The sequence below is a fragment of the Vibrio sonorensis genome (assembly GCF_001854765.1).
Taxonomy (GTDB): domain Bacteria; phylum Pseudomonadota; class Gammaproteobacteria; order Enterobacterales; family Vibrionaceae; genus Vibrio; species Vibrio sonorensis.
In genome coordinates, this window is record NZ_LJJE01000069.1 from 1 (window position 1) to 115,343 (window position 115,343).

The 115,343-nt window shown below is 44.1% G+C and carries 97 protein-coding genes and 15 pseudogenes (1 of these 112 running past the window's edge); 41 read left to right on the forward strand and 71 right to left on the reverse strand.

The features are described 5' to 3' along the window. Nucleotides 1-159: 159 nt before the first annotated feature. Entirely contained in the window at nt 160-777 is a 618-nt protein-coding gene (locus tag BLO31_RS12155; protein ID WP_070966733.1) for an OmpA family protein, read from the reverse strand. A gap of 233 nt (nt 778-1,010) precedes the next feature. On the opposite strand from BLO31_RS12155, the gene BLO31_RS12160 reads away from it, so the two are divergent. Beyond that, nucleotides 1,011-1,637 carry a thioredoxin domain-containing protein gene (locus BLO31_RS12160; RefSeq protein ID WP_070966736.1) on the forward strand — a complete coding sequence of 209 codons (627 nt, stop codon included), beginning with the start codon at nt 1,011-1,013 and terminating at the stop codon, nt 1,635-1,637. Nucleotides 1,638-1,653: 16 nt separating this feature from the next. Continuing rightward, a pseudogene (gene bamJ, locus BLO31_RS12165) lies at nt 1,654-2,126 on the forward strand (BamJ family beta-barrel-assembly machinery protein). A 28-nt stretch (nt 2,127-2,154) separates the two neighbouring features. Here bamJ and BLO31_RS12170 read toward each other — a convergent pair. From BLO31_RS12170 to nrdD, 4 genes are all read right to left on the reverse strand, one after another. Then, on the reverse strand, nt 2,155-2,805 hold the full coding sequence (locus tag BLO31_RS12170) for a putative ATP-dependent zinc protease (RefSeq protein WP_070966739.1): 651 nt from the start codon (nt 2,803-2,805) through the stop codon (nt 2,155-2,157). A gap of 133 nt (nt 2,806-2,938) precedes the next feature. Next, complete coding sequence (locus BLO31_RS12175) at nt 2,939-4,120, reverse strand: amino acid aminotransferase (RefSeq protein ID WP_070966744.1); 1,182 nt, start codon at nt 4,118-4,120, stop codon at nt 2,939-2,941. Nucleotides 4,121-4,232: 112 nt separating this feature from the next. Next, on the reverse strand, nt 4,233-4,703 hold the full coding sequence (gene nrdG / locus BLO31_RS12180) for an anaerobic ribonucleoside-triphosphate reductase-activating protein (RefSeq protein ID WP_070966750.1): 471 nt from the start codon (nt 4,701-4,703) through the stop codon (nt 4,233-4,235). Between the two features lie 39 nt (nt 4,704-4,742). After that, nucleotides 4,743-6,863, reverse strand: a complete 2,121-nt coding sequence (gene nrdD / locus BLO31_RS12185; RefSeq protein ID WP_070966755.1) for an anaerobic ribonucleoside-triphosphate reductase — start codon at nt 6,861-6,863, stop codon at nt 4,743-4,745. A 292-nt stretch (nt 6,864-7,155) separates the two neighbouring features. On the opposite strand from nrdD, the gene BLO31_RS12190 reads away from it, so the two are divergent. Then, nucleotides 7,156-8,055: an endonuclease/exonuclease/phosphatase family protein gene (locus BLO31_RS12190; protein WP_070966759.1), complete on the forward strand. Its 900-nt coding sequence runs from the start codon at nt 7,156-7,158 to the stop codon at nt 8,053-8,055. On the opposite strand, the gene BLO31_RS12195 is transcribed toward BLO31_RS12190, so the two are convergent. The 8 genes and pseudogenes from BLO31_RS12195 to BLO31_RS12215 all read right to left on the reverse strand — a co-directional run bounded on the left by BLO31_RS12195 (nt 8,030) and on the right by BLO31_RS12215 (nt 13,592). Then, entirely contained in the window at nt 8,030-9,094 is a 1,065-nt protein-coding gene (locus BLO31_RS12195) for an efflux RND transporter periplasmic adaptor subunit (protein ID WP_070966762.1), read from the reverse strand. The two genes, BLO31_RS12190 and BLO31_RS12195, sit on opposite strands and share 26 nt — an antisense overlap. Next, a complete protein-coding gene (locus BLO31_RS25180) occupies nt 9,087-9,698 on the reverse strand; it encodes an efflux RND transporter permease subunit (RefSeq protein ID WP_425425291.1) in 612 nt (203 codons plus the stop codon). The genes BLO31_RS12195 and BLO31_RS25180 overlap by 8 nt, the downstream gene beginning before the upstream one ends. Beyond that, nucleotides 9,677-10,780, reverse strand: coding sequence for an efflux RND transporter permease subunit (locus BLO31_RS25185; protein WP_425425292.1), 1,104 nt, complete (start codon nt 10,778-10,780; stop codon nt 9,677-9,679). The genes BLO31_RS25180 and BLO31_RS25185 overlap by 22 nt, the downstream gene beginning before the upstream one ends. 47 nt (nt 10,781-10,827) lie before the next feature. Then, nucleotides 10,828-11,832, reverse strand: coding sequence for an efflux RND transporter permease subunit (locus BLO31_RS25190; protein ID WP_425425293.1), 1,005 nt, complete (start codon nt 11,830-11,832; stop codon nt 10,828-10,830). After that, a complete protein-coding gene (locus tag BLO31_RS25195) occupies nt 11,793-12,380 on the reverse strand; it encodes an efflux RND transporter permease subunit (RefSeq protein ID WP_425425294.1) in 588 nt (195 codons plus the stop codon). Before BLO31_RS25195 ends, BLO31_RS25190 begins: the two co-directional genes overlap by 40 nt. 17 nt (nt 12,381-12,397) lie before the next feature. Next, nucleotides 12,398-12,852, reverse strand: a pseudogene (locus BLO31_RS12205) (DUF6691 family protein). Between the two features lie 5 nt (nt 12,853-12,857). After that, nucleotides 12,858-13,274 carry a YeeE/YedE family protein gene (locus tag BLO31_RS12210; protein ID WP_070966765.1) on the reverse strand — a complete coding sequence of 139 codons (417 nt, stop codon included), beginning with the start codon at nt 13,272-13,274 and terminating at the stop codon, nt 12,858-12,860. Nucleotides 13,275-13,292: 18 nt separating this feature from the next. Next, complete coding sequence (locus tag BLO31_RS12215) at nt 13,293-13,592, reverse strand: ArsR/SmtB family transcription factor (RefSeq protein ID WP_070966769.1); 300 nt, start codon at nt 13,590-13,592, stop codon at nt 13,293-13,295. Nucleotides 13,593-13,753: 161 nt separating this feature from the next. Between BLO31_RS12215 and BLO31_RS12220 the strand changes: the two genes are divergently transcribed. Both BLO31_RS12220 and BLO31_RS12225 read left to right on the forward strand, forming a co-directional pair. Beyond that, complete coding sequence (locus BLO31_RS12220) at nt 13,754-13,939, forward strand: YgaP family membrane protein (RefSeq protein WP_070966773.1); 186 nt, start codon at nt 13,754-13,756, stop codon at nt 13,937-13,939. Nucleotides 13,940-13,958: 19 nt separating this feature from the next. Next, a complete protein-coding gene (locus tag BLO31_RS12225; RefSeq protein WP_070966776.1) occupies nt 13,959-15,662 on the forward strand; it encodes an FAD-dependent oxidoreductase in 1,704 nt (567 codons plus the stop codon). Nucleotides 15,663-15,700: 38 nt separating this feature from the next. On the opposite strand, the gene BLO31_RS12230 is transcribed toward BLO31_RS12225, so the two are convergent. The 11 genes and pseudogenes from BLO31_RS12230 to BLO31_RS12280 all read right to left on the reverse strand — a co-directional run bounded on the left by BLO31_RS12230 (nt 15,701) and on the right by BLO31_RS12280 (nt 28,570). Further along, complete coding sequence (locus tag BLO31_RS12230; protein ID WP_070966780.1) at nt 15,701-16,177, reverse strand: GNAT family N-acetyltransferase; 477 nt, start codon at nt 16,175-16,177, stop codon at nt 15,701-15,703. An 11-nt stretch (nt 16,178-16,188) separates the two neighbouring features. Beyond that, the gene (locus BLO31_RS12235; RefSeq protein ID WP_070966783.1) at nt 16,189-17,358 is read right to left on the reverse strand and encodes an MFS transporter; all 1,170 of its coding nucleotides are present in this window, start codon (nt 17,356-17,358) and stop codon (nt 16,189-16,191) included. Then, complete coding sequence (locus BLO31_RS12240) at nt 17,351-17,794, reverse strand: GNAT family N-acetyltransferase (protein ID WP_070966787.1); 444 nt, start codon at nt 17,792-17,794, stop codon at nt 17,351-17,353. The genes BLO31_RS12235 and BLO31_RS12240 overlap by 8 nt, the downstream gene beginning before the upstream one ends. Continuing rightward, nucleotides 17,791-18,479 (reverse strand): annotated as a pseudogene (locus BLO31_RS12245) (aspartate/glutamate racemase family protein). The gene BLO31_RS12240 and the pseudogene BLO31_RS12245 overlap by 4 nt, the downstream one beginning before the upstream one ends. 136 nt (nt 18,480-18,615) lie before the next feature. After that, nucleotides 18,616-20,417 (reverse strand): annotated as a pseudogene (gene phaC, locus BLO31_RS12250) (class I poly(R)-hydroxyalkanoic acid synthase). A 61-nt stretch (nt 20,418-20,478) separates the two neighbouring features. Next, on the reverse strand, nt 20,479-20,826 hold the full coding sequence (locus BLO31_RS12255) for a phasin family protein (RefSeq protein ID WP_070966790.1): 348 nt from the start codon (nt 20,824-20,826) through the stop codon (nt 20,479-20,481). A 31-nt stretch (nt 20,827-20,857) separates the two neighbouring features. Beyond that, a pseudogene (locus BLO31_RS12260) lies at nt 20,858-22,065 on the reverse strand (acetyl-CoA C-acetyltransferase). 10 nt (nt 22,066-22,075) lie between these two features. Further along, a complete protein-coding gene (locus BLO31_RS12265; RefSeq protein ID WP_070966793.1) occupies nt 22,076-22,816 on the reverse strand; it encodes an SDR family oxidoreductase in 741 nt (246 codons plus the stop codon). 610 nt (nt 22,817-23,426) lie between these two features. Continuing rightward, nucleotides 23,427-26,474, reverse strand: a complete 3,048-nt coding sequence (locus tag BLO31_RS12270) for an efflux RND transporter permease subunit (protein ID WP_070966796.1) — start codon at nt 26,472-26,474, stop codon at nt 23,427-23,429. Next, nucleotides 26,471-27,502 carry an efflux RND transporter periplasmic adaptor subunit gene (locus tag BLO31_RS12275; RefSeq protein ID WP_070966799.1) on the reverse strand — a complete coding sequence of 344 codons (1,032 nt, stop codon included), beginning with the start codon at nt 27,500-27,502 and terminating at the stop codon, nt 26,471-26,473. Before BLO31_RS12275 ends, BLO31_RS12270 begins: the two co-directional genes overlap by 4 nt. Next, nucleotides 27,503-28,570, reverse strand: coding sequence for an efflux RND transporter periplasmic adaptor subunit (locus tag BLO31_RS12280; RefSeq protein WP_070966803.1), 1,068 nt, complete (start codon nt 28,568-28,570; stop codon nt 27,503-27,505). Between the two features lie 155 nt (nt 28,571-28,725). On the opposite strand from BLO31_RS12280, the gene BLO31_RS12285 reads away from it, so the two are divergent. Further along, on the forward strand, nt 28,726-29,460 hold the full coding sequence (locus BLO31_RS12285) for a TetR/AcrR family transcriptional regulator (protein ID WP_070966806.1): 735 nt from the start codon (nt 28,726-28,728) through the stop codon (nt 29,458-29,460). A gap of 14 nt (nt 29,461-29,474) precedes the next feature. Here BLO31_RS12285 and BLO31_RS12290 read toward each other — a convergent pair. Together BLO31_RS12290 and BLO31_RS12295 are read right to left on the reverse strand one after the other, a co-directional pair. Next, nucleotides 29,475-30,727 (reverse strand): annotated as a pseudogene (locus tag BLO31_RS12290) (DEAD/DEAH box helicase). Between the two features lie 60 nt (nt 30,728-30,787). Next, nucleotides 30,788-31,381, reverse strand: a complete 594-nt coding sequence (locus tag BLO31_RS12295) for an acyl carrier protein phosphodiesterase (protein ID WP_070966810.1) — start codon at nt 31,379-31,381, stop codon at nt 30,788-30,790. 505 nt (nt 31,382-31,886) lie between these two features. Here BLO31_RS12295 and BLO31_RS12300 point away from each other — a divergent pair. The 3 genes and pseudogenes from BLO31_RS12300 (at nt 31,887) to BLO31_RS12310 (ending at nt 35,890) form a co-directional block, all read left to right on the forward strand. Further along, nucleotides 31,887-33,097: pseudogene (locus tag BLO31_RS12300) on the forward strand (aromatic amino acid transport family protein). A gap of 170 nt (nt 33,098-33,267) precedes the next feature. Next, nucleotides 33,268-34,698: a methyl-accepting chemotaxis protein gene (locus BLO31_RS12305; protein ID WP_070966813.1), complete on the forward strand. Its 1,431-nt coding sequence runs from the start codon at nt 33,268-33,270 to the stop codon at nt 34,696-34,698. Between the two features lie 133 nt (nt 34,699-34,831). Then, complete coding sequence (locus BLO31_RS12310; RefSeq protein WP_139159001.1) at nt 34,832-35,890, forward strand: GGDEF domain-containing protein; 1,059 nt, start codon at nt 34,832-34,834, stop codon at nt 35,888-35,890. Nucleotides 35,891-35,904: 14 nt separating this feature from the next. On the opposite strand, the gene BLO31_RS24065 is transcribed toward BLO31_RS12310, so the two are convergent. Beyond that, nucleotides 35,905-36,171, reverse strand: a complete 267-nt coding sequence (locus BLO31_RS24065; RefSeq protein ID WP_217495124.1) for a hypothetical protein — start codon at nt 36,169-36,171, stop codon at nt 35,905-35,907. A 121-nt stretch (nt 36,172-36,292) separates the two neighbouring features. Between BLO31_RS24065 and BLO31_RS23140 the strand changes: the two genes are divergently transcribed. Then, on the forward strand, nt 36,293-36,601 hold the full coding sequence (locus tag BLO31_RS23140) for a DUF1289 domain-containing protein (protein WP_084659801.1): 309 nt from the start codon (nt 36,293-36,295) through the stop codon (nt 36,599-36,601). Between the two features lie 50 nt (nt 36,602-36,651). Here BLO31_RS23140 and BLO31_RS12320 read toward each other — a convergent pair whose 3' ends face one another. Together BLO31_RS12320 and BLO31_RS12325 are read right to left on the reverse strand one after the other, a co-directional pair. After that, on the reverse strand, nt 36,652-36,993 hold the full coding sequence (locus BLO31_RS12320; protein WP_070966824.1) for a HopJ type III effector protein: 342 nt from the start codon (nt 36,991-36,993) through the stop codon (nt 36,652-36,654). Between the two features lie 72 nt (nt 36,994-37,065). Then, on the reverse strand, nt 37,066-38,043 hold the full coding sequence (locus BLO31_RS12325) for an ABC transporter substrate-binding protein (RefSeq protein WP_425425295.1): 978 nt from the start codon (nt 38,041-38,043) through the stop codon (nt 37,066-37,068). A 138-nt stretch (nt 38,044-38,181) separates the two neighbouring features. Between BLO31_RS12325 and BLO31_RS12330 the strand changes: the two are divergent. Next, nucleotides 38,182-40,100 (forward strand): annotated as a pseudogene (locus tag BLO31_RS12330) (sensor histidine kinase). Between the two features lie 35 nt (nt 40,101-40,135). Here the strand turns inward: BLO31_RS12330 and BLO31_RS12335 are convergent. After that, on the reverse strand, nt 40,136-41,680 hold the full coding sequence (locus tag BLO31_RS12335) for a DUF3369 domain-containing protein (protein ID WP_070966828.1): 1,545 nt from the start codon (nt 41,678-41,680) through the stop codon (nt 40,136-40,138). Nucleotides 41,681-41,879: 199 nt separating this feature from the next. Here BLO31_RS12335 and BLO31_RS12340 point away from each other — a divergent pair, with 199 nt between their 5' ends. Further along, nucleotides 41,880-43,277, forward strand: a complete 1,398-nt coding sequence (locus BLO31_RS12340) for an aminotransferase-like domain-containing protein (protein WP_070966832.1) — start codon at nt 41,880-41,882, stop codon at nt 43,275-43,277. Between the two features lie 88 nt (nt 43,278-43,365). Further along, nucleotides 43,366-43,566 carry a hypothetical protein gene (locus tag BLO31_RS12345; RefSeq protein ID WP_070966835.1) on the forward strand — a complete coding sequence of 67 codons (201 nt, stop codon included), beginning with the start codon at nt 43,366-43,368 and terminating at the stop codon, nt 43,564-43,566. Between the two features lie 5 nt (nt 43,567-43,571). On the opposite strand, the gene BLO31_RS12350 is transcribed toward BLO31_RS12345, so the two are convergent. Together BLO31_RS12350 and BLO31_RS12355 are read right to left on the reverse strand one after the other, a co-directional pair. Then, nucleotides 43,572-45,884, reverse strand: a complete 2,313-nt coding sequence (locus BLO31_RS12350) for a methyl-accepting chemotaxis protein (protein WP_070966838.1) — start codon at nt 45,882-45,884, stop codon at nt 43,572-43,574. A 147-nt stretch (nt 45,885-46,031) separates the two neighbouring features. After that, nucleotides 46,032-46,904 (reverse strand): AraC family transcriptional regulator, encoded by an 873-nt coding sequence (locus tag BLO31_RS12355; RefSeq protein ID WP_070966841.1) that lies wholly within the window; start codon nt 46,902-46,904, stop codon nt 46,032-46,034. 94 nt (nt 46,905-46,998) lie between these two features. On the opposite strand from BLO31_RS12355, the gene BLO31_RS12360 reads away from it, so the two are divergent. After that, nucleotides 46,999-48,384: an MATE family efflux transporter gene (locus BLO31_RS12360; protein ID WP_070966844.1), complete on the forward strand. Its 1,386-nt coding sequence runs from the start codon at nt 46,999-47,001 to the stop codon at nt 48,382-48,384. Nucleotides 48,385-48,434: 50 nt separating this feature from the next. Here the strand turns inward: BLO31_RS12360 and BLO31_RS12365 are convergent, their stop codons facing one another. Beyond that, nucleotides 48,435-49,967, reverse strand: a complete 1,533-nt coding sequence (locus BLO31_RS12365; RefSeq protein WP_070966848.1) for a methyl-accepting chemotaxis protein — start codon at nt 49,965-49,967, stop codon at nt 48,435-48,437. A 906-nt stretch (nt 49,968-50,873) separates the two neighbouring features. On the opposite strand from BLO31_RS12365, the gene pdhA reads away from it, so the two are divergent. The 3 genes and pseudogenes from pdhA to BLO31_RS12380 all read left to right on the forward strand — a co-directional run bounded on the left by pdhA (nt 50,874) and on the right by BLO31_RS12380 (nt 54,100). Further along, entirely contained in the window at nt 50,874-52,001 is a 1,128-nt protein-coding gene (gene pdhA, locus BLO31_RS12370; protein WP_070966851.1) for a pyruvate dehydrogenase (acetyl-transferring) E1 component subunit alpha, read from the forward strand. After that, nucleotides 51,994-52,977, forward strand: a complete 984-nt coding sequence (locus BLO31_RS12375) for an alpha-ketoacid dehydrogenase subunit beta (RefSeq protein ID WP_070966854.1) — start codon at nt 51,994-51,996, stop codon at nt 52,975-52,977. The genes pdhA and BLO31_RS12375 overlap by 8 nt, the downstream gene beginning before the upstream one ends. Further along, a pseudogene (locus BLO31_RS12380) lies at nt 52,974-54,100 on the forward strand (dihydrolipoamide acetyltransferase family protein). Before BLO31_RS12375 ends, BLO31_RS12380 begins: the two are co-directional and overlap by 4 nt. A 50-nt stretch (nt 54,101-54,150) precedes the next feature. On the opposite strand, the gene BLO31_RS12385 reads toward BLO31_RS12380, so the two are convergent. Together BLO31_RS12385 and BLO31_RS12390 are read right to left on the reverse strand one after the other, a co-directional pair. Next, complete coding sequence (locus BLO31_RS12385) at nt 54,151-55,134, reverse strand: electron transfer flavoprotein subunit alpha/FixB family protein (protein ID WP_070966857.1); 984 nt, start codon at nt 55,132-55,134, stop codon at nt 54,151-54,153. A 10-nt stretch (nt 55,135-55,144) separates the two neighbouring features. After that, nucleotides 55,145-55,897 carry an electron transfer flavoprotein subunit beta/FixA family protein gene (locus tag BLO31_RS12390; RefSeq protein WP_070966860.1) on the reverse strand — a complete coding sequence of 251 codons (753 nt, stop codon included), beginning with the start codon at nt 55,895-55,897 and terminating at the stop codon, nt 55,145-55,147. Nucleotides 55,898-56,070: 173 nt separating this feature from the next. Here BLO31_RS12390 and BLO31_RS12395 point away from each other — a divergent pair, with 173 nt between their 5' ends. Further along, complete coding sequence (locus BLO31_RS12395) at nt 56,071-57,735, forward strand: electron transfer flavoprotein-ubiquinone oxidoreductase (RefSeq protein ID WP_070966864.1); 1,665 nt, start codon at nt 56,071-56,073, stop codon at nt 57,733-57,735. Here BLO31_RS12395 and BLO31_RS12400 read toward each other — a convergent pair. The 11 genes and pseudogenes from BLO31_RS12400 to BLO31_RS12450 all read right to left on the reverse strand — a co-directional run bounded on the left by BLO31_RS12400 (nt 57,732) and on the right by BLO31_RS12450 (nt 68,557). Beyond that, a complete protein-coding gene (locus BLO31_RS12400) occupies nt 57,732-58,151 on the reverse strand; it encodes a MarR family winged helix-turn-helix transcriptional regulator (RefSeq protein ID WP_070966867.1) in 420 nt (139 codons plus the stop codon). The genes BLO31_RS12395 and BLO31_RS12400 overlap by 4 nt on opposite strands. Before the next feature lie 187 nt (nt 58,152-58,338). Beyond that, nucleotides 58,339-59,666: pseudogene (locus BLO31_RS12405) on the reverse strand (anaerobic C4-dicarboxylate transporter). Between the two features lie 243 nt (nt 59,667-59,909). Then, complete coding sequence (locus BLO31_RS12410) at nt 59,910-60,221, reverse strand: antibiotic biosynthesis monooxygenase family protein (protein WP_070966870.1); 312 nt, start codon at nt 60,219-60,221, stop codon at nt 59,910-59,912. A 235-nt stretch (nt 60,222-60,456) separates the two neighbouring features. After that, a complete protein-coding gene (locus BLO31_RS12415; protein WP_070966873.1) occupies nt 60,457-60,864 on the reverse strand; it encodes a hypothetical protein in 408 nt (135 codons plus the stop codon). A 129-nt stretch (nt 60,865-60,993) separates the two neighbouring features. Then, nucleotides 60,994-61,743, reverse strand: a complete 750-nt coding sequence (locus BLO31_RS12420) for an SDR family NAD(P)-dependent oxidoreductase (protein WP_070966877.1) — start codon at nt 61,741-61,743, stop codon at nt 60,994-60,996. Nucleotides 61,744-61,778: 35 nt separating this feature from the next. Continuing rightward, nucleotides 61,779-62,676 (reverse strand): annotated as a pseudogene (gene mmsB, locus BLO31_RS12425) (3-hydroxyisobutyrate dehydrogenase). 1 nt (nt 62,677) lies between these two features. Continuing rightward, complete coding sequence (locus BLO31_RS12430; RefSeq protein ID WP_070966880.1) at nt 62,678-63,814, reverse strand: enoyl-CoA hydratase/isomerase family protein; 1,137 nt, start codon at nt 63,812-63,814, stop codon at nt 62,678-62,680. A 14-nt stretch (nt 63,815-63,828) separates the two neighbouring features. Next, nucleotides 63,829-64,602, reverse strand: a complete 774-nt coding sequence (locus BLO31_RS12435) for an enoyl-CoA hydratase (protein ID WP_070966885.1) — start codon at nt 64,600-64,602, stop codon at nt 63,829-63,831. A 15-nt stretch (nt 64,603-64,617) separates the two neighbouring features. Further along, complete coding sequence (locus BLO31_RS12440; protein WP_070966890.1) at nt 64,618-65,775, reverse strand: acyl-CoA dehydrogenase family protein; 1,158 nt, start codon at nt 65,773-65,775, stop codon at nt 64,618-64,620. Nucleotides 65,776-65,797: 22 nt separating this feature from the next. Beyond that, complete coding sequence (locus BLO31_RS12445) at nt 65,798-67,291, reverse strand: CoA-acylating methylmalonate-semialdehyde dehydrogenase (RefSeq protein ID WP_070966893.1); 1,494 nt, start codon at nt 67,289-67,291, stop codon at nt 65,798-65,800. A 54-nt stretch (nt 67,292-67,345) separates the two neighbouring features. After that, nucleotides 67,346-68,557 (reverse strand): thiolase family protein, encoded by a 1,212-nt coding sequence (locus BLO31_RS12450; protein ID WP_070966896.1) that lies wholly within the window; start codon nt 68,555-68,557, stop codon nt 67,346-67,348. Nucleotides 68,558-68,738: 181 nt separating this feature from the next. Here BLO31_RS12450 and BLO31_RS12455 point away from each other — a divergent pair, with 181 nt between their 5' ends. The 5 genes and pseudogenes from BLO31_RS12455 (at nt 68,739) to BLO31_RS12475 (ending at nt 73,701) form a co-directional block, all read left to right on the forward strand. Further along, nucleotides 68,739-69,113, forward strand: coding sequence for a MerR family transcriptional regulator (locus BLO31_RS12455; protein WP_070966899.1), 375 nt, complete (start codon nt 68,739-68,741; stop codon nt 69,111-69,113). A gap of 73 nt (nt 69,114-69,186) precedes the next feature. Continuing rightward, a complete protein-coding gene (locus BLO31_RS12460; RefSeq protein ID WP_070966903.1) occupies nt 69,187-70,356 on the forward strand; it encodes an isovaleryl-CoA dehydrogenase in 1,170 nt (389 codons plus the stop codon). 10 nt (nt 70,357-70,366) lie between these two features. Further along, nucleotides 70,367-71,965 carry a carboxyl transferase domain-containing protein gene (locus tag BLO31_RS12465; RefSeq protein WP_070966906.1) on the forward strand — a complete coding sequence of 533 codons (1,599 nt, stop codon included), beginning with the start codon at nt 70,367-70,369 and terminating at the stop codon, nt 71,963-71,965. Nucleotides 71,966-71,974: 9 nt separating this feature from the next. Then, entirely contained in the window at nt 71,975-72,796 is an 822-nt protein-coding gene (locus tag BLO31_RS12470; RefSeq protein WP_070966909.1) for an enoyl-CoA hydratase-related protein, read from the forward strand. Between the two features lie 3 nt (nt 72,797-72,799). Then, nucleotides 72,800-73,701 (forward strand): annotated as a pseudogene (locus BLO31_RS12475) (hydroxymethylglutaryl-CoA lyase). A gap of 7 nt (nt 73,702-73,708) precedes the next feature. Here the strand turns inward: BLO31_RS12475 and BLO31_RS12480 are convergent. Continuing rightward, complete coding sequence (locus BLO31_RS12480) at nt 73,709-75,286, reverse strand: EAL domain-containing protein (RefSeq protein WP_070966913.1); 1,578 nt, start codon at nt 75,284-75,286, stop codon at nt 73,709-73,711. Between the two features lie 450 nt (nt 75,287-75,736). On the opposite strand from BLO31_RS12480, the gene BLO31_RS12485 reads away from it, so the two are divergent. Continuing rightward, nucleotides 75,737-76,000 carry a hypothetical protein gene (locus tag BLO31_RS12485; protein ID WP_245688492.1) on the forward strand — a complete coding sequence of 88 codons (264 nt, stop codon included), beginning with the start codon at nt 75,737-75,739 and terminating at the stop codon, nt 75,998-76,000. Nucleotides 76,001-76,036: 36 nt separating this feature from the next. Here the strand turns inward: BLO31_RS12485 and BLO31_RS12490 are convergent, their stop codons facing one another. Continuing rightward, nucleotides 76,037-76,531: a GNAT family N-acetyltransferase gene (locus tag BLO31_RS12490; RefSeq protein ID WP_070966916.1), complete on the reverse strand. Its 495-nt coding sequence runs from the start codon at nt 76,529-76,531 to the stop codon at nt 76,037-76,039. 322 nt (nt 76,532-76,853) lie between these two features. On the opposite strand from BLO31_RS12490, the gene BLO31_RS12495 reads away from it, so the two are divergent. After that, nucleotides 76,854-77,192, forward strand: coding sequence for a cytosolic protein (locus BLO31_RS12495; RefSeq protein WP_070966920.1), 339 nt, complete (start codon nt 76,854-76,856; stop codon nt 77,190-77,192). An 80-nt stretch (nt 77,193-77,272) separates the two neighbouring features. Here the strand turns inward: BLO31_RS12495 and BLO31_RS12500 are convergent, their stop codons facing one another. The 3 genes from BLO31_RS12500 to BLO31_RS12510 form a co-directional block, all read right to left on the reverse strand. Beyond that, on the reverse strand, nt 77,273-78,466 hold the full coding sequence (locus tag BLO31_RS12500) for an acetate/propionate family kinase (RefSeq protein ID WP_070966924.1): 1,194 nt from the start codon (nt 78,464-78,466) through the stop codon (nt 77,273-77,275). A 341-nt stretch (nt 78,467-78,807) separates the two neighbouring features. Continuing rightward, nucleotides 78,808-79,098, reverse strand: a complete 291-nt coding sequence (locus BLO31_RS12505) for a DUF2218 domain-containing protein (RefSeq protein WP_070966928.1) — start codon at nt 79,096-79,098, stop codon at nt 78,808-78,810. Between the two features lie 82 nt (nt 79,099-79,180). After that, nucleotides 79,181-81,178, reverse strand: a complete 1,998-nt coding sequence (locus BLO31_RS12510) for a TonB-dependent siderophore receptor (RefSeq protein ID WP_070966931.1) — start codon at nt 81,176-81,178, stop codon at nt 79,181-79,183. A 116-nt stretch (nt 81,179-81,294) separates the two neighbouring features. On the opposite strand from BLO31_RS12510, the gene BLO31_RS12515 reads away from it, so the two are divergent. Further along, nucleotides 81,295-82,266, forward strand: a complete 972-nt coding sequence (locus BLO31_RS12515) for a helix-turn-helix domain-containing protein (RefSeq protein WP_070966935.1) — start codon at nt 81,295-81,297, stop codon at nt 82,264-82,266. 97 nt (nt 82,267-82,363) lie between these two features. Beyond that, nucleotides 82,364-82,750, forward strand: a complete 387-nt coding sequence (cueR, locus tag BLO31_RS12520; RefSeq protein WP_070966939.1) for a Cu(I)-responsive transcriptional regulator — start codon at nt 82,364-82,366, stop codon at nt 82,748-82,750. Between the two features lie 5 nt (nt 82,751-82,755). On the opposite strand, the gene vctC is transcribed toward cueR, so the two are convergent. The 5 genes from vctC to BLO31_RS12545 form a co-directional block, all read right to left on the reverse strand. After that, complete coding sequence (gene vctC / locus BLO31_RS12525) at nt 82,756-83,511, reverse strand: iron chelate ABC transporter ATP-binding protein VctC (protein ID WP_070966942.1); 756 nt, start codon at nt 83,509-83,511, stop codon at nt 82,756-82,758. 5 nt (nt 83,512-83,516) lie between these two features. Further along, nucleotides 83,517-84,467, reverse strand: a complete 951-nt coding sequence (locus BLO31_RS12530; protein WP_070966945.1) for an iron chelate uptake ABC transporter family permease subunit — start codon at nt 84,465-84,467, stop codon at nt 83,517-83,519. Further along, entirely contained in the window at nt 84,457-85,395 is a 939-nt protein-coding gene (vctD, locus tag BLO31_RS12535; RefSeq protein ID WP_070966948.1) for an iron chelate uptake ABC transporter permease subunit VctD, read from the reverse strand. The genes BLO31_RS12530 and vctD overlap by 11 nt, the downstream gene beginning before the upstream one ends. A gap of 27 nt (nt 85,396-85,422) precedes the next feature. Beyond that, nucleotides 85,423-86,331: a siderophore ABC transporter substrate-binding protein gene (locus tag BLO31_RS12540; RefSeq protein WP_070966951.1), complete on the reverse strand. Its 909-nt coding sequence runs from the start codon at nt 86,329-86,331 to the stop codon at nt 85,423-85,425. Nucleotides 86,332-86,531: 200 nt separating this feature from the next. Beyond that, complete coding sequence (locus BLO31_RS12545; protein WP_070966954.1) at nt 86,532-86,933, reverse strand: RNA-binding S4 domain-containing protein; 402 nt, start codon at nt 86,931-86,933, stop codon at nt 86,532-86,534. Between the two features lie 88 nt (nt 86,934-87,021). Here BLO31_RS12545 and BLO31_RS12550 point away from each other — a divergent pair, with 88 nt between their 5' ends. Both BLO31_RS12550 and BLO31_RS12555 read left to right on the forward strand, forming a co-directional pair. Next, the gene (locus tag BLO31_RS12550) at nt 87,022-87,813 is read left to right on the forward strand and encodes a substrate-binding periplasmic protein (protein WP_245688493.1); all 792 of its coding nucleotides are present in this window, start codon (nt 87,022-87,024) and stop codon (nt 87,811-87,813) included. A gap of 100 nt (nt 87,814-87,913) precedes the next feature. After that, nucleotides 87,914-88,534 carry a response regulator transcription factor gene (locus BLO31_RS12555; protein WP_070966957.1) on the forward strand — a complete coding sequence of 207 codons (621 nt, stop codon included), beginning with the start codon at nt 87,914-87,916 and terminating at the stop codon, nt 88,532-88,534. Here the strand turns inward: BLO31_RS12555 and BLO31_RS12560 are convergent. Both BLO31_RS12560 and BLO31_RS12565 read right to left on the reverse strand, forming a co-directional pair. Next, nucleotides 88,470-89,396: a LysR family transcriptional regulator gene (locus tag BLO31_RS12560; RefSeq protein ID WP_070966961.1), complete on the reverse strand. Its 927-nt coding sequence runs from the start codon at nt 89,394-89,396 to the stop codon at nt 88,470-88,472. The genes BLO31_RS12555 and BLO31_RS12560 overlap by 65 nt on opposite strands. Nucleotides 89,397-89,561: 165 nt before the next feature. Further along, a pseudogene (locus tag BLO31_RS12565) lies at nt 89,562-90,172 on the reverse strand (glutathione S-transferase N-terminal domain-containing protein). Nucleotides 90,173-90,254: 82 nt separating this feature from the next. On the opposite strand from BLO31_RS12565, the gene BLO31_RS12570 reads away from it, so the two are divergent. From BLO31_RS12570 to BLO31_RS12585, 4 genes and pseudogenes are all read left to right on the forward strand, one after another. Next, nucleotides 90,255-90,839 (forward strand): TetR/AcrR family transcriptional regulator, encoded by a 585-nt coding sequence (locus BLO31_RS12570; RefSeq protein ID WP_070966966.1) that lies wholly within the window; start codon nt 90,255-90,257, stop codon nt 90,837-90,839. Further along, nucleotides 90,836-91,228, forward strand: a complete 393-nt coding sequence (locus BLO31_RS12575; protein ID WP_070966969.1) for a PPC domain-containing DNA-binding protein — start codon at nt 90,836-90,838, stop codon at nt 91,226-91,228. The genes BLO31_RS12570 and BLO31_RS12575 overlap by 4 nt, the downstream gene beginning before the upstream one ends. A gap of 202 nt (nt 91,229-91,430) precedes the next feature. Next, a pseudogene (locus BLO31_RS25200) lies at nt 91,431-93,199 on the forward strand (EAL domain-containing protein). A 108-nt stretch (nt 93,200-93,307) separates the two neighbouring features. Continuing rightward, on the forward strand, nt 93,308-94,642 hold the full coding sequence (locus BLO31_RS12585; protein WP_070966972.1) for a GGDEF domain-containing protein: 1,335 nt from the start codon (nt 93,308-93,310) through the stop codon (nt 94,640-94,642). 44 nt (nt 94,643-94,686) lie between these two features. Here the strand turns inward: BLO31_RS12585 and BLO31_RS12590 are convergent, their stop codons facing one another. Then, nucleotides 94,687-95,085, reverse strand: a complete 399-nt coding sequence (locus tag BLO31_RS12590) for a PaaI family thioesterase (RefSeq protein WP_070966975.1) — start codon at nt 95,083-95,085, stop codon at nt 94,687-94,689. 29 nt (nt 95,086-95,114) lie between these two features. On the opposite strand from BLO31_RS12590, the gene BLO31_RS12595 reads away from it, so the two are divergent. Then, nucleotides 95,115-95,393 (forward strand): DUF134 domain-containing protein, encoded by a 279-nt coding sequence (locus tag BLO31_RS12595; protein ID WP_070966978.1) that lies wholly within the window; start codon nt 95,115-95,117, stop codon nt 95,391-95,393. A 109-nt stretch (nt 95,394-95,502) separates the two neighbouring features. Here the strand turns inward: BLO31_RS12595 and BLO31_RS12600 are convergent, their stop codons facing one another. Then, complete coding sequence (locus BLO31_RS12600) at nt 95,503-95,850, reverse strand: NifB/NifX family molybdenum-iron cluster-binding protein (protein WP_070966982.1); 348 nt, start codon at nt 95,848-95,850, stop codon at nt 95,503-95,505. A gap of 324 nt (nt 95,851-96,174) precedes the next feature. Between BLO31_RS12600 and BLO31_RS12605 the strand changes: the two genes are divergently transcribed. Further along, nucleotides 96,175-97,503 (forward strand): insulinase family protein, encoded by a 1,329-nt coding sequence (locus tag BLO31_RS12605; RefSeq protein WP_070966985.1) that lies wholly within the window; start codon nt 96,175-96,177, stop codon nt 97,501-97,503. A 5-nt stretch (nt 97,504-97,508) separates the two neighbouring features. Here BLO31_RS12605 and BLO31_RS12610 read toward each other — a convergent pair whose 3' ends face one another. The 8 genes and pseudogenes from BLO31_RS12610 to BLO31_RS12645 all read right to left on the reverse strand — a co-directional run bounded on the left by BLO31_RS12610 (nt 97,509) and on the right by BLO31_RS12645 (nt 106,731). Further along, the gene (locus BLO31_RS12610; RefSeq protein ID WP_070966988.1) at nt 97,509-99,101 is read right to left on the reverse strand and encodes an ABC transporter ATP-binding protein; all 1,593 of its coding nucleotides are present in this window, start codon (nt 99,099-99,101) and stop codon (nt 97,509-97,511) included. Next, the gene (locus BLO31_RS12615) at nt 99,101-100,144 is read right to left on the reverse strand and encodes an ABC transporter permease (RefSeq protein ID WP_175443218.1); all 1,044 of its coding nucleotides are present in this window, start codon (nt 100,142-100,144) and stop codon (nt 99,101-99,103) included. Before BLO31_RS12615 ends, BLO31_RS12610 begins: the two co-directional genes overlap by 1 nt. Then, nucleotides 100,144-101,235 carry a microcin C ABC transporter permease YejB gene (locus tag BLO31_RS12620; RefSeq protein WP_070966994.1) on the reverse strand — a complete coding sequence of 364 codons (1,092 nt, stop codon included), beginning with the start codon at nt 101,233-101,235 and terminating at the stop codon, nt 100,144-100,146. The genes BLO31_RS12615 and BLO31_RS12620 overlap by 1 nt, the downstream gene beginning before the upstream one ends. An 11-nt stretch (nt 101,236-101,246) precedes the next feature. After that, nucleotides 101,247-103,062, reverse strand: a pseudogene (locus tag BLO31_RS12625) (extracellular solute-binding protein). A gap of 148 nt (nt 103,063-103,210) precedes the next feature. Then, nucleotides 103,211-103,729: an NUDIX hydrolase gene (locus tag BLO31_RS12630; protein ID WP_070966997.1), complete on the reverse strand. Its 519-nt coding sequence runs from the start codon at nt 103,727-103,729 to the stop codon at nt 103,211-103,213. 88 nt (nt 103,730-103,817) lie between these two features. Next, on the reverse strand, nt 103,818-105,455 hold the full coding sequence (locus BLO31_RS12635) for a methyl-accepting chemotaxis protein (protein WP_070967001.1): 1,638 nt from the start codon (nt 105,453-105,455) through the stop codon (nt 103,818-103,820). A gap of 150 nt (nt 105,456-105,605) precedes the next feature. Continuing rightward, nucleotides 105,606-106,079: a GNAT family N-acetyltransferase gene (locus tag BLO31_RS12640; protein ID WP_070967005.1), complete on the reverse strand. Its 474-nt coding sequence runs from the start codon at nt 106,077-106,079 to the stop codon at nt 105,606-105,608. 91 nt (nt 106,080-106,170) lie between these two features. Next, complete coding sequence (locus tag BLO31_RS12645; RefSeq protein ID WP_070967008.1) at nt 106,171-106,731, reverse strand: SOS response-associated peptidase family protein; 561 nt, start codon at nt 106,729-106,731, stop codon at nt 106,171-106,173. A 428-nt stretch (nt 106,732-107,159) separates the two neighbouring features. Between BLO31_RS12645 and BLO31_RS12650 the strand changes: the two genes are divergently transcribed. Then, a complete protein-coding gene (locus BLO31_RS12650) occupies nt 107,160-108,572 on the forward strand; it encodes a trypsin-like serine protease (RefSeq protein ID WP_070967012.1) in 1,413 nt (470 codons plus the stop codon). Between the two features lie 14 nt (nt 108,573-108,586). Here BLO31_RS12650 and BLO31_RS12655 read toward each other — a convergent pair whose 3' ends face one another. Further along, nucleotides 108,587-108,787: a hypothetical protein gene (locus BLO31_RS12655; protein WP_070967015.1), complete on the reverse strand. Its 201-nt coding sequence runs from the start codon at nt 108,785-108,787 to the stop codon at nt 108,587-108,589. A 29-nt stretch (nt 108,788-108,816) separates the two neighbouring features. On the opposite strand from BLO31_RS12655, the gene BLO31_RS12660 reads away from it, so the two are divergent. The 4 genes from BLO31_RS12660 (at nt 108,817) to BLO31_RS12670 (ending at nt 113,948) form a co-directional block, all read left to right on the forward strand. Beyond that, a complete protein-coding gene (locus BLO31_RS12660; protein WP_070967020.1) occupies nt 108,817-109,812 on the forward strand; it encodes a 2-hydroxyacid dehydrogenase in 996 nt (331 codons plus the stop codon). A gap of 169 nt (nt 109,813-109,981) precedes the next feature. Continuing rightward, nucleotides 109,982-112,717 (forward strand): PAS domain-containing hybrid sensor histidine kinase/response regulator, encoded by a 2,736-nt coding sequence (locus BLO31_RS12665; protein WP_245688494.1) that lies wholly within the window; start codon nt 109,982-109,984, stop codon nt 112,715-112,717. Beyond that, on the forward strand, nt 112,714-113,238 hold the full coding sequence (locus BLO31_RS24535; protein WP_245688495.1) for an Hpt domain-containing protein: 525 nt from the start codon (nt 112,714-112,716) through the stop codon (nt 113,236-113,238). Before BLO31_RS12665 ends, BLO31_RS24535 begins: the two co-directional genes overlap by 4 nt. After that, nucleotides 113,235-113,948 (forward strand): response regulator, encoded by a 714-nt coding sequence (locus BLO31_RS12670; protein ID WP_070967023.1) that lies wholly within the window; start codon nt 113,235-113,237, stop codon nt 113,946-113,948. Before BLO31_RS24535 ends, BLO31_RS12670 begins: the two co-directional genes overlap by 4 nt. 11 nt (nt 113,949-113,959) lie before the next feature. Here the strand turns inward: BLO31_RS12670 and BLO31_RS12675 are convergent, their stop codons facing one another. Next, complete coding sequence (locus BLO31_RS12675; RefSeq protein ID WP_070967026.1) at nt 113,960-114,577, reverse strand: LysE family translocator; 618 nt, start codon at nt 114,575-114,577, stop codon at nt 113,960-113,962. A gap of 158 nt (nt 114,578-114,735) precedes the next feature. Here BLO31_RS12675 and BLO31_RS12680 point away from each other — a divergent pair, with 158 nt between their 5' ends. Next, entirely contained in the window at nt 114,736-115,296 is a 561-nt protein-coding gene (locus BLO31_RS12680) for a helix-turn-helix domain-containing protein (RefSeq protein WP_070967029.1), read from the forward strand. Here BLO31_RS12680 and BLO31_RS12685 read toward each other — a convergent pair. Continuing rightward, nucleotides 115,293-115,343: the 3' portion of a thermonuclease family protein gene (locus BLO31_RS12685; RefSeq protein ID WP_245688496.1), read on the reverse strand. 399 nt of this gene lie beyond the right edge of the window; 51 of the gene's 450 nt are visible here — the last part of the coding sequence; its start codon lies beyond the right edge, outside the window — the gene reads right to left on this strand; the stop codon is at nt 115,293-115,295. The two genes, BLO31_RS12680 and BLO31_RS12685, sit on opposite strands and share 4 nt — an antisense overlap.

Sequence of the window (115,343 nt, forward strand, 5' to 3'; positions counted from 1 at the left end):
TTACTGGACTAATTTCACGGTAAATAGACAAAAGCCTCGCAATAGCGAGGCTTTTTTGTACTCGCTACCCGTTAAGTTTTACGCAAAAAAAAGCCGACATAAAGTCGGCCGGAAACACCTTAGCGGTTAGGCGTATTCGTCATACGCTCGTTGTAATTCTTAATTATTAGAAACGATAAACAGAACTTCTACACGACGGTTACAAGCTTTACCTTGCTTAGTTCTATTGGTACATGCTGGCACGTATTCACCGTAGCCACGCGTGAAGATAGAGTGCATTGCGACATTATTGCGAACCAAATTTTGTTTAACTGCCTTTGCGCGCTTTTCCGACAGCGTATCATTAAAGCTTGGCGCTCCAGTGCTGTCCGCATGACCGTCAATCACAATATCTATACCCGGTTCGGTGGAAAGATACCTCCCCATCATATCGAGCCAATATTGAGATTCCGAGGATACACGAGCAGAACCGGTATTAAATTTGATGGTATCTTTCAGCTTAACCATTACGTGGTTGCCGGGTAATAACTCGTAGTCAACACCGTTAGAAGTTAGAAATTTTTGTAGTGAGTCGTAGCTATGAGTTCGGCTCTGTCCAAATGGCCCTTTAACACCGGAATTTGATGCGATAGTCGCTTCGCCCCATTTAGGATTTCGAACATCTAAATCCCCTTTAGGAGCAACATCTAACATATTATCGCCAAACAGAAGTGATTCAGTAGGAAGTGTACCGCATCCTGTTAGAATAAGTGTTAAACATAAGGCCAAGTGTTTCATTTTTTCACCGTCATCTTTGTATTCTCGCTACATGTTCTTTATCGGCCGTGCGGCGAATACTTTAGCTCCTTAAATAAAATATAGATCTATATCACAAAACCTCTACAAGGCTGGCTAGACTTAACTCTTAGATAACTTTTACACCTATTTTTTGTGGATACTGCTACTCCTTTAGTTAAAGTCAGGCTAAAATTTATCTCTTAGTTTTGACGCCAAATCGAGGCACTTTCTCTATGAAAATTAAAGCGTTCTCTTTCGTTTTTGTTTTGTTAACCCTTCTGTTCACCACTGGATGTGGTTCCGACAATACACCAAAACTCGGAGAGCAATATCAAACCTTGCCCGTTGATCTTTCCGAATACAATCTGGCGCCGGTTACCGAAGTTTTTTCACTGACCTGTGGTCACTGCAGAAGCATGGAATCCGTTATCCCTCAGCTTGAAACTTTAACCTCAGAGCCTATTGGTAAGGTGCACGTTACCTTCAATGAAAGTGCGCGCGTCGCAGCAATGATGTATTACACCGCGGAAATGCAATTGGGTGGAACACCTCCACATGACTTTATGGAGGAACTGTTTGCAGCGGTCCAATTGAACGACGGCTCAACTCTTGAAGAGAAACAGGTGGCAATTGAGAACGTCTATAAAAAGTACGACATCGCTAGCCCCTATCAATTAGACAAAGAGCAACAGACAGCGCTTTTCGCTTTGGTGGCTAAAGCTTCGGAAATTTCCGTTAAAGGACAAATAAACTCAGTGCCTACCTTTATCGTGGGAGGCAAGTATATGATCCTTACTTCTGGACATTCCAGTGTCGAAGCTATGGCAGAAACAATTAACTATTTAAACGCTCAACAATAACCAATGGTAAGTTTCAATGACTAAAATAATTTTTCCTATCGTCATAATAGTTCTGGCTGCATTTTTCGTTTACCGGACTTGGAGTAATAACAAAGCAGGTGAAGAAAACCTCGCTCTTGGCCAAGCTTCTTACTTGAAAATGGCAAAAAGGAAGGGGTGATTACCACTGAGTCTGGCCTTCAATACGAAGTACTGAGCAAAGGCAACGGCACCGAGCACCCAACGGCAACCAGTAAAGTAAAAGTTCACTACCACGGCACTTTGATTAACGGCAACGTATTTGATAGTTCTGTAGAGCGCGGTGAGCCAATTGCCTTTGGTCTGAATCAAGTAATCAAAGGCTGGACGGAAGGAGTTCAACACATGGTTGAAGGCGATAAGTTCCGTTTCTATATTCCTAGTTCGCTGGCCTATGGCAAAAGTGGTACCGGACCGATTCCGCCCTCAGCAACACTGATATTCGAAGTCGAATTGCTTGAAATTCAGTAAAGAAAAACCGCCTTTCGGCGGTTTTTTTCTATTTAATCTTCTCTTGAACGTATTTTTTACTCACGTCAATAACTGCAACGTCCTTAAAAAAACTTCGGCCAAGAAGGATTGGGAACTCAAGATGTGTCCTGTCCGCCAAGGTAAACTCTGTCTTTTCTTTTAGATCGCCAATTTGAATCCAGCCGACCACAACAGCTCGCTTGTTTGCTTTGTCACTTGAGGACTGTTTGATTTTTGCCCAACGCTGAACGGGCAGCGCTATCTCTTTACTCTTTTTCCCTGCGTGTTCAAGCTTAAACTTCACCCAGTCTTTGCCATCTCTTTCAAAGGCGATGATTTCAGTGGCACTGATTGACGACGTAGTAGCTCCGGTATCAATACGCGCCTTAAAACTCTGCTCTAAGCCGGGGATATAAACCCACTCCTGTTCACCTAAAATAAGCTTTCCATCACTGGTCTTCTTCTGGATTGCTGGCGGTTTGGGTTTTACTTCAGGCTTCACCTCTGGTTCAGGTTTTGGCTCAGGAACGACTTCTGGTTTCGTATCTGGTGTAACTTCTGGTGTTGTTTGCTCTGCTTTCGAATCTGTGTTCTCGCTTGCGTCCTGCCCTGTCTGTGCGCAAGCGATTAGTGTACTACTAAGAAGGATGGGCAGCAGTGTTTTCCATGTATTTTTCATTGGGTCCTCTAACAATTACACCACTAGATTTTCAAATCACAAGAATAACTATGAGACGAAAACTACTCACAAATTGTAGTTTCAAAAGCGATAAAAAAGGCCGTTATCACGCAACGGCCTTTTAGAATCATTTTTAGTTGACTTTAACTATAGCATCCGCGACATACGAGATATCTTTTTCCGTCAACCCAGCAATATTTATGCGGCCATCTCCAACCCCATAAATACCAAACTCTTCACGCAAGCGCGCCATTTGCTCTGGTGAATAGCCTAACATAGTGAACATACCTTTGTGATGTTCGATGAAATCAAATTGAGAACTGCCGTGAATATTTCTCAGTTCTTGGCACAAAGAGGCTCTTAAACTCACAAGTCTTTGTTGCATCTCGGATAATTCAGCGCGCCATGTCTTGGTCAACGTCTCGTTTTGCAGAATCGTTTTCACTAATGCTGCACCGTGATCTGGTGGCATTGTATAGGTCGATCTCGCCAGCGTCATAAGCTTGCCTTTCGCATTGCCAACGTCTTTCTGAGACTTACCGACAACAATCGCCGCACCAGTGCGTTCTCGATACAGGCCAAAATTCTTTGAACAAGATGTGGTGATAAGCATTTCTTCAACGTTGTTGGCCATGTGTTGTAGGCCCAAAGCGTCTTCCTCTAAGCCATCGCCAAACCCTTGATATGCGATATCGACAAATGGAGTAAAACCTTGTTTAGTAGCGAGTTCCGTTATGGCTTTCCACGCTGAAAAATCGATGTCTGCACCAGTTGGGTTATGGCAACAACCGTGAAGTAATACCACGTCGTCTTTACCAGCATGGCTCAAATCTTCCATCATCTGTTCAACATTCACCTGCTTGGTATCTGCGCTGAAATAACGATAGAACTTTACCTCTAACCCCGCAGCTTCCATGACTGGTTTATGGTTAACATAGCTGGGATTAGAAATCCAAACACGGGTATTTGGTTGAGCAACTTTCATTAAATCGCCCAACATGCGCAGTGCACCACTCGCTCCCGGTGTTTGAATAGCCGCAACGCGATCCATTGCTGACGTTCCTTTTAGCAGCAAGTCAACCATACTCTGATTGAACTCTTCACAGCCAGCAAGCCCAACGTAAGATTTGGTCGTCTGGTTGGCGATAACAACGTCTTGTGCTTCTTTTATCGCTTGCATTACTGGTGTTTCACCAGCACTGTTTTTATAAACTCCTATGCCTAAATCTACCTTTTCCTGACGAGGATCTTGGCGATATGCAACCGTTAGAGAAAGAATGGGATCTAATGCTGGAGTTGGTAAGTGTGAGAACATGAAAGTCACAACCCTTTGAAATTCAAGATTCGAAAACAGCTAACAAGTTAACATGCTCGCGTCTGAAAACCGAATGGAAATTTTAAATATTTGTTAACTGATTAAATAGCAATCAGAAGTGATCAAACGTGTGAATAATTTGGTTTGCACTGCCGCGCCATTTCAAAGAAGGGTCCGCTTCACATTGGACAAATTTTCCATCGATCAATGTATCGATAAACTGAATGACTTCAAGTTGCGCTTCGTCTAGTTCATCCAGTTTGTACCCTGTCCACACCCAAATGTCTTTACCCGGGCACTCCTCTCGTACGCGTTTGACCAAATTTAATACGTGGGGCACGTTTGCCGGGTGAAGCGGGTCACCTCCCGAAAGAGAAAGTCCACGTCTTTTAATACGCGTATCGTTCAGATCAGCGATAATTCTGTCTTCGGCTTCTTGCGTAAAAAGATCGCCGGAATCTAACCTTTGCGTCGCTTGGTTGTAGCAGCCTCGGCACTGATGGATGCAACCAGCAACAAACAGTGTGCATCTGGTTCCCGGTCCGTTGACAACATCAACTGGGTAGTATTGGTTGTAATTCATAGTGTTAAAAGAGGCCGCATAGTTTGCGGCCTTGTAAAGTTATAAATGTTTTACTCTTCGCTTAACTTCTTCTTGTTTTCCGAAGTTAAATGGCCTTGCATCTGGGCTACCTAGATAGCCACATACTCGCCGTGTAACCGAAACTTTAGTGGAGTCATGGTTGCCACAACTCGGGCAAGTGAAACCTTTACTCGTACAGTCAAACTCACCGTTAAATCCACATTCATAACACTCATCGATTGGGGTGTTGGTTCCGTAGTAAGGAACGCGGCTATAAGCGTAGTCCCAAACGTTTTCTAATGCTTCCACGTTTTTCTGCATATTCGGGAACTCACCGTAACAGATAAATCCGCCACTAGAGACTTCTGGGTAAGGGAGCTCAAAATCGATTTTATCGTATGGGTTAACCTTCTTCTCTACGTCCAAGTGGAAACTATTGGTGTAGTAACCCTTGTTGGTTACACCATCAATAACCCCAAACTCTTTGGTATCAATTCGGCAGAAACGGTTACATAGGTTCTCACTAGGCGTACCGTACAAGCTAAATCCATAGCCCGTTTCGTCCGCCCACTCGTTTACGCGAGCTTTCAGGTATTTAACCACTTCAACAGCTTTTTCGCGCAACTCTGTACTGTCGTAAACGTGTGTTGAGTCGCCATACAGTGCGTTGATAGTCTCATGCAGGCCAATATATCCAAGTGAAATTGATGCACGTCCATTTTTAAAGATTTCAGAAATTGCATCGTCTGCTTTAAGTCTGACACCGCACGCCCCTTCCATATACAAGATTGGGGCAACGCGTGCGCGCACATTTTCCAAGCGGCTAATACGAGTTTCCAGCGCTTTGCGCGCAATGGCTAAACGCTCGTCCAAAATCTGCCAGAAACGGCTTTCATCTCCTTGTGCCTTAAGCGCTATACGTGGCAAGTTGAGGCTAACCACCCCTAAGTTGTTTCTGCCTTCGTGAATAAGTTCGCCATTTTCCTCATAAGTGTTAAGGAAACTACGACAACCCATTGGCGTTTTAAATGAGCCAGTCACTTCTACTACTTTTTCGTAGTTAAGAATATCTGGGTACATGCGCTTACTCGCACACTCTAGTGCCAACTCTTTGATATCGTAATTAGCATCACCAGGCTTGTGGTTTAAGCCGTCTTTAATAGCAAAAACCAATTTCGGGAACACTGCAGTTTTTCTATTCTTGCCTAAGCCAGCAATGCGGTTTCGCAAAATAGATTGTTGAATCAGACGTGAACCCCAACTTGTACCAAGTCCAAAACCAAAGGTCACGAATGGCGTTTGGCCGTTAGCAGTGTGTAAGGTATTCACTTCGTATTCCAGAGACTGAAATGCGTCGAAACACTCTTTTTCCGTACAGCTTCGCGCATACGCCTGTGGATCGTGAATATCCCACTCTTGAGCCGTTTCTAGGTGCTTGTCGTAACTTGTCATTACATAAGGCTCTAGCACTTCATCGATGCGGTTAATGGTCGTACCGCCGTAGATATGGCTTGCCACTTGAGCGATGATTTGCGCAGTAACCGCCGTTGCCGTTGAAATCGATTTTGGTGTGTCGATTTCGGCGTTGCCCATTTTAAAACCGTGTGTAAGCATGCCTTGTAGATCGATTAGCATACAGTTAAACATTGGGAAAAATGGCGCGTAATCAAGATCGTGGTAATGGATATCACCATCTTCATGTGCTTGAACGACATCTCTTGGCAGGATATGTGTCTTGGCGTAGTGCTTCGCTACAATCCCTGCTAACAGATCTCGCTGGGTTGGAATAACCTTACCGTCTTTGTTTGCGTTTTCATTGATTAGGTCGAGGTTGCTCTCTTCAATCAAACCCTCGATCTCTCGAGTGAGTGCACTCTGTTTTTCACGAGCGATATCTCTATCGTGTCGATATTCGATATAAGAACGAGCAAGTGCTTTGTATGGCCCTTGCATTAATTCATTTTCTACTAGGGTTTGGATTTCGTGAATATGGACTTCGTCCTGTTCATCGAGTTTCAACTGTACTGCAAGGGCGACATTAAGCGCGTAAATGGCGGTCTCTTTATCGATATGCGTTGAAGCTGCTTCTACTGCTGATTGAATACGATCCCTACTGAAAGGCGCTCTCGAACCGTCGCGCTTAATTACGATGGGTTTCACGATTTCTCCTTACCCTTAGTATACTCACAGAGTTATCCACAAACACACTATATGGGGTTATTTTTTATCCGACTGACACTATATATTGTGCCCGTATTTATAGTCCTTAACTATTTTCAAGCATTGATTTAGATCAATAAAGTTGGAGGCAGGATGAAGATCAAATCGATCTTGTGGCTCTTGATCTCACATCAAAAGAAATGAATGAAAATCTTAAAAATGAGCGTTTTTGGGGTTGCAATTTCTTCATCCCTTGTAAAATAAAGGACTCAGTGTTTTGGGCTATATATTGATGACTAAATTGAAAAATCTTTGTTTAATAATTGTTTTCACTACTTTTATCCACAGCAGTGCGGTATTTGCACAAAACTCTGTAAAATTAATGAGTTGGAACATCGAGTGGCTGGCTAGCCAATCCGGTTCAACCCCAATTCAAGCTAAAAGGACGGAAAATGACTACCAAAAACTCGCTGAGTACTTCTCTACAACTCAACCTGATATTTTGGCATTTCAAGAAATCAACGATATAAAAGCAATACAAAAGGTGGTGGGAAGTGATTATGCGATCATATTGTCAGATCGAGCCGATCAATCCTTTCGCTCTAACCAGTTCAACGGTATAAACCAATACACTGGCTTCGCAGTCAACAAAGCGTTCACTGTTAGCAACCGAAAAGACCTCATCCTAGATTCTCGTCCATCAAGCAAACTGCGTTTTGCTAGCTATCTTGTAGTAGAGACCGAATCTAACCAAACACTTCACTTGCTCTCTGTACATCTCAAAGCGGGGTGCAGTGGACGCTTTAAAAGCAGTAACAACTGTCACATCTTAAAAAAACAAGGAGAAGAGCTTAACGATTGGATACGAAAAATGGACAAACAGAATCAAAACTACATGGTGCTTGGCGACTTCAATCACAATCTCAGCTACCCCAAAGATTGGTTATGGGAAATTTTAGTCAAAGGATCTCGCTCCAAACTAGCCACTTACCACACAAAAGCAGAGTGTAAAGTGAGGTCTCGTAAGAACCCAAATAAGACCCACCAATTTCGTTCTTTAATTGATCACATCATTGTGTCTCCATCGATAGAGACTAACAAGCCAGTGCAGACGGTGTTTACAAGCCACGACGTTTTGACGCACAAACTTAGCGACCACTGCCCTCTCAATATTGAAATTTCACTTCCCTAGGATAAAGAAGAATGGTTTCCCCGTCAGTTATACCGCTTCTAACACGTCCCTGTTCTCCCAACTCGATAAGCCGGCGATGAACACTGCCGTTCTCTATGACATAAACATAATCCAGTTGTCCTACTTTAATCAGAGCGTTTTCCGGTACCCTAAGTACATTCACTTCCCTTTCTCTAACCGAGACACTGGCATATGTTCCTGGGTAGACCTGAACATTGTGGTCGTAATCAACCTTAACAATAAAACTTCGTGATCCGTCGTCGGCCGCTGGAGTGATTTCTACTACGTTGCCTATAAAGTGGCTTTCACTTCTTGGCAAGTTAACCTTAATGGGCGTGTTTATCTCGATGTAAGGCATACTAGATTCGGCAATATCTGCTTTTACTTGAAGACTTTCAGGATTGTACATTGCAAGAATTGGCATCCCAGGTGTCGAGGTTTCACCCTTATAGGCGCGCTTTTCAGTTATGACGCCATCAAACGGCGCGGTCAATATACTAAAACCAAAGGTCGCTTTTACCTGACGCAACTGGGCTCGGATCTTTTGCAAATTTGCCGAGTCGATCTTGAGTTGGTTTTCCGCCCTATCGAAATCAGACTCTGAAACGAGTTTCTTTCCCCTCAGCTCTGAGAGGCGTTTAAACTCCTTTTCAGAGGTGAATAAACGCGCTTGAGCTGCGACAAGGGCTTGCTCTTGTTGTACTACGTTCGCATCGAGGTCTTGATTCTCTAGCCGAACGAGAATATCACCAGCCCGAACCGTATCGCCAACACTAACCAAAACATCCGAGATTTTTGCAGTAATTCGACTGGCAATGTTAGCTTGTTGCGCCGCAACAACTGACGCGGGAAAGTCGCGATAGGTAAATTCTTGTTCAGACACTAAGGTCATCGCTTTCCCCTGTGCAAGCTGATCTGTAACGTCTAGCCTACTTTCCCTTCCATCAACCTTTTCATTAAAGCTACCAGACATGTAGGCAAACACCAGAGCTAAAAACCCAAACGATAACAATGCGTGTAGCCATTTTTGTTTAAGCATGCTCAACTCCTTCTCGGTTCTGTTGCTCGTCTGAATATGCGAGGTGATAGACGAGCGGTATGACAAATAATGTAAATACCGTCGAGGCGGCAATACCAAAGATGATTGCCCAAGCCAAGCCGTTAAAAATAGGGTCTAGCGTAATGACCAAATTGCCTAATAATGTCGTACCAGCAGTCAGTAGTATGGGGCGCATTCTGACGCTTCCTGCCTGAAGTAACGCCTCTTTCAGTTCCAAGCCTTTATTTCTGGACTGCTCAATGAATTCAATAAGAACAAGTGAGTTCCGTACAACAATACCTGCCAGTGCAATCATCCCTATCATGGCCGTTGCGGTGAAAAGCGCAGGATTGGTGTAGTTTCCAATGGGTTGAGCAAGAGTATTCAATAAGTAGAAACCTGGCATTATTCCGATCACCGTTAATGGAATCGCTAACATAATAATGCCAGAAACGGCCGGTAAACCGGTTTGAATCAAGATGACAAGAAAAACCCCTAACAATGCCGCACCGTATGCTAGACCAAGATCTATAAAGACATCGATAGTGATTTTCCATTCTCCCTCACCACTCCAAACCACATCTATGTCTTCGTCGACAGACAACCTATCCCCGCCCCGTTATTTAAATAGTGTCGACTTTTCACTGGAACAAACTCTGAACCTACCTCTCTGTTTTGGTCGGCAATAAGGTCAGACACAACTTCACCGGGGACTCTACCAATGGGTTCTGCGTAAACGTAAACAACAGGGCGCAAATTTTTGTGATATATGGGCTTATTTGCCGCTTCTTTTACGAAATAACCTAACTCAGAAAGTGACACCATAGGCTGCGGAGCATCGGTCAAACCTTGAGGTGTGGTCTCTTTGACCACACCGCTTCGCCCTCTTACTTGTAACTCCAGAAGTTTACTTAGGTTATCCCGTAAAGAGCGAGGTAGCTTTAGGATCACGGGCAAGGGATTGACCTCTTCCTCGTCTGCTAAATAAGCGACTACTTTTCCACCTACCGCGCTTGCTAGAACGTTATTAACATCAGATACCGATATTCCTGATAGCGCCGCTTTTTGCTGGTCGACTTTAAACCGCCATGTTTCCAAATGTTGATCTGAGCTTACATCAACCTCAGACACGTGTTGCTCAGATTTCAATCGATTAGCTAGTTGATTCGCTGCTGCTTCAATGTCTGCATAGCTCGTTGTTTCTTGTCCGTAGACTTCTGCAACAATCGTCGCTATCACTGGGGGGCCGGGAGGGAGCTCTACTAATTTAACTTTGGCATTGTGTCTTAGGGCTATCTTTTCAATTTGAGGTCTAAGCCTAGTCACTATTTCATGGGACTGTGTAAAGCGTTCCAACTTATCAGCAAGCACAACGCGAACCTCTCCTTGATTGCCTTTTGCTCGCAAAAAGTAGTGGCGAATCATTCCATTAAAGTCCATAGGGGAAGCTAAGCCAGCAAAACCAGAAACGCTTTCCACTTCAGGTTCCGTTACCAAATAGTCGGATATCGACTTAAGAACAATATTAGTGTCGGTGAAACTGCTGGTTTCAGGCAAGTCGACCACGATTTGAAACTCGTTTTTATTGTCGTAAGGTAAAAGCTTAAGTGGAACTAAACGCAATGCAGGCAAGGCAGCTGCAACGATAAATAGCAGTGCTACAACAACGAGAAATCCCCAAGACAAACGTCTTCGATCTAATAACAGAGAAAGCAGTTTTTGATAATTTTGAATTAGCCAAGAATCCTCTTTGGCCTTTGCTTTGCCTGTGGCTTGAGAAGTTTACCCGCCAACCAAGGTGTGATCATAAAGGCAACGAGTGTACTAAACAGAACACTAATCGGTACATTAAAAGCCAAAGGTCCCATATATGGGCCCATCATACCTGATATAAAAAACATCGGTGTAAACACAATGACTATCGCAACAGTAGACATGAGCAATGCGCCGCGTATCTCGTTCATCGCCGATACAATGGCGTTAGTGGCAGAGTAGTTTGATTTGCGAAGATACCGTTCAATGTTATCAATACTGGCAATCGGATCATCGACAATAAGTCCCAAGGACAAAATTAACGCAAATAGTGTTACACGATTAATAGTGTAACCAAATAACCAATCAACACCCAAGGTCGCACCGTAACTTACAGGTATCGCTATCGCCACCACCATTGCTGAACGCCAGTTCAACGTTAGGCCCACAAAAACAACGACCGTTACAACCGCTATACCCAAGCTAGTTACTAGGTTGTTAACTTTGTCAGACGCGGTCTGACCATAGTCCCTGATTATTGCTATCTTAACGCCTTCAGGTAACTGGTTTTCAGCCAAATTCGCAAGGTGTCTATTCACCTGTTTTGAAACCGTTACCGCATTTGCTCCTTTCTGCTTTGCTATTGAAATGAACACTGCGGGTTTCTCAAGCAAGTCATCTCTCGTCCGATACCATGTATCTTTTAACAAAGAGCGAGCGCCATCTTTCACCTTGGCAATATCTCTTAAGTAAACTGGATTTCCGTTGTTCACTGAGATAACAAGGTTTTCTACATCTTGTGAACTTTCTAACCAACTACCGCTTTCAAATTGATAGTTGATACCCCGCTCTCGGATGTCGCCAATTTGCCGTAGGTCGTGACTAACATTAAAAGCAAATTCAAGATCATCTATAGTAACTTGATGAGCTGCCATCGCCGTTGCGTTTAGTTCAATATTGACAGTTCTTGGCTCTCCACCAAACACCTTAACTTGATTTGTATCCTCAATAGACTTGAGCCCAAGCTCGCCTGTTCAGCGACACGCCTGAGTTCATAAAGACCAATTTTATCGGGTGTTTCTGAGTAAAGTGCGGCAACGACAATCGGTACATCGTCTATTTCGATTGGTTTAATCATCCACTGCGAAACCGCTTGAGGTATTTTGTCTTGATTTGAAAATAGTTTGTTATACAGTCTTACCAAGGCTCGCTCTCTATCTTCACCGACAAAGAATCTCACAATAACTTGCGCTTGACCGCTCATTGAAGCGGAGTAGACATACTCAACACCATCAATCTGACTAACCAGCTTTTCCAGTGGTTCCGTAACTTGATTCTCCACTTGTGTAGCCGAAAGCCCCGGAGCGTGAATAATCACGTCCGCCATAGGTACCACGATTTGAGGGTCTTCCTCTTTTGGCGTCAACCAAAGCGCGACGCTACCTATGACGATGGATAAGAAGAGAAATATTGAGGGAAAATAGCTGGATTTCACGTTCGCTATAAATCCACTTCCTTGTTCACTCTTTGCCATAATTCCCCCAGCAAAAGCTAGCTTTCATTGATCAAGATTGGTGTTTGATTATCACTACTGCTAAATGTTCGGCTTGCCAGTAGAGAACCCGCTAACATAGCGGCGATAAATACCCCTATTTCATAGCTGCCAAAACCCACGCTAGCTACTGCTGGTCCCGGGCAAATACCTGCTAATCCCCATCCGATGCCAAACATCACCGCTCCAACTACCAGCTTTTTATCTAATTGCTTATGTCTTGGAATGTCGTAACTTTGCTCGTACAGAGGGGCCTGTCTGCGCGTAATCACTAACCAATACCCCGGAACAAATACCAGTAAAGCGCCCCCCATAACAAAGGCTAAACTAGGTCCCAAGGGCCAAGTACATCTAAAAATGCCAAAACTTTATTAGGATCTGTCATGCCCGACAATCCCATCCCTAAGCCAAACAACAGGCCACTTAACGAAACATAAAGAAGAGATCTATTCATTTTAGTTACCCGTGATATCGAACGGCGACAGTTAAGGCGGCCGAAACCATAAAGATTAACGTCGCGACAATTGAGCGCTTTGACAACCTACCTATGCCACATATTCCGTGACCCGATGTGCATCCATTCCCAAGTTTAGTGCCAAACCCAACGAGCAATCCCGCCAGTACAAGTAACGGCAAAGAACTGGCGCTGTAGTCTGTCTTTTCAACGTTCCACAACACTGAGCTCAATAAACCTCCTACCACCAAAAAAACAAGAAACACCACTCGCCATTTGATTCCTTGCTTTTGAGGTGTGATAACGCCATTAACGATGCCACTAATACCTGCGATCTTCCCTACTGACAGCAACAAGATTAGCGCTGAAAGCCCCAAAAGCGCTCCACCTATTAGGGCTTGAATTGGCACAATTTGATTCATTTTTACCTCGATCACCAATTAACAAAATACGGTTTGAAGGCTTGAGATCAAAGCCTCAACCCGCTTGTCCTGCAAAGTATAAAAAACTTGCTGGGACTCTTTTCTAGCACTGATTAGATTGTGTTTACGCAACACACTAAGGTGTTGTGAAAAAGCCGATTGACTTAGATCAGACTGGTCAGCCAACTCAGCAACGCCTACTTCCCCTTGAGTCAATTTACATAGCACCATCAATCGCTCTGGGTGCGCCATAATCTTTAAAACTTCAGCCGCTTCTATCGCATTACTGCGCATTACATCTACGTCTATATCACTCATAAAACGTCTCGCTGGTTTACTTTCATATATTAGTTTCAGCTAAACAATGTACTTTAGTCAAGTCTAATTTAGTTATTTCAAATTTAGACTCATTAACATTAGACAATGCTAAAGTGCGTGTTATAGTAAACAGGTCAACACTGATAATTCAGGAGATAGATATGACTTTAGAAAACGGAGTTCGAGTGTTTGCAGGTATTATGGTTTTGGTCTCAGTCGGACTGACGGCATTTGTTCACAGTGGCTTTATTTGGTTTACTGTTTTCATCGGCTTTAACCTAATTCAAAGTGCTTTTACCGGAATATGCCCCGCGAGAACGATTCTCTCCAAACTTGGCCTTTCCTAATAAAATTGTGGAGTCAAAAATGACAAAGATAGTAATAATTGGTGGCGTTGCTGGCGGTGCATCCGCAGCAGCGCGTGCAAGGCGATTGAGCGAGTCCGCTGAAATAATCATGTTTGATCGTGGACCATTTGTCTCCTTTGCAAACTGCGGCTTGCCCTACCACATTGGCGGTGACATTGAAGAGCGGAGCAAGTTGTTGTTGCAAACCCCTGAAAGCTTTCGCGCTCGTTTTAACGTCGATGTTCGCGTACTTAGCGAAGTCACAGCCATTGATCGCGAAAACAAATCTATTACCGTAAAAAGCGTATTAGATGGTAGCCAATATTGCCTAGATTATGACTATCTCTTACTCAGCCCAGGTGCAGCTCCGGTTGTTCCTGCCATTCCGGGCGTGGACAACCCTCTCACTCATTCCCTGCGTAATATCCCTGATATGGACCGCATAATCAAAACGATAGAGACTAACAAAGTTGAACACGCCACCGTCGTTGGCGGGGGCTTTATTGGTCTTGAAATGGTGGAGGCTTTCCACCAACTTGGAGTCAAAACCACCTTGGTAGAGATGGCAGATCAAGTAATGACACTGGTCGACCGCGAAATGGCAGGGTTTGCTCATAACGAGATTCGAAATAAAGGCGTGGATTTGCGCTTAAATGTGGCACTCTCATCTATTGAATATGTTCCCAACCAAACTATCGCAAGCCCAGATGCAGGTCAATCTGACGGACATCAGCATCTACAAGGACATTTGAAACTTTCTCTTAGTGACGGAAATCAGTTGGATACCGATATCCTGATCATGGCAATCGGGGTTCGTCCTGAAATCAAATTGGCACAAGAGGCTGGCTTAGAGATTGGCCGACTAGGTGGCATTTATACCAACGAGTTTATGCAAACGAGCGACCCTTCAATATACGCGGTAGGAGACGCAGTAGAAGAAAAGGACTTCGTTGACGGCGAGCGAACACTGGTTCCACTAGCTGGCCCCGCAAACCGACAAGGGCGAATGGCTGCGGATAACATGCTAGGTCGTAAGGAGGCCTATCAGGGAACACAAGGAACGGCTATATGTAAAATATTCGACTTAGCAATAGCTTCCACCGGTAAGAACGAGAAATCTCTAAAAAAAGCCGGGGTTCCATACAAGAAAGTCTATGTTCACACTGCCAGTCACGCGAGCTACTACCCCGGTGCAGAAGTCGTTTCCTTGAAGTTAATCTACTGTCCTGAAACGAAAAAAATTCTCGGTGCCCAGGCAACCGGTAAAGATGGCGTTGATAAAAGAATTGATATCTTAGCGGTTGCCCAACGAGCTGGTATGACAATTGATCAACTACAACATTTGGAGCTAACTTATGCACCACCTTATGGCAGTGCAAAAGATGTCATCAACCAAGCGGCTTTTGTTGCTAGCAATATAGAAAACGGCGACATACAGCCAGTTCATTTTGAAGAGCTGGAAACCGTGGGCGATCACCAAATGGTCCTAGATGTTAGAACACCAAGTGAAATAGAGAACTTGGGAACAATAAGTGGTTCTGTCAATATCCCAGTCGACGAGTTAAGAGATCGTATGGAAGAACTGCCAAAGGACAAAGAGCTATTAGTACTATGTGCTGTCGGGTTAAGAGGCAATGTCGCCACGCGTCAGTTGACTAATCGCGGTTACAAAGCACGTAACATCATAGGTGGCTATCGCACTTATCTACACTCTAAAGCATAAGCGTCCCAGTCTATTAAAAAAAGGGGCTTTTGCCCCTTTCATACGTCTAGGTGCATTTCCAGTTTATGCCAGTATTGCTCGCCAATTTGAACCGAATTTTGAACCCTTTTGACAATCCTAAAACCGAGTGAGGAATAACAAGCCAATGCGGGTTTATTGTGCTCAAATACCGCTAGGGTAATTTTTTTGGCGCGATATTCATTCTCCCCCAGTGATTTAATTGCTTGAATCAAGTGTTTTGAAATACCCTTACCACGGTGATCCAGTGAGACAAACACTCGGCAGATTCGATAAGTCTGCTCTCCTTTATTGTTTAATTCGGCGTAACCAAGAACTTGGTCGCCATCTAACAAAAGAAAAGCATTGTTATCAGGGTCCGCTATATGCCGAGCTATTTGCAGCTCGCTTAAAGGGAAACTGAAATTGGGACCAGCCCACTGGTAGCAAAGTTCTTCTGTATCGATCCAATTTTGTAAAATAGGGATGTCTTTTTTCTCAAATTCAATTAGTTTCATTTACTCTACTTTTATGCCGTCCGTTCAACATTGCGCTTCGACGCGAAAATAATACCCAAGATCACGGCGATGACAAATGGCAGTACATATAAGTTAAGCGCTTGCCAACCTATGGTCGCTTCCAGCCAACCCGATAACATTGCCGTTAATGCAACACTACTAAATACGATGAATTCGTTACACGCCTGCGCCTTTGCTCGGTTTTTAGTGAGATAAGTTTGGCTAAAAAGGCTGGTGGCAGAGATAAACATAAAGTTCCAACCAACGCCCAGTAGGACAAGCGCCATGGTAAAGTGCCAAATACTCACACCATGAATATTGATTGCAATACAGACAATAAACAGTAAGCCCCCTGCCACAATCATCTTAGTATTGCCAAACTTTTCAATAAGTCGACCAGTAAAAAAGGCTGGAACAAACATGCCCAATACATGCCATTCGATCACCCCTGCGGCTTTTGAGAAATCAAAACCACACCCGATCATCGCCAATGGAGTCGCTGTCATAAGGATATTCATAACAGCATAAGAGACTGTAGCAGCGACCACTGCTAACAGGAAGTTGGGCGCTTTGATAATGTCACTTAACCGGTCTGGCTTCTCGTCTGCTAGCGTTGAATGAATGCTTTTAAATTTCACCGACTGCAAAATAATCATCGAAACAATATTAAGAGCAATGATCGCTAAAAACGCCCCAAGAAAATCATGACCGACAATGAGGCCTTTCGACCACAGCGCTAAGTTTGGTCCGAGAAGCGCGGCAAGTACACCACCAGCCATTGAAATGGAGAGCGCTCTTTCCCTAGCTTCTGGTTCACACACTTCCATGGCGGCAAAGCGATACAAGGTCGCAAAGCCTATGCCAATACCTAACAGTAAACAGCCGGCACAAAACACAATAAAGCTATTTTGATAGACGCCCAGACTGGTTAAAGCAGCGCCACAAATCCCTACGAGGTTGCCTATGGAGAAGCCGACCTTTCTACCTGTTTTTGCCATAATCATGGACGCAGGAACCGTGGCCAACATGAGTCCGACAAACTGTAGACCTACCGGGAAAGTAATCATGCTCGCGTTGGGAGCGAGTTGCTGCCCAACTAAGCCCACGATTGAAATCAACAAGATGTTTCCCGACATCAGTAATGCTTGGCAAAGGGATAGTACCCATACATGTCTAGTCAATGGGTTTATCCTCACAATTGGTATCTAACGATTTTTTCATTTTAAAATACGGCACCTCGCTTTTAAAAAATCGCTCACTATCAAGCGTAAAACCCAAGCGTTGGTAAAACGGGAGTGCAGCTTCTCTTGCATCACACCACAGCAGCTCTACTCGTTTTTGTGCTAGGCGCCTCAATCCTTCTTGTAAAACCTGCGAGCCAATCCCTTGATTTTGAAACGCCGAGAGCGCCGCAAATTTTCGCAGGCGCGCTGTTTTTCCATCGAAATAGAACGAAGCCACGCAAACCAAAGTTTGCTCTGAGAAAGCCCCCAAATGCAAAGCCAAATCATCTCCTTCGAGTCTCAGTTCGTCGACCTTTTTGTCCGGCCAAAGTACCTTCTGACGAATACTCAATGTTTGATCGGCGGAAACTTCTTTTATCGAAACTGGAATCATTCTAGAGATTTTTCAACGGCGGCTTGAGCGTGGATTTTGGTCGTATCATACAGGGTCACGCGTTCGTGATTTTGAACTAGAAGCCCAATTTCCGTACACCCAAGGATCACTGCCTGCGCCCCTTGCTCAATCAGGTCATCAATGATTTCTAGGTAATCAGCCTTGGAAGTGGGTTTGATTTCCCCAAGGCATAACTCGTTGTAAATAACATCGTGCACCAATTTGCGTTGAACGCCATTGGGTACAATAACTTCAATCCCGAAGTTATCTGAAATACGAGATTTATAGAAGCTCTGCTCCATAGTGAAAGCAGTGCCCAGAAGACCTACTTTAGTGACACCATCACGTTTTAAAACTTGTCCAGTCGCATCGGCAATGTGCAGTAGAGGAATGTTGACCGCTTCCTCCACTTGAGGCGCAACCTTGTGCATGGTGTTAGTGGCAATCAAAATAAAGTCCGCACCCGCTTTTTCCAATGACTGGGCTGAGTTCGCTAGAATCGTTGCAGACGAATCCCAGTCTCCCTGTTTCTGCAACTTCTCGATCTCGCAAAATCCACGCTATTGAGTATCAATTTGGCTGAGTGTAGCCCACCCAAGCTCGATTTTACGCCCTGATTTATAAGCTGATAGTAGCTAGCCGTTGATTCCCAGCTCATGCCGCCAATCACACCAATCGTTTTCATTAGGCCTCCTTGCTCAGAGCTCATTTTGAGAATGGCTCCTATTTGTAACAATTAATTAAACAAAACTTGTCTTTAATAGCAATAAAAAAGACCGACTTTATCCAAGTCGGTCTTTTGTTTATTGCACATTCTTGCGCTAAGCAGTCTCTGCTTCTTCTTTCGCTTTTTCTGAAACAACCGGCAATACCTGTTTAACGTATTGACCGGTGCCTTCTCTAATACTGGGAAGAGCTCACTACCTTGGTTAAATGGTTCCACTTGCTCTTTGGGGTTGAAGCCCAATAGCCAGTTGTGCCAATGGTGCCACCAAGAACCTTCCTGATGTTCTGCATTAGCGATCCACTCATCTGCCGTTTCATCGAGAGTGTCACTGGTCCAGAAACCATATTTCTTCTTATCAGGGTGGTTGACGATACCCGCGATATGACCAGATTCACCAAGGACAAAGGTCTTATTTCCGCCCACTTGCAGTGCGCCGCGATAAGTCCCTTGCCACAAGGCAATATGGTCTTCTTTAGTAGAAATAAAGTAACTTGGGATTTTGATCTTATTCAAGTCAATCCAAACCCCACCCACTTTCACTCCCTTGTCTTGAACAAGCTTGTTCTCTAAGTAAAGCTGTCTCAACAGGAAGTTGTGAGTCGCCGCAGAAACGTTTGTGCTATCACTGTTCCAATACAACAAGTCAAAATCTACAGGGCTGTGGCCTTTTAAGTAGTTATCGACGTAGTAGTTCCAGTACAAGCTGTTTTCACGAAGTAAACTGAAGGTAACACTCAACGAGCGACCGTCCATATAGCCTTTAGCACTGTTTTGCGCCTCAATCGCACCGATGATGGTGTCGTTGATATACGCACCAACTTCACCCGGCTGAGAGAAGTCTAACAGTGTCGTGAAGAACGACGCACTCTTAATGCGCTTTTTCATACGCTTAGCTGCATAGTAAGCGACGGTTGAAGCGAGGACAGTACCACCAATACAATAGCCAGCGGCATTGATTTGGTCTTGGCCTGTAATATCTTCAATCGCGCTCACCGCTTTTGCTACACCCTCAGTGACATAATCACCAAACTCTACTTGAGCCTGATCTTCACCCGGGTTGCGCCATGACATCATAAATACACTGTGACCTTGTTCTAATAGCCACTTAACCATAGAGTTCTTCTCTCTTAGGTCAAGGATGTAGTATTTATTGATAAAAGGAGGCACGATCAGTAACGGTGTGCCATTCACTTTTTTCGTCAGCGGTTTGTACTGAATAAGCTCAAACAATTCATTCTTAAAGACCACATCGCCTTTCGTGTTTGCGACATCTTCGCCTACACGGAATGCGTTGTTGTTTGTCATACGCACTTTAAGAATATCTGCACTTGATTCCATGTCTTCTTTAAGCTGTTCTAAACCCGCCAAAAGGTTCTGACCATTCTGCTCTAACGTAAGCTTAAGCAGCTCTGGGTTAGTCGCTATAAAGTTGCTTGGAGAAAGCGCATTAATCGCTTGTCGAGAAAAGAAAGTGATTCGTTCGCGAGTCTTCTCATCTAAACCCTCTATGGCATCGATCGTGTCCATGTAAGATTTGCTGAAAAGAAGGTAAGACTGCTTGATAAAGTTAAAGACGATTTCCTGTCTCCACGCTTCATTAGAGAAACGCTTGTCGCCTTTTTCTGCGTTCACCAAACACTCAGTATTGCCCGCGAGTGCAACGTTTTGCCAAATTTGAAGTTGCTGTTGCCACCATTCTGCTTGGACTTTTAAAATTGCTGCAGGTTGATTTGCAGCTTGTTCAAACAGTTTTGCGCTGTCTTCAAAGTTGACTTCTTGCATCGCCTTGTTAAGGGGCGTATTGACGGCTGCCCTGCTTAACTCAAGGTCTTGCCACCACTGTTGGTTGGTCTCCTGGAGCTTCACAAGATAGTCCGAAAAGAAGTGTTGAAACATTTTGCTACTCCTGTATTCGGAAAAAAAGCCGCCCTTTCAGGCGGCATACAAATTAACAGTGTTACGCAGGAGTCACTGTTTTAAGGTTTTCCGAAGTCAGTTTCTCAACATCGTCTTTAAACTCTTTTGCGATGCTTTGCAGCTTGTTGCTGTCGTCCATCATTTGCTGAGATAGCTTAGTCAAAACTGTTAACTGGTTGCCGCTGAACGCAGTCAAAGAAGTCACATCTTTGATTTCGCTAGCCGCTTTAATTTGATTTAAGCCCACCTCGCTGTATGTGCGAATAGCGTTCAATTGTAGCTCAGTAAGTACTTCAACGTTCTTCGTGACCAACTTGTTGAATTTCACGTATGGTTCTAGTGATTTTTCAGTTTGGTCTGTAAAAGTTTTGAAAAAGTCCGTGTACATGATAATTACTCCTGGTTAATGAATCTTAAAGTTAGTGAATCGATTTAATTACTACTGCTGTTCCCATGCCGCCACCCACACATAGCGAGGCAACACCATAATCTGCTTTGCGCTTGTTAAGCTCGTGAACTAAAGTGACGAGTATGCGGTTACCTGAGGCACCTAATGGGTGTCCAAGGGCAATAGCACCGCCGTTAACATTCGCTTTTTCTAAAATACTAGCCACTGGAATTTGATGTTTTTCCGATAGGCCATGAACTACCCCGAGAGCCTGCGCCGCAAAGGCTTCGTTAAGTTCAAACAAGTCTATTTCGTCCGCTTTTAATTCGGCCTTCTCCAGTGCCTTGGTCACGGCTTCAATTGGCCCTAACCCCATTACTTTTGGATCTAAACCGCTTTGCGCGTAACCAACGATTTCGGCGATAGGTTGTAGATTGTTTTTCTCAACGGCTTGCTCGCTAGCCAATACAAAAGCGGAAGCGCCATCGTTAATACCTGAGGCGTTGCCAGCCGTAACTGTGCCTTGCTTATCGAATGCTGGCCTTAGTTTTGCTAAGCCTTCAAGAGTTGAATTCGCTTTTGGATATTCGTCGGTGTCGAACAACACGGTTTCGCGACGTTGTTTCACTTCGACGGGTACAATCTCATCTACAAACTTCCCACCCTCGATGGCTGCAACCGCTTTTTGCTGACTCGCTAGCGCAAACTGATCTTGCTCCTCGCGGGTCAAACCAAACTGCTTAGCCACGTTTTCCGCGGTGACACCCATGTGATATTGATTAAACACATCGGTAAGGCCATCGTTGACTAACAGGTCAGTCAACGTCATGTTGCCCATTTTGTGTCCATCGCGAACCGACGCTGGTACGGCGTAAGGGATTTGCGACATCACTTCAACACCTGCAGCAACAACAACGTCTGCATCTCCACTTCGAATGTGAGAAACCGCATCCATGACCGTTTTCATACCACTGCCGCAAACCATGTTCAGCGTATATGCTGGTACTGTCTCTGGTACTCCTGCATAAATTGATGCTTGTCGACCAACACTCATTCCTTGAGCAGCACCGACTACGTTACCCACTATCACTTCGTCCACGATTTGTGGCGAAACTTGCCCATGCTCTAATGCCGCTTTAATTGCGACAGCACCGAGTTGACCTGCATTGACACCTTTAAGCTTCCGCCAAAGGAACCTAACGGTGTACGCTTAGCCGCTACAATGTAAACTCTTTTCATTTTCTTCCCCTTAATTCATGTATAGGCCGCCATTGACGGACAAGGTTTCACCTGTAATGTATGCACCGGAGTCGCTCACCAGGAAGTGAACTGCATCGGCAATTTCTTCAGGTTTCGCTAGGCGCTTAAGAGGAATAGTGCTAGTGATTGAATCGAGAACTTCTTGCTTCATCTGTTCAACCATTGGCGTTGCTGTATAGCCCGGGGCAATGACATTGACGGTTACGCCGCTCTTTGCTCCTTCCGCAGCCAATGCTTTCGAGAAGCCAATCATTCCCGCTTTCGCCGCGGAATAGTTAGCTTGTCCGAATTGACCTTTGAGGCCATTGACAGATGATATGTTTACGATACGACAGTTACCTTTTTCACACATTGCTGAGAACAATGGCTGGGTAACGTTAAACAGACTGTTTAGATTAGTGTCGATGACTGCTTTCCATGCATCCGCCGACATTTTTTTGAATACACCATCGCGAGTGATACCCGCGTTATTTACTAGTACGTCAATAGTTCCTTCTTCCTGTAGCAACTGAGACAGGCGTTCCGCACACTGTTGCGTGTGTGTCACATCCAGCTCAAATAACCTCACTTGTTCTTCAGTAAAACCTTGTTCGTTAAACCATTTTCGGGCGCAATCTTGTTTGCCCGTGAAATAGGTTGCGACAACTCGGTAACCTTCTTTTACAAGTTTGCAGGAAATAGCAGAACCGATTCCGCCTTTTGATCCAGTGATCAAAGCGACTTTTTTCATTAAGAGACTCCATTCTTATACAGCAACAACAAACATTTACTAGCGATAGAATGGCTCAACAGCTTAATAAGCCAACCAACGTTATTAGTTATTCTCTCAATAGTAAAACCAAGAGCTTTTCTAATATTTAAAGCTAAACCTCATATATTACATTTCAAATTATTTTTTAATTTCATTGAATAAAATTGAGCGGAGTCTCAAATGTAGTGAAATGTTATCCAATTGTTAAGTGTACATAAGTCGTTGTTTTTATGGTTTTATTTTTAGTATACATTTATATCACTTATCGCTAAATTATTGTTTAATAAAGTACTTTTCGAGTATTCATGCAATTTCATAAAATTTAACGCTAAAATTGCACCAAGTTTACGGAACACTATTTAATTACAATTAGGTTAATTTGCTTATTTATTTTAATTACACCTTAGTCTTATCATTTAAATATTCTTTTCATCATTTAATATCTCGATAAATATAACCACCTAATTTATGTGGTATTTCGTTCGGTTTGATATATAGACTAAAGTCTAATATGCATAAGACGAATAAAAAAAGCCCAGCACGAAATGTCTGGGCTTTAAAATTATTTTATAACATTGAAAATTAGGGTTTAGGGAGTCCTAATTCGGTAGAAAATCACGTACAAAACGGGTACTACGATCAAGGTGAGTACCGTAGCAAATCCTAGCCCCGCCATTATTGTTATCGCCATCGAGCCGAAGAAGGCGTCAAACAGCAGTGGGATCATACCTAATATGGTGGTAAGTGCCGCCATACTTACTGGGCGAACCCTAGATATTGCGCTGTCGTATACCGCTTGATACTTTTCTTTACCGCTCGCAAGTTCAATGTTGATTTGGTCTAACAAGACAATGCCATTTTTCAAAATCATACCGCTCAAACTCAGCAAGCCGAGAAAAGCCGTAAAACTAAATGGCATGTTAGTGGCCAGTAGCCCCAATGAAACACCTATTATTGATAGTGGCACTGTCAACCAAATAACAATGGGTTTGCGCACCGAGTTAAACAAGAACATGGTGATGATAAACATAAACAAGTAGCCCATTGGCAGCGATCCAAACAGTGCGTCTTGTGCGTCTTTAGAAGATTCGTATTCCCCCCCCCAAGTAATAGCATAACCTCGAGGTAGCTCTATCTCTTCTATCAAGGGTTTTACTCGCCTAAACAAGCTGTCAGGCGTCTCTTCGCCCAAGACATCGTGGTCTGCTAACACCGTAAGAGTTCGCTTCCTATCACGTCTTAGAATAAGTGAATCTTCCGCTTGCAGTTCGGTGCCATCCAAGATTTGGTCAACTGGTACATACCTTTGACTTACAGGGCTCCAAATTCTTACGTTGTGTAAGGATTCAAAGTTGTTTCTCTCTTCTGATGGCAGTCTCGCTATGATTGGCAATAGGTCCGTGCCGTCTCTAAGTACGCCAATTGGTGTTCCACCAAAGGACATCTGTAGCGTATTGGCAAGATCTTGTGAGGAGATACCAAGTCGCTTCGCTTTGCTCTCATTAAACTGAGGAACGATGCGATTAACCGGCTCTCTCCAGTCATGTCGCACGTTTCTCGCGCCCGGATCTTGGTTAAGGACATCTTCAACCTGCAGCGCTATTTCTCTCAATACTTTTGGATCGGAACCGCTGATTCTAGCTTCTATTTTCGAAGCTGGTGATGGCCCAAACTCCATCAACTTAAAGTGGAAATCTGGCACCGGAAACTCGTTGGAGAGATCTCTATCTAGCTCTTTCAAAATCTCGAACATCACTTCCCTGTCAGTGGCCCTAACCTGTAACTGACTGTATGCCTGATAAGACTTCTGTGGTTCGTACGTCAATGCAAATCGCTGCAGGCCTTGTCCCGTTGAGGTCGATACAAACTCAACGTGTTCCTTTGCTGCGATATAACGCTGCACATCATCGGTCTTTTCAATTGTTTTTCGTATATCCGTCCCTTCAGGCATCCACAGATCCACATAGAACATTGGGGTATTTGAAGGTGGGAAGAAGCTCTGTTTAACCGCGCCAAAACCAACAACGGCCGCGACCAACAAGCCTACCATACTAACAATAGTCAACCATTTAAACCGGATGGCCTGCTTGAGCAAGAAACCGAACGCGACAAACAGTACACCTTTATACGGGTCGCTATCTTCGTCGGCGGTATCACTCTCTTTAAGTAGCAGATCGGCCAAAAACGGCGTAATAGTTAACGCTGTTACCCAACTGAGGAAAAGTGAATAACACAGTACCCAGAACAAGGATCCCATAAACTCACCAGTAGCGTCTTCTGATAAGCCAATAGGAGCAAAAGCCGTGATGGCAATGATGGTAGCACCTAACAGGGGCCATTGCGTCTGTTTAACAATATCTACTGCGGCTTGTACACGAGTTCGACCTTTCTTTAGTCCAACGAGAATACCTTCCACCACAACGATGGCGTTATCCACTAGCATACCTAGTGCAATGATAAGCGCACCAAGGGAGATCCTGTGTAACTCAACATCGTTGTAGTTCATAAGAATAAAGGTGCCAAACACGGTCAATAGTAAGACAACACCTATGATAATCCCGCTTCTCGGTCCCATTGCAAACAGCAGAACCACAATCACGATACCTACCGCTTCTGCAAGACTAATAACAAAGTCATTGACCGAGTTTTCTACTTCTTGGGATTGGTTGTAAAAATAGTCAATGTTTAACCCAACAGGCTTGATGGATTCGAGTTCCTTTAACTTGACTTCAATGGCTTTGCCCACATCGACGACATTTATACCGGATCCAAAAGAGACAGCGACGTTAATTGCTGGATGGCCGTCGTAAGTAACCAAGTTAGTTGGTTTCTCCGCAATTCCTCGGCTGACAGATGCCACGTCTTTTAAATAAATCAGATTTCCGGTATCTCTGCCGTGTACGATTAGGTTTTCTAACGCAGACACATTACTCATGTCCACATCAGGTCTAATCGTCATGGTTTGGCCATTTATCATCACCTCACCGGAAGGCTGTACACTGTTTTGCTGGTTGATCATGCCGGCAATTTGACTCATATCCATATTGAGCGATGCCAGCTTATCTAGCGATACTTCAATGTGAATCTGTTCTTGTTGAGTCCCCGCTATATCGACTTTGCCGACACCATCCACGAGCTCAATTTCTCGTCTAAGTTGATCGGCATAGCGCTCCAGCTCTGCTAGCGAAAACTCATCGCCAGTCAGCATCAACATGATGCCGTAAACGTCACCAAAATCATCGTAGATTAAGATATCCCCCACTCCCGGTGGTAACGCAGGTTTAATATCGTTAATCTTGCGTCGCATTTCATCCCAAATCTGAGGAAGCTCATCTGGCCCGTAGGTCATTTCCATACTGACCATAATTTGCGACAAACCATTTGATGAAATCGAAGTCACCTTATCGACATAAGGCAGTTTCCTAATCTCTTTTTCTAGTGGATAGGTCAGTTCCTCTTCCACTTCCATCGCGGTTGCACCGGGATACGGTGAAATAACCATCGCATCTTTGATTGTAAACGCTGGGTCTTCAAGCCTTCCGAGATCGAGGAAAGACATGACACCACCAAAGGCGAGTAAAACGATAAATAGCCAACTGATGACTTTGTTTTTTATTGAATATTCTGCAATGTTCATTGCGTCTTCCCTACTACTTTTAGACCGTCCGATAACTTGCGTAAGCCCGAATTAGCGAGTGTCATACCCTTTTGAATTGGCGCTTCGATCAATACACCTGTTGATCTGATATCAATGACATTGACCGCCATCGAACGACTCGTTTCCCCTTCTATAACCCAAATGTGGTACTCGTCTTTTTGGCCGTCTAATGCTGTCGCCGGAATCAAAAATGCGTTCGCTGAGCCTGCCTGCTGAGGAATCGTGACTAGCGCGCGTGTACCCGGCGTGATGGAAGACGGATAGTTCTTGGTCGAAAGCCAAAGTTGATAGTTATTCGTTTCTGGATCGGGTTGGAACGTGTGTTGCAAATACTCCATTTGAACAGTGTCGCTTTCGCTTCCTCTGTTCAGCAGAACTTGGTAGCTCTGGCCAGCGCTCTGCCCACCTAACTGAGTAATCATGGTGTCACTAACCGTAAGTTCAACGTCCAACCTATCGGTTCGGTAAAGAGCCAAAACCGGTTTTCCAGGTTCCACAAACTCTCGATTTTCCACAAATGTTTGTGCAACTACACCATCGACTGGCGCAACTAATTGAGTAAACTTAAGTTGTCGTCTAGCAAGGTCTTCGTTTGCTTTAGTCAGAGCGTAGTTTGCCTTTGCTCGGTCGAGTTCCGAATCAGAAAGCATTGCCTTTTTGTATAACTTTTCAGCTCTTTTTAACTGGCTTTCTGCCAGTCTTCGGTTCGCTTTCGCTTCATCTAACTGATGGTTTATTTTCACATCGTCTAGAACGGCTAAAACGTCACCAGCTTTAACTGCCTTACCTTCTTTAGCAATCAAACGTTCGATTCGCCCCTCTACACGGAAAGAGATCAGCGTTTGATCTGCGCCAACCACTACGCCCGGGACTTGGCGGACAAATGTCTCTAAAGGTTGTTGCACTTCGATCGTTTCAACTAATACAGGTGGTTTAGCTCGGTGTGTGACTTCTGCTGAACAGGCGACAAGGGCTAGCGCTAACGCGGATACTGCAAATGCCTTCATTTAGATGCCTCCCTCTTCTACCCAAGGACGAACGGATTGACCGTCATTTAGCTCTTGAGCCCCTGCAACAACCACGAGATCGCCCGATACTATGCCACCTGTCACGGCGCCATTTTCGTCTAGCGTAACGGTGCGTCTTACTGCCGTTTTATTGCTTGGGTCGTAGACAAACAGAGTACCAGTCAGCCCGCTCTTATCTACCCATGCCGAATCTTGTATGGTTAGCGCTTTAGTATTGGTAGATTGCGACAAAGCCAGAGTGGCACTCATGCCCGGTACCCATTTGATATCATCAGCACTTTGCGCTGACACAGTGAGTTGGTATGAGTTGGTATCGGAATCAGGTTGATTTGAAATCTCTTTAAATTTGGCGTTAAAAGATGGCTTGCCATTTCCTGCTAACGTCAACTTGTATTTTCCGCTTAGAAGCGCCTGTTTGCCGATTTGGTTATATTCGTCGACGGGCAACACCGCTGTTGCTTCAACGATGTTAGGGTCGACCAGTGAGACAATGGTTTGCCCCGCACCAACCACCTGATAGCTACTAACTGACTTAGACGAAATTACCCCGGAAAAATCAGCATATAGACGTGTGTTTTTCAGATCTTTTTTTGCCATACGCAATTGCGCTTGTGCCGATTCAAATGCTGAAAGTTCATTTTCGTAAGCATCTTTACTAATTAATCTTTCACTGTATAGGCGTTTGGAACGAGCATAACTTGCCTTGGCCAAATCAAACTCTGCTTGTTTAATCGTGACTGCCAGTCGGTAATCTTGCGCATCAAGTTCTGCTATCAAATCGCCCTGCGTTACCTTCTGCCCCATAGTGACATGCAGTTTCTTTAAATAGCCTGGCACCTGAAAAGACAGATCCGAACGCTCTCCCGCGTCTAGGTAGGCAATCATATCGCTTTGTGTTGTGTCGCTAGGTATATCGATAGTGATCAACTTAACTGGAGAGTCAGACAACTCTATCGGTTCAGAGACCGCATGGTTACAACCTGCCAACAAACCTGTAAGCACCAAAAGTGCTCCAGCCTTTTTTGTTTCTCTATTCGTTAGGTCCATAATTCCTTACTTACACTTTTAACTGTCCACTCGTGCAGTATAATTGAAATATTGCGATGATCAATATATTTTCCAACTGTATAATTAAATCGACAGATGAAATACGTTGCAAAGTCTGTTACAACTACGCGCGGGTCGGGTAAACAATGAAAAATATGAATCAGAGAAAACAGGGGCGTCGAAGTGCTCAAGATGCACTAAAAACTAAAGCGCTCATTATGCAAGTTGCGGCTGACATGTTTTGCGAGCTTGGTTTCGAGCGCGTATCGCTGCGAAATATAAGTGATAAGGCGGGAGTGTCACATAGCCTTATACGTCACCACTTCGGTAGTAAAGAACAAATCTGGTATGCGATAAGCGATGGACTGGATGCTTATATTGGCACCTATATGCTTGAGGTCATCAAGCATATACCGAGTACATGTAAACCCAATGTAGCCTTGTATACGTTTGTCGTTCGAATGCTCGCTATGCTGCTTGAGTTCAAACAGCCAATTCAGTTAATGGCTGATGCGATGCGTCAGGAGCAAAAGCTTTTTGACTATCTAATCGACAATTCAGGAGAGATAGAAAGCCTAGTCGAGGCCATGGCGGATCAATACAACAACGCTCACCCCGAAAAGCCTATCAACGTTTGGGAAATAAAATGGCAATTGATCATGTACTCTCACGGCGCGGCGAGTATGGAGCCATTTATGAAAGAGACGTGGAGCGAAGAAACGGATTCCGTTCAACAGTGTTTAATCAACCACTGGGAAATGTTTAACCGTCAAATGGCGCTTACTTTTCAGATTGAGGAAAGTGAAGTCATTCACGCAGAAAAAGTGGCAGATTTGGTTTACCACGTCCCGTGTGAGTGGGGAGACCTCAAATTTGATAACTGTGAATAAGAGGCCTAGGCCTCTTATTTTTTCTTACCGCGACCTGCGTGAATCTTAAGTTTCGCCTTCATCTTTTGTTTATCGCGATTGCGCCCTCTTCGACGACTGGGTTTTTCCTTTTCTTCCACAGGAGTTGCACTTGGCTCAAATCCCGCTAACCACTCTTGGGGAAGTCTGCGGTCTAACAACCGTTCAATGGGCGCTAGTAGATACTCTTGGTCGTGACACATTAGCGATACAGCAAGTCCCTCGCGCCCTGCTCTTCCAGTTCGGCCTATGCGATGAACATAATCTTCGGCCTTAAAAGGCATATCGAAATTCACCACCTGATCTAACTGAGGAATGTCTAAGCCTCTAGCAGCGACATCAGTAGCAATCAGAGCCCTAACTGCCCCTGTTTTAAAGTCTTCAAGAGCTTTGGTTCGCGCACCTTGACTCTTGTCACCATTGATCGATACCGCTTTAATGCCATCCAATTTTAGTTCTTTCGCCAAGGCATCGCTGCCTTCCTTTGTGCGGGTAAACACCAGTACTTGCTGCCAATTTCGAGAACCGATCAAATAGGCTAACAGTGCGGCCTTTTTCTGTTTATCAACCGGATAGAGCATTTCTTTTACCGTCGCAGCGGTGCTGTTTTGCGGCGTCGCTTCGACTTCTGTAGGTTGTTTAAGAAGTTTGTAGGCTAGCGCTTTCACTTGGGTATTAAACGTCGCTGAGAAAAATAGGGTTTGGCGCTCTTTGTTCAAGTGGCGTAACACTCGCTGAATGTCGGGCATAAAGCCATATCCAGCATTCGATCAGCTTCGTCTAAAACAAAATATTCAACATGCTTTAAACTGATATGACGGCAATGGTGATGATCCAACAAACGCCCCGGAGTGGCGATAACGATATCACACCCCAAAGCGAGGGCTTCTTTTTGCGTTTTAATGCTAGTGCCACCGTATACGGCGACGCATCTTAAATCGGTATGCGAGCAAAAACTAATAAATGCGTCATAGACTTGCTGTGCAAGTTCACGGGTAGGAACTAACACTAACGTCTTTACTTTTCTATTGGGAGTTTCCGCTTCAGATTGTGCGAGCTTATCAATGATTGGCAGGGCAAATGCAGCCGTTTTCCCTGTACCCGTTTGAGCCGCTGCCAACAGGTCTTCACCGCTTAAGATAGGTTCAATGGACTTTTCTTGTATCGGGGTTGGCGCTTTAAAACCCAAATTTTCTATGGTTTGACATAGTTGCTGCGATAGACCAAGTACTGAAAATTTATTGCTCATGTTCAAACTACTGAAGATTTTAAAAACGCACACTCTACACCAGTGAGTGCGATAACGAAATCACATTTCTTTTTCACCAGAGAAGTTCGCCGCTTTCTCCAACACATCTGGATATAGCTCTACAAATATTCCATTGAGTTCTGCTCGATTGTCATAAAGTGTATCGTAGCAAAAGCTAAGTGGAGCCATACGCGGAGAACGAAGGGATATTTTTTGCAAAGCGAAGCCAATATTCTCTATATCTTGATATGAACTCAGCCATTTACCCTTCCACATATTCTGATGGAGAATAATAAACCTGTCTGGAAGACCCGGTACCATTTCAGCAGTTACGCTAGATTCGGCATAACGACAAAAACTTGTCAAAGACGTGGAGTGAAATTGATTCCAATTTAAAGCTAAGCCGTGGTCCCAAAACATATCTAGCGCAATTGGCGCATAGCGTTTTAACTTAGATGGGAAATACTGCTTTGCGTTTTTCATTAGTGGGTGGTTATCAGTATAGCGATCAACAAATCGGTGAAGCTTTATCCCGTTAACAATAGGAGAAGCAAAACGATTTTCTGGATTTCCTTTCACAAAGTCGCCAAGCAAGTTACCCAATAGACTCGACTCACAGTTGTCCGCGATGTGAAGATGGGCAAGATAATTCATATTGACGACCGTTTTTACCTAAGCTGAACTAAGCGCTAGTATAAACGAACGTGAAGATGCCGTAGAGTTGTGTTTTTAATCTTCTGTAGATCTCGTTGTTGATTGCTCTTGATAGTCAGATAAGCGGGTACCAATTTCCATGGCATCTAGCCATTCTAAACACTCTTCACTCTCGTTTTGTTCCATCATCTTAAACTCCTTACCTCCATACCAAAAAATCGCTTTCAGTTACTCTGTCTAGAGACGTTTACCAGATATACAGACCATATATGACAACAGGGTTAAGTTCCTATCCTCATGCACCACGTTTTTGAATAGCCTCTCAAGTAAACGTTTACTTTAACGCTTAACCTTAATGTACAAATATATTTACACTCACGTCCAACTAAATGTACACATAAATTGCCACGCCATCTTTCATCCGGCATTATTAAGCATGACAGTATTATCTTCGGTTATTTATTAATCATTTGGCTTATCAAACCAGTTAAAGTTGTAAACATTGATGAACACTAATATTTCTCGTGTATTTGGCAGCACACTAATTATCGCCGGAACAACCATAGGCGCGGGCATGCTTGCTCTTCCACTCGCATCGGCAGGCATTGGATTTATCCCTTCGTTAATCATTATGCTCGTTCTTTGGGCTCTAATGGCCTATACCGCATTATTGATGGTCGAAGTTCATCAATATTCCGACAGCTCGGCTACGTTACACACCTTGGCAAAAGAGTTTCTTGGTACTAAGGGGAAATTGGTTGCGGGTTTCGCCATGTTCTTCCTATTTTATGCTTTGTGTGCAGCATACATTGCCGGCGGTGGAAATCAGTTTGCACAACGCTTGAATCTTTGTTCGCAGTAGAACTTCCCCCAACCGCGGCAACCCTAATTTTTACATTTCTAGTAGCGAGTGTCGTAACCATAGGCACGTTAACCGTCGACAGAGTAAACCGAGTGTTGTTCACCTGTAAAATCATCGCGATGGCAGCAGTACTGTTTTTCTTGGCTCCTAACGTTACTCACAGCTACCTGCTTAGCTTACCGTTAGAGCAAGGTCTTCTGTTTGCTGCCATACCGGTAATATTCACTTCCTTTGGCTTTCACGGCAGTATTCCCGCTATTGTGAAATACTTAGATGGTCACACTAAATCCCTTAAGTTAGTGATGCTTGTAGGGTCTGCTATCCCTCTTATGGTCTACCTCTTTTGGCAGATTGTTACTTTGGGTGTTGTTGACCAATCAACCATGGTAAACAATCAAGGTTTAGGCGCACTGATTCTACTACTACAACAAACGGTTTCTGCTGGTGCAATTTCTCAAGCAATTGGTATCTTCGCCGATCTCGCTTTGCTAACGTCATTTTTAGGTGTGAGTCTCGGTTTATTTCAATTTCTAGGCGACACCTTTAAATCCTCAGACGCCATTTCTTCGCGTTTATTGGTCGCCTTAACCACATTTACGCCACCACTTATGTTTGCCTTGTTTTACCCAGAAGGATTCATTGCCGCATTGGGCTACGCTGCTGTTGCACTGGTAATACTAGCGATATTTTTGCCCGTCGCCTTAGTTCACAAAGTGAGAAAGCAACCTATTCAAGGCGATTCGTATCGGGTAATTGGCGGAAGTCAGGGACTGGTTGTATGTGCGCTAATGGGCGTGGCAATCGTTGTAGCACAAGGCCTCATCGTCGTCGGTATTCTTCCTTCTTTAGGATAACGCTCGTATAACGAGTGGTTAACGCCACTCGTTCTGTTTTATTCTAGATCTTGTTCACACATATGAGACATAAAAGGCCTTCCATTACATATTTTTGTGTTTAATGCCGCATGTATACGACGCAGTTGGCTGTTTTGTATCACTAACTTTTGCTGCTTGCGGGAGCCAATATGAAAGAAGTTGAATTTCGTTCTATTGACAAACTATTTATAAAAATGTCGATCAACGACAAGATGTGGGTCATTTTATTACTCTTCTTAACCGCCCTCTCTTTTGTTTCAATTGATCGTTACCTATCTACTATCAGACAAGCCGAGCTCACTGCTATTTCCAATGTGGAAAACAAACTGGCAGGTGTTCTCTCTGTCAAAGGCTTTGCCGAAAACGGCATTTCTGGCCTTGTAAAAGCCACCTCCACGAAACCGACAACAATAACTCAACAAGGTCTCGTCACAGCATATCAAACCGCTAGTGACGGCGAGGTTTATTCGCTAACTCAATCCCATCAATCATCCATTGAGAGCGCTAAATCCGATGCGTTAATCAGCCTTATGCTCAGTTATCTGTGGGTCGTTCCATTTGCTGTATTTGTTTACTGGGTAGCGACTTTTATTGGCGGCGCGCTTTGGGTTCTCTATACCACAACTCAAAAAATTGCTGATGGAGACTTAACATCAAGACTCGGTTTTCATCCCGGAAGAGACGAGTTTGGAACAATAGGTTGCGCACTAGATAACGCAATGGACACCCTGACTGACCTAGTTGTCACCGTGAAATCGAACGCTACCATGCTCACTGAAACCTCTTCTTCTTTTGAAGAAAGTATGTCTCAGAGTGAAAATCAAATCGTTCAGCAATACGCATCCCTTGATTCCGTGGCAACGGCAATGGAGCAAATGACAGCCTCTGCTAATGAAGTGACCAACGTCGCTCACCAAGCGACTGAGACAACCGAGAAAGATAAAAAACAGGTTGAAGAGAGCTCGACACGAGTTAACGAGGCCATCGATGAAATTAACGCGTTAAGTCTGTTAATCGAGAAAGCGTCAAGTTCTGCCGATACCTTAAATCTGAGCACTGCACAGATTTCTGAGGTCATCACCACGATTAACGGAATTTCAGAGCAGACTAATTTACTCGCTCTAAACGCAGCAATTGAGGCCGCAAGAGCTGGAGAGCAAGGTAGAGGCTTTGCGGTTGTTGCCGACGAAGTACGTACACTGGCAAGCCGCACTCAGGAAGCAACCGTCGAAATTCAAGCAACCATTGAAAAACTTCAATCTGAGAGTAAGAGCATCGCTTCTATTACTGAGCAAACCGTTTCTCAAGCGCAAACCAGTAACGAGTTAATCAGTGCCATTGGCAAAGACATAGAATCGATTGCTGACTCGGCACAATCAATCAGTGATATGAGCCTGCATATAGCGTCATCCGCGCAAGAACAAAGTGCCGTTGCCAATGACATTGCCAGCGAGCTTTCCGATGTTCGCAATCAATCAAACGCGATTAAACAGTTGGCTGAAGAGTCTTCATTTGGTGTCAACTCGCTAACTAAGGCGACGGTCAGTTTAGGCGATATTTTAAGCCGTTACAGAACTTAATTTACATAGCCGGATTTTTCCGGCTATTCTTTTATTTTCAACAAGTAATATTGATACATCTACTATTATCTGCCCCTTACGCCTTTGCAATCGTCCCGATCTCGTCTTATTTTTATTTTAAGATGTACATCGAGTGATAGAGTCAATGGTCTCCCACAACCAGTTTAATAACGACAAATACAAACATTCGGGCATCTTGGCTCCGACGCAGCAAAAACACGTGTTGAAAGTCATAGCCTTAATTACCCTGATCATATTTGTCCCTTTAGGCATAAAAAATCTATTGATTGGCGAATTGATGCTGGGGGCGGTTCTACTTGCTTTTGAACTTAGCTTACTGGCCGAAATCACATGTATTATTTACTGTCGACCTATGCTGATTCACCCCTCATTGCCGATTTTTTTGCTCGTCGCTTCGATCATATTGTCAGTGCACATATTTGGTACACTTGCGTCGTACTGGATTTTCCCAGTTGTCATGACGTTAGTTTTCCTATTACCCAAAACACAATATGTGGCGATAAACTCGCTTATCATTCTGCTAACCGCGGCGGTCATCCATCCTCATCAAGACTCAGCGATCACGCTACGGCTAGTCGTGTCTCTTGTGGTTTGTATTACGATTTGTCACTTTATCGTTGAGGCGGTGAGAAGTTTACAAGAAGAACTCAAAGTGATGTCCGCACAAGATCCCATGACCGGAGCCCTAAACCGCAGTCAAATGGATAGTTACCTTACCGAGGCAAGCGTTTCAAGCTCAACACCTGCCATCGCTGTTATTGATATAGATGAATTTAAGACCATCAATGACTTACACGGTCACGATACCGGAGATCGAGTTATCAAACAGTTTACTGAAATAGCCAAGGAGTACCTCGACGACAGTGATGTGCTTTTCCGATTAGGTGGAGACGAGTTTCTTATTTTGTTCCCCGTGGCTGAGCAAGACAGTGTTTTAAGCAAACTCAAAAATGTGTCTGATTCAACGCGACAGCAAGTATTACCCTCTGGGGGAACCGTCACTTTTAGTGCGGGAATTGCCAAGTATCAAGAAGGGGAACCGATAGAGTTTTGGATGAAACGCGCCGATATTGCTCTATATCAGGCGAAAGAAAACGGGCGAGATCAGTTAGTTATGCATCGCGCACCTGTAGAAGATCAACCGCGAGGCTGTTCGCAAAGCAATGGTTAACGAGCAACCGTTATCTAGAGCGCAGTAAAAACAGAGTAAAGATTGGGAATAACCAGTAAAAGCGTAAAGATTTGCAATTTACGCATAGGGAGACGCAGATGAACCAAAAAGGGAGCCGTAACAAAAAGCACCACTAATACTAATAGTGAGTTTTGTGGATTCGCAAGCGTTACCAACAAAGTAATAAAAATTGCACTGGAAATAATCCAGTGAGCAAAGCGAAGTTTTTTCCCGAGGCCGGCGATAAAGACGGCTGAAGCAAGCGAAGGTATCATCGTCATATTCGTGTTTGGTATCTGAGTTAATCTTATTGCAAACGATTCTCATTAGCAATAATTATTTTTGCTTTTGTTTGTGTATCCACGTTATCTTTCGCCACAAATAATCAAAAGAGTCAGCATTTTGAAAACTCCTTGTGTAGCAGCGTGTAAGAACGATGGTGGAATATGCAGTGGATGCTATCGAACCATGGATGAAATTATCAACTGGAAGTCTTTTTCCGATGAGCAACGGGAACAAATTATGAACCGCTTGGACAAAAGCGAATCAACACACGAATGCCCGACCTGTGGTGAACCTACCCATTGCGATATCAGTCAAGGAAAGGAAACCTGTTGGTGCTTTGATATTGAAAGGCGTGATACCTCAAAGGTTGAAAAATGTGGGAGCTGTATGTGTCGACGCTGCTTGTCACAACTGCCGCTTAGATAATCATTTACCTAGAGTTACACACTAGTAAAAAAGGCGCTTACGCGCCTTTTTTACTTTTCGGTCAGTGGTTGGTTTTCAAACTTAATCCCGCTCCAACCGCTTTTGATAAAGTTGCGAATGTTCTGGTGGTCATCCCCATTTGGGTTCTTTAACACGTCCTCGCGGTAAAACGCTCCAAAGCATGCTAGTGTCTGCTCTTCATTGAGCTTGTTGAGGTGTGCAAATGCAAATAGCTTACAAGAACCGTTGTTTTGACCCGCTTCATTAGTCGTATCACCATTTACAAAAGCGGACGGGGTAAAGTCGTAATTTGCATCAATCACCGCCATAGTATCGTTAAAATCGATGGTTTCTGGTGACGCTGACAGTTTTGCTAAGAATTCTGATTTCATATTTATCTTCCGTGTTTTTCGAACGAAAGAGTCTAAGACAATTCGCAAAAATATAAAACTCTAAGCCAAGGATTATTGGTGTTTCCAATGATCTGGCGGCACTAACCCCCATCTTTGCATCTCTACCATGTTGTAAATCGCACGGCCGTGTATCCCAATCTGGATAGGGATCTCTTGTGCACTTTTTTCCCCTTCGAGAATCATTCGACTGATTTGCCCAGCTTTTCTACCTTGGCTTTCACCAAACAAAACTACCCCACCAGCCGCTTTGCCTTCACCAATAGAAAAATCCCAAAAACCAAAAAGAGGAACTGGAGAGTGTTTATTCGTCCAACTCAGTATTGAGTCAGCATCCACACTTTTACCCTGTTCATCCACTAGGGTTTGATAAAGCCCAACTATCACGGCGCCGGTGTCGTCGTCTTTGGCTGAAAGTAGCGTTTCTTTCCAATCCTGCTGAGTCGCAATGGTAAATAACTCGACCTCTATTCCCAATGACCGACTTATCATGTCGTACTGTTGCTGCATATAGTCATTGGCAATCCCAGAGGTAACGCCCGAGTCAAACATGACTTTTATCTTCTTTTTATCCGGTGGCAACAACGCCCCTATTTCACCGACATTTCGAATAAATAATGGCTGTTCCAATATACCTGTTATTTGTGCTCTCCCTTGATAGTTTTGCATCAACTTTCGCGGGTTTGAGTTGACCCCTAAGAAGACGATGCTGATCTCTTCGTCGTACAGCTTGGGAAGCATAAAACTCAACGCGTTGTCATCACCGAGAATAACTATTTTGGGTTTGTGCTCTTTGTAGACTTGAAAAGCCTTTTGCGCTTGCTCTTCGTACAACTCTCGTGGCAAACGCTTAGTATTCATTTCAAAGGTTTCAATTTTATATTCTCTGGGTATTTCCTTGGTGATCCCTTTTAGATAGTTCGCATCCCATAAAAATTCTTTGTGGTAGCTTTCTATAACAAGGATATCTGTAGCTTGAACAGAAGCAGTAAAAATCCATATTACTAGTATCCAACCCCTCAACACCTTCACTCCTAAACTGGCCTTTATTATTAATTGTAGTTCCACTCGCTAGTTAGTCGCTAGATACTTAAATAAATTGATAATTTAAATACTACACGCTACCTATGGCTATACTTTAGTTAAATGACAAAATCATTATCAAGGTCAATGAGTAGATCTCAACAATTCGAAGATAGTCTCAACAATCCCCTGTATAGCTTAATCGGCCGACGCATCATTTTGATCCTGATTTTGCTGAGCGGGGCTTTTACACTGATGATGTCTTTGCTGCAGTTTTACTGGGACTACAAGGCAGAGTTTTCCAGCGTAGACCAACGGCATTATGAAGTCGCAAACATTCACGGTCCCCTTCTGGCTACCTCTATGTGGAGCTTTGATTTAGTTCTGTTACAGCAGCGTCTTGATGGTTTAGTCAACTTGCCAGATATTCAATATTTACAAATTAAGTCGCAACAATACGCTTTTAGCGCGGGGACTGCTGTTGAGGCAATGCCGTTAAAAGCCAATTTCCCTTAGTGGTCACATTGACCAATGAGCAGGTCGAACACGTAGGTACTGTCTTTGTCGAGTCTGATGCCGATGAAATCTATGCTCTATTGTTCAAACAGTTTTTTATTACACTGATACTCAATGCGATAAAAACCACTTTAGTATGTGGATTTATTCTTGTTGTCTTCCACGAGAGTATTAATCGACGAATTTTCCGCATTGCCAAATATTTGCGCGAATTCAATCCCCGTCACCCAGCGAAACCATTAGAGGTCGGTCACAACGTCTGGTTGATGGAGAAAGGGGATGAGCTCGATTGGCTAGGTGAAGAAACCAACAAAATATCGTCTAATGTCCACTTGCTTTATCGCAGCATAAAACAGGAACAAGAACGTTTGTCAGATTTCGCGCACGTCTCCTCTGATTGGCTGTGGGAAACCGATGAGCTGGGAACGCTAAGGTACTGCTCGGATTCCATGGCTTCGGCATTAGATATTGATGTCTTTAGCCACCCGTTGTTACTTGATTTACCCGTTTTTTCAAACGAGAAGATATTTCGAACTCAACTGCTTAAGCAACAAAGCTTTCAGCAAGTGGAAATCCCTATCACCTATGACGGTTTTGAGCACTTTAAAATATTCCAAGGTTACGCTCGATTTGAAAAGAATAAGTTTATGGGGTTTAGAGGAAGCGCTATTGATATCACTGAGATTAAAAACAGCCAAATCGAACTAGAGAACCTCAACCAAGAACTAGAGCGCAAAGTCGCGGAGCGAACCTTAGACTTAAATGAAAAGGTAGAACAACTGACTAGAGCTCAAGAGCAGTTGATCGAATCAGAAAAACTAGCGGCATTAGGTGGGCTTGTGGCAGGAGTCGCCCATGAAGTAAACACGCCACTTGGGATATCAGTCACTGCGACGTCAATACTCAAAGACAGTTTAGACTCTCTTTCCAAACACTTTGACGCAGATACCCTTACCAGTGACCACTTTGCTCGCCAATTGGAATCCATGCATCAAAGCACTGATCTTCTCGAAAACAACTTAAATCGGGCAGCCAAACTCGTTCAAGATTTTAAGCAAACTGCTGTCGACCAAGTATCGGAAGCCAGATGCGAGTTCAATGTTAATCAAGTTCTTTCCGCTTTGATTGCAAGCTTACACCCTGAAACGAGAAAAGTCCCTGTTGCTCCAACCGTTTCCGGAGACCCATCGGTCGTTGTCTACAGCTTACCTGGCGTCCTCACGCAAGTGGTGTCAAACTTGGTGTTAAACAGCGTCAATCACGCGTTTTCCGATGTTCGAAGCCCCAGTATTCAAGTTCATTACTACTTACAAGACGACAACCTAGTGATTGAATATATGGACAATGGCATTGGAGTAAAACAAGAGAATCACAAGCGAATATTTGAACCCTTTTATACGACAAAACGGGGCAAAGGCGGGTCAGGACTAGGACTGAATCTGGTCTTTAACCTTGTCACTCAAAAGCTAGATGGCGAATTAAAATTTGACTCTAAACTTGGGCAAGGAGTGCACTTCACATTAGTACTTCCCTGTCACCTTTCTCAATAGAACCAAGTGCTTTTACCCAGTGTTAAAGCATAGCTCTAATCTGGGTAACGACTTCTAATTTCAACAAACTCATTCCAGTTGTCGACCATCAAGTCAACTAAAACTGGATCAAAGTGCCGACCTTTTTGCGCCAAGATCTCTTGCATGATGTCATCTTCTGCCCACGGCTCTTTGTAACTTCTTTTAGATCCAAGCGCATCGAATACATCGGCTAAAGCCGCGATTCGACCACAGACGGGGATATCTTCCCCTTTAAGTTGATTAGGGTAGCCCGTTCCATCCCACTTTTCGTGATGATAGGCTGCGATTTCCTTTGCGAAGTTGATCAGCTTTCGCTTAGATTGACTAAGTATCTCCACACCAAATTCGACGTGGCGCTGCATGATTTTCCACTCTTCTTCGGTCAGTTTGCCCGGCTTGTGGAGTATTGCGTCTGGAATAGCTACTTTTCCAACATCGTGAAGGGGGGAAGCGTGTTTTAGTAGTTGGGTTTCTTGCTCGCTTAAGCCATACAACTCACCAAGGCGTTCACATATAAGCGACACCCGTTGAACGTGTGCACCTGTCTCTTTGCTTCTCGCTTCTACGGCATTGGCAAGGTTGTATACCAACTCTTTTGACGTCTCTCTTAAGTCATCTAACAAATTAATGTTTTCAAACGTCAATCCTATATTTTGCATGTATATATGCAATAGACTCTGGTCGAGTTCACTAAGCTCTTGATCTAAGTTTACATAGAGCAAATTGTCCACCCCATTGTCATCACCAAAAAACAATACGTAGGCATCACCAAATTGCTCGCTCTTTTTGCGCTGTAAGACTTGTTTACAGCGCTGAGCCACTTGTTCGGGGAACAAGTCCATATCGCACTGGTTTGCAAAGTTCACATAGCCCCCTGTCGCGGCTAACGTTAAAGCGCGACATTGCTCCCCTTGAGGGTTAGGTTGAACCAAACAGTAAAATGCTGACGACTTGAGTTTCAGTAAGGAAGTCATTTGACTCAACACCGACGAGGCATAGGTTTGCAAACTTGATGTGTTTTGGACGTTGGCAGAGGCCTGAATAACTTGGCTTAGCCCCTGTTTTTGCACTTCAATCAACATCAAATCTCGATAGGATCTCAGCATAGAGTAGAGCAGCGTTTTGATCTTTTGCGTTGTTAATTCTGTCTTCTCTTTGTAATCATCAATCTCATAGTCACGGATCACTGTATCCTCAGGCGCACTACCCGCCTGCCCTGTTCTCAAAACAAGCCTAATTAGAGAGTTGTTAAGCTCCTTGCGAATATAGTGAACCAGTTCTAACCCTGCATGCTCAGTTTCCATCACCACATCAATAAGTGCCAGGGCAATATCACTGTTTGTCTTTAAGTGCTCTTTTGCCTCTTTGGCTGACAGCGCCGAGATAAGCTCTAGGGGACGTGACTGAAATTCAAACCCATTTAAAGCCAGTTTGGTGATCTGGTGCATCTGCTGGTCGTCATCCACCAACAACACCTTCCAAGGGTCTGCTGTAAAAACTCTAACAGTATCTACTTGGTCGCTTTGCTTCGGGCTTCTTCTATCCGCAAAAAGTGACATTATCTGCCTCTGTTTGTGTATTACTTTCTATTAATAAGTATTAGCACAATAATCAGAGATATGAGGTTGATGAAGCCCAATAAATGGTATGTGACACTGTGACGTGCTACACACTGTTAAACCTCTGTCGGCAATAGTTCTGTGCTTGCCTGCGACATCTCGGTATTGTTAGAACAAATTCTTATTCAATCCCACTTTTATGCCCAAGTACCAGATAATCGCTAAGCAGTTACAAGACATGATCTTGAACGGTGTTTGGCGAAGCGGAGATAAACTTCCGTCTATTCGCGCAAGCTGTCGTCGTTATGACAGCAGTATTGCCACTGTACTGCAAGCATACCAAATGCTTGAAAGCCAAGGATTGGTTCAGTCTAGACCTCAGTCTGGATACTATGTCACCGCTCAACATGCAGAAGATACCTTGCCCTGTTCAGAAAACTTGGTATCTAAAGAAGTTCGAATTAACGACTTGCTGTTCGACGTACTTCAAAGGGGCAAAGATCCGAAACTGGTACCTTTCGCTTCTGCATTCCCAGATCCCAGTTTATTTCCCCATCGCACTCTTTCGCGTTGCATTGCTAATGCCACAAGAAACATGCCCAGTGATAGTTCAATCGCCAACCTTCCTCCCGGCAGCATAGACCTTCGCCGGTTTATCGCCAGAAGGTATTGTGAGAAGGGGTTGAATGTAACCCCAGATGATATTGTCATCACTAGCGGTGCACTGGAAGCGCTCTCTTTAAGCTTGCAATCTGTTACCAAGCCAGGCGATCTGGTTGCCATTGAATCACCAGCGTTTTACGGTGCGCTTCAAGCCATTGAAAGACTCAACTTGAAAGCGGTAGAGATCCCCACTGACCCTATCGAAGGCATTGATGTTTCCTCGCTATCGGCTGCGCTATCGAGCTTGCCAATTAAAGCCTGTTGGTTGATGACCAACATGCAAAACCCTACCGGATATACGTTATCGACAGAGAAAAAGCTGCAACTCGCTACCATTCTCAATGCACACCAAGTGCCTCTGATCGAAGATGACGTGTATGCCGAGCTTTATTCAGGCACCAATCCTCCACTTCCTATAAAAGCGCTGTCCGCTCAATGTGATTCTTTGCTTTGCGGCTCTTTCTCGAAATCATTGGCCCCCGGATTTCGAGTAGGCTGGGTGGTTGCCAACCAAAGAAGTGAAGAAATCCAACGCGCCCAACTTATGTCCACTTTGTCCAGTGGCGTACCGACTCAATTAGGTATCGTCAATTACCTGACCTACTACAGTTTCGATCACCATTTGCGAAAACTAAGAACTAGCCTAGCAAGGCGCAAGGAACAACATGTAAATTGCTTGCAGAAAGCCTTCGGCGATACGGCGCAAGTCTATTCCGGAGACGGTGGGTACTTTGCTTGGTTGTCTTTACCTAAACAAGTCAATATTCGACAGTTGTATGAAGGCGCTTTAAAGGAAGGTATCTCCATCGCGCCGGGTATTATGTTCAGTAGCGATCAATCGTTTTCTCACCACCTTCGCCTTAATACGTCGTATACATTTGACGAAAATATATCTAAGGCCATTGGTAAATTAGCAAAGCTGGCAAATAATTAACTGTTCTATTTTTTATACGTTCAACTGTTCTATCTCTGTTATCTAAAACTATGGTTCAATAACCCTGTATTAAAGATGGAGCAATAGAATGAAACCAATGTCAGTACGCTCACAAATGACCCTTATGGTACTCGCTATCGTATGCGCATTACTCTTAGTGCTGGGACACCTGATCTTAGCTAAAAGCTTTGCGCATATGGCATGGACAGAATGGACGGCCGCCGTCATTCCGTTTGTTTTGGCGGCCATCTGCTACTTTTCGATCCGTTTTGCCAGTCGAGCAGAATAGGATTATTAGTATTTAAACTGATCGACTTCTCTGTTCAGTTGCTTAGATTGAGCAGAGAGCTGTTGTAATACCGAATCCACATCGTTCACCTGAGAAGAGACTGAGGCAGACGCATCGGCTATCGATGTTATGTTTCCGCTTATCTCATCGGTAACAGCTTTCTGCTCTTCCGTTGCTGCGGCGATTTGAATGTTCATTTCATTCAACTCATCCAGCATACCGACAATTTGATTTAGTTTTTCCGTGTTCCTTTCACACGATTCAACCCCAGTGACTACCGTAGCGTTGGCGTGCTCGATACTTTGCGATACGTCACTGGTTTCTTTTTGCAATGCATCTATTTTATTGCGAATTTCTTCCGTTGATTGCTGAGTTCTTCCAGCTAGGTTTCTAACTTCATCAGCTACTACAGCAAAGCCACGTCCTTGTTCCCCAGCGCGTGCCGCCTCAATGGCAGCGTTTAAGGCAAGTAGATTGGTCTGTTCTGCGATACCCTGAATCACATCTAGCACTTCTGCGATAGATTGACTTTCCGTGCTCAAGCGTTTGATGGCATCAACAGCGGTTTGCATCTCTTCACTCAGTTGACCAATTTCGTTCCCCAAGTCATTACCGACCGTCACCCCTTCTTTGCCTGCTTCATTGGCCATTTTCACATAGTCAGCGGCGCGGGTAGCAAACTGCGCAACTTCCGCAATAGAGGCGCTCATCTCATTCACTGCCGTTGCAACAGACTCTGAGCGGTGGCTTTGGTCATCGACCGCCACTCGCGTTGTATTCATATTGTTTGACATTGAAGAAGTGTCGGAATTCAGATTGTGTGTTGCTTCTCCAAACTGACTAATAATATTTTGTAAGTGTGCAAACAGTTGATTAAGAGAAACCGCCAGCATAGTCACTTCATCTTTACCGTCTTCTGCTAATCTTTGGGTCAAATCGTTGTGACTACTAATTGATTGAATTTTTTGGCTCGCCGTTCTAATCGGCTTAGCAATACCATTACCAACAAGATATGAGAGCACTATAGCGGCAATCACAACCACTACGATACAAACCAAAACCGTCACTATGATTGAACTGATAAGAGTAGACATTTCCGCCAGAGCTTCGTCTTTGTCAATTTCCGTTAGGATGCCCCATTTCAGTCCTGCTGCATCGATGGGCGCGTACGCAGAAAGCACTTCTTTGCCTCTGTAGTCGACAACCACTTCTACTCCCGTTTGGTTGCTCAATGCACTGTTTGCGGTGGAGCTGTCTATTTTTTGTCGACCTATCGCAGAACCCTTACCCTTGATTTGCGCGAGGACACTTTGACTTACTCCGGCGTCAGATAAGAGTTCAAAATAACTGTCTGGATCTTCAATTAAAAACCTTGATTGGCTGCGCAGCAGTTGATCTGGGCCAATCAAGTACGTTTCTCCAGACTCACCGAGGCCCGAATCCGCCCATTTTTGATTAAAGGTCATGATGTTATTGATTTCATCCACCGGCATTTGGAAAACGACTACACCGATGGTTTTCCCATCTTTTTCTATTGGCGTGCCAATAAAAGAAGCGGCCGCTTCATAAGAAGGCAAATAGGGATAAAAATCCTCTAGGTGGTATTCGCCCCCTCCTTTGCTTAGTGCACCTTTATATGCCGTTGCTAAGCCACTTGAACGATAGGGACCAGAATTTAGATTGGTTGCGTAGTCCAACTCTTTAAACACGGAATAAACCACATTGCCATCTAAATCGATGAGGAAAATATCGTAGTAGCCAAACTCTTCCAAGAAGCCCTTAATACTGGGGTGATATTTTTGGTGAACTTGGTCGTAACCCGTGCCTAGATCGTCAGCCAATAGTTCGTGCTTACTGCCAAGGGGGTGAGAATTGACGCCAATATACCGACTTTGCAACGCCTTGGCCTTTGCGCTGAGGTTGTTGAAAATATCTAACTCGTTGGCCGATTGACCATTATTGGCATCGAGGTAGGTTTTACCAAACTGGCTTTGGTAGTACTGTTTTAATTTGCCGTGGTCGTTAGCCGTAACCCTGTTAGTTGGGTATCGGTTGTACTCCTGCGTGAATGCCGCCATTGCATCCTGCGTAGAAACACTATTTGCCGTGGTCAGCAGTTGGCCTTTAATCTGTTGGAAATAGCTTTCAATTTCACTCTTTTTAATTGTTTCTACTGAAATCAGTTGATCGGAAGCTCTCTTAAACAACGCCTCCTCGGTTAATTGCTTCGCTTTCCAACCGAGAAATGTACCAGTCGCAATAACGGCAAGGCTACAAAGCAGTGTGCTTGCCAATACAATTTTTGAAGCTATTTTCATCGTCCTACCTTTTCGACGCTTCCCAAATATGCGTCGCCTATTTATCCATGTATAGGTGATAAGCCAACTAGCTGTTTGTTACTATTTATTAGAAGTTTTATTAAACTTTATATTTAAAGTTTATAGCCGAACTCCACTTTGTCCAGATTAAGCATCATCACGCACATCTGAGTATAGATTTATTCTGTTAACAGTACGATATTCTTTTGGGGTAGAACCGCTCCAAGTTTTAAAGCGCGCCGCAAAATTTGCAGGGATTGGGTAGCCGACAATTTCTCCAATGTGCTGTATTGGCCACTCGGTAGAGGTTAGCAGTCTAGATGCATACTCCATGCGCATTCGCGTCAAATGCTGTTTAGGGCTATGACCAAAATTTGCTAAGCACAACCGATGAAAGTGCGGAGCTGAACAAGGATAGAGTGCCGAAAGTTGCTCTACATCCCACTCTTTGTGAAGGTGACACTGTACATGGTCAAAAACCCTCTTTAACTTCAGAGCCTTATCACTGAGTTTCTTTTCATTGACCTTACTAAGTAACAACTTCATTTGCTCTATTGCACTAAGACAAATAGCAACACTCACTTCTGCTGTTAGACTCCGCGACCTCAGCAATAGTAAAATAACCGCATACATGGCTTCTGAAACACTGGTTAGCCTGTAGTAAACGTGTTTAGGGTAAGTGCACCCAATTTCTGATTGAGGGTTAATAAACAACCAAGAGATTTGCCACTCCTCTTCATATATGTGAAAGCAATATTCAATATCGGGTGGGATAACTGCAACGCTTCCCTCTTCAAGGATCCAACTCCGCCCTTCTGCATGGAGCTTCCCCTTCCCTTTTACAGTGTAAAGCAAAAGAATACAGTTATACCCTTTACGCGCTACGGTAAAGCTCTCTCGGCAATGGGCAATTCCAGTTTGCAAAATTCCAGCATCTTCCATCGCCAAAATTTGATCATGGCTGATAAACTCATGATGGGTTTTTTCCGAAATGTTAAGGCTCTGCTGCTTTTCGTGCATTTGATAGTTTCGCAATACTTTTTGATGTTTTTAGAACATACATAACTTTGATTGTTCTTTACAATTTTTACAGTTTGATAAGAGGAGTTATGCGATGACAAACACACTACGTCACCTCGACAGAGATTTTTGGTCTAAATTGGTCTCTATTGGATTCCCAGTGTCTTTGCAGTCAGCGATGTTCTCTCTTTTGGGTGTTGTCGATATATTTATGGTGGGGCAGTTAGGCGAAGCTGCCACTGCCGCTGTCGGGGTTGGAAATCGAGTCTTCTTTTTCAATCTCGTGGTTATTTTCGGAGTAAGCAGTGCGGTTAGCGTGCTAGCTTCTCAATATTATGGTGCAAAAAACAACACTGGAATTCGCGTAACATTAGCACAGTCGTGGATAGCAGCCTTACTCGTTACCACTCCATTTTGCATACTCTATCTAGTCGCCCCCCAAAGCGTGGTCTCACTTGCCTCAGACGATGTGCAATATCTGCCTCTAGCTTCTGAATATCTGCTATTAACTGGTGCAAGTCTTTTTCTTACGGTTGCCGTCGTACCGCTTGAAAGTACCCTACGTGCCGTGGGTATTGCCAAGATGCCCACTTATGTAAGCTTGGTCACCATAGTCGTCAACGTTATTTTAAATGCGTTACTCATATTTGGCATGTTTGGCTTCCCAGAGCTTGGCGTAGCTGGAGCGGCGATTGGTACTAGCCTATCTAGACTGTTTCAAACCATTACCTTGTTCTACATCGCTCGTAAAAATCAGCTATGGCTGTTTCCCACGTTAAGTGACTTAGAATTAGGGCGCAAAGTAGCAAACCTTAAACGCTACATTAAAATCGCCGCCCCAATGTGTCTACAAACCACCTTTTGGGGCGCAGGAACAATGATGTATAACATTATTATTGGTCAGCTTGGCGTCACTTCACTGGCAACTATCTCTTTGCTCTTGCCTATCGAAGGTGTCCTTATCTCAGCCTTTCTCGGTTTTTCCGTGGCAGCTTCAATTATCTTAGGTAATGAAATTGGTGCAAAACAGTATCAAAGAGTTGAACAAACCGCTTGGTGGTACGTCATTATAAGCACAGGTTTGGCCGCTATTTTGGCCGTATTTGTACTGGCAAGTACCCCCTATATCGAATACTTGCTTTCAAAGTCAACTCTGACCGATTTAGATACCGCTCTCAATGTTTGCGTCATCATGGCATTTGGGCTGGTGCTGAAAGTTTTTAATATGGTAGGAATAGGTGGGGTATTAAAAAGTGGTGGCGATATCAATTACACCATTTTTATCGACCTGTTTGGTCAATGGGGAGTCGGTATTCCACTTGCCTATTACACAGGATTAATACTGGGATGGCCACTTGATTGGGTTTTGAGTGTCATGCTACTTGATGAAGCAGTCAAAGTCGTGTTACTCACCCAAAGAATCCAATCTAAAAAATGGATTAATAACCTAGTTGAAGATAGCGAAATTATTAACGCGTAACAGAACTCACACCGGGGACGTTGAGCAAACCCAGTTCTTCGTCCCCGACTCTATTTCACCCCAAACGTTTTGCCTAACCCGGCTAACGAATCGATCTTATCTGTAATTTCTCCACTCTCATCACTGACTATATCTGCTTGCTTGGCATTGTCTTGTGAAGAATCATTAATATTCACTATGTTTCGGCTTATTTCGTGTGATACTAGGCTTTGTTCTTCCGCTGCGCTGGAAATCTGCATCGCTAAACCAGAAATATCATCAATGTGCTCGGTAACGCGATTGACAGCTTCTTGAGAACTCTGCGCTTGTTCTACACAATTCTCTACCGCCGTCATTTCTTTTGTCATGGCTTCAACCCATGATTTTAGAGTGGTTTGAATTTCACTAATCGAAGTTTGAATTTGCTCAGTTGCATCGTTTGTACGACTCGATAACTGTCTCACCTCATCGGCAACCACCGCAAACCCTCTTCCGTGCTCACCCGCCCTCGCCGCTTCAATTGCAGCATTTAGTGCCAGTAAATTGGTTTGCTCAGCGATCCCTTTGATTTCATCCATGATCCCACCGATCTTTTCGGCTTCCTCGGTCAACTCACCTGCCGATTGAGATGATTGTTCAATTTCAGTCGAAAGTTCCTGAATAGTCTGCATCGTTTGCTGCATTAATTTGTTTGCATCGTCGCACTCTTTATTCGCTTGAGCGACTCGTTGCGAAGTGGTTGTCGTACTTTGTGCAACTTCGTCAATCGTTGAAACCATTTCTCCTACCGCTGTAGAGACTTGAATAAGCTCTGCTGCTTCTTTCTCGACGCCTTGCTTGGTGGAACTCGCCGCCCCTTTGAGACTGTTAGCACTGGTTTGTAAGTCCGTGCAACTGTCAGTGATTCTTCCCACTATAGTTCTCAGCTTGCCCTGTTGAATTTTTAAATGAAAATCTGCATGGCTGTAGGGTTCGTGTCCACTGTACACAAACCTAGATACACTATCGTAGTCAGAAGCTAATTTTGCATAAAAACCGGGCGCTTTCAGCAGCTCCGAATAAAACATGAGAAACGGCAATAAAGGTAGGCCAAGTGCCAACCAAGAGTAGTAAAATGTCCCGACAATTAATGCGATACTCAGTATTGCAAAGACGATAAGTCTGCGACTAAATGCTGAGAAAATAGGAACAATACGCTTGCCAGAATTGACCTTTTTATACAGCTCTGAGGCTTGTGATTTGATATTAGCATCGAGTGGAAGACGGACCGATTGGTAGCCAATGACTTTCCCTTGTTTAAAAATCGGAGTAACAAAAGCATCAACCCAATAGTAACGACCGTCTTTGCATCGATTTTTTACCGCTCCTCGCCATGAATGTCCCGCTTGAAGGTTTGACCAAAGGTCTTTAAAGGCCGCTTTTGGCATATCGGGATGGCGAACCAAGTTGTGATTTTTTCCAACCAACTCTTCGAGCAGAAAGCCAGATACTCTCGAAAAGGCTGGATTGGCGTATGTTATCACTCCACGTAAATCGGTAGTAGAAACTAGCTCTTCCTCGAATAGAACTTCTTCGTCAATAATGGTTTGATTTCGTCTTCCCATTTTGTTTCCTTAGGTCCCACATACGGACTCGCTATTTGGGTAAGAACAGCAATGACAACACAACAATACTTTTCATAAATTAGTATAGATTAGCGTTTGTTAAAGTTGTAAATCGCGATCAGCAAAAAAGTGGTAATTTCCAACAATTTACCCATTGACGAACTTGAGAGTGACGAAGTGGAGAGAAGCTGTATGTGATAGCTCATTAATAACGAGTTTAGTTATCATTATTAATGATTCAAAAAACCTAAACCATACATATAATATTAATGTGCATTTTCAAATGGTTAGCCAACCAGTCACCACAAGCTACTCACTTTTGCGCTTCACATAATACAAAAACCACCTATGACTTTCGTTGTTTCTGTTTTTTTTGACGATAATTCATAAAGATATTGAGAAGAGAGACAGAAACTAACGGCCTATGGCGAATGTTATGCTAAATCCATATTTATCTGCCTCTCATTGTCAAACCCTAGACTCATCTCACCTAATTTCTGACAGTGTTATCGCTTTGGCAGGTGAAGAATAAAACTCAAAATTGAGCCATCGCATCCAGTTAAAAGCATACAGATTTAACATTTATCACCAGCTAACCACCTTTGACCTTTGGCGTATAGATCATTTCTACCTTGATGTTTTAATGGCATTTAATTCACTTTTTTATTTCGAGTGTAAGCAAAACTTTACTGTTTAATCAACCGGCAAATTAACACGTTATTTACATTGTTATTACACTTAAACCACTGGTGATGCCAAAGTTCTGTTTCGTTATCAGGGATATTTGCAGTAGAAGTCAATTATACGGCTCAAGACAGCGACAACTAGACGTCATCGATAATGAATTCGGTATTTCCATAGTCAGACAGTGACCGTAATCATTTGCGGTGCGATTAGGAGATCAGTATGAATGTACAATCTTTACCTATGGTCCGCTATGTCGACCACCTTGGCAAATTGACTCGCCCTTTACCTGATTGGGCTACCCCAGAGATGCTAATTGGATTTTATAAAGACATGGCGTTAACCCGCGCTTATGACCACAAAGCGGTCGCACTGCAACGGACAGGCAAACTAGGTACCTATCCTTCACATCTTGGTGCAGAAGCCGTTGGAATAGCTGTTGGGTACGCCTTATCACACCATGACGTTTTTATTCCTTACTATCGCGACATGCCCGCCATGTGGGTGAGAGGTATCGCAATGGAAAAAAACCTTCAATACTGGGGGGGAGACGAAAGAGGTAGCCATTTTTCAATCCAACCCAATCAATCAGCCAAAATTCAGGTTGCGCCCTCTCCAGATGAAAAGTGTCGCGACCTCCCTTTTTGTGTCCCCATTGCTACCCAATGTACTCATGCCGTCGGCGTTGCTTCTGCGTTAAAAATTGAAGGTGACCATCACGCAGCTCTAGTGACATGTGGTGATGGCGCAACCTCTAAGGGGGATTTTTTAGAATCCATAAACTGTGCAGGGGCATGGAACCTACCATTGGTGTTTGTCGTAAACAACAATCAATGGGCGATTTCCGTACCTCGCTCTCTACAGTGCGCCGCCGATTTTCTCTCTGAAAAGGCAAAAGGGGCTGGTATTTCTGGTGTTACTGTCGATGGCAATGATGTTGTTGCAATGTACCAAGCAGTAACCACAGCCCTAGATCAAGCACGCAAAGGAAAGGGCCCCACATTAATCGAAGCGGTGAGCTATCGACTTAGTGACCATACAACCGCAGACGATGCAACTCGCTACAGAAAACAAGACGAACTCGATACTGCGTGGCAATACGAACCCATTTCACGACTAAAACAGTATCTGCAGGACCAAAAACTATGGGATGAAAGCCAAGAACAAGATTGGTCACAAGAGTGCAAAGCAATCATCGAAACAGCGGTGGAAAACTACCTATCCCTAGTTCCAGAACCCCCAGAATCCGGATTCGACTACCTTTATGAATCCTTAACTCCAGATTTGCGCAAACAGCGCGACTATATCATTGGCAAGTCGCTCCGTACTCAAGGAGGCAAACATGGCTGAACTCACTTTAGTTGAAGCGGTGAACCTCGCACTTCATTACGAAATGGAAAAGGACGAGAAAGTCATTGTTATTGGCGAAGACGTTGGTGATAACGGCGGCGTGTTTAGAGCAACTGTAGGTTTAAAGGACAAATTTGGATTGCGCAGAGTCATCGACTCACCGCTGGCAGAAGCGCTTATTGGCGGCGTTTCAGTTGGCATGGCTACTCAAGGGCTTAAACCTGTCGCTGAATTTCAGTTCCAAGGTTTTGTGTTCCCAGCGCTTGAGCACTTGATTTGTCACGCAGCAAGAATGCGAAATCGGACCCGAGGAAGATTGACCTGTCAGGCAGTATTTCGAGCGCCTTTCGGCGGTGGTATCCATGCACCAGAGCATCATTCAGAAAGTGTTGAGGCCCTTTTTGCCCATATACCGGGCTTTAAAGTGGTCATTCCCTCCTCTCCTCAGCGGGCATACGGCTTTTTACTCGCAGCCATAAGAAGTCCTGATCCCGTGATGTTTTTTGAACCCAAGAGAATTTATCGCACTGTTAAATCAAACGTAGACGACAATGGCCAAGCCTTACCATTAGATACCTGTTATACGTTAAGAAAAGGGCGAGACTTAACGCTTGTGACTTGGGGAGCTTGTGTCGTTGAATCCCTGCAGGCTGCAAACACCCTTTCCAAACAAGGAATAGAAACTGAAGTCATTGACCTTGCGAGTATCAAACCCATTGATATGGCGACAATTTTAAAGTCAATTCAAAAAACAGGGCGTCTTCTTGTCGTGCACGAAGCAAGTAAAAATTGCGGTGTAGGATCAGAAATTCTTGCACGCGTATGTGAAGAAGCGATGTGCCTTCTAAAAGCGCCGCCCAAACGTTTGACGGGAATGGATACCATAATGCCCTACTATCGAAACGAAGACCTGTTTCTAATTCAAGAACAAGACATTGTTCTACAAGTAAAAGACATGATGGAGGGCTGGCTATGAATGCATTCGCACTTCCCGATTTAGGAGAGGGTTTAGCTGAGTCAGAAATTATTAAATGGCACGTCAATGTCGGTGATGCTGTTGAGATAGACCAAATCGTATTGACCGTAGAAACCGCTAAAGCCGTCGTCGAGGTTCCCGCCCCTTGTACTGGAGTGATCATTAGCCGGCACGGCGAGGTAGGCGACGTGTTAGGCGTGGGTAGTTTACTATTGGAAATTGATGACCACACAAACCAAGCTGAAGCCGTCAACAAGTCTGATGCAGCAACAGTTGTCGGTAATGTGGCGGCTCAAAGTTGTGATGTGGATGTCGACCAATTTTGGGTGGGAAACGACAATGAAATCGATGAGTCTCTCATCAGCGCCCTTCCATCGGCTCGTTTACTAGCGCAAAAATTGGGGGTAGACCTTGGCAAAGTACGCGGTTCTGGGCCTGATGGGACAATCCTTGATGCAGACATCTATCGGGAGTGCGACAAGCAAAAACCGGGGACAGAAGTACTAAAAGGCGCTCGGAGAACTATGGTTGCGTCCATGGCGGAGTCTCACAAACACGTTGCCGCCGTTACCATCACCGAAGAGGCAGATATCACTGACTGGTTTGGAACTCAGGACATATCAAGCCGATTGATTGAGGCCATCGTATACGCCTGCCAGGAAGAACCAGCGCTGAACGCGTGGTTTGACGCGCAAACCATGACGCGCTGTGTACACTCTCATGTGAATATAGCATAGCCGTTGACAGCTCACACGGCCTTTACGTTCCCGTGCTTCGAGCTGCGGACGAATACTCATCCGAACAGATTAGAAAGTGGCTCGACAAAACCATTCTAGGGATACGCGAAAGAAAGATAGGCCGCGAGCAACTTCAACATGCCACCATTACCTTATCTAACTTTGGTGCGATTGCTGGTTTGTTCGCTACGCCTGTTGTAACACCGCCACAAGTAGCCATAGTCGGTGCGGGTAGAATAATGGACAAAGTTCAGATTCGAGAAGGCCAAGTGGTTGCAATCAAATCATTACCACTTTCGATAACATTTGATCACCGTGCCTGTACTGGCGGGGAAGCGGCTAGGTTTGTAAAAGCGCTCAGTATGCACCTGCAAAACAAGCGGTAGCACAGCATTAAAAAGGGGCTTATGCCCCTTTTGTTAATTATCGATATCCGTTAACTGTTTATCTCAGGGATCGCCTCTATCAGTTTAGGCATGATATCGAACAGGTCTCCAACCAAACCATAGTCTGCAAGTTCAAATATTGGAGCATCTGGATCACTGTTTATCGCCACGATGACACCTGAGTCTTTCATTCCCGCTAAATGTTGAATTGCACCAGAAATTCCCACTGCAATATAGAGCTCAGGGGAAACCACTTTACCAGTCTGCCCGACTTGATAGTCGTTGGAAATGTAGCCTGCATCTACCGCAGCCCTAGACGCACCCACGGCACCTCCCAGTTTATCTGCCAACTTCTCCACCAAGTTAAACTGCTCTTTACTGCCTAATCCACGCCCACCTGAAACAACCACTTTTGCCGTAATTAAATCAGGCCGTTCAGAAATGCTTGCTTGTTTGGTGACTTGCCTTGTCATAGATGACTCATATACACATTCAAGCACCTTAACTGGGCACTGCTCTTGTTCGGTTAACGAAACAAAGCTAGTCGAGCGAACTGTAAACACTTGATGCTTATCTTCACTTGTAACTTTTTCAAGCGCATTTCCCGCGTATATGGGCCGTACATAGGTATTCTTATCCAAAATTTGTAAAACATCGGATATCTGCCCCACGTCGAGCAAGGCTGCAACTCTGGGCAGTAGGTCTTTTCCAAAGGTCGTAGAACAGCAAAGTACATGGCTATAATTTCTCGCCACATCAACAACAACTTTAGACACATTTTCTGCAAGCTGCATGCCATACTGGGGGCTGTTTACCTGTATAACTTCATCAACACCTCGTATTTTCGAGGCTTGCACGGCGACGGTATCTTCCAACTCAGTGCCAGTATCGTCATTGTATCCAATCACGAGAACACTGACTTCTATGTCTTTATCGATAGTCAACGCTGCTGAAACGGCTTTTTGTGTGTGATTAAACAAAGTGTGGTTATCGTGCTCTGCAATAACCAAAGCTCTAGGTTTGGTGGTTTCCATCACTTGCTCCTTAGCTAAACAGCTCTGAGCGACTTTTCAGCGCTTCTACCAGTTGGTCAACACTCTCAACTTTCACCCCTCCACTCCTTTGTGGTGGTGGTATGACTTCAAGTACCCTTTGTGATTGTGTTATCACCACTTTAAGGTCTTCAGGCGTAAGAGTATCGAGAGGTTTGCTTTTCGCTTTCATAATGTTTGGCAATGTTGGATAGCGCGGCTCGTTTAACCTCAGATCGGTGCTAACGACCGCAGGTAGTTCTATCGCCAACTCTTCTAACCCATCATCCACTTCTCTTGTCACTTTCGCCCAGCCGTCTGAAACTGCAAGGTTTGAAGCAAACGTTGCTTGTGGTCGATTCATTAGTGCCGCCAACATTTGTGCAGTCTGATTATTGTCGCTATCAATAGATTGCTTACCCATTAATATCAATTGTGCTTTTTCTCTATCATTCACTGCTTTTAAGAGTTTGGCGATATTTAGCGGCTCAAGTTTTAAATCACATTCAATGTGAATTGCTCTGTCAGCCCCAAGTGCTAGAGCTGTTCGCAGTTGTTCCTGTACTTCTAACGACCCTATACTTACAACAACGATTTCTTGTGCTATGTTCCGCTCTTTGAGTCTTATCGCTTCTTCTAGTGCAATTTCGCAAAACGGGTTAATCACCATCTTCATGTTTTGCTGAACAACATCAGTGTTATCCTTATTAATCCTTACTTTTGAGTAAGGGTCTATCACGCGTTTAATGGAAACTAATATTTTCATTGTCCCCTCCCCTTTACGCACCTACGGCACACAATCACTGCTTAACCTTTCGTTAAGTCAATGAACAGGTCGTATAAACACTTAACATATATAGTTTGAGACTAGCTTAGTTTACGTTTACGTCAACTGGACTATATTTATAGTTATCCTTATCAGTAAAAGCAGGTGTACAGATGAAACGGGAACGTATGGAGTTCGACGTAGTAGTTGTAGGAGCCGGACCTGCGGGGCTAACAGCGGCGATAAAGCTCGCACAGTTGTCAAAGGAGCACCAACTTTCGCTGTCGATATGCGTCCTCGATAAGGCCAGTGAAATTGGTGGACACATCGTTTCTGGATCATTGGTAGAGTCTAGAGCTCTTGACGAGTTACTACCTAACTGGCACCAAGCCGATGCCGTTAACGCAGTACACGCCAACACCGAAGCCTTGGTCTATTTACACAACCAAAATCGCTGCACTGCAGTTCCCAACTGTTTTACCCCCCCCTCGCTTAAAAACCCAAATAGTTATTTGCTCAGCTTGTCATCATTGTGTCGCTGGTTGGGTGAACAAGCCGAATCGTTGGGCGTCAATGTGTTTGCGGGTTTCGCTGCACAAGACTTGTTATGGGGAGAATCTCAAAGAGTCGACGGCATAATCACCAAAGATATTGGCGTTAATGAAAAAGGCGAGCACAAGCCCAACTTTCAAGCGGGACTTGAACTAGCAGCCAAATACACCATTTTTTCAGAAGGTTGTCGTGGGCACTTGGGCAAAAAGCTCATTGAACACTTTGCGCTAGACAAGGGGTGTACCGCTCAGCATTATGCGCTGGGAATCAAGGAGGTGTGGCAGCTACCTGAAGACGCTACAGAGTTTAACGAGGGTTCAATCTTACACACCATCGGTTGGCCTTTAAATGAAAGTGGCACAACTGGCGGTGGCTTTCTCTACCATATGGCTAATCACCAAGTTAGCTTAGGCTTAATCGTCGATCTTAGTTACCACAACACCTATTTAGACCCATTTATGGAGTTCCAAAAATTCAAACACCACCCCATTATTGCCAGACTTTTATCTCAAGGGGAGAGAATTGCCTTTGGGGCAAGAGCCATTACAAAAGGAGGCCTTTATTCTTTACCCAAACAGAGCTTCCCCGGAGGTGTGGTTGTAGGATGTGATGCAGGGACACTTAACCCCGCCAAAATTAAAGGTGTACACTGTGCAATCAAATCGGCCTGTTTGGCAGCAGAATCTATCGTAGAAGCACTAAAGAGCGACGAACAATGCGATACGCCCGATTACGATAAGCACTTTAAGAACTCGTGGCTTTACCGCGAATTGAAACAAAGCCAGAACTTTACTGGCACCATCCACAAATTTGGAACATTATTTGGCGGAGCACTCAACTTTGCAGAGCAGCGTCTGCTCCCACTGTTACCTAACGGAGAACCTATTTGGTCAATAAAGGCCCCGAAAGCAGATTACTTACACCTTCGCGGGAAAGATCGTTGTCACCCGATCCACTATGGAAAGCCCGATGGTGTGCTCTCATTCGACAGGCCTTCATCGCTTTACCTTTCCGCCACCCAGCACGTCGAGGACCAACCCAATCATTTACACTTAACAGATCATCAATTGCCTATATCCACACACCTTTCATTTTTTGATGAACCCAGCCAACGCTATTGTCCCGCAGGGGTTTATGAAGTAATAGATAAGGATAATAACCCTCGCTTTCAGATTAATTCCGCCAATTGCCTTCATTGTAAAACCTGCGATATTAAAGACCCTTCACAAAATATCGAGTGGACACCCCCAGAGAGTGGCGGTGGTCCAAACTATCGCAATACTTAAGCTTTGATCTTGTTTAGCAGGGCTTCTAGCTGGATCAGTTCATCGTCACTAAATAGGTTTAAGATCGCTTCGCACCCATAGTTAACTGATACTAGAGCGTCTTGATATAGCTCTTTTCCGACTGGTGTCAGTGCCACCATACTTTGTCTAGCATCCCGTGGATTCTCCACTTTTTCCACTACTCGGTGTTTGATCATTGGATTCAAAAGGCGCGTTACACCAGAGGCGGTAAGTCCTACGGATTCAGCAAGAACAATTCGGCTTAGTACTCCAGCAGTCGAACTAGCGATTTGATGCATGATCGAAAACTCGGTAAAGCTCAGTCCATGCGGCATAAGGCATGAGTCCATTTTTTTGTTAATTGTCGTACTCATTAAAGACTGGCTTAAAATAAGCTCTGTAGCACTTTTTTTCATTATTAAACTCCACATATACTTGACTGATCAAGTATATGTGCTTCTTTTCGATTATTCAAATAATTGTGTGATAACAAATAAAAGACAGGTTTCTGAACGAAGTTACTTAGGTGGTAAAAGTGAGGGATAGAGTGATGTTACTAATATAAAGCCGTTCCTTAGAACGGCTTTATCGTTTTTCTCCGTATTAACCTAGAAACAGTTGCCCCAACATGTAACCAACAAAACAGGCAGAGACTACACCAATAAGACCAACACTCATAAATGAATGATTAAAGTACCATTTACCTATCTTTGTCGTGCCGGAAGAATCGAAGTTCACCGTCGCGATATCAGAAGGATAATTTGGAATAAAGAAGTATCCATACACCGCTGGCATAATACCGATAAGAAGCGCTGGTTCTAAACCAAGACCTAACCCCACTGGTAACATCATACGAGCCGTCGCCGCTTGTGAGTTCACTACCACCGAAACAATAAATAGTGCAAAGGCAAAAGACCAAGGTATTCAGTAACCATACCGATGATCCCTTCTTTAAACTCTGGCAATGCATATTTAAAGTAGGTATCTGACATCCACGCGATACCAAATATTGCAATGGCCGCGACCATCCCAGATTTAAACACAACGCCTTCTGGAACTTTTTTGGGGTCCGTTTTTGTTAAAAGCAGTATTAAACCACCAAATGCGAGCATCATCATTTGGATAATTACTGACATTTTGATTGGCTTCTCACCTTCAACAACAGTGCGAATTTCGGGGAACATAGCAATAAAAACAATAGACACCAGAGCGGCTAAAAAGATTAGAACCGAGTTTCTCGCCGAAGCTGGCAACACTTCATCGAGACTTGTTGCCGTCGTATTTTCGATTTTGTTTCGCCAATATGGGTCTTCTAAACGACGCTTATACTCCGGATCGTCCACCAGCTCTTTACCGCGACGAACACTGTAAAGTGCCATAAGCAAAGTGCCACACAAAGTAGCGGGAACCGTAATCATTAGAATGGAAACTAAGGTCAGTTCAGTTTGGATCCCCGATAACTGGGCAAGGTAATAAACAACAGCAGCTGAAATAGGTGACGCTGTAATAGCAATTTGTGAAGCTACTGAAGCTGCAGCCATAGGGCGTTCTGGGCGAATACCGTTCTTAAGAGCTACGTCGCCAATAATCGGCATCACCGAATAAACGGCGTGACCAGTACCCAACATAAACGTCATAGTGTAAGTAACAAAGGGAGCGATTAGTGTTACGTTTTTAGGGTTCTTCCTTAATATCCTTTCTGCCACTTGCAGCATAAATTTAAGCCCACCAGCCGCTTCAAGAATCGAAGCACAAGTAACAACGGCCAATATGATGAGCATTACCGTCACTGGCGGCGACGTTGGTGGCATACCAAATATAAATACTTGAACCACTAAACCAATGCCCGATATAACACCAAGGCCAATACCGCCAAAGCGGGAACCAACGTAAAGCATTATCAGTAAAAAGAGAAATTCTAAATACAACATATTGATAACCTTAATCTTATTAACCACACTAATATTAAGGTATTTACAATACGATTAACTTGAACGCTCTCATAATTCCGCTATATATTTCGCATATGCGATCTACTGCCCAATATATCGCTAGTAATAAGCGCATGAACAGCTAAACACCCCACCGAGTGGAGCGTTTTACTTTTTGTATGAAAATAGGAAGTGAAAAGTGATGGGGATTTGAGTACAGTTCGTTATCCGTCGATTTCAGTTTTAGCGCCACTCATTTTCGAGCACTTTATAGTGGAGAACATGAAGATCTGGTTTCAGTTGGTACTTTTCGTCTTCTGGATACAGTCTGGCAACACCAATATCTTCACCAGAAAACGCTTTAATACACTCTAAATCTTGCCAATATGTAATCAAGGTGATTTCAATTTCGTTCTCTTTATCTCGCTTAAAAATCTGAGCACCTCTAAAGCCTTCTACAGCGGAAGAATCTTTGATTCCTGTTTCGTACAAATAGGCAATAAATCCCTCCTCATGTTTCTTTGGGCAGGTTGCTTTCCACTCTCTCGCAATCATCTTTTCTCTCCGTGAAAAATTATACGTAGCGCGCCGCTACGCCTTAAGGTGATTTGATATAGTGCCTAGGTAAGTTACGGAATTCAAACTAGATATCATCCGTTATCAGGTAAGCGTTAATAGAGTGGAAAGTTAAATAAATTTAAACAGAGTATTTAGGATAATAACGTGTTTTCGCCGAAATATTCTTTTGAATCTCGCATATCGATCGAGAGAAAAAAGCATTTTCTTTACACTATCTCTTTTTATTTTGTTGAACGAGTTTTTCGTGCCAAGCATTGTTACCGTCTCGCTTACTAACATCATACTCCGCACAAAACTGAGATATCGTCATATTGTTATCACCAGTGGACAGTTTAAGGGCAAGTTCAACTCTTTGAAGTTTGCTTTGCAAACGCAAAATTTGTCCCGCGTTGGGACTTTTTTCTTTGGCATATTTAAGCGCCGCGTGTTTGCGTTCTGCCGCGCCAGCCCTGCGGTCAGCTTCTCCGAGTAAAAACCGTAGCTGAGCGACACTTTTCCCTTTTTTAAATGCTGGGGCAAGCAGCTCTGCACACTCGTCAAAAGTGGCGCTTTCCATATAAGGGTCGATTTTGCTCGCTTGCTGACGCATCCACGCTAGCGCTAGTTCTTCGTCTGACATATCACAAGGTCTAAATAGATTTAATGGCCTTTATGATATCGTTTTATGCCAAATAGCTGCAATAAAAGAATATTAAGTGAGGGAGCAGAACGTCATAAGCACATAATCGTGCAGAAATTCAATTCCAGTCTAGAACACCAGTCCGCCATCTAGCTCTAAGACTCGTGCCGTATAGTAATCATTTTCTAATATAAACCTCACTCCCTTGGCAATTTCTATAGGAAGGGCGACCCTACCTAGGGGTATTGAGGCATTCAGCCTCTCTTTTGCTTGGTCTTTAAGTGCATCTATCATTTCAGTCTTAACGACGCCAGGGGCAATAGCCGCGGCTCTTATCCCATGGCGGGCTAGCTCTTTACCCCACCCTACGGCAAGTGTTGCCACTGCTGCTTTAGACGCACTGTAATTGCTCTGTCCTATATTGCCAGCTCTCGCAACCGAAGAGATATTAATAATGACCCCTTTAGACTGACAGTTAAGCATGCTGGCAACCGCTTCTCGACCACACAAAAATGTTCCAATTAGATTGACCTTAATTACGCTTTCAAACTGAGCTAAGCTCATTTTACTGATTGACTTATCCGTTCTTTTTACCAGCAAGCCATCAGCTAAAATGCCGGCATTATTGACCAAGCCATCGAGCCTTCCCCACTTTTTTACAATCTGTGCAAAGGTCGCTTCTACGCTGGATTCGTCGGTAATGTCTATTGGATAGGTTTCACTTTCGGTATCCAGCAATGCTTGAGTTCGCAACAGCCCGTCGGTGTTGAGATCAATCAATGCCAAATCCGCGCCTGCGGCCGATAACTCTTGGCATATGGACGCCCCGATCCCTTGTGCCGCACCAGTTACCGCAATTACTTTTCCACTTAAATCCATCGTTAACCTCCAATAGGCGCTAGTTGGAATTTTTGTTAGCTTTGGTCTTGAAAAAGTTTGAATAGGCTTGAAAAGTCCAGCTCTTCATTGCCCATGCTGTTGTGCATCGCGTATATATTGCGAGCCAGTGACCCCATTGGAATACTTGATTGGCTTTGGGTTGCAACTTCAATACCCAGACCGAGATCTTTTAGCATCAACTTGCTCATAAATCCCGGGTGGTAGTCATTTGAAGCTGGAGCGTTTTCCATGACTCCTGGACAGGGATTATAAAGTTCTAAAACCCAGTTGCGTCCCGAGCTTTGCAGCATAATGTCGGACAGCACTTTTGCATCCAGTCCATTTTTCACGCCTAGAGAGAGGGCTTCACAGGTCCCAGACATCAAAATACCAAGTAGCAGGTTATTGCAAATTTTAGCCATTTGACCATCCCCTGCATTACCTGCGTGAAACACATTTTTACCCATGTGTTTTAGCACTTTTTCTGCTCTCTTAAATGCTTTTTCACTACCACCCACAATAAAGGTTAGTGTTCCTGCCTTTGCACCTGCCACCCTCCGGAAACTGGCGCATCCACAAAGTCAAAACCTCTTTCTTGTGCGCGGGCAGCCACCTGTTTGGCCGAAGCAGGGTCAATTGTCGACGAGTCGATCAGCAAGGTTTTACTTCCACTATATCAAACAAGCCGTTGTGTTGATTTTCGTCTCCCAAATAAACACTTTTGACCTGTTCTCCTGCGGGGAGCATAGTGATCACGCAGTCACTATCTGCTACCGCATCCTCGGTATTTAGAGCGACTTTCGCCCGACTTTTAAACGGGGCGGTCAGTGAAGGGTTGAGATCAAAAACGACTACCTGATAGCCTGAACTTATTAGGTTGTCAGCCATAGGCGCGCCCATATTTCCCACGCCAATAACAGTGATGGTTTTCATATTATTCATCCTTGTTGCTGCCTAGATTCGCCAACGGGTGTTCGTCAGGTGTCCACAATGATGTAAACAACAAATCTATAGTTGAAGTCGTTACTAGAGACACGTCATCAAACAACCACTCTGGCTTGCCATCTTTATCGATTAGTCTAGAACGAACCCCTTCTTCAAATTCACCAAGAAGCGCCGAACGAACGGCGAGGATCAGCTCTAGCTTAAAGCAGTCTTCTAAGCTTAGGTGGTCGTATTTCCTTACTTGTCGATAAGTGATGTGAGCTGATATAGCACTGCCCTCACTCAACCCTTTTTTCGCTTTGCGCAACCACTCCTCTTCCCCTTCAAGGGAGAGAACATTTGCCACTACGTCCATCAAATCACCATTAGTACATGCGTTTTGTATATCTCTCCAGACTGGACGTAGTTGTGCTTCTGGACAGTAGGGTTGGGTTTCTATCGCCAGCTCATCAAGAATAGGTTTAATAATGTGCTCTGGTTCGTGAGCTGCCCAGTTTGCTCCGAGTAGTGATTTGAGTAATCTTACTTTGTTCTCACAACGTAGCACCCAATCTGCAAGCTTGGTGTCCAGAGCATCTTGCGCATTGATTATCGCGCCCGTTAAACCCAGAAACAGCCCAATACCTTCATCCATGCGATTAAGAAACCAAGTACCTCCTACATCAGGAAACAGTCCGATATGAATTTCGGGCATTGCCAAGCGCGAGTTGGGCGTTACCACTTTGTGGCTACAACCGTTAAACAGGCCTATCCCTCCCCCCATGACAATCCCCTCACCCCAGCCTATGATTGGTTTGGGGTAGGTGTGGATCCGGTAGTCGCATTCGTACTCTAAAGAGAAATACCGCGTGCAAAACTCCACGGTTTCCTCTTCGTCTCCTTGCGACATAACGCGATACATGGTTCTTACATCACCACCTGCACAGAATGATTTATCTCCTTCACCTTGAAGGAAAACCATTTTGACTTCGGACCTTTCCTGCCATTCCTTAAGCTTATCGTTCAGTAAATCCAGCATTTTGTAGGTGAGCGCATTTAGCGAAGCTGGGTTACTTAGGGTAGCTATGGCTAAAACACTCTGCCCGTCTATACATTGGCGCTCTTCAAATCTCACTGTATCTGCCATAAACACTCCAATACTTAGTCTTTAGCCCAATGAGGTTGTCGCTTTTCTAAAAACGCATTCACACCCTCTTTCTGATCTTTGCTGTCAAACAGTCGCAAAAATTCGTCGCGCTCACTGACAAGAGCATGTGCATGGGATGTATGGCGATGTGCTTGAATGAGTCGCTTACACGCAGCAACTGATACAGGTGATTGCCCTGCCACCGAATCCGCTAATTGGATAGCCCGTGACAAACTCTCTCCTTTTTCGACAAGCTCTTCTGTCAGCCCAATGCGCAAAGCCCGCTCTGCATCAAGCGTCTCACCACACAATATGACACGTTTAGCCCACCCTTCTCCCACTAACATAGTGAGATTCTGCGTACCGCCAGCACAAGGCAATAGACCCACTTTTGCCTCTGGCAATGCCAACTTCGCGTGTTTTTCAACAATCCTAATATCACAGGCTAAAGCGGCCTCCAGCCCTCCTCCCATTGCATAACCGTTAATCGCAGCAATGGTCACTCCTGAAAACTGGCTTAAAGCTTCAAAGGCTTGGCTAAACGCTGTTGCCATGTCAGATGCACTTGTTTTACTCCCATCGGCAAATGCATTGAGGTCTGCTCCGGCTGAAAAGAATTTTTCACCACAACCTGTGAGCACCAAAGCGTAGATATTTTTCTCTTGCTCTACCTGACTAACAATAGTTTTGAGCTCGATAAGACTCTCTAAAGTCCACGTGTTTGCAGGAGGATTATTATTCCTCAGGATTGCGATGTTTCCTCTTCGTTCGCAATTAATTGTATCCATTTCGAAACTCCTCTATTACAGAAGATTAGCGCCTTGCTTCAACACTTCTCTCGCCGTGATTAGCCTCATAATCTCATTGGTGCCTTCAAGAATTTGATGGACTCTTACGTCTCTAAAATGTCTTTCCAAGGGGTACTCTCGCGTGTATCCATACCCGCCGTGAAGTTGCAGCGCTTGGTCACATACACGCATGGCTATATCAGTCGCAAACTGCTTTGCCATTGCACAGTACGCGGTAGCATCAATGGCTTTTTGATCCAACTTAAACGCCGCGTATCTAACCATTTGTCTCGCAGCAACAAGCTCTGTCACCATATCTGCAAGTTTGAACTGTAAGGCCTGAAAACTGGCTAACGGTTTCCCAAATTGCTTTCTTTCGTTGACGTATTGAACAGCGGTATTAAATGCCTGTTGCGCCGTTCCTATTGAACACGTCGCTATGTTGATGCGGCCTCCATCAAGCCCCCTCATTGCAATTTTAAATCCCTCTCCCTCTTGGCCGAGTAAGGCGTTTTTTGGCAGTGCAACATCGTCAAAAGTAATACTCCGCGTCGGCTGGCTGTTCCAACCCATTTTCTCTTCCTTTCGTCCGAACGTAATGCCTTCTGCAGTGGCAGGCACAACGAAGGCCGATATACCCTTTTGCTTGTCATCTGAAAGTGTTTGCGCCATAACCACCAAGACGTCGGTTTCCCCCGCACCTGAGATAAACGCTTTTGTTCCGCTCAAGTAATAGTGACTATCTGATTTGGTCGCCGTGGATTTTAAAGATGCAGCATCAGAACCGGAGTTGGGCTCGGTCAAGCAATAGGAACCTAGCCAATTACCCGAAATCAGTTCGGGACAGAAGTTCTCTTTCGCTGACTCTGTCCCATAGGTAGCAACCATCCATGACACCATGTTGTGAATTGTCATGTAGGCGGTCGTTGAGGTGCAGCCCATTGAAAGCTGCTCGAACACCAGTGACGAGTCGAGTCTACTCAGCTCCAAACCGCCGTACTCTTGGGGAGAATAAAGACCCATAAATCCCATCTCCCCCGCTTTTGCGAGTACTTCCTTGGGAAATATTGATTCCTTATCCCAACGAGCGGCATTTGGCGCCAGATGTTCTTTTGAAAACTGCTGTGCTGCCTGTACAAATGCGCGTTGCTGTTCATTTAGCTCAAAATCCATACCGACCTCCTCACAGAAGTAGCTACTTGAGATGTATGCTCATATTGATGCCACTAGAAACAGGGTCGTCAAACCACTTAGCGGTAACAGTTTTGGTTTCAGTGTAGAAGCGCACCGCTTGTTTTCCGTATGCGTGTAAATCGCCGTAAAAACTGCCACGCCATCCAGTAAAGGAGAAAAATGGCAAAGGAACGGGAATAGGCACATTGATTCCGACCTGACCGACTTGAACTCGATGCTGGTACTTTCTGGCCGCCGCCCCGCTGGAAGTAAATATTGAAGTACCGTTGCCGTATGGATTATCGTTTACCAGCTCGATCGCTTCATCCAGTGAATCAACTTCAATACAGATAAGTACTGGGCCAAATATCTCCTGCTGGTAGATGGCCATCTTTGTGTCAACACCACTAAACAGCGTTGGACCAACCCAATTACCATCGGGGTAGTCGCCAACTTCACAATCGCTGCCATCGACCAGACAGTTAGCACCTTCTTGCTTTCCTTGCTCAATCAGCCCTAGTACTCGTTCTCTGGCTGCTTGACTGATTAGAGGTCCAAATGCCGCTTTTTTATCATTCCATGCGCCCGGTTTAACCGGTTTCATCGCTTTGGCGAGTTTTGAGATCCACTGATTGGAGTCGCCAACAAACACAGCCACTGAAATTGCCATACAACGTTGACCAGCAGCCCCCACTGACGCGCCGACCAAATTGTCTACGACCTGATCGGGATTGGCATCTGGCATAATGACCATGTGATTTTTCGCACCAGCAAAAGCTTGTACTCGTTTTAAGTTTTGCGTTCCTTTTTGATAGATATACCTTGCAACAGGGACTGAGCCTACAAACGAAATCGCGCGAATGTTCGAATCTGACAGCAAATAGTCAACTTGTTCTTTTCCTCCGTGAACCACTTGGAGTACGCCGTCGGGCGCTCCAGCCTCTTTAAACAGTTCCGCCAATCGGACTGCCGTTAGCGGTACTTGTTCAGAAGGTTTTAGTACGAAAGTATTGCCGCAGGCAATTGCCAGCGGAAACATCCACAAAGGGATCATGGCAGGGAAATTAAATGGGGTAATACCGCAGCAGACACCTAAAGGTTGAACCAGTGAATAGCAGTCGATATCGGAGGCCACATTTTCTACTGTCTCACCCATTGTGAGGGATGCGATGTTTGCCGCTTGCTCTACGACTTCAATACCGCGCCACACGTCTCCTTTTGCGTCGACTTGGGTTTTACCTGTTTCTTTGGAAACGACATAAGCCAACTCTTCATGATGTTTTTTTAGCAAATGTTGGTATCTAAGCATTACACGAGCCCGTTCAGAAACTGGTGTTTCACTCCAGTTCGCAAAAGCAGACGAGGCACTTTGGATCGCTCTTTGCAACTCGGCTTCCGTCGCACAAGGAAGTTGGGCGATTACTTGGTTGTTTGCTGGGTTAGTCACTTCCATCCATTCTGACGTAGATGAGTCACAAAACTTCCCATCAATAAATAGTGGTACGGGTTGTGTCATTATCGTTCCCTCACTCATTCAATAAGCTGGATTTAAGTCTTTCGTTTTTTAGAATTAAGGTACTTCTATAGCAATAGCCGTTGCCTCACCACCACCGATGCAAAGCGACGCGATACCTCGTACCGGCTTATCAACACCGTTTCGAATTTGCAGCTCTTTTAGCGCATTCATGCTGTGAGCTAGGGTCACTATAATACGTGCGCCTGTCGCACCAATTGGATGCCCTAAAGCGCAAGCGCCCCCCTTGACATTTACCTTGTCTCCATCGATACCGAGTTGCTTGATCGCTAGTTGAGTGACGACCGCAAACGCTTCGTTGATCTCCCAAAGGTCCACTTCATCAATTTGCCAATCTAATTGAGATAAAAGATGTTCAATGGCAAAAACAGGGGCTAAAGTAAACTCCGCAGGTGTGCGAGCGTGTGTGGAGTGGCCCTTTATCAGCGCCAGTGGTTCTTTATTGAGACGTTTAGCTTCTGCCAACGAAGTTATGTGGAGCGCTGCTGCACCATCAGAAATCGCGCTGGAGTTTGCCGCAGTGATCGTGCCTTGTTCGTGAAAGACGGGTTTTAGCGTTGCAATTTTTTCGATGTCTATGTAAGTAGCGTGCTCATCGTGATCGAGTATTTCCGCATCATCACTTTTCGAACTAGTGGCAATAGGTACGATTTCGCATTCACTCTCATGAGACTGTTGCGCTTGTTTGGCGCGTTGTGCAGATAGAATCGCCCAGTTGTCCATCTCTTTGCGTGTGTAATTTAAATGATCGGCGGTTTGCTGCGCGTAAACCCCCATTAAATGCCCTTCGTACGCATCTTCAAGACCATCAGTAAACATATGGTCCAAGCAGTTAGCGTGCCCCATTTTTAATCCAGAACGGGCCTTGCTAAGTAAGTAAGGAGCGTTGCTCATACTCTCCATGCCACCAGCTATAATGTGGTTAGCCGCACCTAATCTTACACTGTCGTAGGCCAGCATTACTGCTTTCATCCCTGAACCGCATACTTTGTTTACCGTTGAACAGGGAGTACTTTCAGATAGTCCGCCTTTCAAACCCGCTTGTCTTGCTGGTGCTTGTCCCAATCCTGCGGTCAAAACGCATCCAAAATAAAGCTCGTCAATGAGAGATTTAGACAATCCGTGGTAATCAAATAGTGCGGAAATAGCAAAGCCACCCAACACTGGTGCAGTGTAAGCCTTGAGCTTACCTTGAAACCTTCCGATTGGCGTTCGCTTTGCTGCAAGAATACAAACTTCGTCAGGCATGGTGGCCTCCCCGTCGCTATAAATAACGCTTAGTATTTCTTGACGTCTTGGTAAGCATAGCACTAACATTTACGTTAACGTAAAGAAATAACAAAACCAAACCAAATTGGTTCAAGCAATATTTAATATTTCAAGCCCAAGCAGTGCATACTGTCGCCGTTAAGTGTAAGGACAGATATTGATGGAAACATTTAAGATCAGCGATTTGGCTAAAGAATTCGACGTCACCACACGTAGTATTCGCTTTTATGAAGATATGGGGCTGATCCATCCCAAGCGAAAAGGGATTACTCGAATTTATGAACGCCGGGACAAGATCCGGTTAAAGCTCATTTTAAGAGGCAAGCGACTCGGTTTTTCTCTTGCTGAGATTAAAGAACTTTTTGAGTTGTACGACACCAATCGCGGCGATGTGCAGCTAAATAAAATGCTGGCAATAATCGACGACAAACAGGCTCACTTGCAGCGTCAGCTCGATGATATCGAAGCGGTAATGCAAGAACTTGACGATGCCAAGGCACGGTGTCATCAAGCGCTAACCGAGCAACAAGCCTAACCGCTTTCTAAGCTGTCGCCTTCGCTGGCATTGAACCCCCTTCAGAAAGGGGCAATGACCTGTTGGAGGCGATATGGACTCTTCGTATATTCCCCTTAACTTTGGACTCGATCCCTCACTTAATCAGTTGCGAGATCTTGTGCACTCATTCGCAAGCAATGAGATCGCTCCACTTGCCGCCCAGATAGACACTAACAACGCTTTCCCTAACCACCTATGGAAAATGCTCGGAGAGCTCGGTTTGCTTGGAATTACGGTTAGTGAAGAGTATGGCGGAGTTAACATGGGCTACTTGGCCCACGTCATCGCTATGGAAGAGATAAGCCGAGCGTCCGCTTCCGTCGGTTTAAGCTATGGCGCCCATTCCAATCTTTGTGTGAATCAAATTTTTAAAAATGGCAGCCAAGAGCAAAAACAAAAGTACCTTCCTCAACTTATAAGTGGAGAGCATGTTGGCGCATTAGCTATGAGTGAAGCCAATGCTGGATCTGATGTGGTTAGTATGACTTTAAAAGCCGACACCACGGCCCATGGATATACGCTAAACGGTAACAAGATGTGGATTACTAACGGGCCTGATGCACACACCTTAGTGGTTTACGCCAAAACTCAATTGGACAAGGGGTCTAAGGGAATTTCCGCATTTATTATAGAGTCAAACTACGAGGGTTTTTCCCACGCACAAAAACTCGACAAACTCGGTATGCGAGGCTCCAATACTTGCGAACTCGTATTTCAAAATTGTCAGGTCCCCAAACATGCGCTGCTAGGAGGTGAAAACCAAGGGGTAAACGTCTTGATGAGCGGACTCGATTATGAGCGTGTTGTCCTAGCTGGTGGCCCATTGGGGATCATGCAGGCCTGCCTAGACTTAATCCTTCCATACGTGCATCAAAGAAAGCAGTTTGGTCAATCTATTGGTGAGTTTCAGTTAGTGCAGGCTAAGTTAGCAGATATGTACACCAAAATGAATTCAGCTCGCGCCTATGTCTACAGCGTCGCAATGGCCTGCGATAGAGGGGAGCAAACCCGTAAAGATGCTGCTGGGGTGATTCTTTTTAGCGCAGAACTCGCTACACAATGTGCTTTAGATACCATTCAGCTCTTAGGGGGTAATGGCTATGTAAATGATTACCCCGCGGGTCGACTGCTACGTGACGCCAAGTTGTATGAGATTGGTGCGGGAACCTCAGAGATCAGGCGTATGCTGATCGGTCGAGAACTATTTAACGAAAGTCGATAGGAGCAACCGTATGGCCATACTTCCCGATAAACTCCGCAAAGACGACCCCATGTATCAGGCTAACTTCGAAGCTATGTCTCTGTTGGTCTCTTCAATGCACTCCAACTTGCAGAGTATTCATTTGGGAGGGGGAAAAGCTGCACAGGACAAACTAAGAGCCAAAGGAAAGCTTCCGGCAAGGGAGAAGATTGAATCTTTAATCGATGACGGTACTGAGCTTCTTGAAATCGGTGCTTTCGCAGCTTGGCAGGTCTATGACGAGCCTGTTCCCTGCGCGGGTGTGATTGCGGGTATCGGATTAGTGCAGGGTATACATTGTATGATCCTTGCTAACGATCCAACGGTGAAAGGCGGGACCTATTACCCATTAACCGTGAAAAAACACCTACGCGCTCAAGAAATCGCGGAAAAATGCCACCTCCCCTGTATCTATTTAGTCGATTCAGGCGGAGCAAACTTACCTTATCAATCGGAAGTATTTCCCGATCGTGACCACTTTGGCCGTATCTTCTACAACCAAGCCCGAATGTCAGCCCAAGGGATACCTCAGATCGCGCTAGTATCCGGTTTGTGCACCGCTGGCGGAGCCTATATTCCCGCTATGGCAGACATCTCCATCATGGTGAAACAGCAGGCATGTGTATTTCTTGCCGGTCCCCCACTAGTAAAAGCCGCCACTGGTGAAGAGGTTACTCAAGAGCTGCTGGGCGGCGCTGATACTCACTGCAGAAAGTCAGGCGTTGCAGATTACTATGCGGACAACGACCTTCACGGCATACAACTAGTAAGAGATGCCATTAAAAACAGCCACCTTTCCCCTCTTCCCCAGAAAGAGTATCGAAACCCCAAATACCCCATAGAGGATATTTATGGTGTGGTCAGTGCAGATTTACGCCTTTCGTTCGACAGTAGAGATGTCATTGCGAGAATCGTTGACGATTCTGAGTTCGACGAGTTTAAGGCGCTGTACGGCAGCACCTTGGTATGTGGCTTCGCTAGAATACACGGCCACCTTGTCGGATTAATCGCTAATAATGGCATTCTCTTTTCAGAGTCCGCGCAAAAAGGGGCCCACTTTATTCAGCTCTGTTGCCAAAGAAACATCCCTTTGGTTTTTCTGCAAAACATCACTGGATTCATGGTAGGCAGCAAAGCGGAATCCGGAGGTATCGCCAAACACGGAGCGAAATTGGTGATGGCGGTGGCGTGTGCCGACGTACCTAAGTTCACCGTTATCATTGGCGGCTCTTACGGCGCCGGCAACTATGGCATGTGTGGGCGAGCCTATGACCCCACTATGATCTGGATGTGGCCCAATGCCCGTATATCAGTGATGGGTGGAGAACAAGCCGCAAGCGTATTGTGTCAGGTTAAAAAGGATACTTATAAAAGAAAAGGCCAATCCATTTCAGAAGCTGAACTCAAAGAACTCAGACGAGCAACGCTTGAGCAGTATGAGAATCAAGGGCATCCACTTTATGCTAGCGCCCGACTTTGGGACGACGGCATTATTGACCCAAAAGAGACTCGGCACGTTCTAGGGACTGCTTTGGATGTCAGTCAGACAGCGCCAAAAGCGCCTACAAAATTTGGTATTTTTAGAATGTAGAGGTGTTATATGGAATCAGAGCGTACTGAGCGTCTATCCACTGTGTTATCTGAACTCGATAACAGGGGCATATTGCTAATTACATTAAACCGACCTGAAAAGTCGAATGCCTTTGACTCCAACACTATTGCCCTTTTGACTACAACTCTTGAGACTTACTACCACAACGCGGAGGTTAAGTGTTTAGTGCTGAGGGCCAACGGAAAGCACTTTTCCGCTGGTGCAGATTTAAAATGGATGTTGGCTATGTCTGCTGCCAACTATGATGAAAACCTAAGCGACGCCTCTGCCCTTGCTCAACTTCTCTATAAGTTAGACACCTTCCCTGTACCCACAATAGCACTAGTTCAAGGCAATGCGTACGGCGGTGCTCTTGGGCTCATTTGCTGTTGCGATATAGCAATAGGCCTCACTAACAGTCAGTATTGTCTAAGCGAAACAAAACTTGGCTTAGTTCCTGCCACTATCTCTCCTTATGTCGTCAGAGCAATGGGTGTGCGTCAAGCGCGATTTTACATGCTCACCGCCACCCCATTTAATGGCGAACAAGCTCGTGCGCTAGGCGTTCTTCATCAGATTTGTGCTGACCACCTTGAGCTTCAAACACAGTCACAACAGCTTATTGAGTCAGTATTGTCAAACTCTCCTCAGGCGATACGCCGCTCCAAGGCTCTGTGTTTTGATTGCGATGAAAGCAAAATTGATAACGCCTTGATTGACTTAACCAGCCAAGCCATTGCCCTTGCTAGGGCTTCGAAAGATGGTAAAGAAGGCGTGTCTGCTTTCTTAGAAAAACGCGCACCGATTTGGGTTACTCGCTCAAAGGATTGAAGCATGGGTATTGCAAAAAAAGTAAAAATCGTAGAAGTGGGGCCTAGAGATGGTTTGCAAAACGAAACCTCGCTCGACGTCGGCCAGAGAATCGCATTCATCAATCAATTATCTGCGACTGGGTTGCGGTATATTGAAGCTGGTGCATTCGTTTCTGAAAAACGCGTACCTCAGATGGCGCAGTCAAGTTTGGTATTAGACGGCATAGAAAGAAAAGCCAACACGCGTTATTCAGCTCTGACACCCAATTTAAAAGGCGCGCAACAAGCAATCGTGCATAACGCCGATGAAATTGCCATCTTCACTTCTTCTTCAGAAAGCTTTTGTCAGCGCAATATTCACTGCTCAATTGAAGAAAGCTTGCAACGATTTGTTCCCGTGGTGAATATGGCTAAGGAGCATGGTATTCCCGTTCGCGGATATCTATCTTGTGCGTTTGACTGCCCATTTGAGGGGCAAACCGAGCCCTTGAGAGCTACTAAATTGGCGCAAACACTACACAAGATGGGCTGCTATGAAATATCCATCGGTGACACTCTAGGTAAAGCAACTCCCAATCGGGTCAGTTTATTGCTTACTCATTTGCAACAGCACATACCTACTTCTTCTATTGCCGTTCATTTCCACGATACTTATGGACAAGCCCTGACCAATATCTTTCAATCCTTACAAATGGGTATAGAAGTCGTTGATAGTAGTGTCGCGGGGTTGGGGGGTGCCCTTATGCTCCGGGCGCAAGTGGAAATGTCGCTACCGAAGACGTAGTTTACTTACTCGACGGTCTTGGCGTTCAGACTAACATCAATTTAGAAGCGCTAATCCAAGTAGGAAAAGAGATCTGTCAACAACTAGGCAAGTACCCCGCTTCCAAAGTAAATCGCGCATGGCCTAGCAAGTCATTTTAAGCAATAACTAGGATATGGAGAAAGCAGGCGCTTGGTCGACCTCTGTTTTGACATCCAGCTTTTCCAACAATTGATTAGACGGCATAGGTCGATCAAAGAAATAGCCTTGGATATATTCAAAACCGATATCAGTTAAAATGTCTAATTGCCGTTTGTCTTCGACACCCTCAACTATCACTGCCATACTTCTGCTTTGTGCCAGATTTAACATTGACTTAAGTACAGGAACGATAGCCGATTGATTAGTCAAATTGTTCACAAACACTCTGTCGATTTTCATTATGCTAAACGGCAGTTGCGCAATAAAGTCTAAACCGGAATACCCTGTACCAAAATCATCAATAGCAATGCGCATGCCTGCGCGTTCTATGACATCAAGTGCCCGTTTTGCCGCCTTCATATCCCTTTCATCAAACTCACCTTTTTCCGTGATTTCAAACACGATTTGATGTCTGAGTTTTGGATATCTAAGTTCTAACATCTCAACCCAATCTATCACTCGACCATTCAATAACGAGCGACGACTAATATTGATACTTATGTACTTACCAGCAAAGGCCTGTTGATTTTCAAGCAACATAGACATCGTTAAGTCGATGACAATTTCAGTAAGCCTATCGATTAAGTTCAGCTTCTCGGCTAACGGGATAAAAATTTCCGGTGATACAAATCCGCGTACGGGGTCGTTCCAACGCAACAAAGCTTCGCAACCAATAAGCTGTTTGCCCTGCGCTCTGTATATCGGCTGATAATGGCACTCGAAATAGCCCTTTCTTAACGCATTGGTCAGTGCAAATTCTAAACTGTTTCTAGAAATCTGACTTCTTTGACCCATTACATAAGCCGTGATAATCAAGCTCGTCAACAAGATATTCAGCCACACCGCAGACGCTAAGTGGTCTAAGTAATAGTCAAAGCCTACCTTGTTGGTTAACTCAATTGCGAAATTTTGCGATTTTGCTTGGTGCCAATTTAAAACTTTTGGCAACTTACCTTCGTAGGCATTTAATGTTTTGCCACCAATCGTTAACTCAAAGTACAAATTTTGAGAGTCATTACCAGTGTTCAAGATTTGATAAAGGTAACTCGGTGGAATCAATACACTAATGCCCGAACCAGACTCATCAGTAAACATTAACGCTAACGCGTGAGAACGAATGATCGCTGTTTTTAAATACGACAACGTGGGTTTAGGATAATTTTCTACTAAAGCTTCTCGATATTGATTAAATAGCGGGAACGAGACGTGGCCCTTGTTACTAGAACAGAAAAAACGTCCATTGGAGTTAAAGACCGCGGCTTCCTTAACCATTCGTGTGTTAAAAACCCCTTGTCTGAGCTTTACCAAAAGCTCATCACAACTCTGTTCAAGACGGTGGTTTTGCAGAAGATAGCCAAAAGAGTTTTTAATTCGGTTGAGATTTTGATCAACCTTAGAAAGTGCCAAATAGTTTGAGGATGCCACTTCTTTATTGGCATGAAAAACAACAGATAAAACGAGCAGCCCATTCCCTAATAGAATGAACAAAAACGCGAAGTAATACCGCTTAAAGCTCGTTTGCAAAAACGAAGTAAGCTGCTTCATTGACTCACAGCCCTACATTTCGAACAAGTTCCATGTACTGAATTCATTATCTAGCCATCCTGCGCTTGTGCGACCACCATGTTGGGCCCACACCGTGACTAGCGCAAGAATTCACTCCCTGCCAAACTATTCATTATTTTGATTTATCCAGTATCTACAATAAGTTAGGCATTTCAATTACAGAAAAGTGTATTGTGATAACGGTCAATATTAAACTGTAAACGAAGAAATTTAGCCCGTTGTCAATGGCCATGACGATACAAGGCTCTAATTTTCTCTTTAGTTTTGCCGTGAGGGTGACAATAAAATGAGGTACTACCATGTTTGCTCAGAATAGGTGAAAGGTTGCGCGAATCTCACGATTTGTACGTGGTCAACAAGCTGAAATCTGTGTTGAAGTTTTTGTAAACAATAGGTAGAAAAGTCCACGCTTACACTCAAGAATAGTCTGTGATAGATTCAATCTATCAAACGATTATTGGCTCCAACATGAATACATTAACCACAAGTGAGATATTGGGCGTTACCTTAGCTCTAATCTCATTCTCAGTCACTTACCTGACTCTCTACTATAAATGGATTAAACCAAACCAGTTAGACAAACGTTTTCTCGCTTCGCTGTGGCGATTTATCAAAAACACCAGTCACGGTCAAAATCTAAAAACATTGGGTTACAGAGAGCCAAATGATGTGGTACAAAGCCAACGCAAGTAGTGGTATTTATAAGGAAAGTTAATCCAATAAGGATTTTTAGTTCAGCCCCTTTTCCATCCACACTGAACTGATGTACAAACCATTTTTCTTCGCATATTCATTGAAGACGCCGATTTCTCTGAAACCAAAACGTTTGTGTAACGCAACTGAGGCGTCATTAGGCAATGCGATACCTGACAACACCCTGTGAACTCCGCACTCAGATATTGAGTTGAACAGTTTCCGATATAGCTCTGCTCCAATACCTTTCCTTTTTGCACTTGAAGCAAGGTAAACCGTCACTTCAGCTGTATCTTCAAACGCTGAAATATCCCTATAAGGCTGCGAACAAGCGAAACCTAACAACTCACCATCTTGAGTAGCGACGAAAAGTTGATGCTTGCTATTACACGAAAACTGAGAGAACCAACTTAGACGATTTTCCAGCGTAAACGCTCGTTCTTCAAAGCGCGCGTTAGTATGCTCGATGTAAAAATTAAAGATATCGGTAATAGCCTCAACGTCACTGACTTCCCCTGCTCTAACTTCCACTCCCACTTCCCCTTCTATCCATGAAAATCCAGTACATATTAAATAACCAGCGGTCCCCATGCACTGCACTTTACATCAGTGTTTTATATTAGCTCATTTAAATAGTCACAGATTAAGACCGCACGAAAGGGTCACAAAGCGAAAAGATGTCACCATACAGCGACAGTGGTAATTTTCATCACAATCGAAAACGTTCGATTGAGACGAGTTACTCTGTAAATGTTCCAGGTTACCGCCAATGATGGTCTTTTATAGCTGAATCTCTACTGCGTTTTGCCGTGGTAGTGGTACAATCGCAACATTAGCTTTATCGAGACTCTCTATGTTTATTCATCATGTTAACGGCATCGACTGGCTGGTGATTACAGCGTTTGAAGAAATAAAACCTATGTTTATCGAAGATGCTGGTAAGATCCCTTCTTGCTTCTCTACCTCTAGCGAATTGAGCTTAATTGATCAAGCCAAGCGCACCTACGGTTATTTGCCTAAGTACAGCGGCGTCATCACCGATACTGGAACCTTGCAAAGCCAAGAGATCCAAGAAGATTTGAACCCACAGCTAGCCTGTCTGGTTGAAGGGCGCGGCAGGGTCTTTATCTACCACGGCGGATTTGTCGCTTTCGTCGATGACGAGCAAACCTTTATTACCCGCTTAAGTTGAATAAAACCATCAATGAATAATCCCAAAAATAATAAAAGCGAGCACTAAGCTCGCTTTTATTGATTTGATTGCCTGAAGGGTTACAACAGTTCTACCGACTGCTGAGCAATGACAAACTCTTCATTGGTTGGGATCGCCATTGCGACCGCATCAAGAGTTTTTGAATGTGCGATAACACCTGAATCACCAAATCGAGCGGCTTCGTTACCCGCCACATCCTCTTTAAAACCTAATAGCGCTAGATTGTTTAAGATCTCTCTGCGAATTGGCAATGAGTTTTCACCAATGCCGCCAGTGAAGATAATTGCATCTAGGTTTTGAAGTGGGATTAGGTAAGAGCCAATATACTTAGCAACACGGTAAGTAAATACTTCAAAAGCGAGCTTGGCGTCTTCATGCCCTTCTTCCATCGCTTCTAAAATACCACGGGCATCTGACGTTAAGCCGGACACTCCCAAGAAGCCTGATTTTTTGTTCAAGGTTTCAAATACCTTTTCAGTACTCCACCCTTTTTTAATCAAAAATTCGATAACACCAGGGTCTAGGTCACCAGAGCGCGTTCCCATCATTAGTCCGGCTAATGGGGTAAAGCCCATTGAAGTATCGACAGATTTACCGTTGCTAATCGCACATACGGACGCACCGTTACCGAGGTGTACGGAGATAAAGCTCGATTGCTCGATAGGTTTATTGAGCATCTTAGCGGCTTCACGGCTTACGTAGTAATGACTCGTGCCGTGGAAACCGTAGCGGCGGATCCCGTACTCTTTGTACAGCTCATTAGAGATAGCGCCAGTAAACGCTTTTTTAGGCATGGTCTGGTGGAATGCAGTATCAAACACGGCGAACTGTGGCAGTGAAGGGAACGCCGCCATCGCTGCTTCAATCCCTTTGGCACCTGCTGGATTGTGGAGCGGAGCAAGGTCTGATAGAGACTCAATTTCTTTTAGTACTTTTTGGTCAATTCTAACCGTAGAGGTGAACTTTTCTCCGCCGTGAACAATTCGGTGGCCCACTGCGACGATATCGCGGTCAAAACCCAAAGATTCCATCAATCCGACAATACGGTTGATCGCGTATTGGTGATGGTCGCCATCGGAAGTGATTTTTTCTTCACTCTTTTCACCCTGATGCTTCCAACTGATTACGGCTTCAGGAAGACCAAAGCATTCGCCCAGTCCAGTGACTGGCGCTTCGCCATTTTCGGCATTAATTACGGCAAACTTTAATGATGAGCTGCCAGAATTAATCACTAATACATACTTATTAGACATAGAGAATCCCGTTTAAAATAAAGGCTGAAGCGTGGCTTCATCGTTGAACAACACCATTATTCAATATTTTTTGATAGTTTCAACTTTATTTTAGTAGCCGACATAATCGATATTCAACTTTCTTGATCTACCGCAAATTTGTTATTTTTTAGAGGTTAAAATTTAATAATCTCAACAGCAAAAGAAGTGCAAGCTTACAACGGAAAATAGCGCTAGATTAAACAGCTAGACTTTGAACACTATCAATAAGTGGTAGGGATGGCAGAGAAAAGAGTGTACGAGCAGTGACCAAAATCGGCGCCCTTTACTACTAAAGACGCCATATAGAGAAAGCATGTGAACTAAACGTCAACCCACCCGGGAACGATTGGGTTGCGACGTGTAAACATAGAAACATGAGAATCTATGATTGATTGAACCTGTTTCAATTTTATTTCATTTTCTGCACTGCAGACTATGGTAAGAGTTTGCGCGTTTTCATCGGCCGCCATCGCCGCTTTGCCAACTGGAAACTCCACTTCACCTTGAGTCTCCGTCCATTCCGATTTCACCTTTCTTGCAAAGTGTCTGCATAACACAACCAGATACTTGCTGCATTGCTCAGCCTGAATCACGGCTTTTGTCGTTTTCATTATTACTCCAGAAAAAAAAGCTGCCCGTTTTCGGGCAGCAAAGCTCAACGTTATCAACTTTTATTATATGGACTTATATGGATTAGAACTGGTAAGCCAGTGATAGCTTAACGTTACGACCGGGTTCGTAATCGTCAGCAAACGTCGGTCCCGCAACACCAGAACGTGAAGCATGCGAGTAATACGTTTCATCAAAGATGTTGTCGATACCAAAGGTCACCGTTAACTGATCAACATCCGCTGGGATCCACTGAGCATACAAGTTATGAACATGATATGAAGGTTTCGCTTTTGCTCCTTGCTTAACGTTATCTTCTTCACGTACAAACTGAGAATTCCACCCCAGTAGTAAGTCGACTGAATCTGCATAGTAGTCAGCACTAAAGTTAATGCTGTCACCTACATCTTGGCTTCTAGAAACGTGTGTTACTGGTAGTCCACTTTCATAAGCGATATCAGATTTCGCATAAGATAGTTTTGCAGCAAACTGTTGATACGCATAACCTAAGCTGGCTTCAAAACCATCCATCTCTACATCATCTATGTTTGATAGATAGTAGTTGCGCGTTTCTCTTTGATAAGCGTCGTATATATAGTCGTCAATATCTGTTCTGAATAATGTTAGGTTTGCGCTAACTCGGTGATCATCGAACTTAGATGAGTACTTAAAGCCAATTTGGCGGTTAAGACCAGTTTCTGCTTTCAAATCATCGGCAACCACAGCGGTATCTTGGTAGTAGATGAAAGATTCCATCAGTTCAGGACCTTTAAACAGAGTTCGCGCGTTAGCAAACACTGCAAAGTCATCAGTGATATACCATTCTGTACCCAGTGACCACGTCAACTCATCGAAGTCATTTTTTGCCACTACAGCATTTCGTTCGTAGTCGTCAAACCTTAGGCCTGCAGTAAACGAAAGAGAAGGCAATACATAAAGCGTATCTTCGACAAAGACTGCGGTTGCTACAGAGTCTTCGTTTATCTCTTCACCAGTGCTCCCAAGAGTATTAGAGCTCTCTTTCTTCATATAATCTAAACCATAGGCCAGCTCATTCTGGAGTGAACCTAGTGGCAAATCAGCGTAAAAGATCGCATTGATACCTTGGTTTTCGTTTGAAGCCTTGTTTCGTGACTGCCTTTCTCCAAATCTTGGGCCAGCAAGAGTTTCGTCTCGATCAAGATTAGTTTTGGTCGAGTAGAACACCGTTTTACCGCGATGGTTCTCTTTATCAAGTTCGTATGAGGCAGTAAGCGTTAAACGCTCGTAAGTAGTTGGCAGCGTACTGTTCTTAGAGATTTTGTAGTTACCCTCGGCGTTGATATCTGGGCGCGGGTTGTAATTACCTTCATCGCGATAAGAGTCTAGAGTAAACTCAAATCGGTGACCATCAGACGGCTCAAATCCAAGTTTCGCTAGGATATTGTGTTGTTTACCAGCAGCACCTAACTGCTCAACGCCGTTGCCATCTTCTGCATTGTCTCGCTCAACAAACTGGCCGTATACCAAAGTGTCAACTCTATCGGAAAGCAGACCATATACAGTCATCGAACCTTGAACTAAATCGTTAGAAGCGAAGCCACCGTAGTAACGTGCGCCAATCTGTTGGTCGCCCAATAGCAAATCTTTCGCATCTTTGGTTTCAAATAGTACCGAACCACCAAGACCATTTTGCAATACTGAGTTGTTACCTACTTGAATATCCGCAGACTTTAAAATATCTGGGTTTAAAGTAAGGTTACCGATATGGTGGAACATGTTAGCGTGCTGTGACGCGCCATCTAGGCGAATATCTAAGTCCGTCTCGCGCAGACCACGGATATTGATACTTTGGTTAACTGAGTGGGTACCACCCACGTCGACACCAGGAATTTCGCGCAATAAATCAGACATATGGTCCGCTTGCTTTAGCGACATATCGTCAGAAACCAGAGACTCTGAGCTACTAGTTACTTTTGTACCCCAAACGACAACCTCGTCTAACTGGGTAGTTTCTTCGGCAAAGGCACCGGCTGAGAGTGCCATACCTACCGCTAAACAAACCACTGACTTGCTTAGGGTAGTTTTTTTTATAGTTTCCATGAAGTTTCTTCTCAAATACAAATGATAATAATTCGCAGGTATGATAAGTTTCATTCCTATTAACGGAAAGGTAATTTAGTTATGCAAAATCGCATAGCAGTTATGAGAAACAACCAATGACAAGAGCTCAAGTTGTACGCCCCAAGATGCATAAGGTGGCGATTACAGAGAAAATAGAAGAATCGGAAAAACAGATAATAGTCGGTCAAACGAGGACTGCACGAGCGGCACTGGTAGAAGGCCAGTTTATCTCTCATCATTGCGAAGACGGCTTTACCATGCACGGAAGCCGCAGCCATGAGTTGATTGATTCGAACGTGGTATCAACTGCGCCAAAGTCTTTTATTATCACTCTGTTGCTCAAAGGAAGGCTTAGTTTTAGTTATGATGAGCTGGAATTTAACCTAAACGCCATACACGGTGGTATGGGTGTATTGGTCAACCTTGCCAAACCGGTAAACTTCCGTCGTCGTATTTTTAAAAACAACGACATCATTAAAATAAACCTGATGATGGCACCGGATTGGCTAGATAGCCGAACGGACCCAGACTGCCCAACTCACCTTTTGACTTCTGGTCACCTAAACCATATCCGTTTTCCTATTGACCGAGAACTTGCGCTTCTCATTCAAAAAGCTTTGGATTCAAAACAGGAAACGGGCCTTAAAGGCACACTAAAATTTGAATCACTCTCGCTATTAATCATGTCGAAGGTCATCGAGCAGATTGAGCACACCAAAGTACTTTCACACGACGACGGTTTATCACAAGTGCATCGCAACAGTGTCGAAGATATTATTAGCTACATAGAGCTTAATCTGGCCGACGAACTTACCTTAGAGTCCTTAGCAGAAAAATTTGCGATGAGCGTATCTAACCTACAGCGCAAGTTTCGACAGCAGATCGGCGTGACCGTCAACAGCTACATTCGCAGTCGAAGACTGGATGTTGCCAAGCAACACCTTGAGCGCGGACTTGTGAGCATTACCGAAGCCGCATACGAAGCGGGATATAACCACCCTGCCAACTTCACGATCGCATTTAAGAAAGCTTATGGAGTCCCTCCAGCACAGTTAGCTAAGCGATAGTGCTTAAACCCAAATAGGGATAAACTAAACGAGCTGACAACAAAATCATTTGGTTTGAATAGTTAGTTGGCTCATGGCTTTAAAATGGGAGTGGTATATGAACATTGGTACTGTAGCGGAAATAACCGGACTGTCGACAAAATCGATTCGGCTGTATGAAGAGAAAGGAATTATTGCCACTCCACCGAGAACTGAATCTGGTTACCGAGAATACAGTGAAAAACACCTTCAACAACTTAACTTGGTATCACGTGCAAAAAATGCCGGGTTTTCTTTAGCTGAATGCAAAGAGTTTGTGCAACTGGCCAACAATCCAAGCCGCAAGAGCAGTGAAGTAAAAACCAAAGCGGCGTTAAAGCTTACCGAAGTAAGACATAAGATTGCTCACCTTCAAGAGATTGAAAAGCAATTGGCAGAATGGGTAGATGCATGTCCGGGCAACGCAGAAAGTACGTGCCCGATCATTGATGATTTAACCAAATAGCAATGTTAGTGATAGGTACACATACGACGACCATTCACTTCGATAATATTAAACGGGGTCTCATAAATACGTTCTAATGTTGAAGAAGTGATGACTTCTTCGACGTCGCCTTGTGCAACAATTGACCCTTTCTTTAACGCCACGATTGTGTCGCAGTAGCAAGCCGCAAAATTAATATCGTGGATAACCACCACTACCGCTTTATTCATCTCTTCGGCCAATCGGCGAATATTGCGCATAATTTGCAATGAGTGTTTGATATCCAAGTTGTTCAATGGCTCGTCGAGGAATACAAAATCCGTATCTTGAGCAATGACCATGGCAATAAATGCCAACTGTCTTTGACCACCACTTAACTCATCTAAGTAACGTTCGGAAATAGTGGAGAGATCGAGGTACTCTATCGCTTTGTCGATGGCAGCGTGATCGTCGCTATTAAGCTTGCCTTGGCTATGAGGAAATCGACCAAACGAAATCAGTTCTCGCACCGTAAATCGCATAGTGACGGAGTTAGCCTGCCTCAATACCGCCAGTTTCTTAGCTAAAGAGCGGGTGTCCCACTCTTCTAACTCTTTGCTGTCAATAATCACACGGCCACTGTCTTTTGATAGTAATCGACTGGCCATGGAGAGCAGCGTACTTTTCCCTGCTCCATTCGGGCCGATAATTGCCGTGACTTTCCCTTTGTCAAAGGCCGTCGTCGCTTCTTTTACAACATCGGTTTGACCAAAGGTTTTACTTACGTTTTCAATGGTAATCATATGTATTAACTAATTTTGTTTCTAAGAAGCAGCGATAAGAAATAGATGCCGCCAATAAAGTTAATCACCACACTTAAGGTGGTTGAAAAACCAAAGGCATTTTCAATAATCCACTGCCCGCTAAGCAAGGCTGCCACTGATAGTAGTGAGCTTGCTAGAAGTAATGTTTTATGCTCGTAGGTATTAAACATTTCCCTGGTCAAGTTACACACCAAAAAACCAAAGAACATAATCGGGCCAATAAGTGCGGTAGAAATCGACACCAATATCGCAGTCAAAACAAGTACTCGCATGCTAACGGCTTTTACGTTAACACCGAGTCCCATTGCGTTGTCTTTACCGAGCCAAAAAACGTCTAGAGTTCGGTGCTGCTTGTAAAGAAGCAGAGTAACCAGCGCCAATACAGGGCCACAGATATAGACTAACTCAACCTTTACGTTGTTAAAGCTAGCAAACATATTTTCCTGTACTGATGCGAACTCGTTGGGGTCCATCATCATAATAAAGAAGGACGACAAGTTGCCGAAGAGTTGGCCCAAAATAACGCCGAGTAATAACAGCATCATTAAGTTCAGCCGCTCACCTTTAAAGTAAAAACTAAACAAAACAACTGAAAACCCAACCATTACGGTTAGAGAAAGTGCAAAGTTAGCGTACTCGTTGACCGTGAAGTATCCCATACTTCCCGATGCGGCAACGACCAATACTTGAGTCAAAAGATACAGGCTATCAAAGCCCATTATACTCGGCGTGAGTATTCGATTATCCGTGATCGTTTGAAAGGTCAACGTTGCCTGAGCAAGAGCAATACCAGCTAGTACCATTGCCAAGACTTTTGGTACGCGCCGCGACAAAAAGTACTGATAGTTATCAGCATTTAATCCAATGCCAATGAAAAGCGCCATAAACAAAAGTGCAATCAGCGCAAGGCCGAACAGTTTAGTTCTATCTCGCATGTCTCTCTCCTCTTAGGATAAAGAACAAGAAGAGAACACCGCCGACAACACTAATGATCATCGAAATCGGAATTTCATAAGGGAAGATTATCAGTCGTCCTATCACGTCACATATCAGCACCATCATCGCGCCGACAATCGCGGTCAGCGGAATGTTGCGTTTGAGGTTATCGCCAAAATAGTGGCTGACTAAGTTGGGGACGATTAAACCAAGGAACGGCAGTAGCCCGACAATCATAACTACCGAAGCAGACATTACGGAGACTAAAAGCACACCAATAACAACGACCTGTTGATAGTTAAGGCCTAAGTTAACGGCAAAGTCTTTACCCAACCCGACCGCAGAAATACGAGTCGCGTAGAGGTAACTAAAAATGGACACGGGAAGCGCGATGTAAAGTAACTCGTAGTCACCCTGTAACAAGTTGCCAAAGTTGGCGACCGCCCAACCAGACATATTTTGAATGGCGTCGTATCGATAGGCTATGAACGTCGCCAGTGACTCAATCACATTACCAAAGATAATACCGATAAGTGGCACATAGATAGCATTCTTAAACTGAATACGATTGATAAAAGTAACGAATATCAAAGTACCCAACATCGCCACCAAGAAAATCAACCAAATCTGTTCGCCATCACCAAAGATGACCAAACTGATGACATACCCTAGCATGGCGCTGTCGATGGTCCCCGATGTCGAAGGAGCCGCAAAGCGGTTTTGACTGATTTGCTGCATAATAAGACCAGCAATGCTCAATCCTCCCCCTGCGAGCAATATGGCGAGGAGTCTAGGCAGTCGACTGGTAACGAGTAGGTGCCACGCTTGTTCATCACCTTCCAACAGCGCTTTGGGGTCGAGTTGCCCGACCCCGACAAACACTGAGGCAATGCAAAGTACTAAGAGTACAAGCAATAACTTCTTCAAAGCTAACCTCTGCTATGCGCTCTCTGCTTAGTTCAAGCCGATTGAGCTTTCGATGTCTTGAATCATTTGCTCAGTCGCTTGTAAACCAGAAATAGACAGATACCAAGCGTTGATATCTAAGAAAGCCATATGTTTGTTTTTGTATGCGTTGGTCGCTTGAACCAGATCGTTTTCAAACGACTCTCTTGTTTTGCTTTTTCCTTTGTTTACTAACTTGTCGCGGTCAATGATCAGCAAAGTACTAGGGTTCGCTTCTCGAATAAACTCGTAAGAGATCAAATCACCGTGGCGGCTCTCTTTGATGCCTTCCACTGTTTCTAGAAAGCCAAAGTCTTTATAAATGGCAGAGAATCTTGATTGCGAACCAAAAGTCGTTACGTTGCCGCCCGAGCTCATTACCGTTAGTGCATCAACGTTGTTTGACTGGTTGTAATCGCGAATAGCTTGGAACTTATCATCAAGCTCGCTGATCTTCTTCTCAACAAAGTCGTTTTTATCAAACACTTTACCAAGGTTGCGCCATTGTTCCTGAGTACTTTCCCAATACCCTTTTTTGTCGTCAGCCGCAAAAACAATTGTTGGTGCGATTTCTGATAACTCGTTGTACTTGGCGGCGCCACGAGAACCAACAATGATCAGATCGGGTTTCTGGGTAAAGATGGTTTCGAAATCAGGTTCGAACAGGCTACCTACAGTTACGTAATCGCCATCGCGATACTTAGCAAGGTATTCAGGATAAAGGCTAACTTTAGCGATAGCGACCGGATCGATACCAAAGCTGTGTACTGTATCTAGTGCACCCATACCAATAACAACCACGCGTTCTGGTTGCGTTTCGACTTTGGTTACACCTTTCAAGTGTTCAACTTCAACCCAATCAGCGTGAGCACTGAATGTTGCTAAAGCACTAAGAATAACTGAGGCTGCTTTTTTCATTGGATTTACCCTATAATTAAAATGCTATGCATTATCATTTAGATTCAACCTAATGTCATCAGTAAATTTTCATAAAAAACAGCAAAATAGTTTTATCATACAGAAAAACAACTCAGGCTTTATCGAGTTGAAACGATGAATTTGAAGGGAATAAGATGGCAAACAGCGTTGCTTACCATCTTGATTAGGCACTGGTTTGATTAAAAGAAATCGATCGAAGAACGCCCTGAGGACTTCTTGTTTTCCTGCGGCTCTAGGGGTTTTTCTTCCTGTGGCGGTTTGTCTTTTTTAGCGGCCTGCTCTGCTTTGGGCTTACTTTTAACTGGCTTAACCACTTCCTCTACTGGTACATCGCAGACCACGACATAATACTCTTGGTTAAACTCAAAAAAGTCGCCATCATACATCTTTCGTCGCTTACGCGTTTCAAGTTCACCGTTGACCGCAACGTAACCTTCAGAGATAACGTGTTTGGCCTCGCCTCCCCCACTCACCAAGTTGGCGATTTTAAAAACCTTGTACAACTCAATCGGTTGGCTAGACACTTCTATCCCAATCGCTTCAATTTCTATCTCTTGCTCGTCGTCTTGCACTACATCTATCCGATCATGTTCAAATTACCAGAGAGTCTAGCGGCTAGAGTCAAATAAATAAACTAAAGTTATAACAAGCGAGCAAAAGGAAGTACGAGTGAAGCCTACTGGTCTGTTGATATTACTATTTCTGGGGTTAGCCTTTTCATGTTACTCACAAACAATGGTTACCATCTATGCCGATGATGACTATCCCCCATACAGCTATGAGCAAAACGGCGTGGCCAAAGGTATTTACGCCGATATCTTGCGAGAAACTTTTAACAAGATGCCCGAGTATCGCGTGATACTGCAACCAGTGCCTTGGAAACGCGGATTAAAGCTGCTGGAAACAGGGAGAGGTTTCGCCTTATACCCACCCTATTTTTACCAACATCAGCGTCCTTTTATCTCTCCCTATTCCAAGCCTATTTTAAAAGAAGAAGTCGTCGTTTATTGTCACCCTGACTCTGTACGGGGCCGACGGACTACTCGTTGGCCGAATGATTTCTATCAATTGAAGTTTGGTCTTAATGAAGGCTTCTCTTTAGGGGGTGAAGCCTTTTGGTCCGCGGTGGATAAAAAAGAAGTGTCTCTATCGATCGTTAAAGGCCACCACAAAAACATCATGCGCCTATATCAGCAAGAAATTGACTGCTATATCAATGACAGACTTTCCATTTTATGGGCATTGAGTGACTTAGTTAATCGCGGTGATATCAGTGCATCGTCTGAGTTAATACTCACTGCAACAGTGAGTAGCGAGTATGGTTATTTGGGCTTTACCAATCAAAACGAACAAAGCTATCCGTACAAAGAAGACTTCGTAAACCAGTTCAACAATGCCCTCACAACCATGATCAACGAAGGTCGCATTGAGCAGATCGTCGCTGAATACCTTACTCGTTAGCCTTTCCAATCTGGCAACACACCTTTCCAAGCAATCATCGATTAATCAATTAGATTCAATACATAGCCTTAAGAAATAGAAAATTCAAAGCGAGTCTAAAATGCCAGTTAAACGTATTGTAGTAGCCGATGCTCAGCCTCTCGTTAGAGAAGCGCTCACCCAGATTATCAATCAAGTGCTTCCCTACTCCGAGGTACTGCCTAGCCAGAATGCTAATGAAGTGATGCACATTATTAAGAATCACAGCGTGAGTTTACTAATCCTAGATGTAAACCTCATTGAGTCTGATGGATTTGATCTAGTGAGACGCGCTAAAGCCTTTGGTTATCGAGGTAAAATACTGTTTTTATCCAGCAGTCAACACCCGATGTTCACTGAAATGGCGCAAAGACTGGATGTTGACGGATATATTGAGAAATCAGAGCCGACCAATATAATTCGCGAAGGTATTGTAAACGTCATGCACGGGTACACCGTGTTCAAACGTTGTTCCAACTCGCATAAACCCATCCAACTGTCTAAAAGAGAAACCGTTGTGTTTAACTATCTAGTTAATGGTCACAGCAATAAAGACATTGCAGCAATGCTTTGTCTAAGCTCAAAAACCGTCAGTACCTATAAGTCTCGTATCTTAAAAAAACACAATGTTCGATCAATTATAGAGTTAGTGAATACCTTTGGGCAGTTGAACGATGTTTCACACTCAATTGCCGATCGATAACCTCATACAACAGTTGGTGCAATGGACTGCCGTGGAACTCCTTTTTGTATTTAACCACTATACTGGGGGAAAAATCCGCACCTAGCTCATCGGGAAGTACAGTAGCCGATATTCCAGAAATACTATTGAGGGTAAAAGGGACATAAGTGACGCAATCCAGCTCTTGATGTAACTCTTTTAGCAGTGTGAAATTTTCCACCGTGGCAATAATGTTGGGTTCGTAACCAGCGTCTATCATTCGATACCTTACTCTTTCGGTGTCTTCTGACCAACCTAAAACCGTCAGGGTAACCATGGGAAGTTTTAGTCGCTCAAAGGCATCGAGATGTGAATTTCTTTGCGACGTAATTAGACTTGGGCGAAATTTACCTAAATGCAATTGATGAACGCGTTGATCTAAGCTGGGGTCAAAATAGTTGATCGCCATATCGATTTTACCATTAACTATGTCTTGGTCCGTTGAAGGAGACCAAGCTGCCAACTTGATCTTGGCTTTAGGTAAACGTTTCATCAGTTCAAACAACACCGCTTTACCTTTAAAATAGTAGGCGATACTGGGCATAGAAATAACTACCCATTTGTCATATTCCTTCGGGTCAAAGCTTTGAAAGCTGGTCACCGAGTCTAATAGTGACACTCCCTCAGCGATTCTATGCAGATTGGCTTCTAGCCACTCTGTTGGTTCATAGTGAGATTTCCCGCGTACAAACAACGGATCCCCCAACTGCTCGCGTAATTTAGTTAGTTGCTTACTCACTGCACTTTCTGTTTTTCCTAATGCTTTTGCGACTGGCTTTAACTTCCTATGCTGATAAAGCAGTGGTAATACGCCCAGCAAATTGTAATCAACTTCATTATTCATAGTGTCGGCCAGTGTGAGGGAAAAAGATTTAATATCATCAGAATAAAAACAAGTATCGAATGCAAATTAAGTATCTATTTTTGTGATTAATTAAAGCCTAGCCAGACTCGCCCTATCGAGCTTTAATATCGCAAGGGCGAGAGGACATATCGTTGCTGACTTAGATTATTGAAAAGCGGAACGTTGAGATACAGAGTCAAACCACTTGGCAATCGCCGGATAGCTTTCTAGCACCGCAATTTCCAGCGCCTTTGTACAAAAATTAATAAAGATAAAGGCGGTAATATCGACAATCGTAAATTGCTCACTCGCCACGTACTTCGAGTTCTCTAGCCTAGTGTTGAGTGTCGGCAAAAACTGTTCAACGCGAATCTTTGACTCTTCACCCCATGCTTTAACACAAGTCTCCCTGTCTGAGTAGATACCGGTAGTATTTCTAAATGATTGAAATGCCGTATAAAGTCCTTGAAACTCCACTACGCGATGCCACATTTCGACTTGGGCTTTTTCAACCGCATCTCGCCCAAAAAGGTGTTTCTCATTTGGCGTAATTTCATCAAAGTAGCGACAAATTGCCACGCTTTCACAAAGACTTCTACCATCTTCAAACTCCAGAACCGGCACCTTGCATTAACCGATTTCGCAGTGAATTCATCCTTTAGGTTATCACCCGAGCGCACGTTGAGTTCTACTCGTTCCACCTCTGCACCTATCTCTTTCAAAAATAGAGACACTCGTTTACAACTCGGTGTCATTGCCGTTTCGTATAATTTCATTGTTTCTTCCTTTATCTAACCGATCGTTTAGATTAAAATAGAGAATAACTAAACGTTCAGTCAAGTAAAAATTGAGAATCTAATGGGACGAAAAGCGAGCTTTGATAGACAAGAAAAATTAATGGTAGCGATGCAGCTCTTTTGGCGTAAGGGTTATGCCAATACGGCGATTTCCGATCTCGTGGACGAAATGCAAATCAATCGCTTCAGCCTTTATCACAGTTTTGGCGATAAACAGCAGCTTTATTACGAAGCGTTAAACGCGTATCTCACCAAAATTTCAATGCCTAAGTTAGACCTACTGACTAAAAGCGATGCAGGTTGGGACGAACTCTTGGCGTTCCTAGAAGGTTTTGTCTCAATTCAAAAAAAAGACGCATACGGCTGTTTTATGCAGAACGCCCTAGTCGAACACGCAGGTAAAGATGACCAAGTACTACAAGCGGGCGGTCAGCTCTTTGACCACCTAACCCTGCTTTTTACAAAAGCGTTAAGCAAAGCTCAGCAATGTAAAAAAGTTACTGACACCGCTACGCCAGATGCGTTGGCAATACTGATCGTTAACCATATGCAAGGGATGCGAGTACTGGCGAAAGCCAAACGCTTAAAAGACTTAGAAATGGCATTCGAAACACTTTTAATTTTACTAAAAGGGCGAGCGTCATGATCACACCAATTGCTATTCGACTTCATCGTGGTTCCGATTTAAAGCAATCGATCAAGAAATTGGTCGATGACAACCGAGTAAAAGCGGGAACTATTTTATCTTGCGTCGGCTCTCTGTCTTCTATCAACCTCAGACTTGCTGGCGCTTCTCAAACCCTTTTCTTGCACTCCTCATTTGAGATTGTTTCCGTGGTGGGAACCTTAACACCCGACCACCAGCACATTCACATTAGCGTCGCCGATGGTGAGGGAAAAGTCATTGGTGGACATTTACTCGACGGCGCCGTTATTGATACAACTGCAGAGCTCATCATCGCAAAGCTTGATCAACTTCACTTTTCGCGAGAGATTGATAGTCAGACAGGTTTTACAGAGCTCAAATTACTTTAGAAAAACGCCAATAAATCATCCGTTTTTGTGAACAATCATGAACAAATGGACAATAGACAGACGAAGAGTACCTCTAGCTATGGAGCTTCATAAAATTTTCATGTAGAAAGTATAAGTTCATGGAAGTTATTAATTCAGAAAGAAATTTAGCGAACCAAACAGAACAGCAAACGCTATAATTGGATTAGGTACATCTACGTTAATGTCACACAGTAATCAGCGACTACTATCCAGACCTAACATTAAGTTAGTGTCACCGTGCGAGGTCGACAAAGCGATTCCAAAACCATTGGAGTCTTTGAGCGGCGCCGAACTAGACGAGTTAATGGATAATCAGTTTAAACATATGTTCGACGTGTTAAGCGACGGACTGTTTTATATGTCTGATGACGACGAAATTTTCTTCTACAATCCAAGCTTCTATAAACAGTTCAATATTGAGTCTGGTTTTTCCAAAATGTCAGACTGGCTCAGTCTCGTGCATCCTATCGATAGGCACATGTTGGAATCTCGTGTCGAGTGGCACTTTCAACAAGACGATGCAAAGCTCTCTACTCAATACCGAGTAAAGCGCAGTGACGGACAGTATATTTGGATAGAAGGCACCGCCATCGTCCGAATCAAAAATGGCCGACACTTTTTAATTGGTTGTCACCGTGATATCTCCGACAGTAAATTGATGGAGACCTATATCCAGCAATCTGCTTTCCACGATGATATTTCAGGTCTTTCCAACTCTAACAAATTTGCTCTCGACATTGCCGACATTCGCCAAACTGAGCACGATGCCTACTCTTTAATCTACTTGCAGATTGACGATATCAAGTCCTATCTAAATCTTTATGGACCGCAGATATTAAGTAACCTCGTCAATCTGCTTATCGACGCCCTGCACACGCTGCCAGACAATTTTGTCGACATTTATCGCGTGCGTTCCGATGACTTTATCATCCTAGTCAAAGGAGATTACTTAGCGTCACAGCTAATGGTTCTCGGTGAACGAATACTGAAAAACTATAAGCAGTCCATCGAGTCGAATGGCTTTATGTATGGTACTGATATTAGTGTTGGGGTATATCCGACTTTCGACCTCGATATGCCTACCGATGAGGTCATTAAAATCGCCTCGCGTACTTGCCAATACGCCGGCGAGAAAAATCGTGCAGGTATCGCGGTCTACAGCGGAAGAACAAAGGCCATGGTGGATAGGTTCTTCTTTATTGAACGCGAACTGAACAAGGCAATCAAAAACGAACAGTTGAGTGTTAAATTCCAACCGATTATCTGCGCTCAAAGTAATCAAGTAGCGAGTTTTGAAGCTTGGTTCGTTGGAAAAGCGCGGAGATTGGGGAAATTTACCCAGATGAATTTATTGCCGTCGCAGAGAAAAAGGGCCTTATTATCGAACTGGGTTACTTTGTCTACGACAAAGCTTGTCAGTTTATTCAGCGTTACCAAAAGACACATAACAAGCAAATACGAGTTAATGTTAATGTCTCGGTATTGCAGCTACTTAATTTGAAGTTCCCTGATACCGTTAAAAGTGTCGCTGAGCAGCACGGTATTGACACCAATTCCATCGTATTGGAGTTGACAGAAACCATCATTTTGGATGGAAATAAAAGTGCGCAAAGCCAACTTAAGAAACTCAGCGAATACGGGTTTAGATTGTCATTGGATGACTTTGGCTCTGGGTACAGTTCGTTAAACAGCTTTTTTGACTTACCACTCAATCAAATCAAAGTAGACAAGTCTATTGCATGGCGCTCTGTCGACAATCCAACCACTTATGAATACCTAAAGTTCATCACTCAACTGTGTAAAGAGCACTCTGTCGATATTGTTATTGAAGGTATTGAAAGTGCCGATATGCAGCGAAAATTCACCGAAATGGGCGTATCTTACCTACAAGGTTACTGGTTTTCTAAGCCACTCACCATTGCCAGTGCAAGCCAATACACTCAAGTGTGACAATACTCATATACCTACCATATGTCATAAAACCTTAACCTCAATGTAAAGCTATTGTTGATCTTGCTCCATACAATGTTCCATTTATAGCTCAACACATACGGTTAAATGACGCTTTACTACTCACGTTCTGTCCGTTCTGGTCCCAATATTGAGTTGCGCTGCCTGATGATCACACTGGCGGTGATATTTATCGTGAACACTCCTCTAGGCTTCATCAAGTCAGCAAAAGAGCGTGAACTCAGCTTTCAACTACAATCTATTGTTGAAAACCTTCATATGAGGCAATCGCTAATCAGTAGCTATTTGTCATTTAGTCAATCTCAGTTGGTAGAAAACTCTTTTAAACACCCCGCTCTCTTTAATGACCTTGTTCAATCTATTAAGCAGCAGCAATCTCTAGTCGAAGACATCAGTCTGGTCTCCATCAGCAAAAAGCAAAATGATTTAAAGCACCGCGAAGTTTTAGAGCGAGCTAAGCAGTTTTACCAAGACAATGTAAACCGGCACAAAATTTACTCCTTTTATCGCCCCGAATACGGATTGCTCACCGAGTTAGCCCCCGTCTACAAAAGTGAGCAGCTCCTTGGCTTTTTAATTATTGATATACGCATAAAAGCGTTTACCGAAACAAAACGCGATAAAGTTCTGCTGATTGGGCAAGATGGTTATATCTATAGTAGCTCAGTGAAAGGTATTGAGGTCAATCACAACCTCTCAGCCCATTACCCGACTATCTTCACCGAGTTGAAGCGCGCAAAAAGGTTAAGTGGTTTATTAGAAGATCAGGGCAAAGGGTTCGTATTTAGACGAATAGAAACCCTCAACAACCAAACTCATTATATTATTATGGTCCTTGATAGCGGTGAAATTATCCCTCAATACTTCTACGGCATCCTACTGTTATTCGCCCTTTTTATTGGCGGCTCTTATTACCTATACAAACTGCATAGCGAAAAGAAAGAGCTTAGCAAAATCAGCTATATCGATGCTTTGTCCGGTTTACACAATCGCCATTATTTGCAGAAAATTGAAAAACAACAAGTCGTCGGAAAAGACTACTACGTCGCTATTTTTGACATAGACCACTTTAAATCCGTAAACGACAAATATGGACACGATGTGGGCGACCAAGTTATCAAGCGAGTAGCAAACATAATAAAAAGTCGAATTCGGGTTTCAGATTATGCGTTTAGAATTGGCGGCGAAGAATTTGTAGTGTTAGTCAAAACCCATAGTGAAAACAGTGCACAAGCAATTTTTAACCGTATTCGAACTGACACTGAGCGGCTTACCCATGCCCCAAGTGTAACCATCTCCGGTGGGTATGTATGCGTCTCTTCCACCCTGACAAAAGCTCTGAAAAAAGCAGATGAGTTTTTATATCAAGCCAAAAAGTCTGGTAGAAACCTTGTATTTGGCTTAGATAAAGAGGCGGCCTAAAACCATTCATTTTTCTTCAGGAGAACAAAAATGAAGGTTGAGCACTACACCATAAACTGACTCGTTGCCGAAGAGCACACCTTTCCAGATTGGAATATCTGACTTTGCAAGTAGTACACATTGCGTCTAATTTTTAGCAACTCAGCCCGAACTTGGACCGTCAACCCAATATGAACCGACTTGTGGAAACGAGAAGATAAACTCACCGTCACTGCCCCATAGACGCTGTTATGGAACAAACAGTGCAACATGGCGCTATCGTGGAGGGCGGTGATCAGCCCACCCTGCATTATCCCATCGTATCCCTCAACGCGACTTGTTGGTACAATCTCAGCCGTTATTTCTCGGCTAGATATGGCCTTAAAGTGGATTGGTGTATCCGAGAAAAATGCTTGGCTGCATACCTTGCACTTTTTGTGGTGGACTGGAACCTCAATAGTCATAAAATCCCTTATTCTTGTTTGGAACGAAAATGGCACGACCGAAAAAACCTCGTAGACTTTGCACACAAACTAAATACTCATGCTTTAAGCCCAATGGCATTCCGATGGGTGAGCTTGATCAAATAGAACTTTTGCGAGACGAGCTAGAAGCCTTGCGATTGTGCGACCAAGATGGAATGAGCCAAGTCGAAGCCGCCAAACAGATGCAGGTTTCCAGACAAACCTTTGGCAACATTGTTAAAACGGCAAGACTCAAAGTCGCCACCAGTATTGTTAAAGGCCAAGCGCTATTCATACAAAAGCTTTAACAGCATCTCTGGGGTTGTGTTTTTTCTCGCACTATTGCTAACACAAGCCCCAACTCCATACGTCTAGCTTATTGCCTATTGTTCAACGTTTAGACTACTTGGGATAGTCTTATAAATCGCACCTATTTGGACGTCGTGATTGTTTGGCATAAGCGAGGTTTTCAACTTCTTTCAGCAGTGTAACGTCAAGGTGTTCGATGGCGACTTTCCCTTCAACGGATAACACCTTTATCTTTCGACTAAACAGGTTATCCAGCATTTTTCTGCCAATACTACGTACCACAACTGCATCTATATCGTACTGCTCTAGAATCCAATTCCATTGGGTGTTTTTTCCATTTTCCACAAAGGGCAAGCCAGCTAAGACCTTCCCTTCCTCGTCCAGCACCGTTATTTCATCTGCACGTGAAAAATGGTTTGAAACACAACCATTTGTGCATGGTATGGCGTACATCATAGTCACTCCGGCCAACAATAGCGTTCATCAAATATATTTGCCAATATTGCATATGCCAATAATAAAAATGAAATCTTAGGTTGCTCGGACTTGTTCAATAAAATTAGAGTCTTATTACAGTTTGTACAGATCATGTTTTGATTAAAGTGTCATATTTTTGAATTGTTTGATTACAAATTCTTGACACATAACTAGTAAATATACAAAATCCCCATCCCCGACATATATCGTAGGGACGTCGGTAACTGATATGGATATCCAAATGGGCAGTGTTCCCACATCTGGGAGCTTGCGCAGCCTTATGCACTAGTTGGAGATCCCGTAATGTCTACTAAACGTTTATTCGTCTTACCTTTGATTATATTTAGCTTGCTGATCAGTACCGCAAGTGCAAAAAGCAATTCTGGTTACTGGTTTGACGCGACGGATCTACAACTACCAAAACCAACAAAAGTTTCTCAGTTAAACAATGGCTTACGCCTTGTTTTATTACCGCTAAAGCGCCACCCAAACCAGATTGCCGCACGGCTGAGTATTCGATACGCAAATCCTTTAAATGCGCAGCAAAAGCTCGCTACAACATGGGTTGCGCTATCAATAGCTAACGACACACAATGGAGTGTTGAACAGCATTTAGACCAAACCGTTTTTACACTGAATCTAGATGATAGGAATAAGCATGAGCTATTTGATCAACTTGCGCTGCTGTCTGACAAGCTGACCAAAAGCGATCGTTTAGTTCAACTCGATAACAACACATTGATTGCCGCAGCCAGCGAAAAACTTAGCTTAGCCGCACAAGCGTCGAGTCAGGTTAAAGTCGAAGGCCTAGATTATCCTCAAGCCATTACTCAGTTTTTGCCAAAGTTAGAGCGATTAGAGACAGTAACGTCACAAGACTTTAACCAAGTCTTTCACTCCTATTTTACTGCCAATCAATCAAGCCTAATTGTCGTGGGTGACATTCACACCCGCTCTGTTACTGATGACATTAAGATGCGCTTTGCATCTTGGCGTCGCAGTACTCCAATGGTAACCATGCAACCAGAGTATTCACTCGCTAGTGAAGCCGCGGTAGCGGATCAAAATGACGCTCCATACCGGCTACAGATTTCCGTGCTTAAGCAAATCACTATGGATACTGACAGCAAAGCCTTGAGAAGAGACAATCTACTAGACCAAATGGCGGCAGAGTTAATGGTTAAACGCTTGGCTAACTTGATGAGTTTTGAACACGGCGAAGCGGTTTCTCTGCAAACCCGTTATCTTACAAGTGACAGAGCACTACTCTCAATTACTTTGACAGCAGATTCCAATCAAGCATTGCAAACCCTTAAGGATAAGATCGAGGCAGATATTGATCGAGTCAGCGCAATGAGTGTCAGTGCCGATGAATATTACACCGTCGTCCAAGCAACAAAACAGAGACTTAAGACAAGCACGTTTGGCGATATGTCACTGTTTACCAGCAATCAAGCCGACATGCTTGTAGAAGCAATAAGGCTGGGGCAAGTCTATCTTCCTACAACTGAAATTTTAGAGCTTGCCTCGTTTCACGCGGCTCATATCTCAGAAGTCGATTTATCACAGCGCCTAATACAACTGTGGACCAAACCTAGCATCGCGGTATATACAGCGAGCAATGACTCATAAGACATTTAGCTAGATGAGAGGTTTACCAAGGTCCGAGTATATTCATGGGTGGGATGGCTAAACAGCTTAGCGGTTTCACCCTGTTCAACAATTTCACCTTGCTTCATGACAATCGTGTAATGACAAAGCGACTTCACAACGTTTAAGTCATGGCTAATAAACAAGTAAGTAAGGTGATATTTCTCTTGTAACTCTTTAAGCAATTCTAATACTTGTGCTTGTACGGTTCTGTCCAACGACGAAGTGGGTTCGTCTAATAATATAAACTCCGGTTTGAGTATCAATGCCCGTGCGATTGCGATGCGCTGTCTTTGCCCGCCAGAGAACTCATTTGGGTACCGAAAGCGAGAGTCGGGATCCAACCCTACTTCTTCCATCGCTTCAACGATGAGTCTGTCGACCGTTTCTTGATCAAAGTCGTGATGGACCATAAGGCCTTCACCTATCACCTGTGCCACTGACATACGCGGATTTAACGCCGAAAACGGGTCTTGGAAAACCACCTGCATCTTACTGCGATATGGCAACATCTCTTTTCGGTCAAGCCCCTGTATCTCTTCGCCAAGGTATTGAATTGACCCTTCAGAAGAGACCAGCCTCAACACGGCCATTCCCGTGGTCGACTTACCCGAACCGCTTTCTCCCACAAGACCAATAGACTGACCCCGCAACAAGTTAAACTCCATATTTGTCACGGCTTTAATATGAGAAACGACCCTGCGAAAAAGACCACCAGTGATAGGAAACCATACTCGAAGTTGCTTCACTGAGAGTAAGGTATACGGCTCATTCAAAGCTGGGACCGGTTCTCCTTTGGGATCTGAATCGATTAACAGCTTAGTATAGGGGTGCTTAGGGCGGGTAAAAACGTCGTCACATAAGCCAGATTCAATGAGTTCACCGTTTTGCATTACGGCGACTTCATCGGCAATCCGACGGACAATACTGAGATCGTGAGTAATAAACAGCATCCCCATCCCTAGTTCCGCTTGCAGGCTTTTTAACAAATCGAGAATTTGTGCCTGAACCGAAACGTCCAGCGCCGTGGTGGGTTCATCGGCTATCAAAATCTCTGGCTCATTGATAAGCGCCATAGCGATCATCACTCTCTGCCGTTCTCCCCCAGATAACTCGTGCGGATAAGCATCAATTTTTAGTTCAGGAGAACGAATTCCCACCTTGTTGAGCCACTCAATAGCCAAGTCTCTCGCTTTGGTTGCTCTAACACCTCGATGAATGCCGACGGTTTCAACCAACTGTTTGCCTATTCGATGAAGCGGGTTTAATGAAACCATAGGCTCTTGGAATATCATGCCAATATGACCACCACGGATCCCTCTTAACCTTCTCTCGGTGCTCTCAAGCAAGTTTTCACCACCGTAGGCAATTTCGCCACTAAGGTAGCGCGCTGAGTTTTGGGGGAGTAAGCGCAAGATCGCATTGGCGGTTACCGACTTTCCAGAGCCACTTTCCCCCACCAGCGCCAGAGTTTGACCGCTCTTAATCTCAAAGCTAACGTCATGAGTGACAGGTATTGTTCTATCACCGCGCTTAAAACCGACGGATAAGCCGTTGACCTTGATTAGACTCGTACTCATCAATGTTGCCCCTGCTGGTGTGGATCGAAGGCATCCCTAACCGCTTCCCCGATAAAAACAAGTAAAGTAAGCATTAATGACAGCACTAGGAACGCCGAAATACCTAACCACGGAGCTTGTAAGTTGGCTTTACCTTGCGCTAGTAGCTCGCCAAGAGACGGTGAGCCAACGGGTAAACCAAAGCCAAGGAAATCCAGAGAAGTCAAAGTCGTCACCGAGCCGGATAGAATAAATGGCATCATAGTCAATGAAGCAACCATAGCGTTGGGAAGCATATGGCGAAGCATAATTCGGCGGTCATTTACACCCATAGCTTGGGCGGCCCTGACATAATCAAAGTTCCGACAACGCAAAAACTCAGCCCGCACAATCCCAACCAAACTCATCCAACTGAACAAGACCATAATCCCTAGCAGCCACCAAAAGTTGGGTTCGACAAAACTTGATAGGATGATCAAAAGAAACAGAGTCGGCATACCCGACCACACTTCAATAAACCTTTGGCCAAATAAATCAAACCACCCACCGTAGTATCCCTGTGTTGCCCCAACCGCAACCCCGATAACACTCGAAACCAAGGTAAGAACAAAACCAAACAAAACCGATATCCGAAATCCGTATATAATGCGAGAAAGCACATCTCGCCCTTTGTCATCCGTTCCTAGCCAGTTTTCGCCATCTGGTGGCGATGGAACGGCTCCAGTGATGTTGAAGTTAATCGTGTCATAACGAAAGCGCACAACAGGCCAAACGATGCTGCCCCTCTCTTCGATCAGATCAATAACATAGGGGTCAGTAAAATCAGCTTCTGTTTCAAACTCCCCGCCAAATTCTGTTTCTGCATATTGGATAAATATTGGGTAGTGCCACTTTTCTCCGTATATCACCAGTAGCGGCTTGTCGTTAGCAATTAACTCCGCAAACAAGCTAATCACAAACAAGGTCATAAATATCCATAACGACCACCAACCACGTCGGTTGCTGCGAAATCGTTGCCAACGAGCTTGATTGAGAGGGTTTTTATAGCGCGTTAGTTTTTTCATCATCGCGCCTCAAAATCAATTCTCGGATCTACCCATGTATAGGTCAGATCCGAAACAATACTCAGCAACAAACCTAACAATGTCATGATGTAGAGCGAACTAAACACTACGGGATAGTCTCTTTGTATGGTTGATTCAAAGCCGAGCAATCCTATCCCTTCGAGTGAAAACATAACTTCAATTAACATTGAGCCAGTAAAGAAGATACTGATAAAGGCGCTGGGAAAGCCAGCGATGATGATCAACATGGCGTTGCGGAACACGTGGCGATATAGAATGGCGTTTTCATCTAAGCCTTTCGCGCGAGCGGTCACAACATATTGCTTGTTGATTTCATCGAGAAACGAGTTTTTTGTCAACATACTGAGCGTTGCAAAGCCACCAATGACCATTGCCAACGTGGGTAGTGCCAAATGCCAAAAATAGTCAATAACTTGCTGATACCAAGTCATTTGGTCAAAGTTTGCTGAGAACAAACCTCGCAACGGAAACCAGCTAAAGTAGTTTCCACTAGCAAAAAAGATGATCAAAATGATGGCGAACAAGAACCCCGGAATTGCGTACCCAATGATGACGACCGCACTGGACCAAATATCAAATCTACTCCCGTGATGTATCGCTTTCATGATGCCTAGAGGTATCGAAATCAAGTAGATGATGAGTGTACTCCACAACCCAAGAGAGATAGACACCGGCAGTCGCTCAACTATCAGATCGATAACGTTACCACCTCTAAACAGGCTCTCACCAAAATCAAAGCTGGCGTAATTGATCAGCATTTCAAAATACCGTTCGTGAAGTGGCTTATCAAAACCAAACTGTTTTTTTATCGCTTCTACGACTTCAGGGTCAAGTCCTCTAGAGCCTTTGTAACCTGTCGTTCCTACCTCTTGTGAACTTGCGGACGTGTCAACTTCAGTACCACCGCCAGCAAATCGCTCCATTATGCCTGAAGTATGACCTTCCATTTGAGCAATGGCCTGCTCGACCGGACCTCCCGGAGCAATTTGAATAATAAAAAAATTAATCGTAATAATTGCCCACAAAGTGGGAATAACTAAAAGTAATCGGCGGAAAATGTACGCGGCCATGATGCCTCCCACTAACGCCTTTTCTCAGGCAGCTTGGCGGCTTTTTCTTTTGAAATCCACCAAGTGTCAACACCTAAGTCATATTTGGGCATCGTTTCTGGGCGTTCAAACTTGTCCCACATCGCCACGCGATAACTGCTTAGATACCATTGTGGGATCAAGTAGAAATTCCATTGCAACACTCTGTCTAACGCTTTACCCAGTGCGAGTAATTGCTCAGAGTCTTGCTGAGATTGCGCAATCTGCTCAGTCAAAGAATCGACCACCTTGTCATTAACCCCCGCTCGATTATAGGAAGAATCGATATAGCCCGAATGCCACATAATCAATAAGTTAGGGCTTGGATAACCTAGATTAGTATAGGCGGACGAGACCATATCAAAATCTCGGTCGCGAAGTCTTTTGATGTATTGCGTAGTGTCTACACTGCGTATACGCATCTCAATGCCCATACGCTTTAAATTCTTCTGAACGGGAATAGCCATGCGTTCGGTTGTTGGACTATAAATCAACAACTCAAAGCTCATTGGTTCACCCGTTTCGACATTGGTCATCACTTTGTTTTTAAGCTCCCAACCCGCTTCTTTTAGCAGAGCAAATGCGATTCTCATTTGACTGCGAATTCGCCCGCTGCCATCCGTCACTGGAGGCTGAAACTCTTCGGTAAAAACCCGATCAGATCTGGCTTTTAAAAGGTTCCAAAATCTTTAGCTCTGCCCCATCCGGCGTTCCCATTGCCTCATATTCTGTGTTTTGAAAGTAACTTCGTGTTCGCGAGTATTGGCCAAAAAACATATTGCGATTCATCCACTCGAAGTCCATTGCGTAGGTCAACGCTTCTCTTACGCGAACGTCACTAAAGGTTGGTGTTTGGATGTTAAAAACGAAGCCCTGAGTGTTTTCCGGTTTTTGGTGGGCAATTTCTTCCTTTTGAATAAACCCGTTGTCGAAATTAACCCCAGTGTATGAATTCGCCCAAAACTTAGCTGAATTTTCTAGGCGGAAATCGAACTCCCCGGCCTTAAAGGCTTCTAACATAACCGTATCGTCTCGATAGTAGTCATATTGAACTTGCTTAAAGTTGTTTCGACCAACACTCACTGGCAAATCCGCTGCCCAGTAATTTTCGACCAACTGATAGGTCACACTCTGCCCTGACTTAAAGTCGGCTATCTTATAAGGGCCACTTCCTACAGGGGGCGTCGACAGTGGCTCAGAGAAATTTTTGTCTTGCCAAAAGTGCTTAGGCAAAATCCGTGAGCTCTGAGCGAAACTAAACAACTTCTCTCGGTTGGGCACTTTCATATCAATGCGTGCAGTCCGATCATTAACAGCCGTTACTGATTTGATATCGCCATAATAAACTCGATATTGGCTGACACCTTCAGTCATAAACTTATCAAAAGTAAATGCCACATCATGGGCGGTGATCGGCATTCCGTCGTGAAAACGGGCATTTGGATTAATGTCGATTTCCAGCCAAGTAAAGTCATCCGAATAACGGATTTTTTCAGCAATTAAGGGGTAGTAGGTATCAATTTCGTCACTGGGTTTAAACATTAAGCTATCGTACAGCTCACCAGTTGCTGCAGCGGCCACCCCACGTGAGGCATAGCGATTAAAGTTGTCAAATGTGCCGATTTGACCGTAGGTTATTTTTCCGTACTTGGGAGCATTGGGATTGACGTAATCAAAATGGGAGAAATTATCTGCGTATTTCGCGCTTCCAAAGCCGGAAAGCGAAGTGGTTTCGATAACGGCAGCATGTGACGTAACAGTATAAATCAGTATTGCTGGTGCGCAGGCAAACCGGAGTAACTTCCCCATAATGCGATCCTTCCTTAGACCCAAGTAATAATTTTTAATCTATTAACAATTCAATCACTTGGATAAGTATAGAAGAAATCGCATCAGTATCCAGTTCAGGCCTTATCCGAGCAGGAAACGATCCACTGGATTCAGAAAGGAGTTCAGCTTATAACATTTCTTTTGCTATCAAATGAAGAAGATAGGTTTCTCTTTCGATACTCATACCCTTTTTATCACTTTCTGCAATGGTTTTTTCATTGTGTGCGATAGCATCGTGAATATTAATCCAAACGGGCTTCATACCGTTTTTCACTTCGTAATCTTCATAAGCCGTCTCACCTAGCTCGCGGTCAATCTTGCACGAATAACAGTAAGAGATCATGTGCATCACGTTCGCATCGTTTTTGTACCAAGGACGAAACTCCTCGAACAACCCAAAAGGTTTAATACCGTGAATATTCTTTGCCCCAGTTTCCTCTTCCAGCTCGCGAACAAGCCCAGCAATAATGTCTTCACCCTCGTCTAAACCGCCACCGGGAAGTGAATAGTCGTGATAACGCTCGGTAAAGAGTAAAAGAATGTCTTCGCCATCAACGACAATGGCGCGTGTAGCAAGTCTTTTCAGAATAGTCGCTTGATCCAAATGTTCGACATCTGGATGCGTAGTAGTTTTAAGGTGTCGCATAGCTCAGGAAATAAATAGGCAAAGTGAAAATTTGCCGCGATTCTAACATATCCCCCTTAGGCGACAAGCCTTGGGGATATGTAGACTATTAACCTAGCTTAAAGCGATTAATCATTCCCATTAAAGTTTCTGAAACTTGGTTAAGCTCCCGGCTCGCTTGAGCCATTTGATTAGACTCTTCAGAGACCGACGCCGTCATATCGCGAAGGCTAACCACGTTGCGGTTGATATCATTCACCGTGACAGTTTGCTCTTCTGCAGCCGTTGCAATGTGCTGATTCATCTCTTCAATGGTGTGGACTTCTTTATTGATCTTGTTCAGGGCATCACCAGCCTGACTTGATAGCTCAGAAGCATCGTTAGCGGTACTCGAACCTTGCTCCATCACTTTCACCACACTGCTCGCACCGTGTTGCAGTTTTTCAATAATGGTTTGGATTTCTAGGGTTGACTCCTGAGTTCGTTGAGACAATGTACGAACTTCATCTGCCACAACGGCAAAACCTCGTCCCTGCTCTCCTGCTCGTGCGGCTTCTATCGCAGCATTGAGCGCCAGAAGATTGGTCTGTTCTGCAACGCCGCGAATCACCTCAAGCACCGTGTCCACGTTTTTGGCGTCGTCATATAGCTTTTGCACTTCGCCACTCGCTTCACCAATTCGCTCCGCCAACTCATTTGACTGAGCAACGTTGCGGTCGACGATATCGCGACTGGTTTGGGTTTCCGATGCCGCTTGTCGACTGGCATCGTTTGCCTCAACCGTTCTACCCGCAACTTCTTCGACTGTCGCAAGCATTTCCGTCATGGCGGTTGCCAGCATGTCGACATCATTTTGCTGCCTTTCTAGGTTTACATCGATATGTTCAACCGATGTTGTTAGCTGCGAAGAAGAAGTCGCCACTTGGTTACCAGCCGCACTGATACTTAGCATGATTTGCTGAATGGACGCCAAGAACTGATTGAAGTATTTAGCAAGATCGACCAGCTCCTTTCCTCCCTCTTCGTTAAGACGCTGAGTCAAGTCGCCCTCGCCTTTAGAGAGGTCCTGCATCGCTCTTACCGTGCGCTTAAGGGGAGACGTAATAGTCTTAATAAAGAAGCCGATAAACAGTGAAAGTACCACGAGGATCATCGTAGCGTTTGCCATCGATATCAGCTCGGAACGCTCAATAGAGTCCTGAAGCGCTTCCATGTTCATACCGCTTCCGATCATCCATTGCCAAGGCGCAAACCCTCTGGCGTAACTCGTTTTTGGGGCGCCTTCTCCACTATCGGGATTTTTAAATCGGTAGTCGACAAATCCGCCACCTTTATTGGCAATATCATAGAGGGCTTCTACAAACATAAAGCCATCCATATCTTTTAAAGGCTTGATATTGGTGCCGATCAGTGATTTGACACCAGACGCGAGTTGAATTCCGTCTTTGTCACCAATAAATACATAGTTACCGTTATCAAACCGCATGGCGTTAACAGAGTCGATGGCCATTGCCTTGGCTTGCTCTTCTGTCAATTTTCCGTTTAAGAATTCTTGGTGGTAGTAGCTAACAATGCCGTGAGCACTCTCAACTAACACTTCTACCCCTCTTTCGAAATTTTCTCTCATATGTTGGCGAGTTTTATATGCATCTAAAAATGCATTGGCAAACAAGCCAATTGCAAACAGAGCCAAAATGATCCAAGCCCGTGTTGCAATCGAGACCGTATTAAGTTTGTCCTTAATCATAAGGAATACCCCCTAGCCGAAACGCTGCATTATTTTAGTTATCTCTAAACAAGGTAGCAGTGAAATCAGCGAATGGGGGTGAAATTTTGATAAAACCAACACTATATTTGTTATTGATATTTCAATAATTTTAACGTGTTGATAGCCAGCCTACGCTGACAAGCCCAACAGCATAATATGCTGTGGACCGGCGGGCCCACCGCGATAGAGTTCTTCCGTATCGTTAAATCCCGCCTTCAAATAAGCAGAATATGCAGCGGGATTTTTGCAGTTTACAGTGAGATAGATTTTCTCAAAGCCACTGTATTGCCGAGATAGATATTGAGCTAAAGACTTGACGGCCGCTTTGCCCAACCCACGACCTTGTGCTCTTTTGTCTATAAAAAAGGCTCTTAGTCCAAGTGATTCACCGTCGCAGAAGGAATAATTGCACCAGTAAGTGGTATCAATAAGGAAAAAGCCGACGACTTCACCGCCTGACAAAATCAAGTGCGGGTGAACATCATTGTTCACAACAGCGAGGATTTCATTAATTGTACCTACATAAGGCAACTGATCGTCATGCACTTCGAGTTTAGCTACTTGCTCGGAATAATCTGAGGTTAGCGGGGTTAACGTTACCAAAACGCTTCTCCATAATCTGTTTTGAGGTTGGGAATAGTATTCACAGTAGCTAAAGATATCAATCTTTAACGTTAAGATAAGTACTAAAACCTTAGCATTTCACAATGTCTAATGGTTCATTCCAAACGGTAGATAGCAAATTATCCGCCTCTCTACGATTTCCTAATATCCACGATTCGACTTGGTTCGCATGTAAGAGAAGTGGCATGCGATGGTGGTATGGGGAGCACTGAAGATTTGGCTGAGTCGTTAACGTCACCAATCGACTATTTTTCAAACCTATTGCGGCCATGTACAGGGTATTATTGCTATGGTCGCGAAATAGGTACTTCACTTTGCTATCATCGCAGAGTTGCCACTCATACCAACCACTGCATGGAATGGCGATTCGAACATTTGCATATCCATCCTTAAACGTGCTCTTACTCTCAACACCTTCAACCTTAGCATTGATAAGGAGCCGGTTCGCCCATTCTGGTTTTAAGCCCCAGATACCATTGCGCTGATCGAGTTTCCCTTCTACGTTAGCAATAGCAGAAATATTTTGCCCCGGACAAACCTCAGCAAGTGAACTTGGTGTAAAGCGAATCTTTAACTGCTCAAACACCTGTTGAGCTAAGGGGTCATCAATAACGTTTAGTCTTCCACACATCCTTTTGCTCCTAGACTCTCCGATTCATTGATCGCAGATATTATTTATGTTTTTATTATAATCGACTACAAATGTTCTTATTTCGACACCCCAAATAGCAATCAACTTACAATACCCAGTTGTCCATCTCATACCCGCAATAATTAACTGAGAATTAAATAGATTAAACTTCAAATATAATAGACGGCAATTCAAACATTAAAAAAATAACAAACAAAATCTTCAAAAACCTTAATCTTGCAGGAACAATGGAATAATTAAAAAAAACAAAGTGTTGATTATCAATACCTGACTTAGTTCGACATCAATTTTTAACATTCTTCAATAGCTCACCAAATTAACAATTGATTACTTCGTCTGAAGATTACTGATTAATTCATCAGCATAATGTTTGTCTATTAAAACAATTAAAAGGATATTAATTACTCATGGTTAAGGTGTTAATTATAAGTTTCATTTCTCTTATTTTGTCAATAAACGCTTATGCGATTAGGTTAGGAGACAATGTTTCAGAGTCAAATTACAAAGACTATGTCGTACGCTTCGAGATAAAAGATGCGGCTGGAGTAACGTCGTCATGTGGCGGTCTATTAATAGGAGGAGAGTATATTCTCACTTCTGCACAATGCGTTGGTACACCCATTTATACGACATTCCACTCTCATAATTTCTGGATAGATAATGGGGCTGCAAATGACATAACTCTCTATCAGGGTATAGAGTTTTCTACGTCTAACCAGACCTCTACGACTTACAGCGTCGTTAATTTTTTAGGTGACCGCTCAAGCGTTTATGATGCCGCAGAAAGAGAAATTAACGAATTCATTTTTATGTTTCCAATGACTGGTTTAACTTATCATACTACCCATTACAATCGCGCTCGAATGATATCGACATTTCAACACGATATCGCCTTGTTAAAGCTAGGCACAAAGGTAAAGCAAAAACATCACGCTAAATTACACGAACTTTATAATCCGCGTGAAGGTTATAGTACTCAACCTATTTGGGTCATAGTTCGTGGATGGGGTTTAGATGAAAATGGCACTCAGCCTTTAACAATGCAAGAAACAAAAGTCATATACAACACCGATTCATCGAGTTATTACATTTTGAATGCATGGGATCATCTTACCGACACTCGATGCACCAATGGTGGTAATGGACAAGAGTGCTATTACCGACAAGATGATTATTTACAAGCCACGCCTGAAAGAATTGGGGCAACACCAACAACTGGTGATAGTGGCACTCCGGTCGGCGACCGCGAGGTGTACGCAATAATCAAGTCAGAAGTGGTTAATTCACCAGTTGATCGCCAGGTACAATTTACTCACTTGAGTTGGTACATTCCTGCTCTTGCTTCGGCTATTAACAGAGTAGTCGCTCCAACTGATATTGTATTAACCTTGACGAATAAAGTAGTTAGCTTTGAAGTTCAAAATTTTTCTGGTACCGCCGACACCCTTGCTCCTACAATGACTGGCGACTCAGCAAACTTCTCGGTCAGCGGGTGTGAGGTAACGCTTCAACACATAGATTCTTGTAGAATAACGCTTGAACACAATGGTCTGACAGGAGAACAACAAGCCGTACTTTCTCTCAATGACAATGCTAATACCACCATACCAGTAAAGTTTGTTAACGACTCCGAAAGTCCTGCTATTCCCGAGGGAGGGACAAACATAAACAATGACGAAAGCAATAATAACACTAACAACCAAAGTAACGGCAATACCTCACCTGCAGAACAACCAAACCAGTCGGGAGGTGGTGGTGGCAGCATCAGCTTTGGTTTATTTATTTTCATCGCTTTGTCACGCTATTTACGCAAAAAATAGCACTGAGAATATCGTCATTTATGTGCCGCATGTAATTGCGGCCTCTTTTCACCTTTACGTTTGCCCCCTCGCTGGGAGATGGCCTTCATCAAAATTTCCTCAGTACAATCAATAAAGCCACAGTAAATTTGTGGTTTATTTATAGATGCATTTAGTGATAAGTATAACTGGCTTGCCCAATAAACAACTTTTTCATTGATAACAGGCAATTGCATTTTACTCCAACTTTTGAGGAGAGATATTTATGACCCAAGTAGCCATTTTTAGCTCTAAGTCTTACGACGAAAAGTCGTTTAAGCAAAACAACAATAACAATCAATTTAAACTGCACTTTCACGATTTCCAACTGACAGAAAAAACCGCCCGTATGGCTGACGGTTGTGAAGCAGTTTGCGCCTTTGTAAACGATGACCTTTCCGCACCTGTTCTTTCTGCATTAAAAGAACAAGGTGTAAAGCTAATCGCTATGCGATGCGCTGGATTTGACCGCGTAGATCTAGCAGCTGCTAAGTCTCTAGGACTGCAAGTAGTGCGCGTTCCGGCTTATTCTCCAGAGTCTGTAGCCGAACACGCGGTTGGCATTATGATGTGTCTAAATCGCCGACTACACAAAGCGTATCAGCGTACTCGCGATGCTAATTTCTCGTTAGAAGGCTTAGTCGGCTTTAACTTCTACGGCAAAACGGCGGGAGTAATTGGTACGGGTAAAATAGGCTTAGCAACCATTCGAATCCTTCGTGGACTTGGAATGAAAGTACTTTGCTTTGACCCTTACCCAAGCGATGCCGCCATTGAGTTAGGTGCTGAGTACGTAGACAAACCAACCTTATTTAAAAACAGTGACATTATCTCGTTGCACTGCCCGATGACAGAAGAGAACCATCACCTTCTTAATCACGCTGCGTTTGATCAAATGAAAGATGGCGTTATGGTCATTAATACCAGCCGCGGTGAGTTACTCGATTCAGCAGCCGCTATTGAAGCCCTTAAAAAAGGCAAGTTAGGCTCCCTTGGACTCGATGTTTATGACAACGAAAAAGAACTCTTTTTCCAAGATAAATCAAACGACGTGATAGTTGATGACGTCTTCCGACGTCTATCAGCTTGTCATAATGTTTTGTTTACTGGTCATCAGGCGTTTTTAACCAATGAAGCTTTGGGGAATATTGCAGACACCACGCTAAACAATATCAAGGCGCACTTTGCCGGAGAGCGCTCTGGCAACGAACTGGTAGACTAACGACTACTAGGCTGAGTAAGTTCCTCACGGGCTTACTTAGCCTCTCGCGCTGACCTAATAAAAAAACATTTTTTCATCTGTCCGCTACTAAAGCGTACAACATCACCTATATTTACTCATATTGTTGCACATGATGTAACAGGTAAGTTGGCGATGCGGACAGAACAATATGAAAAATCCATTTACCTCTTTTCTGTGGGAAGAACAAAAGCCCTCAGACCACGAGCCCCAACTAGAGTTTGGAAATGCCGTCCTCGATGAACTGCCGGACGGTGTTGCAATATGTGATGCCAAACTTGGCTCTCACTCCGTTTACTATGCTAATCGTGCATTTCTTAGCTATTACCAAACCACTAGAAGTGAATTACTAGGCAGTAACCTACTCCAGTTTGTAAACAGTCAATGCCACCATCAAAGTAAACTCACCCATCTGTTTCACGCAGTAGACAGTGAATCAACTGAAATAGAAATCGGCCACTGTCACCCAGAAAAGTGGTTGCGCGTTTCCACCATTCGAATCAAAAACGCCAAAATAGAGAGTGAATACATTGTATTTACTCAAAGCGACATTTCGGAAAACCATGCCATCAAAGGAGCATTAACCGACAGCAACTACAAGTTGGAAGCCATGATTGCAGCGCAGAAAGAGCGACTAACCGAACACGAAGTGCAAATGGGGGTAATGTTTGAGCAAGCGGCCGACTCCATGCTTCTGCTCGATAGAGACAACAATATCATCGACCTCAACGACGCTGCACAAACCATGTTTATGTACCAAAAAGACCGAGTGGTCGGTAAACATGTCACCACTCTGCTTCCCGGCTTAAGCGACGACTTTATCGAGTTTAAGCTATCGCAAGTGCAAAAATATCAGGAAGTACAAATCGCCAAGCTCGACGGTCGCTCCGGAACCGCGGAAAGCCTGCCGTTAATGGGATACATCCGTAACGTATCGTTAAAGTCCGGTTCTTATGTAGTGGTCGTTCTACGCGATATCTCCCATTACCTATCCGCTGAAAAAGAGTTAGCGAGAAGCCAATCTGAACTAGAAGAAGTCGTTAGGCATTTAAACTTGGCGACTCAAGCGGGGGGAATTGGTATTTGGAACTGGAACTTTATCACCGACAACCTCGAATGGGACGAGCGAATGTACGATATGTATGGCGTCGACCCTGAAAATGGTGAAAACAACTACGTCATGTGGCAAAAACGCGTGTTACCCGAAGACGCAGAAGTCGCAGAAAAACTCCTCAACGAGGCAAGAGAAAACCTCTCCCAGTTTAATACCGAATTTCGCATCCGAGTCCCATCGGGGGAAGTGCGTTGGATAAAAGCAGCGGCTGATGTCATTTTTGACCAAGAGACCAACAAGCCAATTGGTATGGGTGGTGTCAATATCGATATTACCAAAGAAAAAAATGCCCAAGCCTTTTTAAGACATGAAAGCGAGATCGCTCAAGCGGCCAACGAAGCCAAATCGATGTTTCTTGCCAATATGAGTCATGAAATCAGAACACCCATGAACGGTGTGGTCGGTATGCTGAGTTTACTCAGTGAAAGTGACTTAAATAGTGAGCAAAGTGAAATGCTAGTTACGATAAAAGACTCCGCATTAACACTGCTACACATTATCAACGACATACTCGATTTTTCAAAAATTGAAGCTGGGCAAATGTCTTTGGAGAGTGTGCCTGTTGAACTTCAAGCCTTACTGGAAAGAACCGTCGATGTGCTTTGGCTTCAAGCCGATAAAAAAGGCATAGAAATGTATGTCACTTACGACAGTAAGCTTCCAAAAGTGATCATGAGTGACAGCGTGAGACTGAGCCAGATTATGCTTAATTTGGTCGGCAACGCAGTTAAGTTCACGGAAAACAAACACGATTTGCAGGGTAAGATTTGGATATCCGCTTCCCTTAAGTCTAATGGCGTCGCTCCCTGCATCGAAATCATTGTCGAAGATAATGGTATCGGAATGACCGAAAACCAAGTGTCGAAGCTGTTTAACGCATTTACTCAAGCCGATACCAGTACCACGCGGCTATATGGTGGAACAGGGCTCGGCTTATCCATCACCCGCTCTCTATTAGAGTTAATGGGCGGGGATATAAAGGTAGAGAGTAAATTTGGCCTAGGTAGTCGATTCCTTGTAGAAGTACCGTTTATCGAAGTAGAGTCCCCTCCTGAAGACAATGACCGCGAAGATATGGAAGGCGCTAAGCTGCTGTTGCTATCACAACACCACAACATCAGTACTTTTACTGGTTTAATGCTGATGGGTTATGACTGCGAATTTAACCAGATAGAAACCAGCTCTAGATTAGAGGAAATGCTTCAAACTGCCGAGAATGCCAACCACAAATACGATGCGCTGTTGGTTGGCCCAGACATAGATTTAGCAGAGCTAGATAAAGCCTCTTCGCACTCCCGTAGCGCCAAGATCAAAAAAATCGTATTCACCAAAGAAGCAGCTGCGGTTAAAGGCATGATTTCAGATAAACACTACGTTGTCTCATGCGCTCCACTTAAACCAAGTCAACTCATTCAAGCAGTCGGAGTTGTTAGAGGAATTCGCAAACCGAGCGAAAAATCGGAAGAGACAAACAGTAGTCGCCATCTTAGCTCTTCTAAAAAAGACGTTAGCATACTTGTCGTAGACGACCAGCCGACCAATCGAGACGTCATCTCACGACAACTCAGCTACCTCGGTTTTGAGTGTCAAATGGCGGAAGATGGAAAAGACGCTTTAAATCAATGGCAAAATAGTGATTTCGATTTAATTCTAACCGATTGTCATATGCCAGTTATGGATGGCTATGAGTTATCGCGTTCGATACGCCAACAGGAAAGAAACGATTCTACCTTGGGCACACGCCGATCCTCGCCATCACAGCCAATGCCATGATGGAAGCATCCGAGCAATGTATCGCCGCAGGTATGGACGACTACCTCACTAAGCCTGTAGAGCTGAAAACCTTGGGTAATACCATAGAAAAATGGCTACATCTCTCTCCCCTTCCTACAAAGCAAACCTTGCGAGCCGACGAAGAAAAGAGGGAGCAAACACAGGCCCCAATATGCCTGACAGCATTGGAAAACATCCTTTGTACTACCGAGCCGGAAGTTATTGCGCCGTTGTTACAAGGGTACTGGGAATCTATTTTGGAAGACTTCCAACTGTTACAAACGGCACTAAACAACCAAGAAGCGGAATGGGTGCAACAAATATCCCATGCGGCAAAAGGGGCTGCGCGCAGTGCTGGTGCGCTGCAAATTGGCGACCTAATGGAGTACTTGCAGGATCATGCGATGGACCAAGATTGGCAAGACTTAACCGAGCACGTTGAGCAAGTGAAGCGTGCAATGGAAAAACTAGAACACTTCCTAGTAGACAATGGATATGTAGATACGGAGACGTCGCAATGAGTGAATATGACCCTACAGATTTCACCATTTTAGTGGTCGAAGACCACAGTTTTTCACGTAAAGCCCTTATCAGCATGTTGATGAGAGCGGGTTATGAAAACATCTTAGGGGCCAAAGATGGTGATGATGCGCTATCTAAGCTCAATGAGAACCGAGTTGACTTGGTGATCACTGACATTAACATGCCAGTGAAAAATGGACTTGAGCTAATCAAAGCCATTCGTACCCACCACACGCAAAATCCGATATATACGCGGATTATCGCAGTAACGACGTTGCAAGACACGGCTACCATCGCCGCGTGTATGACGCTAGAAGTCGACGCCTTCTTGGTTAAACCCATTACCGTTCAAAATGCACAAGAGAAAATTCAACTCGCCATTTCCGAACCTAAAAAGCTCTACCAGCAGCATCTGTATGAATCGGTTTCTACTGAGATTGAGCTCAATCCTTCCAATGTCAAACCAAAGCGAGTCGAAGGGAATCGAGTCTATGGCATTCAATCTGAGTTTCACGTTGCAAACAGCATGTCAGAACTTAGAGATGGGATGACTCTGTTAGACGACATATGCGTTTCCAATGGTGGTTGCCTTGTTAAGGCAGGCTCGGTCATCAACCAAAAAACCTTAAGGCGGCTTAAAGAACTCTCTTCTATTATCGATTTTTGTCCAACCCGAGTGAGAGTCGATCAAAAAGATATGGTTGGTTAGTTGGCATTATCTTAGATTAAAGAGACTTGATCAGCGATATCCATCGCTACAGGAAGCACTGAAATCAATAAAAGCGCAGCCATACAGTAGTTAAATGCTAAGCGATACGTTTTTGTTTTCAGTGCATTTCTTAACACGGAACCAAACAACAACCAAACGCCCACCGCCGGGAAAGAGACCAAAAAGAAGGTGGTAGCAATGGTGAGGTTTTGAGTAAAAAACGATTCTCCTGCCGTGGTAAAAGCAGATACCGCGCCAATGGCAATTACCCACGCTTTGGCATTCACCCACTGAAACATCGCTCCTTTAACAAAGCTCATCGGCTTCGCTTCGCCGTCAGCTCTATCTGGTTCCCCTGACTGGCTCACCAAATACGCTAGATAGATCAAGTAGACTATGCCAGTTACTTTAACAATAAGTTCAAGCTCTGGAATCGCTTTAAACACCTCGCCAAACCCCATCCCAACGAGAAATAACATTAAGGTGAATCCAGTACATATTCCTGTTAGCAGCGGTAAACTCCGTTTGATGCCAAAGTTCACTCCTGATGACATAACCATAATATTGTTTGGCCCAGGTGTAACAGAAGACGAAATAGCAAACAAAGCGACTGATAACAGGTAATCCATAACCCTTTTTCTCCTTTTTCAAAGCTTGATGTAAAGAACTGACCACCTTCACATACCGTTAAAGTGACAAATGATATATTGAACGAGTGACTTATATACTGAACGAGATAAATTCGTTCGTCAAACAAAACGATCGTTTTTTATACTGAACAAAAAGAATGACTAAAGACAACAGCGCACCAATAGAGTTAATTGCCAGTACTCTACATCACGAAAGACAACGCACGGGTTTATCTATCGCCGAGGTCGCTAGACGAGCGGGAATTGCAAAATCGACACTTTCACAGCTAGAAAATGGTCAAGGCAACCCCAGCATCGAGACCTTATGGGCAATTTGCGTAGTCCTTGATATCCCTTTCTCTCGCTTAATTGAGCCACCACAGCCATTAACTACCGTTGTTAGAAGAGGTGAAGGTGTATCCGTGACGGCAGAGAAAGCCAACTATATGGCCACATTACTTGCCGCAAATCCTAGAGGCGCACGAAGAGATTTGTATTGGTTGGAGGTGAATCCAGGCGAGCCTAGATACTCAGACCCCCACAATGCTGGCGTGATCGAACATATCGTTATCACTCATGGCAGAGCAAAACTCGGACTCAACTCAGATCCGCAAATTTTAGAAATTGGCGACTATATCAGTTACCCAGGCGATCAGCCGCATATGTTTGAAGCACTAGAGGAAGGTACCACGGCAATCCTACTGTCTGAGTATGTTTAAAGCCTTTTGCACCAATTGATACGCTTGCCACCGTTATATGGGACAGC

Coding starts and splice junctions, on each gene's coding strand:
- BLO31_RS12155 (WP_070966733.1), bottom strand. CDS start 777: ATGAAACACTTGGCCTTATGTTTAACACTTATTCTAACAGGATGCGGT.
- BLO31_RS12160 (WP_070966736.1), top strand. CDS start 1,011: ATGAAAATTAAAGCGTTCTCTTTCGTTTTTGTTTTGTTAACCCTTCTG.
- BLO31_RS12170 (WP_070966739.1), bottom strand. CDS start 2,805: ATGAAAAATACATGGAAAACACTGCTGCCCATCCTTCTTAGTAGTACA.
- BLO31_RS12175 (WP_070966744.1), bottom strand. CDS start 4,120: ATGTTCTCACACTTACCAACTCCAGCATTAGATCCCATTCTTTCTCTA.
- nrdG (WP_070966750.1), bottom strand. CDS start 4,703: ATGAATTACAACCAATACTACCCAGTTGATGTTGTCAACGGACCGGGA.
- BLO31_RS12190 (WP_070966759.1), top strand. CDS start 7,156: ATGACTAAATTGAAAAATCTTTGTTTAATAATTGTTTTCACTACTTTT.
- BLO31_RS12195 (WP_070966762.1), bottom strand. CDS start 9,094: ATGCTTAAACAAAAATGGCTACACGCATTGTTATCGTTTGGGTTTTTA.
- BLO31_RS25195 (WP_425425294.1), bottom strand. CDS start 12,380: ATGGCAAAGAGTGAACAAGGAAGTGGATTTATAGCGAACGTGAAATCC.
- BLO31_RS12210 (WP_070966765.1), bottom strand. CDS start 13,274: ATGAATCAAATTGTGCCAATTCAAGCCCTAATAGGTGGAGCGCTTTTG.
- BLO31_RS12215 (WP_070966769.1), bottom strand. CDS start 13,592: ATGAGTGATATAGACGTAGATGTAATGCGCAGTAATGCGATAGAAGCG.
- BLO31_RS12220 (WP_070966773.1), top strand. CDS start 13,754: ATGACTTTAGAAAACGGAGTTCGAGTGTTTGCAGGTATTATGGTTTTG.
- BLO31_RS12225 (WP_070966776.1), top strand. CDS start 13,959: ATGACAAAGATAGTAATAATTGGTGGCGTTGCTGGCGGTGCATCCGCA.
- BLO31_RS12230 (WP_070966780.1), bottom strand. CDS start 16,177: ATGAAACTAATTGAATTTGAGAAAAAAGACATCCCTATTTTACAAAAT.
- BLO31_RS12240 (WP_070966787.1), bottom strand. CDS start 17,794: ATGATTCCAGTTTCGATAAAAGAAGTTTCCGCCGATCAAACATTGAGT.
- BLO31_RS12255 (WP_070966790.1), bottom strand. CDS start 20,826: ATGTACACGGACTTTTTCAAAACTTTTACAGACCAAACTGAAAAATCA.
- BLO31_RS12265 (WP_070966793.1), bottom strand. CDS start 22,816: ATGAAAAAAGTCGCTTTGATCACTGGATCAAAAGGCGGAATCGGTTCT.
- BLO31_RS12270 (WP_070966796.1), bottom strand. CDS start 26,474: ATGAACATTGCAGAATATTCAATAAAAAACAAAGTCATCAGTTGGCTA.
- BLO31_RS12275 (WP_070966799.1), bottom strand. CDS start 27,502: ATGAAGGCATTTGCAGTATCCGCGTTAGCGCTAGCCCTTGTCGCCTGT.
- BLO31_RS12280 (WP_070966803.1), bottom strand. CDS start 28,570: ATGGACCTAACGAATAGAGAAACAAAAAAGGCTGGAGCACTTTTGGTG.
- BLO31_RS12285 (WP_070966806.1), top strand. CDS start 28,726: ATGAATCAGAGAAAACAGGGGCGTCGAAGTGCTCAAGATGCACTAAAA.
- BLO31_RS12295 (WP_070966810.1), bottom strand. CDS start 31,381: ATGAATTATCTTGCCCATCTTCACATCGCGGACAACTGTGAGTCGAGT.
- BLO31_RS12305 (WP_070966813.1), top strand. CDS start 33,268: ATGAAAGAAGTTGAATTTCGTTCTATTGACAAACTATTTATAAAAATG.
- BLO31_RS24065 (WP_217495124.1), bottom strand. CDS start 36,171: ATGACGATGATACCTTCGCTTGCTTCAGCCGTCTTTATCGCCGGCCTC.
- BLO31_RS12320 (WP_070966824.1), bottom strand. CDS start 36,993: ATGAAATCAGAATTCTTAGCAAAACTGTCAGCGTCACCAGAAACCATC.
- BLO31_RS12335 (WP_070966828.1), bottom strand. CDS start 41,680: ATGTCACTTTTTGCGGATAGAAGAAGCCCGAAGCAAAGCGACCAAGTA.
- BLO31_RS12340 (WP_070966832.1), top strand. CDS start 41,880: ATGCCCAAGTACCAGATAATCGCTAAGCAGTTACAAGACATGATCTTG.
- BLO31_RS12345 (WP_070966835.1), top strand. CDS start 43,366: ATGAAACCAATGTCAGTACGCTCACAAATGACCCTTATGGTACTCGCT.
- BLO31_RS12350 (WP_070966838.1), bottom strand. CDS start 45,884: ATGAAAATAGCTTCAAAAATTGTATTGGCAAGCACACTGCTTTGTAGC.
- BLO31_RS12355 (WP_070966841.1), bottom strand. CDS start 46,904: ATGCACGAAAAGCAGCAGAGCCTTAACATTTCGGAAAAAACCCATCAT.
- BLO31_RS12360 (WP_070966844.1), top strand. CDS start 46,999: ATGACAAACACACTACGTCACCTCGACAGAGATTTTTGGTCTAAATTG.
- BLO31_RS12365 (WP_070966848.1), bottom strand. CDS start 49,967: ATGGGAAGACGAAATCAAACCATTATTGACGAAGAAGTTCTATTCGAG.
- pdhA (WP_070966851.1), top strand. CDS start 50,874: ATGAATGTACAATCTTTACCTATGGTCCGCTATGTCGACCACCTTGGC.
- BLO31_RS12375 (WP_070966854.1), top strand. CDS start 51,994: ATGGCTGAACTCACTTTAGTTGAAGCGGTGAACCTCGCACTTCATTAC.
- BLO31_RS12385 (WP_070966857.1), bottom strand. CDS start 55,134: ATGGAAACCACCAAACCTAGAGCTTTGGTTATTGCAGAGCACGATAAC.
- BLO31_RS12390 (WP_070966860.1), bottom strand. CDS start 55,897: ATGAAAATATTAGTTTCCATTAAACGCGTGATAGACCCTTACTCAAAA.
- BLO31_RS12395 (WP_070966864.1), top strand. CDS start 56,071: ATGAAACGGGAACGTATGGAGTTCGACGTAGTAGTTGTAGGAGCCGGA.
- BLO31_RS12400 (WP_070966867.1), bottom strand. CDS start 58,151: ATGAAAAAAAGTGCTACAGAGCTTATTTTAAGCCAGTCTTTAATGAGT.
- BLO31_RS12410 (WP_070966870.1), bottom strand. CDS start 60,221: ATGATTGCGAGAGAGTGGAAAGCAACCTGCCCAAAGAAACATGAGGAG.
- BLO31_RS12415 (WP_070966873.1), bottom strand. CDS start 60,864: ATGTCAGACGAAGAACTAGCGCTAGCGTGGATGCGTCAGCAAGCGAGC.
- BLO31_RS12420 (WP_070966877.1), bottom strand. CDS start 61,743: ATGGATTTAAGTGGAAAAGTAATTGCGGTAACTGGTGCGGCACAAGGG.
- BLO31_RS12430 (WP_070966880.1), bottom strand. CDS start 63,814: ATGGCAGATACAGTGAGATTTGAAGAGCGCCAATGTATAGACGGGCAG.
- BLO31_RS12435 (WP_070966885.1), bottom strand. CDS start 64,602: ATGGATACAATTAATTGCGAACGAAGAGGAAACATCGCAATCCTGAGG.
- BLO31_RS12440 (WP_070966890.1), bottom strand. CDS start 65,775: ATGGATTTTGAGCTAAATGAACAGCAACGCGCATTTGTACAGGCAGCA.
- BLO31_RS12445 (WP_070966893.1), bottom strand. CDS start 67,291: ATGACACAACCCGTACCACTATTTATTGATGGGAAGTTTTGTGACTCA.
- BLO31_RS12450 (WP_070966896.1), bottom strand. CDS start 68,557: ATGCCTGACGAAGTTTGTATTCTTGCAGCAAAGCGAACGCCAATCGGA.
- BLO31_RS12455 (WP_070966899.1), top strand. CDS start 68,739: ATGGAAACATTTAAGATCAGCGATTTGGCTAAAGAATTCGACGTCACC.
- BLO31_RS12460 (WP_070966903.1), top strand. CDS start 69,187: ATGGACTCTTCGTATATTCCCCTTAACTTTGGACTCGATCCCTCACTT.
- BLO31_RS12465 (WP_070966906.1), top strand. CDS start 70,367: ATGGCCATACTTCCCGATAAACTCCGCAAAGACGACCCCATGTATCAG.
- BLO31_RS12470 (WP_070966909.1), top strand. CDS start 71,975: ATGGAATCAGAGCGTACTGAGCGTCTATCCACTGTGTTATCTGAACTC.
- BLO31_RS12480 (WP_070966913.1), bottom strand. CDS start 75,286: ATGAAGCAGCTTACTTCGTTTTTGCAAACGAGCTTTAAGCGGTATTAC.
- BLO31_RS12495 (WP_070966920.1), top strand. CDS start 76,854: ATGTTTATTCATCATGTTAACGGCATCGACTGGCTGGTGATTACAGCG.
- BLO31_RS12500 (WP_070966924.1), bottom strand. CDS start 78,466: ATGTCTAATAAGTATGTATTAGTGATTAATTCTGGCAGCTCATCATTA.
- BLO31_RS12505 (WP_070966928.1), bottom strand. CDS start 79,098: ATGAAAACGACAAAAGCCGTGATTCAGGCTGAGCAATGCAGCAAGTAT.
- BLO31_RS12510 (WP_070966931.1), bottom strand. CDS start 81,178: ATGGAAACTATAAAAAAAACTACCCTAAGCAAGTCAGTGGTTTGTTTA.
- BLO31_RS12515 (WP_070966935.1), top strand. CDS start 81,295: ATGACAAGAGCTCAAGTTGTACGCCCCAAGATGCATAAGGTGGCGATT.
- cueR (WP_070966939.1), top strand. CDS start 82,364: ATGAACATTGGTACTGTAGCGGAAATAACCGGACTGTCGACAAAATCG.
- vctC (WP_070966942.1), bottom strand. CDS start 83,511: ATGATTACCATTGAAAACGTAAGTAAAACCTTTGGTCAAACCGATGTT.
- BLO31_RS12530 (WP_070966945.1), bottom strand. CDS start 84,467: ATGCGAGATAGAACTAAACTGTTCGGCCTTGCGCTGATTGCACTTTTG.
- BLO31_RS12540 (WP_070966951.1), bottom strand. CDS start 86,331: ATGAAAAAAGCAGCCTCAGTTATTCTTAGTGCTTTAGCAACATTCAGT.
- BLO31_RS12555 (WP_070966957.1), top strand. CDS start 87,914: ATGCCAGTTAAACGTATTGTAGTAGCCGATGCTCAGCCTCTCGTTAGA.
- BLO31_RS12560 (WP_070966961.1), bottom strand. CDS start 89,396: ATGAATAATGAAGTTGATTACAATTTGCTGGGCGTATTACCACTGCTT.
- BLO31_RS12570 (WP_070966966.1), top strand. CDS start 90,255: ATGGGACGAAAAGCGAGCTTTGATAGACAAGAAAAATTAATGGTAGCG.
- BLO31_RS12575 (WP_070966969.1), top strand. CDS start 90,836: ATGATCACACCAATTGCTATTCGACTTCATCGTGGTTCCGATTTAAAG.
- BLO31_RS12585 (WP_070966972.1), top strand. CDS start 93,308: ATGACGCTTTACTACTCACGTTCTGTCCGTTCTGGTCCCAATATTGAG.
- BLO31_RS12590 (WP_070966975.1), bottom strand. CDS start 95,085: ATGACTATTGAGGTTCCAGTCCACCACAAAAAGTGCAAGGTATGCAGC.
- BLO31_RS12595 (WP_070966978.1), top strand. CDS start 95,115: ATGGCACGACCGAAAAAACCTCGTAGACTTTGCACACAAACTAAATAC.
- BLO31_RS12600 (WP_070966982.1), bottom strand. CDS start 95,850: ATGATGTACGCCATACCATGCACAAATGGTTGTGTTTCAAACCATTTT.
- BLO31_RS12605 (WP_070966985.1), top strand. CDS start 96,175: ATGTCTACTAAACGTTTATTCGTCTTACCTTTGATTATATTTAGCTTG.
- BLO31_RS12610 (WP_070966988.1), bottom strand. CDS start 99,101: ATGAGTACGAGTCTAATCAAGGTCAACGGCTTATCCGTCGGTTTTAAG.
- BLO31_RS12615 (WP_175443218.1), bottom strand. CDS start 100,144: ATGAAAAAACTAACGCGCTATAAAAACCCTCTCAATCAAGCTCGTTGG.
- BLO31_RS12620 (WP_070966994.1), bottom strand. CDS start 101,235: ATGGCCGCGTACATTTTCCGCCGATTACTTTTAGTTATTCCCACTTTG.
- BLO31_RS12630 (WP_070966997.1), bottom strand. CDS start 103,729: ATGCGACACCTTAAAACTACTACGCATCCAGATGTCGAACATTTGGAT.
- BLO31_RS12635 (WP_070967001.1), bottom strand. CDS start 105,455: ATGATTAAGGACAAACTTAATACGGTCTCGATTGCAACACGGGCTTGG.
- BLO31_RS12645 (WP_070967008.1), bottom strand. CDS start 106,731: ATGTGTGGAAGACTAAACGTTATTGATGACCCCTTAGCTCAACAGGTG.
- BLO31_RS12650 (WP_070967012.1), top strand. CDS start 107,160: ATGGTTAAGGTGTTAATTATAAGTTTCATTTCTCTTATTTTGTCAATA.
- BLO31_RS12655 (WP_070967015.1), bottom strand. CDS start 108,787: ATGCAATTGCCTGTTATCAATGAAAAAGTTGTTTATTGGGCAAGCCAG.
- BLO31_RS12660 (WP_070967020.1), top strand. CDS start 108,817: ATGACCCAAGTAGCCATTTTTAGCTCTAAGTCTTACGACGAAAAGTCG.
- BLO31_RS12665 (WP_245688494.1), top strand. CDS start 109,982: ATGAAAAATCCATTTACCTCTTTTCTGTGGGAAGAACAAAAGCCCTCA.
- BLO31_RS24535 (WP_245688495.1), top strand. CDS start 112,714: ATGATGGAAGCATCCGAGCAATGTATCGCCGCAGGTATGGACGACTAC.
- BLO31_RS12670 (WP_070967023.1), top strand. CDS start 113,235: ATGAGTGAATATGACCCTACAGATTTCACCATTTTAGTGGTCGAAGAC.
- BLO31_RS12675 (WP_070967026.1), bottom strand. CDS start 114,577: ATGGATTACCTGTTATCAGTCGCTTTGTTTGCTATTTCGTCTTCTGTT.
- BLO31_RS12680 (WP_070967029.1), top strand. CDS start 114,736: ATGACTAAAGACAACAGCGCACCAATAGAGTTAATTGCCAGTACTCTA.